The sequence below is a fragment of the Bradyrhizobium sp. LA6.8 genome, assembly GCF_040547935.1.
GTDB lineage: Bacteria > Pseudomonadota > Alphaproteobacteria > Rhizobiales > Xanthobacteraceae > Bradyrhizobium > Bradyrhizobium barranii.
Genome location: NZ_JBEPQQ010000008.1, coordinates 56,636 through 168,273 on the forward strand (window position 1 = coordinate 56,636; position 111,638 = coordinate 168,273).

At 64.4% G+C, this 111,638-nt stretch carries 112 protein-coding genes, 3 tRNA genes and 1 pseudogene (1 of these 116 cut by a window edge); 44 read left to right on the forward strand and 72 right to left on the reverse strand.

The features are described 5' to 3' along the window. Positions 1–200, forward strand: partial view of a response regulator transcription factor gene (locus ABIA90_RS31900; RefSeq protein ID WP_354121196.1) — the 3' portion only. 172 nt of this gene lie to the left of the window's left edge; 200 of the gene's 372 nt are visible here — the last part of the coding sequence; the start codon falls outside the window, past its left edge; the stop codon is at positions 198–200. 12 nt (positions 201–212) lie between these two features. Here ABIA90_RS31900 and ABIA90_RS31905 read toward each other — a convergent pair whose 3' ends face one another. The 4 genes from ABIA90_RS31905 to ABIA90_RS31920 form a co-directional block, all read right to left on the reverse strand. Next, positions 213–1,289, reverse strand: a complete 1,077-nt coding sequence (locus ABIA90_RS31905; protein WP_354121195.1) for a sensor histidine kinase — start codon at positions 1,287–1,289, stop codon at positions 213–215. Beyond that, on the reverse strand, positions 1,276–1,968 hold the full coding sequence (locus tag ABIA90_RS31910; RefSeq protein WP_063985457.1) for a response regulator transcription factor: 693 nt from the start codon (positions 1,966–1,968) through the stop codon (positions 1,276–1,278). Before ABIA90_RS31910 ends, ABIA90_RS31905 begins: the two co-directional genes overlap by 14 nt. A gap of 100 nt (positions 1,969–2,068) precedes the next feature. Beyond that, complete coding sequence (locus ABIA90_RS31915; protein ID WP_354121194.1) at positions 2,069–2,638, reverse strand: hypothetical protein; 570 nt, start codon at positions 2,636–2,638, stop codon at positions 2,069–2,071. A gap of 341 nt (positions 2,639–2,979) precedes the next feature. Beyond that, entirely contained in the window at positions 2,980–5,316 is a 2,337-nt protein-coding gene (locus ABIA90_RS31920) for a Tex family protein (protein ID WP_354121193.1), read from the reverse strand. Positions 5,317–5,565: 249 nt separating this feature from the next. Here ABIA90_RS31920 and atzD point away from each other — a divergent pair, with 249 nt between their 5' ends. Together atzD and ABIA90_RS31930 are read left to right on the forward strand one after the other, a co-directional pair. After that, complete coding sequence (gene atzD, locus ABIA90_RS31925; RefSeq protein ID WP_354121192.1) at positions 5,566–6,672, forward strand: cyanuric acid amidohydrolase; 1,107 nt, start codon at positions 5,566–5,568, stop codon at positions 6,670–6,672. Between the two features lie 112 nt (positions 6,673–6,784). After that, a complete protein-coding gene (locus ABIA90_RS31930) occupies positions 6,785–8,254 on the forward strand; it encodes an amidase (RefSeq protein ID WP_354121191.1) in 1,470 nt (489 codons plus the stop codon). 38 nt (positions 8,255–8,292) lie between these two features. Here the strand turns inward: ABIA90_RS31930 and ABIA90_RS31935 are convergent, their stop codons facing one another. Beyond that, positions 8,293–8,610, reverse strand: a complete 318-nt coding sequence (locus ABIA90_RS31935; RefSeq protein ID WP_166349516.1) for a hypothetical protein — start codon at positions 8,608–8,610, stop codon at positions 8,293–8,295. Positions 8,611–8,759: 149 nt separating this feature from the next. On the opposite strand from ABIA90_RS31935, the gene ABIA90_RS31940 reads away from it, so the two are divergent. Together ABIA90_RS31940 and ABIA90_RS31945 are read left to right on the forward strand one after the other, a co-directional pair. Further along, a complete protein-coding gene (locus ABIA90_RS31940) occupies positions 8,760–9,659 on the forward strand; it encodes a PaaI family thioesterase (RefSeq protein WP_354121190.1) in 900 nt (299 codons plus the stop codon). Positions 9,660–9,737: 78 nt separating this feature from the next. Continuing rightward, positions 9,738–10,103, forward strand: coding sequence for a hypothetical protein (locus ABIA90_RS31945; protein ID WP_038942774.1), 366 nt, complete (start codon positions 9,738–9,740; stop codon positions 10,101–10,103). On the opposite strand, the gene poxB is transcribed toward ABIA90_RS31945, so the two are convergent. From poxB to ABIA90_RS31960, 3 genes are all read right to left on the reverse strand, one after another. Beyond that, the gene (gene poxB / locus ABIA90_RS31950; RefSeq protein ID WP_354121189.1) at positions 10,100–11,836 is read right to left on the reverse strand and encodes a ubiquinone-dependent pyruvate dehydrogenase; all 1,737 of its coding nucleotides are present in this window, start codon (positions 11,834–11,836) and stop codon (positions 10,100–10,102) included. The two genes, ABIA90_RS31945 and poxB, sit on opposite strands and share 4 nt — an antisense overlap. 80 nt (positions 11,837–11,916) lie before the next feature. Continuing rightward, complete coding sequence (locus ABIA90_RS31955) at positions 11,917–12,549, reverse strand: 2-dehydro-3-deoxy-6-phosphogalactonate aldolase (protein ID WP_354121188.1); 633 nt, start codon at positions 12,547–12,549, stop codon at positions 11,917–11,919. 13 nt (positions 12,550–12,562) lie between these two features. After that, positions 12,563–13,477, reverse strand: coding sequence for a 2-dehydro-3-deoxygalactonokinase (locus tag ABIA90_RS31960; protein ID WP_354121187.1), 915 nt, complete (start codon positions 13,475–13,477; stop codon positions 12,563–12,565). Positions 13,478–13,717: 240 nt separating this feature from the next. Between ABIA90_RS31960 and ABIA90_RS31965 the strand changes: the two genes are divergently transcribed. Beyond that, entirely contained in the window at positions 13,718–14,815 is a 1,098-nt protein-coding gene (locus tag ABIA90_RS31965; RefSeq protein WP_063985464.1) for an LLM class flavin-dependent oxidoreductase, read from the forward strand. Positions 14,816–14,871: 56 nt separating this feature from the next. Beyond that, complete coding sequence (locus ABIA90_RS31970; protein ID WP_354121186.1) at positions 14,872–15,426, forward strand: flavin reductase family protein; 555 nt, start codon at positions 14,872–14,874, stop codon at positions 15,424–15,426. Between the two features lie 195 nt (positions 15,427–15,621). On the opposite strand, the gene ABIA90_RS31975 is transcribed toward ABIA90_RS31970, so the two are convergent. The 5 genes and pseudogenes from ABIA90_RS31975 to ABIA90_RS31990 form a co-directional block, all read right to left on the reverse strand. After that, positions 15,622–17,475 carry a sigma-54-dependent Fis family transcriptional regulator gene (locus tag ABIA90_RS31975; RefSeq protein ID WP_354121185.1) on the reverse strand — a complete coding sequence of 618 codons (1,854 nt, stop codon included), beginning with the start codon at positions 17,473–17,475 and terminating at the stop codon, positions 15,622–15,624. A gap of 95 nt (positions 17,476–17,570) precedes the next feature. Further along, positions 17,571–20,873 carry an acetyl-CoA carboxylase family protein gene (locus tag ABIA90_RS31980; protein WP_354121184.1) on the reverse strand — a complete coding sequence of 1,101 codons (3,303 nt, stop codon included), beginning with the start codon at positions 20,871–20,873 and terminating at the stop codon, positions 17,571–17,573. Between the two features lie 127 nt (positions 20,874–21,000). After that, positions 21,001–21,177: a hypothetical protein gene (locus ABIA90_RS31985; protein ID WP_354121183.1), complete on the reverse strand. Its 177-nt coding sequence runs from the start codon at positions 21,175–21,177 to the stop codon at positions 21,001–21,003. After that, positions 21,137–21,262 (reverse strand): annotated as a pseudogene (locus ABIA90_RS45635) (aspartate/glutamate racemase family protein); the annotation flags it as partial. The gene ABIA90_RS31985 and the pseudogene ABIA90_RS45635, both read right to left, overlap by 41 nt. 12 nt (positions 21,263–21,274) lie before the next feature. Then, positions 21,275–22,957 carry a methyl-accepting chemotaxis protein gene (locus tag ABIA90_RS31990; RefSeq protein ID WP_354121182.1) on the reverse strand — a complete coding sequence of 561 codons (1,683 nt, stop codon included), beginning with the start codon at positions 22,955–22,957 and terminating at the stop codon, positions 21,275–21,277. 297 nt (positions 22,958–23,254) lie between these two features. On the opposite strand from ABIA90_RS31990, the gene ABIA90_RS31995 reads away from it, so the two are divergent. Then, positions 23,255–23,755: a hypothetical protein gene (locus ABIA90_RS31995; protein ID WP_354121181.1), complete on the forward strand. Its 501-nt coding sequence runs from the start codon at positions 23,255–23,257 to the stop codon at positions 23,753–23,755. 11 nt (positions 23,756–23,766) lie between these two features. Then, positions 23,767–24,240 (forward strand): hypothetical protein, encoded by a 474-nt coding sequence (locus tag ABIA90_RS32000; RefSeq protein WP_354121180.1) that lies wholly within the window; start codon positions 23,767–23,769, stop codon positions 24,238–24,240. Between the two features lie 142 nt (positions 24,241–24,382). Here ABIA90_RS32000 and ABIA90_RS32005 read toward each other — a convergent pair whose 3' ends face one another. Beyond that, the gene (locus tag ABIA90_RS32005) at positions 24,383–24,982 is read right to left on the reverse strand and encodes a TetR/AcrR family transcriptional regulator (protein WP_063985470.1); all 600 of its coding nucleotides are present in this window, start codon (positions 24,980–24,982) and stop codon (positions 24,383–24,385) included. A gap of 171 nt (positions 24,983–25,153) precedes the next feature. On the opposite strand from ABIA90_RS32005, the gene ABIA90_RS32010 reads away from it, so the two are divergent. Together ABIA90_RS32010 and ABIA90_RS32015 are read left to right on the forward strand one after the other, a co-directional pair. Then, complete coding sequence (locus ABIA90_RS32010) at positions 25,154–25,531, forward strand: tautomerase family protein (RefSeq protein ID WP_354121179.1); 378 nt, start codon at positions 25,154–25,156, stop codon at positions 25,529–25,531. A 102-nt stretch (positions 25,532–25,633) separates the two neighbouring features. Further along, positions 25,634–26,029, forward strand: a complete 396-nt coding sequence (locus tag ABIA90_RS32015) for a GFA family protein (protein ID WP_354121354.1) — start codon at positions 25,634–25,636, stop codon at positions 26,027–26,029. A gap of 48 nt (positions 26,030–26,077) precedes the next feature. Here ABIA90_RS32015 and ABIA90_RS32020 read toward each other — a convergent pair whose 3' ends face one another. Next, entirely contained in the window at positions 26,078–27,007 is a 930-nt protein-coding gene (locus ABIA90_RS32020; protein ID WP_354121178.1) for a CobW family GTP-binding protein, read from the reverse strand. A 4-nt stretch (positions 27,008–27,011) separates the two neighbouring features. Beyond that, entirely contained in the window at positions 27,012–28,502 is a 1,491-nt protein-coding gene (locus ABIA90_RS32025; RefSeq protein WP_354121177.1) for an amidohydrolase family protein, read from the reverse strand. A gap of 185 nt (positions 28,503–28,687) precedes the next feature. On the opposite strand from ABIA90_RS32025, the gene ABIA90_RS32030 reads away from it, so the two are divergent. Continuing rightward, complete coding sequence (locus ABIA90_RS32030; protein ID WP_354121176.1) at positions 28,688–29,782, forward strand: tetratricopeptide repeat protein; 1,095 nt, start codon at positions 28,688–28,690, stop codon at positions 29,780–29,782. A gap of 80 nt (positions 29,783–29,862) precedes the next feature. On the opposite strand, the gene ABIA90_RS32035 is transcribed toward ABIA90_RS32030, so the two are convergent. The 4 genes from ABIA90_RS32035 to ABIA90_RS32050 form a co-directional block, all read right to left on the reverse strand. Next, entirely contained in the window at positions 29,863–30,396 is a 534-nt protein-coding gene (locus tag ABIA90_RS32035) for a 2'-5' RNA ligase family protein (protein ID WP_071909631.1), read from the reverse strand. Positions 30,397–30,458: 62 nt separating this feature from the next. Next, positions 30,459–30,533 (reverse strand) — tRNA-Glu (locus ABIA90_RS32040). A gap of 139 nt (positions 30,534–30,672) precedes the next feature. Then, the gene (locus tag ABIA90_RS32045) at positions 30,673–31,263 is read right to left on the reverse strand and encodes a DUF2846 domain-containing protein (RefSeq protein ID WP_085400470.1); all 591 of its coding nucleotides are present in this window, start codon (positions 31,261–31,263) and stop codon (positions 30,673–30,675) included. Between the two features lie 98 nt (positions 31,264–31,361). Next, on the reverse strand, positions 31,362–31,706 hold the full coding sequence (locus ABIA90_RS32050; protein WP_354121175.1) for a hypothetical protein: 345 nt from the start codon (positions 31,704–31,706) through the stop codon (positions 31,362–31,364). Between ABIA90_RS32050 and ABIA90_RS32055 the strand changes: the two genes are divergently transcribed. After that, entirely contained in the window at positions 31,705–32,712 is a 1,008-nt protein-coding gene (locus tag ABIA90_RS32055; protein WP_354121174.1) for an RluA family pseudouridine synthase, read from the forward strand. The two genes, ABIA90_RS32050 and ABIA90_RS32055, sit on opposite strands and share 2 nt — an antisense overlap. Before the next feature lie 216 nt (positions 32,713–32,928). Next, a complete protein-coding gene (rpoH, locus tag ABIA90_RS32060; RefSeq protein ID WP_014492123.1) occupies positions 32,929–33,828 on the forward strand; it encodes an RNA polymerase sigma factor RpoH in 900 nt (299 codons plus the stop codon). A 248-nt stretch (positions 33,829–34,076) separates the two neighbouring features. On the opposite strand, the gene ABIA90_RS32065 is transcribed toward rpoH, so the two are convergent. After that, on the reverse strand, positions 34,077–34,238 hold the full coding sequence (locus tag ABIA90_RS32065) for a hypothetical protein (protein WP_354121173.1): 162 nt from the start codon (positions 34,236–34,238) through the stop codon (positions 34,077–34,079). Here ABIA90_RS32065 and ABIA90_RS32070 point away from each other — a divergent pair. Both ABIA90_RS32070 and ABIA90_RS32075 read left to right on the forward strand, forming a co-directional pair. Then, the gene (locus tag ABIA90_RS32070; protein WP_063985480.1) at positions 34,228–34,569 is read left to right on the forward strand and encodes a hypothetical protein; all 342 of its coding nucleotides are present in this window, start codon (positions 34,228–34,230) and stop codon (positions 34,567–34,569) included. The genes ABIA90_RS32065 and ABIA90_RS32070 overlap by 11 nt on opposite strands. Before the next feature lie 288 nt (positions 34,570–34,857). Continuing rightward, a complete protein-coding gene (locus tag ABIA90_RS32075) occupies positions 34,858–35,250 on the forward strand; it encodes a hypothetical protein (protein ID WP_028150707.1) in 393 nt (130 codons plus the stop codon). Positions 35,251–35,361: 111 nt separating this feature from the next. Here the strand turns inward: ABIA90_RS32075 and ABIA90_RS32080 are convergent, their stop codons facing one another. The 4 genes from ABIA90_RS32080 to ABIA90_RS32095 form a co-directional block, all read right to left on the reverse strand. Further along, positions 35,362–35,988 carry a peptidoglycan recognition protein family protein gene (locus ABIA90_RS32080; protein WP_354121172.1) on the reverse strand — a complete coding sequence of 209 codons (627 nt, stop codon included), beginning with the start codon at positions 35,986–35,988 and terminating at the stop codon, positions 35,362–35,364. A 34-nt stretch (positions 35,989–36,022) separates the two neighbouring features. After that, a complete protein-coding gene (locus tag ABIA90_RS32085) occupies positions 36,023–37,234 on the reverse strand; it encodes a GGDEF domain-containing protein (RefSeq protein ID WP_071909627.1) in 1,212 nt (403 codons plus the stop codon). A 641-nt stretch (positions 37,235–37,875) separates the two neighbouring features. Continuing rightward, positions 37,876–38,487, reverse strand: a complete 612-nt coding sequence (locus ABIA90_RS32090; RefSeq protein WP_354121171.1) for a LysE family translocator — start codon at positions 38,485–38,487, stop codon at positions 37,876–37,878. Between the two features lie 55 nt (positions 38,488–38,542). Further along, the gene (locus ABIA90_RS32095; RefSeq protein ID WP_354121170.1) at positions 38,543–38,917 is read right to left on the reverse strand and encodes a response regulator; all 375 of its coding nucleotides are present in this window, start codon (positions 38,915–38,917) and stop codon (positions 38,543–38,545) included. A gap of 118 nt (positions 38,918–39,035) precedes the next feature. Here ABIA90_RS32095 and ABIA90_RS32100 point away from each other — a divergent pair, with 118 nt between their 5' ends. Continuing rightward, positions 39,036–39,860, forward strand: a complete 825-nt coding sequence (locus tag ABIA90_RS32100; RefSeq protein ID WP_354121169.1) for an SDR family NAD(P)-dependent oxidoreductase — start codon at positions 39,036–39,038, stop codon at positions 39,858–39,860. Positions 39,861–39,971: 111 nt separating this feature from the next. Here ABIA90_RS32100 and ABIA90_RS32105 read toward each other — a convergent pair whose 3' ends face one another. Next, entirely contained in the window at positions 39,972–40,778 is an 807-nt protein-coding gene (locus tag ABIA90_RS32105; protein ID WP_354121168.1) for a lytic murein transglycosylase, read from the reverse strand. Between the two features lie 167 nt (positions 40,779–40,945). Between ABIA90_RS32105 and ABIA90_RS32110 the strand changes: the two genes are divergently transcribed. Together ABIA90_RS32110 and ABIA90_RS32115 are read left to right on the forward strand one after the other, a co-directional pair. Continuing rightward, positions 40,946–41,878, forward strand: coding sequence for an OmpA family protein (locus tag ABIA90_RS32110; protein ID WP_502916669.1), 933 nt, complete (start codon positions 40,946–40,948; stop codon positions 41,876–41,878). A gap of 629 nt (positions 41,879–42,507) precedes the next feature. After that, positions 42,508–42,744, forward strand: a complete 237-nt coding sequence (locus ABIA90_RS32115) for a hypothetical protein (RefSeq protein ID WP_028150700.1) — start codon at positions 42,508–42,510, stop codon at positions 42,742–42,744. Positions 42,745–42,853: 109 nt separating this feature from the next. Here ABIA90_RS32115 and rpoD read toward each other — a convergent pair whose 3' ends face one another. Beyond that, positions 42,854–45,013, reverse strand: coding sequence for an RNA polymerase sigma factor RpoD (gene rpoD / locus ABIA90_RS32120; RefSeq protein WP_028159443.1), 2,160 nt, complete (start codon positions 45,011–45,013; stop codon positions 42,854–42,856). Positions 45,014–45,392: 379 nt separating this feature from the next. Further along, positions 45,393–47,411: a DNA primase gene (dnaG, locus tag ABIA90_RS32125; protein ID WP_354121166.1), complete on the reverse strand. Its 2,019-nt coding sequence runs from the start codon at positions 47,409–47,411 to the stop codon at positions 45,393–45,395. A 203-nt stretch (positions 47,412–47,614) separates the two neighbouring features. Here dnaG and ABIA90_RS32130 point away from each other — a divergent pair, with 203 nt between their 5' ends. Further along, complete coding sequence (locus ABIA90_RS32130) at positions 47,615–48,178, forward strand: chlorite dismutase family protein (RefSeq protein ID WP_028150697.1); 564 nt, start codon at positions 47,615–47,617, stop codon at positions 48,176–48,178. 76 nt (positions 48,179–48,254) lie between these two features. On the opposite strand, the gene ABIA90_RS32135 is transcribed toward ABIA90_RS32130, so the two are convergent. Beyond that, positions 48,255–48,653, reverse strand: coding sequence for a gamma-glutamylcyclotransferase family protein (locus ABIA90_RS32135; protein WP_354121165.1), 399 nt, complete (start codon positions 48,651–48,653; stop codon positions 48,255–48,257). 205 nt (positions 48,654–48,858) lie between these two features. Here ABIA90_RS32135 and ABIA90_RS32140 point away from each other — a divergent pair, with 205 nt between their 5' ends. Next, a complete protein-coding gene (locus ABIA90_RS32140) occupies positions 48,859–49,665 on the forward strand; it encodes an N-formylglutamate amidohydrolase (RefSeq protein ID WP_354121164.1) in 807 nt (268 codons plus the stop codon). Here the strand turns inward: ABIA90_RS32140 and ABIA90_RS32145 are convergent. The 4 genes from ABIA90_RS32145 to ABIA90_RS32160 form a co-directional block, all read right to left on the reverse strand. Beyond that, positions 49,662–50,537 carry a DUF3592 domain-containing protein gene (locus tag ABIA90_RS32145; protein ID WP_354121163.1) on the reverse strand — a complete coding sequence of 292 codons (876 nt, stop codon included), beginning with the start codon at positions 50,535–50,537 and terminating at the stop codon, positions 49,662–49,664. The genes ABIA90_RS32140 and ABIA90_RS32145 overlap by 4 nt on opposite strands. Positions 50,538–50,621: 84 nt before the next feature. After that, on the reverse strand, positions 50,622–51,242 hold the full coding sequence (locus ABIA90_RS32150; protein WP_354121162.1) for a LysE family translocator: 621 nt from the start codon (positions 51,240–51,242) through the stop codon (positions 50,622–50,624). Positions 51,243–51,287: 45 nt separating this feature from the next. Next, positions 51,288–51,830, reverse strand: coding sequence for a hypothetical protein (locus tag ABIA90_RS32155; RefSeq protein WP_354121161.1), 543 nt, complete (start codon positions 51,828–51,830; stop codon positions 51,288–51,290). A 2-nt stretch (positions 51,831–51,832) separates the two neighbouring features. Next, positions 51,833–53,281: an LVIVD repeat-containing protein gene (locus ABIA90_RS32160; RefSeq protein WP_354121160.1), complete on the reverse strand. Its 1,449-nt coding sequence runs from the start codon at positions 53,279–53,281 to the stop codon at positions 51,833–51,835. Between the two features lie 116 nt (positions 53,282–53,397). Between ABIA90_RS32160 and ABIA90_RS32165 the strand changes: the two genes are divergently transcribed. The 3 genes from ABIA90_RS32165 to ABIA90_RS32175 are packed head-to-tail and all read left to right on the forward strand — an operon-like array spanning position 53,398 to position 54,684. After that, complete coding sequence (locus ABIA90_RS32165; RefSeq protein ID WP_008544842.1) at positions 53,398–53,712, forward strand: ArsR/SmtB family transcription factor; 315 nt, start codon at positions 53,398–53,400, stop codon at positions 53,710–53,712. Next, the gene (locus tag ABIA90_RS32170; RefSeq protein ID WP_354121159.1) at positions 53,705–54,175 is read left to right on the forward strand and encodes an SRPBCC family protein; all 471 of its coding nucleotides are present in this window, start codon (positions 53,705–53,707) and stop codon (positions 54,173–54,175) included. The genes ABIA90_RS32165 and ABIA90_RS32170 overlap by 8 nt, the downstream gene beginning before the upstream one ends. Further along, complete coding sequence (locus ABIA90_RS32175; protein WP_354121158.1) at positions 54,172–54,684, forward strand: SRPBCC family protein; 513 nt, start codon at positions 54,172–54,174, stop codon at positions 54,682–54,684. Before ABIA90_RS32170 ends, ABIA90_RS32175 begins: the two co-directional genes overlap by 4 nt. An 18-nt stretch (positions 54,685–54,702) precedes the next feature. On the opposite strand, the gene ABIA90_RS32180 is transcribed toward ABIA90_RS32175, so the two are convergent. Further along, complete coding sequence (locus ABIA90_RS32180; RefSeq protein ID WP_354121157.1) at positions 54,703–54,879, reverse strand: hypothetical protein; 177 nt, start codon at positions 54,877–54,879, stop codon at positions 54,703–54,705. On the opposite strand from ABIA90_RS32180, the gene ABIA90_RS32185 reads away from it, so the two are divergent. From ABIA90_RS32185 to ABIA90_RS32195, 3 genes are all read left to right on the forward strand, one after another. Next, positions 54,874–55,206 carry a hypothetical protein gene (locus ABIA90_RS32185; protein WP_354121156.1) on the forward strand — a complete coding sequence of 111 codons (333 nt, stop codon included), beginning with the start codon at positions 54,874–54,876 and terminating at the stop codon, positions 55,204–55,206. The genes ABIA90_RS32180 and ABIA90_RS32185 overlap by 6 nt on opposite strands. Before the next feature lie 70 nt (positions 55,207–55,276). Then, positions 55,277–56,083, forward strand: coding sequence for a transglutaminase-like domain-containing protein (locus tag ABIA90_RS32190; protein ID WP_354121155.1), 807 nt, complete (start codon positions 55,277–55,279; stop codon positions 56,081–56,083). After that, the gene (locus ABIA90_RS32195; protein ID WP_354121154.1) at positions 56,083–56,268 is read left to right on the forward strand and encodes a hypothetical protein; all 186 of its coding nucleotides are present in this window, start codon (positions 56,083–56,085) and stop codon (positions 56,266–56,268) included. The genes ABIA90_RS32190 and ABIA90_RS32195 overlap by 1 nt, the downstream gene beginning before the upstream one ends. 28 nt (positions 56,269–56,296) lie before the next feature. On the opposite strand, the gene ABIA90_RS32200 is transcribed toward ABIA90_RS32195, so the two are convergent. Next, complete coding sequence (locus tag ABIA90_RS32200; protein ID WP_354121153.1) at positions 56,297–57,070, reverse strand: DUF2189 domain-containing protein; 774 nt, start codon at positions 57,068–57,070, stop codon at positions 56,297–56,299. Between the two features lie 299 nt (positions 57,071–57,369). On the opposite strand from ABIA90_RS32200, the gene ABIA90_RS32205 reads away from it, so the two are divergent. Then, positions 57,370–59,601, forward strand: coding sequence for an ATP-binding protein (locus ABIA90_RS32205; protein ID WP_354121152.1), 2,232 nt, complete (start codon positions 57,370–57,372; stop codon positions 59,599–59,601). Positions 59,602–59,603: 2 nt separating this feature from the next. Here ABIA90_RS32205 and ABIA90_RS32210 read toward each other — a convergent pair whose 3' ends face one another. The 7 genes from ABIA90_RS32210 to ABIA90_RS32240 all read right to left on the reverse strand — a co-directional run bounded on the left by ABIA90_RS32210 (position 59,604) and on the right by ABIA90_RS32240 (position 65,168). Then, on the reverse strand, positions 59,604–60,047 hold the full coding sequence (locus ABIA90_RS32210) for a hypothetical protein (protein ID WP_028159430.1): 444 nt from the start codon (positions 60,045–60,047) through the stop codon (positions 59,604–59,606). Between the two features lie 2 nt (positions 60,048–60,049). Next, positions 60,050–60,418 (reverse strand): YybH family protein, encoded by a 369-nt coding sequence (locus tag ABIA90_RS32215; RefSeq protein ID WP_354121151.1) that lies wholly within the window; start codon positions 60,416–60,418, stop codon positions 60,050–60,052. Between the two features lie 81 nt (positions 60,419–60,499). Continuing rightward, positions 60,500–60,967 (reverse strand): MarR family winged helix-turn-helix transcriptional regulator, encoded by a 468-nt coding sequence (locus ABIA90_RS32220; protein ID WP_354121150.1) that lies wholly within the window; start codon positions 60,965–60,967, stop codon positions 60,500–60,502. Positions 60,968–60,980: 13 nt separating this feature from the next. Further along, positions 60,981–62,591, reverse strand: a complete 1,611-nt coding sequence (locus ABIA90_RS32225) for an acyl-CoA synthetase (RefSeq protein WP_354121149.1) — start codon at positions 62,589–62,591, stop codon at positions 60,981–60,983. A gap of 124 nt (positions 62,592–62,715) precedes the next feature. Next, a complete protein-coding gene (locus tag ABIA90_RS32230) occupies positions 62,716–63,858 on the reverse strand; it encodes an epoxide hydrolase family protein (RefSeq protein WP_354121148.1) in 1,143 nt (380 codons plus the stop codon). Between the two features lie 92 nt (positions 63,859–63,950). After that, on the reverse strand, positions 63,951–64,406 hold the full coding sequence (locus tag ABIA90_RS32235; protein ID WP_028150679.1) for a GatB/YqeY domain-containing protein: 456 nt from the start codon (positions 64,404–64,406) through the stop codon (positions 63,951–63,953). 33 nt (positions 64,407–64,439) lie between these two features. Next, entirely contained in the window at positions 64,440–65,168 is a 729-nt protein-coding gene (locus ABIA90_RS32240) for an alpha/beta fold hydrolase (protein ID WP_354121147.1), read from the reverse strand. Between the two features lie 146 nt (positions 65,169–65,314). Between ABIA90_RS32240 and carA the strand changes: the two genes are divergently transcribed. Then, positions 65,315–66,505, forward strand: coding sequence for a glutamine-hydrolyzing carbamoyl-phosphate synthase small subunit (gene carA, locus ABIA90_RS32245; protein WP_354121146.1), 1,191 nt, complete (start codon positions 65,315–65,317; stop codon positions 66,503–66,505). 155 nt (positions 66,506–66,660) lie between these two features. After that, entirely contained in the window at positions 66,661–67,188 is a 528-nt protein-coding gene (locus ABIA90_RS32250; RefSeq protein WP_354121145.1) for a cupin domain-containing protein, read from the forward strand. 123 nt (positions 67,189–67,311) lie between these two features. Here the strand turns inward: ABIA90_RS32250 and ABIA90_RS32255 are convergent, their stop codons facing one another. Next, the gene (locus ABIA90_RS32255) at positions 67,312–67,836 is read right to left on the reverse strand and encodes a Dps family protein (protein ID WP_063985503.1); all 525 of its coding nucleotides are present in this window, start codon (positions 67,834–67,836) and stop codon (positions 67,312–67,314) included. A gap of 115 nt (positions 67,837–67,951) precedes the next feature. Between ABIA90_RS32255 and ABIA90_RS32260 the strand changes: the two genes are divergently transcribed. Together ABIA90_RS32260 and ABIA90_RS32265 are read left to right on the forward strand one after the other, a co-directional pair. Beyond that, on the forward strand, positions 67,952–68,653 hold the full coding sequence (locus ABIA90_RS32260) for a class I SAM-dependent methyltransferase (RefSeq protein WP_231143628.1): 702 nt from the start codon (positions 67,952–67,954) through the stop codon (positions 68,651–68,653). A 54-nt stretch (positions 68,654–68,707) separates the two neighbouring features. Then, positions 68,708–68,783, forward strand: a tRNA-OTHER gene (locus ABIA90_RS32265). 125 nt (positions 68,784–68,908) lie between these two features. On the opposite strand, the gene ABIA90_RS32270 is transcribed toward ABIA90_RS32265, so the two are convergent. After that, the gene (locus ABIA90_RS32270) at positions 68,909–69,280 is read right to left on the reverse strand and encodes an ArsR/SmtB family transcription factor (RefSeq protein WP_354121144.1); all 372 of its coding nucleotides are present in this window, start codon (positions 69,278–69,280) and stop codon (positions 68,909–68,911) included. A 112-nt stretch (positions 69,281–69,392) separates the two neighbouring features. Here ABIA90_RS32270 and ABIA90_RS32275 point away from each other — a divergent pair, with 112 nt between their 5' ends. The 3 genes from ABIA90_RS32275 to greA all read left to right on the forward strand — a co-directional run bounded on the left by ABIA90_RS32275 (position 69,393) and on the right by greA (position 74,855). Further along, the gene (locus ABIA90_RS32275) at positions 69,393–70,562 is read left to right on the forward strand and encodes an MFS transporter (protein ID WP_354121143.1); all 1,170 of its coding nucleotides are present in this window, start codon (positions 69,393–69,395) and stop codon (positions 70,560–70,562) included. A 144-nt stretch (positions 70,563–70,706) separates the two neighbouring features. After that, on the forward strand, positions 70,707–74,171 hold the full coding sequence (gene carB / locus ABIA90_RS32280; protein ID WP_354121142.1) for a carbamoyl-phosphate synthase large subunit: 3,465 nt from the start codon (positions 70,707–70,709) through the stop codon (positions 74,169–74,171). 210 nt (positions 74,172–74,381) lie between these two features. Further along, positions 74,382–74,855, forward strand: coding sequence for a transcription elongation factor GreA (greA, locus tag ABIA90_RS32285; RefSeq protein ID WP_007596674.1), 474 nt, complete (start codon positions 74,382–74,384; stop codon positions 74,853–74,855). Positions 74,856–74,975: 120 nt separating this feature from the next. On the opposite strand, the gene ABIA90_RS32290 is transcribed toward greA, so the two are convergent. Beyond that, entirely contained in the window at positions 74,976–75,455 is a 480-nt protein-coding gene (locus ABIA90_RS32290; protein ID WP_028150670.1) for an Lrp/AsnC family transcriptional regulator, read from the reverse strand. Between the two features lie 265 nt (positions 75,456–75,720). On the opposite strand from ABIA90_RS32290, the gene trxB reads away from it, so the two are divergent. The 5 genes from trxB (at position 75,721) to ABIA90_RS32315 (ending at position 79,762) form a co-directional block, all read left to right on the forward strand. After that, positions 75,721–76,686 (forward strand): thioredoxin-disulfide reductase, encoded by a 966-nt coding sequence (trxB, locus tag ABIA90_RS32295; RefSeq protein WP_354121141.1) that lies wholly within the window; start codon positions 75,721–75,723, stop codon positions 76,684–76,686. Between the two features lie 5 nt (positions 76,687–76,691). Next, a complete protein-coding gene (locus ABIA90_RS32300; protein WP_027534296.1) occupies positions 76,692–77,615 on the forward strand; it encodes a LysR family transcriptional regulator in 924 nt (307 codons plus the stop codon). A gap of 464 nt (positions 77,616–78,079) precedes the next feature. Further along, positions 78,080–78,988, forward strand: a complete 909-nt coding sequence (gene dapA / locus ABIA90_RS32305) for a 4-hydroxy-tetrahydrodipicolinate synthase (RefSeq protein ID WP_354121140.1) — start codon at positions 78,080–78,082, stop codon at positions 78,986–78,988. Positions 78,989–79,102: 114 nt separating this feature from the next. After that, positions 79,103–79,273, forward strand: coding sequence for a hypothetical protein (locus ABIA90_RS32310; protein ID WP_161495798.1), 171 nt, complete (start codon positions 79,103–79,105; stop codon positions 79,271–79,273). Positions 79,274–79,615: 342 nt separating this feature from the next. Then, a complete protein-coding gene (locus ABIA90_RS32315) occupies positions 79,616–79,762 on the forward strand; it encodes a hypothetical protein (RefSeq protein ID WP_014492080.1) in 147 nt (48 codons plus the stop codon). Positions 79,763–79,837: 75 nt separating this feature from the next. Here the strand turns inward: ABIA90_RS32315 and ABIA90_RS32320 are convergent, their stop codons facing one another. Both ABIA90_RS32320 and ABIA90_RS32325 read right to left on the reverse strand, forming a co-directional pair. Then, entirely contained in the window at positions 79,838–80,515 is a 678-nt protein-coding gene (locus tag ABIA90_RS32320; RefSeq protein WP_028150667.1) for an AAA family ATPase, read from the reverse strand. Between the two features lie 432 nt (positions 80,516–80,947). Further along, positions 80,948–81,283 (reverse strand): hypothetical protein, encoded by a 336-nt coding sequence (locus ABIA90_RS32325; RefSeq protein WP_354120942.1) that lies wholly within the window; start codon positions 81,281–81,283, stop codon positions 80,948–80,950. A gap of 472 nt (positions 81,284–81,755) precedes the next feature. Here ABIA90_RS32325 and ABIA90_RS32330 point away from each other — a divergent pair, with 472 nt between their 5' ends. Continuing rightward, positions 81,756–82,700 (forward strand): AEC family transporter, encoded by a 945-nt coding sequence (locus tag ABIA90_RS32330; RefSeq protein WP_354120941.1) that lies wholly within the window; start codon positions 81,756–81,758, stop codon positions 82,698–82,700. 20 nt (positions 82,701–82,720) lie between these two features. Here ABIA90_RS32330 and ABIA90_RS32335 read toward each other — a convergent pair whose 3' ends face one another. Beyond that, entirely contained in the window at positions 82,721–83,308 is a 588-nt protein-coding gene (locus tag ABIA90_RS32335; protein ID WP_354120940.1) for a DUF4126 domain-containing protein, read from the reverse strand. Positions 83,309–83,379: 71 nt separating this feature from the next. Here ABIA90_RS32335 and ABIA90_RS32340 point away from each other — a divergent pair, with 71 nt between their 5' ends. Then, entirely contained in the window at positions 83,380–83,772 is a 393-nt protein-coding gene (locus tag ABIA90_RS32340) for an AEC family transporter (RefSeq protein WP_354120939.1), read from the forward strand. A gap of 102 nt (positions 83,773–83,874) precedes the next feature. On the opposite strand, the gene ABIA90_RS32345 is transcribed toward ABIA90_RS32340, so the two are convergent. The 9 genes from ABIA90_RS32345 to ABIA90_RS32385 form a co-directional block, all read right to left on the reverse strand. Beyond that, a complete protein-coding gene (locus ABIA90_RS32345; RefSeq protein ID WP_354120938.1) occupies positions 83,875–84,480 on the reverse strand; it encodes a restriction endonuclease in 606 nt (201 codons plus the stop codon). 144 nt (positions 84,481–84,624) lie between these two features. Beyond that, positions 84,625–85,017, reverse strand: coding sequence for a hypothetical protein (locus ABIA90_RS32350; RefSeq protein ID WP_354120937.1), 393 nt, complete (start codon positions 85,015–85,017; stop codon positions 84,625–84,627). A gap of 32 nt (positions 85,018–85,049) precedes the next feature. Then, positions 85,050–85,286 carry a hypothetical protein gene (locus tag ABIA90_RS32355; RefSeq protein ID WP_354120936.1) on the reverse strand — a complete coding sequence of 79 codons (237 nt, stop codon included), beginning with the start codon at positions 85,284–85,286 and terminating at the stop codon, positions 85,050–85,052. A gap of 60 nt (positions 85,287–85,346) precedes the next feature. Then, positions 85,347–86,042: a hypothetical protein gene (locus tag ABIA90_RS32360; RefSeq protein ID WP_354120935.1), complete on the reverse strand. Its 696-nt coding sequence runs from the start codon at positions 86,040–86,042 to the stop codon at positions 85,347–85,349. A gap of 548 nt (positions 86,043–86,590) precedes the next feature. Further along, positions 86,591–88,051, reverse strand: coding sequence for a tetratricopeptide repeat protein (locus ABIA90_RS32365; RefSeq protein ID WP_354120934.1), 1,461 nt, complete (start codon positions 88,049–88,051; stop codon positions 86,591–86,593). Between the two features lie 36 nt (positions 88,052–88,087). Next, on the reverse strand, positions 88,088–88,231 hold the full coding sequence (locus ABIA90_RS32370) for a hypothetical protein (RefSeq protein ID WP_354120933.1): 144 nt from the start codon (positions 88,229–88,231) through the stop codon (positions 88,088–88,090). Positions 88,232–89,105: 874 nt separating this feature from the next. Further along, positions 89,106–89,915, reverse strand: a complete 810-nt coding sequence (locus tag ABIA90_RS32375; protein WP_354120932.1) for a hypothetical protein — start codon at positions 89,913–89,915, stop codon at positions 89,106–89,108. Between the two features lie 96 nt (positions 89,916–90,011). Beyond that, a tRNA-His gene (locus tag ABIA90_RS32380) sits at positions 90,012–90,088 on the reverse strand. Positions 90,089–90,279: 191 nt separating this feature from the next. Beyond that, positions 90,280–90,714, reverse strand: a complete 435-nt coding sequence (locus ABIA90_RS32385) for a phasin (protein ID WP_028151800.1) — start codon at positions 90,712–90,714, stop codon at positions 90,280–90,282. Positions 90,715–91,416: 702 nt separating this feature from the next. Between ABIA90_RS32385 and ABIA90_RS32390 the strand changes: the two genes are divergently transcribed. Continuing rightward, entirely contained in the window at positions 91,417–94,872 is a 3,456-nt protein-coding gene (locus tag ABIA90_RS32390; protein ID WP_354120931.1) for a PAS domain-containing protein, read from the forward strand. A gap of 79 nt (positions 94,873–94,951) precedes the next feature. Here the strand turns inward: ABIA90_RS32390 and ABIA90_RS32395 are convergent, their stop codons facing one another. From ABIA90_RS32395 to ABIA90_RS32450, 12 genes are all read right to left on the reverse strand, one after another. Then, positions 94,952–96,499: an FAD-dependent monooxygenase gene (locus ABIA90_RS32395; protein WP_354120930.1), complete on the reverse strand. Its 1,548-nt coding sequence runs from the start codon at positions 96,497–96,499 to the stop codon at positions 94,952–94,954. A gap of 274 nt (positions 96,500–96,773) precedes the next feature. After that, positions 96,774–97,946 carry a thiolase family protein gene (locus ABIA90_RS32400; RefSeq protein ID WP_354120929.1) on the reverse strand — a complete coding sequence of 391 codons (1,173 nt, stop codon included), beginning with the start codon at positions 97,944–97,946 and terminating at the stop codon, positions 96,774–96,776. A 189-nt stretch (positions 97,947–98,135) separates the two neighbouring features. Continuing rightward, positions 98,136–99,725, reverse strand: coding sequence for a phosphoglycerate dehydrogenase (gene serA / locus ABIA90_RS32405; protein ID WP_354120928.1), 1,590 nt, complete (start codon positions 99,723–99,725; stop codon positions 98,136–98,138). 238 nt (positions 99,726–99,963) lie between these two features. After that, the gene (locus tag ABIA90_RS32410; protein ID WP_354120927.1) at positions 99,964–101,136 is read right to left on the reverse strand and encodes a phosphoserine transaminase; all 1,173 of its coding nucleotides are present in this window, start codon (positions 101,134–101,136) and stop codon (positions 99,964–99,966) included. 79 nt (positions 101,137–101,215) lie between these two features. Beyond that, a complete protein-coding gene (locus ABIA90_RS32415; RefSeq protein WP_014492058.1) occupies positions 101,216–101,407 on the reverse strand; it encodes a hypothetical protein in 192 nt (63 codons plus the stop codon). A 173-nt stretch (positions 101,408–101,580) separates the two neighbouring features. After that, a complete protein-coding gene (locus ABIA90_RS32420; RefSeq protein ID WP_354120926.1) occupies positions 101,581–102,045 on the reverse strand; it encodes a GNAT family N-acetyltransferase in 465 nt (154 codons plus the stop codon). 30 nt (positions 102,046–102,075) lie between these two features. Next, the gene (locus ABIA90_RS32425; protein ID WP_028151832.1) at positions 102,076–102,666 is read right to left on the reverse strand and encodes a glutathione S-transferase family protein; all 591 of its coding nucleotides are present in this window, start codon (positions 102,664–102,666) and stop codon (positions 102,076–102,078) included. A 73-nt stretch (positions 102,667–102,739) separates the two neighbouring features. Further along, positions 102,740–103,549, reverse strand: a complete 810-nt coding sequence (locus tag ABIA90_RS32430) for an outer membrane protein (protein ID WP_354120925.1) — start codon at positions 103,547–103,549, stop codon at positions 102,740–102,742. A gap of 168 nt (positions 103,550–103,717) precedes the next feature. Continuing rightward, complete coding sequence (locus ABIA90_RS32435) at positions 103,718–104,551, reverse strand: outer membrane protein (protein ID WP_354120924.1); 834 nt, start codon at positions 104,549–104,551, stop codon at positions 103,718–103,720. Positions 104,552–104,779: 228 nt separating this feature from the next. Then, positions 104,780–106,030: an MFS transporter gene (locus tag ABIA90_RS32440; RefSeq protein WP_354120923.1), complete on the reverse strand. Its 1,251-nt coding sequence runs from the start codon at positions 106,028–106,030 to the stop codon at positions 104,780–104,782. Between the two features lie 297 nt (positions 106,031–106,327). Beyond that, complete coding sequence (glmM, locus tag ABIA90_RS32445) at positions 106,328–107,671, reverse strand: phosphoglucosamine mutase (RefSeq protein WP_071909589.1); 1,344 nt, start codon at positions 107,669–107,671, stop codon at positions 106,328–106,330. Positions 107,672–107,889: 218 nt separating this feature from the next. Beyond that, entirely contained in the window at positions 107,890–108,057 is a 168-nt protein-coding gene (locus ABIA90_RS32450; RefSeq protein ID WP_166103414.1) for a hypothetical protein, read from the reverse strand. Between the two features lie 119 nt (positions 108,058–108,176). Here ABIA90_RS32450 and ABIA90_RS32455 point away from each other — a divergent pair, with 119 nt between their 5' ends. After that, a complete protein-coding gene (locus ABIA90_RS32455) occupies positions 108,177–109,313 on the forward strand; it encodes an alpha-hydroxy acid oxidase (RefSeq protein WP_014492050.1) in 1,137 nt (378 codons plus the stop codon). Positions 109,314–109,439: 126 nt separating this feature from the next. Here ABIA90_RS32455 and ABIA90_RS32460 read toward each other — a convergent pair whose 3' ends face one another. From ABIA90_RS32460 to ABIA90_RS32470, 3 genes are all read right to left on the reverse strand, one after another. Continuing rightward, a complete protein-coding gene (locus ABIA90_RS32460; RefSeq protein ID WP_354120922.1) occupies positions 109,440–110,060 on the reverse strand; it encodes a single stranded DNA-binding domain-containing protein in 621 nt (206 codons plus the stop codon). A gap of 14 nt (positions 110,061–110,074) precedes the next feature. Then, the gene (locus ABIA90_RS32465) at positions 110,075–110,701 is read right to left on the reverse strand and encodes a hypothetical protein (RefSeq protein ID WP_028151813.1); all 627 of its coding nucleotides are present in this window, start codon (positions 110,699–110,701) and stop codon (positions 110,075–110,077) included. Between the two features lie 67 nt (positions 110,702–110,768). Then, positions 110,769–111,608 carry a shikimate dehydrogenase gene (locus ABIA90_RS32470; protein WP_354120921.1) on the reverse strand — a complete coding sequence of 280 codons (840 nt, stop codon included), beginning with the start codon at positions 111,606–111,608 and terminating at the stop codon, positions 110,769–110,771. Positions 111,609–111,638: the final 30 nt, after the last annotated feature.

A 111,638-nucleotide genomic window follows, 5' to 3' on the forward strand; every position in this document is an offset into this window, starting at 1 on the left:
ACATCGCGCTGACGCAGCGCGAGCTCGATGTCCTGGCGCTGATGGCGGAAGGCGCGTCCAACAAGCTGATCGCGCGCCAGCTCGGCATTTCCGTGCACACGGTCAAATTCCACGTCGGCTCGCTGCTCGACAAGCTGGATGCCACCGGCCGCACCGACGCGGTCGCGCATGCGGCACGCCGCGGCGTGATCGAGCTATGACGCCGTCAGCTCCTATCGCGCTGATGTCGCCGGGAAGCTGAGCCGCACCGTGAGGCCCGGCGCATTGTCGTGCAGTGCTATCTCGGCGCCATGGAGACCGGCAACGGCGGCGACCAGGCTCAAGCCCAGACCGTTGCCCGGCGTGTAACGGCTCTGTTCGAGCCGGTAGAAGCGCTTGAACACGTGATCGCGCTCTTCGGTGGGAATGCCTGGACCATCGTCGGCGATCGCGATCACCGCCCCGGCGCCGGCGCTGCGACAGGTCACCGTGACCTGCCCGCCCGCGCGGCCGTGCTTGATCGCGTTGTCGACCAGATTGGCGATGGCGTCGAACAGCAGGTCGCGGTCCCCCGTAATCGCAACCTCGCGGTCGCCGTCAAGGCTGAGGCGGGTCGCGACCTGCTCGGCCGCGGCGTCGTAGAGCTCGACGACCTCGCCGGCAATCTCGGTGAGGCTCAGCGTGCGAAACGCGCTCCGGCGGGCGCGGGTCTCGATCTCCGAGATCCGGGTGATGGAAGCGAACATGCCGAGCACGGCGTCGAGATCGGCGATGGTATCGCCAATCAGCGTCGCATCGGCCTCGCCATTTCGCGGGGTGTGATAGGCTTTTTCCAGCCGGCCGCGCATGCGCGTCAGCGGCGTGCGCAGATCGTGGGCGACGTTGTCGCTGACCTGCTTGACCTCACCCATCAGCGTCTCGATGCGGTCGAGCATCTGGTTGAGGTTTTCGGCGACGCGGTCCCACTCGTCGTGACTGCCGCGCAAGGGAATGCGCCGGTCGAGCCCCGACAGCATGATGGCGCGGCTGGTCGCATTGATCTCCTCGATCCGTCCGACCGTGCGCCGCGTCACCAGCACGGCGGCGAGCCCGGCCAGCACGGCCAGCAGCACGGCGACGGCGACCATCGCGAGCTCGATCATCGCGGTGAAGCCGCTGTGATCGCCGGCGTCGCCGACCCGGCCCTGCACATAGGCGATCGTGCCGAAATAGACATAGGCCATGATCGCCGCGACGATCAGGCCGAACGCCGCGATCGCGATCAGTGCCAGACGGAAGGTGGAGGAGCGGAGCGTCTTAGCCAGGAGCACGGATGCAATATCCGATGCCGCGGATCGTATGGATCAGCGGATAGGCCTGGGCATCGTCGACCTTGCGGCGGACCCGCCCGACATAGACGTCGATGATGTTGGTGGAGGGATCGAAATGCAGGTCCCAGACATGCTGGAGCAGCATCGCCCGGGAGACGACGCGGCCTTCGTTGCGGACGAGATATTCGAGCAGCTGAAACTCGCGCGGCAGCAGCGGAATTTTCCGGCCGCGCCGGCTGGCGTTGCGCGCGATCAGGTCGATGGCGAGATCGCCGACCCGCAGGATGGTTTCCTTGGCGACGGTCTCGCTGCGGCGGCCGAGCGCCTCGAGGCGCGCCAGCAGCTCGACGAAGGAGAACGGCTTGACGAGATAGTCATCACCCCCGGCGCGCAGACCGCGCACGCGGTCGTCGACCTCGCCGAGCGCGGAGATGATCAGGAAGGGTGCGGCGATGCCGTCGTCGCGCAACTGGCGCATCACGGCGATGCCATCGATGTCGGGCAGCATGCGGTCGATGGTGATCACGGCATAGTCGCGGGCGACGCCGTGGCTCAGGGCTTCACGACCCGTCGCGGCAAGATCGACGTCGTAGCCCGAGGTGGTGAGCTCCTCGACGAGCTGGCCTGCGGTTTCCGGATCGTCCTCGACGACCAGAATGCGGCGGTGACCTCCGGTCATGCAAAACTCCGCGCGACGATCGCCACCAGACTATCCCGTTCCGGGGCTGAGCGGAACCGCCCGGTGGCGATCGCGACAATGGTGCGGTACCGCGATGCGACTACCAATAGTCTCCGCACACATTGACCCATTGCCATCCGTAGGGCGTCAAGCTCCTGCGCCAGCAGCCATCGTCGTAATAGCTGGCATAGTTGGCATAGAAGAACGGCGCGCCGACGAAAGCGAACCGGTTGAAGCGGTGACGGTGGAAGAAGGCATGGCGGCCAATGAACGGCCTGCCGTGCCAGCCCGGGCCAGCAAACCGCGGGCCGAAAGCGGCGCGGGTCGCTAATGGTGCACCGGCAAAGCGCGGCCCGATGGCGGCGCGGGCAGCCATTGGCGAGCCGACGAAGCGGGCGCCACCGAAACGAGCACCGCCGATGCCGCCAAATCGCATGCCGCCGCCACCCATACCGCCGACGTGCATACCGCCGCCGAAGCCACCCGCATGCATTCCGCCGCCACCGAAGTGTCCACCACCGCCAAAGCCGCCATGTCCGCCACCGCCGAAGCCGCCACCGCCGTGGCCTCCGCCACCGCCACCGCCGCCACGGGCAAGCACAGGTGAAGCGAGCGCCATCATTGCGGCGAGCGTCACCGCAGTGACGCCTTTGAGAAGCCTGTTGTCCATCGAAGCATCCTCCGTGCTGCGCGGCGATCTTTCTGCCGCGCGAGGAGGATCAGATGAGAGGAACGGACAGGCACCTTCAACTTACAAACGCGCCAGATTCTGACGCAGGTGTTAGGGACGAACGCTCTTTCGCTCCCTCGCCCCGTTCTGACGGGAAGAGAGTGGGATGAGGGGCTGCGTCCGCGAATGCGATCTAAAAAGTGATCGCAACGCTTGTCCCGTGCACCATCAAGTTACGAGCCGGAGGGGCCTTTGATCCGGTCAGCCGCATGCCTTGCCCCTCACCCGGATCGCTAGCGCGATCCGACCTCCCCCCGCAAGAGCGGGGAGAGGTTAAAGTATCACGCCCGCTTGCCGCCGTTCTTCTCGGCCGCCCGGCGCATGGCTTCGGCGAGGGCACCGCCGCCGGAGGATTCCTGGTTGCGCGGGGCCGACGACGTCATGCGCGCGGGGTTTCGCGAGCTGTTGTCCCGCTGCATGCCGGGCGCGTCTTTCTTGGCGCCGACCTCGTCGTCGAGCCGCAGCGTCAGCGAGATGCGCTTGCGGGCGACCTCGAAGTCCAGCACCTTCACCTTGACGATGTCGCCGGGCTTCACCACCTCGCGCGGATCCTTGATGTAGTTCCTGGACATCGCAGAGATGTGAACCAGGCCGTCCTGGTGCACGCCGATATCGACGAAGGCGCCGAAGGCGGCAACGTTGGTCACGGTCCCCTCGAGGATCATGCCCTTCTGGAGATGCTTGATCTCCTCGACGCCCTCCTTGAACACCGCGGCCTTGAACGCCGGACGCGGGTCGCGGCCGGGCTTTTCCAATTCGCGCAGAATATCCGTGACGGTCGGCAGACCAAAGGTCTCGTCGACGAAATCCTTGGGCTTCAGCGTGCGCACGATCTCGCTGCTGCCGATCAGCGCCTTGATGTCACTTTTGGTGGCGCTGAGAATCCGCCGCACCACGGGATAGGCTTCCGGATGCACACCGGACGCATCGAGCGGGTCCTCGCCGCCGAGGATGCGCAGGAAGCCGGCACACTGCTCGAACGCCTTCGGGCCGAGGCGCGGCACGTCCTTGAGCGCCTTGCGGGACTTGAACGGGCCGTTGGCGTCGCGGTGTGCCACGATGCTCGAGGCAAGGCCGGAGCCGACACCCGACACGCGGGCAAGCAGTGGTGCCGAGGCGGTGTTGACGTCGACGCCGACCGCGTTCACGCAGTCCTCGACCACGGCATCGAGCGATTTGGCGAGCTTGGCCTGGCCGAGGTCGTGCTGGTACTGGCCGACGCCGATCGCCTTGGGCTCGATCTTGACGAGCTCGGCGAGCGGGTCCTGCAGGCGGCGGGCGATCGAGACCGCACCGCGCAGGGTGACGTCGAGACCCGGCAACTCTTCCGAGGCGAAGGCCGAGGCCGAATAGACCGACGCGCCGGCTTCCGACACCACGATCTTGGTCATCTTCAGCTCGGCCAGGCCCTTGACGAGATCGCCTGCGAGCTTGTCGGTTTCGCGCGAGGCGGTGCCGTTGCCGATCGCGATCAGCTCGACACGATGCTTCAGGGCAAGCTTGCCGAGGATCGCAAGCGCCTCGTTCCACTGCCGCTGCGGCTCGTGCGGATAGATCACGGCGGTATCGACCACCTTGCCGGTCGCGTCGGTGACGGCGACCTTGACGCCGGTGCGGTAGCCGGGATCGAGGCCCATGGTGACGCGGGTGCCGGCGGGTGCCGCGAGCAACAGGTCGCGCAAATTGGAAGCGAACACGCGCACGGCCTCGGTCTCGGCGGCGTTCCACAGCCGCATGCGCAGGTCGATGTTGAGATGCACCTGGATCTTGGTGCGCCAGGCCCAGCGCACGGTGTCGATCAGCCAGCGGTCGCCGGCGCGCTTGAGGTCGGCGATGCCGAACCGCTTCATGATCTTCAATTCATAAGCGCTCGGCACGCCCGGCGGCGACGCTTCGGCTTCGGCCTGGATCTGGAGATCGAGGACCTCTTCCTTCTCGCCGCGGAACATCGCGAGGATGCGGTGCGACGGGAGCTTCGTCAGCGGCTCGGAGAACTCGAAATAGTCGGCGAACTTCTCGCCCTCGGTCTTCTTGCCGTCGCGCACCTTGGAGGCCATGCGCGCGTTGGTCCACACCTCTTCGCGCAAAGCACCGATCAGGTCGGCGTCCTCATCGAAGCGCTCGACCAGGATGGCGCGGGCGCCATCGAGCGCGGCAGCGGCATCGGCAACGCCCTTCTCGGCGTTGATGAAAGTTTCGGCCACGACCTTCGGATCGTTGCCCGGCTCTGCCATCAGCTGATTGGCGAGCGGCTCGAGCCCGGCTTCCTTGGCGATCTCGGCCTTGGTGCGGCGCTTCGGCTTGAACGGCAGGTAGATGTCTTCGAGGCGCGCCTTGCTGTCGGCGGCGAGAATGGAGGCTTCGAGCGCCGCATCGAGCTTGCCCTGCTCGCGGACCGATTCGAGGATCGCCTTGCGGCGGTCTTCGAGCTCGCGCAAATAGCCCAGGCGCTCCTCCAGGGTGCGCAATTGCGCGTCGTCGAGCGCGCCGGTCGCTTCCTTGCGGTAGCGGGCGATGAAGGGAACCGTGGCGCCGCCATCGAGCAACGTCACCGTCGCCTCGACCTGCTCCGCCCGTACCCCAAGCTCCTGCGCAATTTTCTGGTTGATATTTGCCACGCGAGAATCCCTCTATCCAAGCACGCGACGCGGGGGCGAACCACCGGCAGCGGGACGCCGCTTATGGACCAACCGAGGTTGATTCATCAAGGTGCGGCGCGCAACCGTCGACAGAGGATTTTTTTGTTGAACCGGATGCGATCTCGCCACATTCGTGGGGATGCCTGCGCCCCGCTTGTGCCTTGACATGCGCCTCCGTTCCACGGCTGGTTGACCCGCCGGACCACCGAACTCCACACGAGGACTGCAATGCGGACAGCATCGGTCGGCGTCTTCAGGGTCGCCACCAAGGGCCCCGGCGACGTCTCCGGCCTCATGGCCATGATCGGCTCCGGCGCGATCGACCCGACAACGATTTTGGCCATCCTCGGCAAGACCGAAGGCAATGGCGGCGTCAACGATTTTACGCGGGAGTATGCCGTTGCTGCGTTGTGCACCGCGCTGGCGCCAGAACTCGGCCTTTCGCCAGAGGCGGTCGAGCAGCGCATCGCCTTCGTGATGTCGGGTGGCACCGAAGGCGTGCTCAGCCCGCATATCACGGTGTTCACGCGGCGCCAGGCTGAGCGCCCGGCAGGCATGTCCGGCAAGCGCTTGAGCATCGGCATGGCGCACACGCGGGACTTCCTCCCCGAAGAGATCGGCCGCTCCGCACAGATCATCGAAACGGCCAAGGCGGTGACTGCCGCGATGGCGGATGCCGGCATCACCGATCCCGCCGACGTCCATTTCGTGCAGATCAAATGCCCGCTGCTTACCAGCGACCGCGTCGAAGCGGCAAACGCGCGCGGCAACACGACGGCCACGACCAGCGCCTACAGCTCGATGGCCTATTCGCGCGGCGCCTCCGCGCTTGGGGTCGCGGTCGCGCTCGGCGAGATCGCCTCCGATATCAGCGACGACGACGTGCTGCGGCGCTACGATCTGTTCTCGTCGGTTGCGTCCACCTCGTCAGGGATCGAGCTGACGCACAACGTCATCATCGTGCTCGGCAACTCGGCATCTTCAGCGAGCGAGTTCGAGATCGGACATGCCGTGATGAACGATGCGATCGATGTCCCGGCGGTGGTTTCGGCGCTGAAAAGCGTTGGCCTTGGCGTCGCGCCGCTAGCCACCGAGGGCCGCGAGCTCGTCAATATCTTCGCCAAGGCCGAGGCCTCGCCTGATGGCAGAGTGCGCGGCTTCCGCCACACCATGCTGGAGGATACCGACATCAGCTCGACGCGCCATGCCCGCGCAGCCGTCGGCGGCCTGATCGCCGGCCTCGCCGGCACCGGCGCGGTCTATGTCTCCGGCGGTGCCGAGCATCAGGGGCCGGCCGGCGGCGGCCCGGTTGCGGTGATCGCGCGGCTGTCTTAATGACGCGGCGACCTCTCCGCCCGGCGCAACCCTGCCCTTCGCGCCGGCTCAGTTGATTCACGCGGGCCCTTGCGAAAAAGGTGACGCCGCTACCCACGGGGATTTGGACTTCATGACTTTGCCGATGAGCTGGAACGAATGGGCGCAGCACGATGGCGTCGGACTGGCGGCGCGCGTCCGCAAGGGCGAGCTGACGGCGAAGGAGCTGGCGCGCCAGGCCGCGGCGGGCGTGGCCAAGGTCAATCCGGCACTGTCGGGCGTGGTCGAGCTGTTCGAGGACGTGATCGCCGATCCGGCCAAGGACGGCGCCAATCTCGCCGGCCCGTTCGCCGGCTTGCCCTTCCTGATGAAGGACCTCGGACCGACCATGAAGGGCCGGCTCCAGGAAATGGGCTCGCTGCTGATGCGCGGCAATCGCGCCGCGGCCGACACGTTCCTCACCGGTAAATTCCGCCAGGCAGGCCTCAACCTGATCGGACGAACCACGACGCCGGAATTCGGCGTGTGCAGCTCGGCCGACAATCCCACCGTCTACGTGACGCGCAATCCCTGGAATACCGACTACACCACCTGCGGCTCGTCGGCGGGCAGCGCGGCGATGGTCGCGGCCGGCGTCGTCCCGATCGCGCATGCGACCGACGGTGGCGGCTCGATCCGCATTCCCGCCGGCGTCAACGGCAATATCGGGCTGAAGGTGTCGCGCGGCGTGTTCTCGCTGGCCCCGCACATGTCCGACCTCACCGGTCTCGTCTCGATCCAGGGCTGCCAGTCGCGCTCGGTGCGCGACACCGCTGCCTTCGTCGATCACGCCCGCGGGCCTGCGCCCGGCGAGTTCATGCCGTTCTGGACCACGGCGCAGCCCTATTCCGAGATGATCAAGCGCGATCCGTCAAAGCTTCGCATCGCGCTGTCGCACACCTGGGGCGACTACACCGCGACGCCGGAGATCGCCGCCGAGCTGGAGAAGACCGGCCGCTTCCTCGAAGGCCTCGGCCATCACGTCGAATACGCGCTGCCCGAGCTCGACTTCCGCGCCGCGTTCGCGGCGCAGACCACCTGCTACATCAGCAATTTTGCCGTGGTGATCTCCAACATGCTCGCCGCGCGCGGGCTGGAAAAGCCGCCGGAAGATCTCATCGAGCCCATGAACATCAGGATCTGGGAAGCCGGTCGGCACACGAGCTTCGCCGAGCGGGCGAAGATGCAAGGCGTGTTCAACACGACCTCGCGCGGCTTCGGCGCGTTCTTCGAGCAGTGGGACGTGATCCTGACGCCGATCACCGCGTTGCCGACGCCGAAGGTCGGCACCAGGGAATATCTCACCATCTCCGAAAATCCTGACGTCCTCGACTGGTTCGGCAATCTCTGGCGCTTCTTCGCCTTCACGCCGCTCGCCAATCTCTGCGGCATGCCGGCGATCTCGATGCCGATGGCAGAGCAAGACCACGGCCTCCCCCTCGGCATCCAGGCCATCGCCAAGCAGGCCAATGACGGCCTGCTGCTGCAGCTCGCCGCCCAGATCGAGCGCGCGCTCGACGGCAAGTGGAACGGCGGCAAGAAGCCGAAGGTGCATGTGGGCTGAGAGATTGCGATCGCATTCAAAAGCGATCGCCCGCGATCTCAGTTCTTCACCGTCGGGATCACCTCCGCCGGCTGCTGCTGCCCCTGCCGGTACATCGCCAGCGCCTTGTCGAGGGCCTCGCGCAGCGCCAGCGCTGCGGCCACGCTGCAGCGCAAGTGCGCGGTCTGGACCACGTCGACCCTGACGGCGGCACCGACTGGCATCAGCAGGTTCGCGGCGAGCTCGATCTGGATCGCGCCGTTGTGGTGTCCGAAGCAGGATGCGCCGTCGAAATAGATGATCGGTGCCCGTTCCGAGCTGGAGCTCGAAATGGTCACGGGCCCCTGATTGGTAACGGGTGTTTCGGGGTCGGCCATGGGCACTCCTTGGGGCTAGTCGACGGACGAAGCGCCCACCATCGTTGCTTCGGCACACCATGTCGAGGCCAAACCGGCCCAGACAGACCTGCCTGATGAGCCCCTTTCGGGGTTTTGCGCGGCGACCGACACTGGTCTAGAACGTCGTCATGTCCACTTCACCCACCACGCTGCCGTTCGAGGAACTCGCCGAGGCGATCAAGGGCCGCCGTTCCGACTACGGCCATATCAGCGGGCTCCAGCTCGACCACTTCGCCCCCGCCGAGGCCTGGTCCAGCCTGCCCTATCGTCCGGTCTTTGTCGGCGACACCGAGACCGGCGTGCTGCATGGCGGCGTCGTCACCGCGATGCTGGACGAGAGCTGCGGCATGGCGGTGCAACTTGCGCTCGACGGCACGCGCGCGATCGCAACCCTGGATCTGCGCATCGATTATCAGAAGCCGGCAACGCCGGGCCTCGACATCAAGGCGCATTCGGTCTGTTACCGCACCACGCGCTCGATCGCCTTCGTGCGCTCCACCGCCTATCAGGACTCCGAGGACGATCCGGTCGCAACCGCGACCGCCTGCTTCATGATCGGCGCCAACCGCACCAACATGCTCGCGGACCGCAGGATGGATTCGCGCAGCATCCCGACGCTGGAGGCGCCGGACGATCCGGACGGCCCGTTCGCCAACAGCCCGTTCGCGCGCTGCCTCGGCATTCGCGTCAATAACGATGGCACGCTGACGATGCCGTTCTCGCCGCAGATCATCGGCAACCCGATCCTGCCCGCGATCCATGGCGGCATGACCGGCGCCTTCCTCGAGACCACCGCGATCCTCGGCGTGAGGCGCGAGCTCGGCATCGCCGCGCTGCCCAAGCCGATCGGACTCACCGTCAACTATCTACGCTCCGGCCGCGCCCTCGATACCGTCGCCAATGTCTCGATCGTGAAACAGGGCCGGCGTATCGTCGCCTTCGAAGCGCGGGCCTGGCAAGACGATGCGAACAAGCCGATCGCCACCGCTTTCGGCCATTTCATGCTGCGGCCAACGCCCCGGAAGTGACGAGGAATAGGCGTATTTTCCCTTGACGACCGGAGTTCCGGCCACAACGATAGCGCGGTTCCTGCGAGAGGTATTGGATTGCGGCATCCGCTCGACATCATCGCCATGTTCGCCGCGCTCTGGCTGCTGGCGTCGATGGTGCTCGACGCGCTGACGCCGAAGGAGCTGACCGCGGTGATGATCGGCATCGCGATCGGGCCCGCCATCGTCATCACCGCCGTGTTCTATTATTTGCGCTGCCCGCGCACCGATTTCGCGGTGATGTTCGCAGCGCTCTGGCTGATCTCCGATATCGCCATTGCGTTCATCTCGCCGACGCAGCTGCCGTATTTCCTGATCGCACTCGGCTTCGTGCCGGCCTTGCTGATCGGCATCGTGCTGCACTGGCAGCGCTTCCAGCACCGCCACGAGCGGCTGCCCGCGCCTTCGGTGAAGCGGGGCTAGCGCGGTAGCAGATTTGTTTTAGCGAGATCGAGCACCTCGTCACCGCGCCCGTTCATCACCGCGCGCAGCACCCAGAGGCTGAAACCCTTGATCTGCTCGGGCGTGATGGTCGGCGGCATCGACAGCTCCTGCTTCGCCGTGACGACATCGAGCAGCGCGGGTCCGTCATGCGCCAGCATCTCCTTCACGGCGCCGGGGAGCTCGCCGGGGTCCTCGACGCGTTTGGCGAAAATGCCCATCGCGCGCGCCATCGCCGCGAAATCGGGATTCTCAAGATCGACATTGGTGTCGACGAACCCGGCCGCCTTCATCTCCAGCGCAACGAAGCCGAGCACGCCGTTGTTGAAGACCACGATTTTCACCGGCAGCTTCATCTGGGTCAGCGTGATCAGGTCACCCATCAGCATGGTGAAGCCGCCGTCGCCGGAGAGCGAGATGACCTGACGGCCCGGCTGCGAAGCCTGCGCGCCGATCGCCTGAGGCATCGCGTTGGCCATCGAGCCGTGCACGAACGAGCCGATCAGCCGGCGGCGGCCGTTCATGCCGAGATAGCGCGCGGCCCACACCGTGGGCGTGCCGACATCGGCGGTGAAGACGGCGTTATCAGAGGCATGGTCGCTGATGACTTTTGCAAGATATTGCGGATGGATCGGCTTGCTGCCCGGCGTCCCCTTCGCAAGTGAGTCGAGCCCTTCGCGCGCCTTCTTGTAATGCCCGATGGCATCGTCGAGATGCCTCCGCTGCGTCTTGGTCTTGAGCAGCGGCAGCAGCGCCTCGATGGTCAGCTTGACGTCGCCGACGAGGCCGAGATCGATCCTGCACCGCCGTCCCAGATTTTCCGGGCGGATATCGATCTGCGCGACCTGTGCATCGGTGGGGAAGAACTGCTTGTAAGGGAAATCAGTGCCGAGCATCACCAGCGCGTCGCAGGCGTGCATGGCGGCATAGCCTGAGGAGAAACCGATGAAGCCGGTCATGCCGACGTCGTAGGGGTTATCGTACTCGACATGCTCCTTGCCGCCGAGTGCATGCACGATCGGGCTCTTCAGCGCTTCTGCCAGCTGCATCAGCGGCGCGTGCGCACCCGCACAGCCGCGGCCGCAGAACAGGGTGATGCGCTCGGCGCTGTTCAGGAGGTCCGCGAGCGCCTTCAGCTCGTCGACCTGCGGCACAACCTTCGGCGCCGACAGCGCGAGCCCGCGCGTCGTCGACAGCGCGCGCTTGGGCGGGCTGCGGAACGCGACGTCGCCGGGCATGGCGATCACGGCGACGCCGCGCAGGCCTACGGCCGCGCGGATCGCGTTCTCCAGCACGAAAGGAAGCTGGCTCGGGTCCGAGACCAGCTCGCAATAATGGCTGCATTCCCGAAACAGGTTTTGCGGATGGGTTTCCTGGAAATAGCCGCCGCCGATCTCCGCCGAGGGGATCTGCGCCGCGATCGCAAGCACGGGGACGCGGCTGCGATGCGCGTCGAACAGCCCGTTGATCAGGTGCAGATTGCCCGGGCCGCAGGAGCCCGCACACACAGCGAGGCTCCCCGTCATCTCGGCTTCGCCGGCGGCGGCGAAGGCCGCGACCTCCTCGTGGCGGACATGAATCCATTCGATGGTGCCGCGGCGGCGCAGCGCCTCGGTGAAAGCGTTCAGACTGTCGCCGACGATGCCGTAGATGCGCTTGACGCCGGCCTGTTCGAGTGTTGCCACGAACAGATCGGCCACGTTGTTGATCGCCATGTCGGTCTCCTGATCTCGCTGACGCGGCAGGATAGGATACAAATCCGCGACGCCGGGATCACGGCTTGTTTATTGCTACGTCAGTCTTTCGCAATCGCCCGATCATAGGCCGCGATTGTCACCTTTGCGCGAGCGGCGACATCGGCGGCCGTCATGCCGGGCTTGTAGAGGCTGGAGCCGAGCCCGAACGCGGTCACGCCGCCCTTCATGTACTCGGCAAAATTCTGGTCGGAGACGCCGCCGACGGCGGCGATCATCACGCCCGCCGGCAGCACGGCGCGGATCGCGGCAATACCGGACGCGCCGAGCACGCTGGCCGGAAAGAATTTCAGGCCCGATGCGCCGGAGCGCGCGGCGAGCAGCGCCTCGGTCGGCGAGAACACGCCGGGCAACGTCACCATGGCGTACTGGTGTGCACGCGTGAGCACCTGCGTATCCACATTCGGCGAGACCATCAACTTGCCGCCGACGTCATTGAGACGATCGACATCTGAGGCGGCCAGCACCGTGCCGGCGCCGATCAGGACGCCGGACGGCGCGAGCTTCGCGGCAGTCGCGATCGAGCGGAACGGCTCCGGCGAATTCAGGGGGATCTCGATCGCCGTCATGCCGGCCTCGATCAGCACACCGACGATCGCCTCGGTCTCCTCGGGCTTCACACCACGCAGGATCGCGACCAGCGGCCGCTGCATCGGCGGAAAGGGAACGCTCATCTCAAGATTCCTCTCATTTCGTCCAGATCGCGGCAGCGGCCATCGACAGGCCGCGGCGGACGGCTTCATCGGCATCGATCGGCTGCACGGTGACCGACAGCGCATCGAAGGCGAGCCGGTACAGCATCGCGAGCCGCCCGGAAGCAATCAGCGTGATGCCCGCTTTCGGCACGGCGCCGGAAAGCCCGGCCGCCAGCTCGACGCCGATCAACGTGCCCGACAGCGTCTCGCGCGCAGCGGCCGGCGTGCCACCGAACAGGAGCTGCCGCGACCGCGCTCCGAACAGGAGGTTGGCCGCGAAGGCCGGCGCTTCATACGCGGCTTTCACGGCCGCCTTGAAGCTCGCGACATCCTCGGCATCATCGGCACCGGCGACCGCGAGCGACAAGATCGTCTCGCGCGAGACCACGCTGAAGAGCTCGCCGGTCATGAAGGTGGAGAAATGCGCGACCGTGCCGTCCTTCACGCGCACCCATTTCGAATGCGTGCCGGGCATGCAGACCAGCGCTTCGCCTGCGGCCTCGAGACCGAGTGCGCCGAGCAGCTGCGTCTCCTCGCCGCGCATCACGTCCGGCGCCTTGGTATCGCGCTGCGCGATGCCGGGCAGGATGCGAATATCGCGCGTCTCGCCGGGCACAAGCGCGGCCCGCTTCAGCACGGCAGAGAGCGGCGCAGGCGTATCAACATAGCCGGCCTCGACCCAGCCGGTCTTGGCGCCGGCCATACCGCAGACAAGCACCGGCAGCTGGGCCGGGGCCTCGACTGCCTTGAGATGCGACTGCAGCACGCCGGCAAAGCCGGCCTTGGCCGCGGCCAGCATACCCTCATCGCTGCGGCGCTCAGCCAGCACCTGGCCGGCGCGGTCGATCAGCCAGAGCCGAAAACTGCTGGTGCCCCAGTCCACCGCGACATAGGCGGGTTCGGTCATCTCAACGGGTATCCTTGGTCTCACCGGCAAGACGCCGTCTCGCGACAATGAGACGGACGCTCGCAAATCCGCCCCGGGATATCGGCTATTGCCGCCTCAAACCAGCGATTTTTCGCAGGTCTGAGCCGCTCGCCGCGCTGGCACACGGCTTGCGATGCGGTGGCACACCGCTTGCTAAAGCTGTCCTGTTCAAGTCCAGGAACGCGCAACAAGACGCGTCAACATCAGATGAGGAAACCCATGGAGATCGGCTATTTCACGATGCCTTCGCATCCGCCGGAGTGCGGCCTGAAGGAAGGAAACGACTGGGACCTGCAAGTCATGCGCTGGCTCGACGAGCTCGGCTATCAGGAGGCCTGGGTCGGCGAGCACCACACAGCACCCTGGGAACCCAATCCCACGCCGGACCTCCTGATCGCGCAGGCGCTGATGCAGACCAAGAATATCCGCATCGGGCCAGGCGGCTTCCTGCTGCCCTATCACCACCCGGCCGAGCTCGCCAACCGCGTCGCGATGCTCGACCATCTCTCCGAGGGCCGGCTCAATTTCGGCGTCGCAGCTTCGGGCCTGCCGAGCGACTGGGCGATGTTCAACGTCGACGGCATGAGCGGACAGAACCGCGACATGACCCGCGAGGCGCTGGAGATCATCCTGAAGCTGTGGTCCGATCCCGCGCCCTTCACCTACAAGGGCAAGTTCTGGACCGTGACCAAGCCGGACACGATGTTCGACTTCCTCAAGCCCCACATCAAGCCGCTCCAGGCCCCGCATCCGCCGATCGGCGTTGCCGGGCTCTCGAAGAACTCGGACACGCTGAAGCTCGCCGGCGAGCGCGGCTTCATTCCGATGAGCCTCAACCTCAACCCGGCCTATGTCGGCAGCCATTGGGACTCGGTCGAGATCGGCGCCGCCAAGACCGGACGCAAGCCGAACCGCGCGGACTGGCGCCTCGTACGCGAGGTGTTCGTCGCCGACACCGACGAGGAGGCCTGGAAGCTCTCGACCGGCGACATGATGGGCCGGATGATGGGCGAGTACTTCCTGCCGCTGCTCGGCCATTTCGGCTTCAAGGACTATTTGAAGCACGCGCCCGACGTGCCCGACAGCGACGTCACCGTCGAATATTGCGCCAAGCGGAACTGGATCGTCGGCTCGCCCGCAACCGTCGCCGAGAAGATCGAGAAGATCTACGACGAGGTCGGCGGCTTCGGCGTGCTATTGGTGTTCGGCTTCGACTACAAGCACAAGCCGGAGGCCTGGCGCCATTCGCTCTCGCTGCTCAGCAAAGAGGTGATGCCGCGCCTGAAACATCTCGGCTCCGCGAAGAAGGCCGCTTGACGCGCGGCGGGTGCGGCGCAATCGTGTCGCACCCGCCCCGTTTCGGAGATTTCGGCGTGAGCGTCGACGCAAAGGATTTCAAACTGGCAATGCGCCAATGCGCCGGCGCGGTTGCGCTGGTCACGGTTGGCGCCGAGCACGGCAAGCGCACCGGGCTGACGGTGACATCAGCCTGCTCGCTATCGGACAATCCGCCGTCCCTGATCGTCTGCGTCAACCGTAACGCCAGCGCACATGCGCGAATCCGCGAGGAAGGCGCCTTCGCGATCAACTTCTTGCACGAGGACCACGCCGTGCTCGCGCTCACCTTCAGCGGCCAGAAGGGCGTCAACGGCGACGACCGATTTGCGTTCGGGCAATGGACGCGCGGGGTGACCGGCGCACCGGTGCTGACGGATGCGGTCGCCGCATTCGACTGCGTGCTGGCGCAGGAATTCGAGACCAAGACGCATTCGATCTTCGTCGGCGAGGTGCGCGGCGTCTCGCATTCCGACGAGGCCGCACCGCTGGTGTATCTGCGCAGCAGCTTCCACGTCCCTCACGAGATCCGCGGCACCGTTTCAGTCGGCGACCTCGATTCCCGGCATCTGAGCTGGAGCGATTTTTCGTAAGCTTCTCGCTTGCTGCTTTCCCTTCTCCCCTTGTGGGAGAAGGTGGCGCGAAGCGCCGGATGAGGGGTATGTCTCCGCAAACTCGAAAGGGAGTAATCGCGGAGGCAGACCCCTCACCCGTCTCGCCGCTACGCGGCGATCCACCCTCTCCCACAAGGGGAGAGGGGAAGAAAGAACGCCGCATGCGACTGGGCGCTACTGCGCCGTCTCGATCTTCAACTGCTTGATCTTCCGATACAGCGTGGCACGACTGAGCTTCAGCGCCCGCGCCGCCTCGGTGACGCGGCCGCCATGCTTGCGTAGCGCCTCGACGATCGTCGCGCGCTCGGCCGCGGCCAGGTCCGGCTCCGTCCTCCCACCGAACGGAGGCAGATCGAGATCGGCATCCATGATGACGCCGTCCTCCGCGGTGCAGCCGGCAAGCCGCAGCACGTGGCGGAGCTGGCGCATGTTGCCGGGATAGGGATAGGCCGAGAGCAACGCCCAGGCCTCGTCCGACAGGCGGCAATCCGGCGCCTCCTCGCGCGCGATCTGGCGGATGATATCGTCTCTGTCGGCGCGCTCGCGCAACGCCGGCAGTCGCACCTCCAAGCCGCGCAGGCGGAAGTAGAGATCGGCGCGGAAGGCGCCCTCCTCCGCCATGCGGCCGAGGTCGCGATGGGTCGCGCTGATCAGGCGGATGTCGACCGGCACCGGCTTGAGCGCGCCGAGCGGCCAGACCTCGCGGTTTTCGAGCACGCGCAAGAGGCGCGTCTGCAGCGCGATCGGCATGTCGCCGATCTCGTCGAGAAACAGCGTGCCGCCGTCGGCCTGCACGATCAGACCCTTCGAACCGTCGCGGCGCGCGCCGGTGAAGGCGCCGGCCTCGTAGCCGAACAGCTCGGCGTCGATCAGGCTCTCCGGCATCGCCGCGCAATTCAGCGCGACATAATGGTTGCGGGCGCGGTTGCTCGCCGCGTGAATGGCGCGCGCGAACACGTCCTTGCCGACGCCGGTCTCGCCATGCAGCAGCACCGGCAGATTGTGGTCGCCGATGCTCCGCAGCCGTTTGACGCTTTTGATCAGGCCGGGATCGCGGCCTGCGAGCCGATGCAGCGAATCGAAACGATCGACGGCAACGTCACGACGCTGAGTGGACGGCCTCGCCCGCAGCGGCGGCGCGACATGTCCCGGCCCGAGCGCTCTGCCGTCGGCGCGGCGCAGTTCGACGACCTCGTCCGCACTGCGCGCAGCATGATGATCGAACTTGATATAGCGCGACAGATCGATGCCCGATGCGATCAAGCCGTCTGTGAGGCCCAGCAGCGCGCGCGCCGAACGGCAGGCGCCGACGATGCGGCGATCGTCGTCATAGGCGAGCAGGCCGCTGCCGCCGTCGCCCGGCACGGTGGCGATCCAGGCGTTGCGGAAATGGCCGCGGAAGATCGCGCCCTCCATCCGCCGCGTCGCCTCCATCGTCACCGCGAGCGCGAGCTGATGCGCGGCGCGTTCGAGATCCTCGCGGCACGAGGTGATGTTCACGGCACCGGCGAGCCGGCCGGCCTGATCGAACAACGGCGCCACGGCGCAGGAAAACATGTGCCACTGCGCGCGGAAATGCTCGTCGCGATGCACCAGGATGGGCTTCTCTTCGGCAAGCGCGGTGCCGAGCCCGTTGGTGCCCTCGAAGGTCTCGGCGAAATTCGAGCCGGTGTAGATCTTCCAGTCCAAGAACATCTTTGCGTCGGCTTCCCCCGGCAGGCGGCTGAACAGCATGGTCGCGTTCGTATCAGCCAGATTGACGCAGTAGCCGGCCTCGCGCAGCACCCGGGCGAGATCGTCGAGCTCGGGCATCGCGAGCCGGATCGTCTCCTCCATCGGTTCGGCGACGTGCCGGATCTCGGCCTCGGTCAGCGTCTGCGGCGGGCCCTGGCGCGCGGGATCGAGCTTGTGGCTGATTACGCAGCGCCGCCAGGAATTGGCGATCCGCGACGAGGCATCGACGTCGGCCACGTGATTGGCGACGGACAAGACACGGGCGACATGGTTCGAGGCCGAAAGGCTGGCCATCGCGGACGTCTCCACCCTGCATTATTGTGCAAAGTCTGGCAGCACAGGCGGGGATGTCAATCGGGAACCGGGACGCAGCTATTGCTGCACTGCGCTCACCACGTATCGATGCAGGGTCGCTTCTTCTTCGTCCTCGCGGACGGCTTCGGCACCGAGCGCACGCCCGCCATGATCCAGCGCCGCGTCTCGGCGGGGTCGATGACGTTGTCGATCTCGAACACCGAGGCGATCGAGACCGCCTTGCCGTTGGCATAGAGCTCGGCGACCTTGTTGCGATAATAGGTCTCGCGCTCCTCGGGGTCGGCGATCGCCTCCATCTCCTTGCGGAAGCCGAGGCGGACATACCCCTCCAGGCCCATGCCGCCGAATTCGCCGGTCGGCCAGGCCGCGGTGAAGAAGGAGGCGTGGAAGCCGCCGCCGATCATCGACTGCGCGCCGAGCCCATAACCCTTGCGCAGCACGATGCCGAACAGCGGCACGGTGAGGCTGGCACCTGTCACGAACATGCGCGAGACGTGGCGCACGATCGCGGTCTTCTCGGCCTCCGGGCCGACCATGAAGCCGGGCGTATCACAGAGCGAGACGATCGGCAGATCGAAGGCGTCGCAGAGCTGGAGGAAGCGCGCGGCCTTGTCGCCGGCGTCGGCATCGATCGCGCCGCCGAGATGGCGTGGATTGTTGGCGATCAGGCCGAACGGCTCGCCCTCGATGCGGATCAGCGCGGTGATCATGCCGACGCCGTAGTCGCGGCGCAGCTCCAGCACGGAATCCTTGTCGGCGACGAGATCGATGACGCTGCGGATGTCGTAGACCCGCAAACGGTTCTCCGGGATCGCGCGGCGGAGCAGGCGCTGATCGGCGGCCTGCCACTCCGTCACCGCGCCCTGGAAATAGGACAGGTATTTTTGCGCCACCCGCGTCGCCTCCTCCTCGTCCTCGACGAGGATGTCGATCACGCCGTTCGGTGACTGGAAGGAGACCGGGCCGACCTCGGCCGGGTGATAGACGCCGAGACCGCCGCCTTCGATCATCGCCGGACCGCCCATGCCGATCGAGGCGTTCCTGGTGGCAATGATGACGTCGCAGCAGCCGAGCATCGCGGCGTTGCCGGCGAAGCAATAGCCGGAGACCACGCCGATAACCGGCACGAGGCCGGAGAGCCGTGCGAACTGCACGAAGGACGGGCCGTCGAGGCCGGTCATGCCGAGCCGGTCGGTGTCGCCGGGCCGGCCGCCGCCGCCTTCGGCATAAAACACCAGCGGCACGCGCCAGTCTTCCGCCAGCGTCAGCATGCGGTCGATCTTCTTGTGGTTCATGTGGCCCTGCGTGCCCGCGAGCACGGTGTAATCGTAGGCCACGACGATGCAGCGGCCGCCCTCGGCGCCGAACTTCTCGGCATTCACCGTCGCAACACCCATCACGAGGCCGTCGGCCGGTGTGCTCTTGATGAGATCGTCGAGCTTGCGGCGGCGCCGCTGCGCAGCAATCGCAAGGCTGCCATATTCCATGAACGAGCCGTCGTCGACGAGCTGCGCGACGTTCTCGCGCGCGGTGCGCTGGTTGGTGTTGCGGCGGCGCTCGACCGAGGCTGGTCGGTTCGCATCGAGCGTATTGGCCTGGCGCGCGATCAGCTCGGCGAGATCAGGGCGGATATGGTCGAGATCGACATCGGCTTCCGCCGCCGACGCATCGGCCGCGACGTCGAGCGGCTCCAGATACATGATCGGTTCGCCATGCATCAGGGTCACGCCATCGCCGGCGACGAGCTTCATGACGCGGCCGCCCTGCTCGGCCATGACCAGATGCTCCATCTTCATGGATTCGATCACGGCGAGCTGCTGGCCCGGGCGCACGATCTCGCCTTCCTTCACCTGGATGGTGACGATGGTTCCCTGCAAGGGCGCAGCGACCATCACCGCGCCTTCGGGCACGATCTGCGCGACGTGCGTCTCCGCGCCATGGCCGCTTCGCTCGGTCGCGGCAAAATAGAGCGGCTTTGCCGCGCCATCGGCCGCCTCGACCAGTTTTGCGATGTTGCGATCGATGAAATCGGTCGCAATGCGGTTGGTCCTGAAATCGGGATGTGCGAGCACGGCCTGGAGGAAGGCGATGTTGGTGACGACGCCGTCGATCCTGAACTCGCGCAAGGCGCGCGAGGCTTTTGCCACGACGTCGTGCCAGGCTTCGCCCGGCGTATGCACGATGACCTTGGCCAGCAGGGAGTCGAACGCCGCGCTGGTTTTATAGCCGGCATAACCAAAACTATCGACGCGGATGCCGGGCCCCGACGGCGGCTCGAACACGGCGAGCACGCCGCCGGTCGGATGCGTCGCCCCCAGCTCGTCCAGCGTCTCCATGTTGACGCGGAGCTGCATGGCATAGCCACGCGGCTTTCGGATGGCGCCCTGTGCCAGATCAAGGGATGCCAATGTTGCGCCGGCGGCGACCGCAAGCTGGGCGCGGACGAGGTCGAGGCCGAGCACTTCCTCCGTCACGGTGTGCTCGACCTGAAGCCGCGGATTGGCCTCGATGAACGCAAAGCTGTCCTCGGCCGTGCCGTCGACCAGGAACTCGAAGGTGCCGAGATTGTCGTAAGCCGCCGCGGTCGCGAGCTGCCTCGCAGCCTCGATGATGCGGCCGCGCAAGGCGTCGCTGAGCGACGGGCTCGGCGCCACCTCGATCAGCTTCTGGTGCCTGCGCTGGATGGTGCATTCGCGCTCCCAGAGATGGGAGATCGCGCCATGGCGATCGCCGATGATCTGCACCTCGATGTGGCGGGCCTGGCGGATCAGGCGCTCGGCATAGACGCCGTCGAAGCCGAACGCCGCCTTGGCCTCGGATTGGCAGCGCGCATAAGCTTCCGCGAGATCGGCCGCATTCTCCACGACGCGCATGCCGCGGCCGCCGCCACCGGCCATCGCCTTGATCACGATCGCCGCGCCCTTGCCGAGGGATTCGAAGAATGCCGTGATCTCCTCCAGCGACGAGGGCCCGCTGGTGCCGGCGATGATCGGCACGCCGCAACGCTTCGCCAGTTGCCGCGCCGCGACCTTGTCGCCGAACAGTTCAAGCGCGGCCGGCTTCGGCCCGACGAAGGCGATCCCCGCATCCGCGCAAGCCTTGGCGAACGCGGCATTCTCGCTGAGGAAGCCATAACCGGGATGCACCGCGTCGCAGCCGGCGCTCTTCGCCGCCTTCACCACCGCTTCGATATCGAGATAGGCCCGTGCGCCGCGGCCGGGGATTTCGACCGCCTCGTCGGCAACGCGCGCGTGCAGCGACAGCGCGTCATCGGCCGGATGGATCGCGACCGTCGCGATGCCGGCATCGGCCGCCGCGCGCGCGACGCGGATGGCGATCTCGCCACGGTTGGCGATCAGGAGTTTCTTGAACGACATGCGGCGTCTCCATGCCCGCGGGCCGAGGCGCGGGTCGGCAGGTTCGATGATCCTGCTTCTTCACTTTAACCGCGCTCGTCAAGGGCGAGAAAGCCTGTCGCAATAGCCGGTCCCGCAGGCCGGAATATCAGTTGCCAGCGCGCGCCGCGACGAGGCGCATAATCCGCGCCACGGCAGACGGGATCGGTGCGATGACCCGCACCGCGAACATCGACTGAAGCTCGCGCGCGGCCTCGCCCTTAGGCCCGCCGCCGATGATGACGGCCGACGATGTCGAAGCCGTCGGCGGCGACCGACTTCGCAATGGCGACCATCATTGCGGTGGTCGCCCCGGAACTGTTCGGATTGATCAGGAGGATGCGCGCGCGCCGACCGGAATTTTGGCCCATCCTCCGGCTATACTAGGCCGCCCGCACGCCAGCAACGAAGGTGCTGACCTCGTTCTCCAGCGATTGCAGCTTCTGCGACAGCCGGCCGCTCGATTGCAGCACGAGGCCCGCGGCCTGGCCCGTTTCCGCCGTGGCGTCGGTGACACCGGAGATGTTCTGCGAGACCTGGTCGGTGCCGGAAGCCGCCTCCTGCACGCTGTGGGCGATCGCCTGTGTCGCGGCGCCCTGCTCCTCGACCGCGGCCGCGATCGACGAGGAGATCTCGTTGACCTCCATGATGGTCTTGCGGATGCTCTCGATGTTGCCGACGACCTGGTTGGTCTCGGCCTGGATCGCGGTGATCTGCGCGCCGATCTCGTCGGTCGCCTTCGCGGTCTGGCTCGCCAGCGATTTCACCTCGCTCGCGACCACGGCAAATCCCCTGCCGGCCTCGCCGGCGCGCGCCGCTTCGATGGTGGCGTTGAGCGCGAGCAGGTTGGTCTGCGAGGCGATCTGGTTGATGAGGTCGATGACCTCCCCGATCTTGTGCGCGGCGGCGGCTAGCCCCTGCACGGTGTCGTTGGTGCGCTGACCGTCCGCGGCCGCCTTGTCGGCCACGCTTGCAGCCTGCGCGACACGCTGGCTGATCTCGGTGATCGAGGACGACAGCTGGCCGGCGGCGGACGCCACCGTCTGCACATTGCTCGACGCCTGCTGGCAGGCGGTCGCGACGAAGCTTGCGCGGTCGGTCGCCTTGTTCGCGGTCTCCGACATGCCTTGCGCGGCCTGCTGCATCGCGCGCGCCTCGGTGAAGACGTCGCGGACGACGGCCTGAACGCTCGCCTCGAACTTGCCGGCGAGATCGGCCATCGTCTTGCGTTTCTCGTCGTCGGCCCTCTGCTTGGTCTCCTGCTGCTCGGCATGCATGCGGCTCACCGCCGACGCATTGTCCTTGAACACGGCAAGCGCCTTGGCGAGCCCGCCGACCTCGTCGCTACGGCCGGTGTAGGGCACCTCGAACGCGCTGTCGCCGGCGGCGAGCCGCTCGGTCAGCGCGGTGATGTTCGCGAGCGGCCGGGCCACGCTGCGGCCGATCACGAAGGAGCAGGCCAGCACCAGGACCAGGACGGCCAGACAAATATAGGCGAATGTCGTCGCGTTCTGGCGGAAAACAGCGTCGACGTCGTCGAGATAAATGCCGGTGCCGATGATCCATCCCCAGGGCGCAAAGCCCTTCACATAGGAGATTTTTCCGACCGGCTGCTCGAAGCCCGGCTTCGGCCAGAGATAGCCGTAGAAGCCGGCGCCCTGCTTGTTGACGACGTCAACGAAGCCCATGAACAGCGCATTGCCGGCGGGGTCCTTCATGCCGGAGAGATCCTTGCCGTCGAGCTCGGGCTTGATCGGGTGCATGACCATCTTGGGCGCCATGTCGTTGATCCAGAAATACTCGACCTTGTCATAACGCAGGCCCTTGATCGTTGCGATCGCCGCGGCCTGCGCCTGCTCGCGCGGCAGCTTCCCCTCGCTCTCGAGCTTCTGATAGTGCGCCAGGATGCCGTAGCCGACATCGACCATGTGCTGCGTCTTGGCCTGGCGGTCGGCAATCATCTGCGCGCGCAGGGTCGAGAGCGCGATCGGCGCCAGAGCGATCATGCCGAGGAGGCTGATGCCGACAATCAGGACCAGCTTGAAACTGATGCGGGAGAAAAACATCGGTGCTCGCAAGAATTGGAAGGGCTGATATGCCAGTTTATCCCGCACCCCTTAGCGAAGCTTTAAGCATTCGGGTTCTCCCAATCCCCGCAAAATTGCGTTGGAGGCCGCCGGCGTAATGCGTGCGGCTTGGCAGGCTGGCGAGGTTTGGCTGCATCCGGGATCCCGGCTCTTTAGATCTAGAAGACCTCGATATCGGCGCTCCGAGCGTTGACTTGCGGTCGGCTCTGGCGGAACGATCGGCGCAGATCATCAGCGCAAGCTGTGGCGTGAGCTGCACAGAAGGCCAGAGGCTCAATGCATCAATCGACATATGGCAAGTCCCTCGACCTTCCCGCGCTGTGCGCAGCGGAGCGGCTCTTCATCTGGGGATTTCGGGCCAAGGCACGCAGCGGAAGCGCCGTTCCGACCGCGGACGATATCCAGCAAGTGTACGACCACTTTCGCGTCGGCGACGCCGTGCCGTCGCTGGAATCCATCATCGAGATCTTCGCTTGCACGGCGCATACGGCCATCGAAGTTCATTGCCCGACCTGTCCGAAGATGTCGGACAGCGAGCAGGGGATCTTGCGGGCGATCGCCGCGGCACAGCAGGAACGCATCGACGTCGCGCGCGAGCAGTTCGAAAGCTGGCTGCCGCCGGTCGGTGCCGATTGGGCTCTCGCGCCTGTGCGGGGGCTTGCAACGATCTTCCGCATGGCTGGCCTGATCCTGCCCGACCGACACGTTCAGTCTTTCGGCCATGACCGGACGATGGCGATGAAGAGCTGGCTGGTCGGAAGTCCCACGCTGCACTGACGGGATCGTTCATGCTCCACGATACGTGCGGTTCTGCGCCAGTCGAAACAGCCGGCCAGCCGCGGCTCTGTCCGCTCCAGGCCGCGCTTGCGGCGCGTCCCTGCGTCGAGAGCTACGATGAATTTTCCCGCGTCGCGCTGTCGCTGTTCCGATTCATCGGAGCGGCCTATGCGACCGGCGCCTCCGATTGCTGGGAAGCGGCCTATCGCTTCGCCGACGAGGCGCCGGGCATCGCCGACAGTCCGCTGCTGGTGGCGCGCGCTGCTGCGCTCGTCAGGATCCTGCGCAGCGGCCGGCCGTGCGAACTGTGCTTCATGCCGCCCTCATGCCGGCGCCTCTCGCAGGACGAGGCGGAATTGATGCGACTGCTGGCGGTCGCACGCCGCAACCAGCCGGGCGAACTCGAATCCATCGTTTGCCAGTACGTCGGGAACGAGAACGAGATCGCGACGACGCGGGCCGTCAACGCGCTTGCCTTCTGTTGATGCTTTGATGGGTTCTAGTCGCATCTCAAGCGACCTTGCGCTATCAACATCGCCATGGAGACGCAGTGCTCGATGCCCTCCATAAAACCTCCAGACGGCCCCAGGGATCACCACCGCTGGGGTCGTCGTTTTGCGGCCTGACCTAACCGCCCTTCTTGCCGAGCACGAGATCGATGGTGTGAGCCGCGATCTTGCGCAGCTGCGGCTCGTCGCCGAAGGCACGTTCGAGCACGCCAAGGCCGCGCGTCACCGTGATGATGTGCAGCGCTGCGGCCGCGGGATTGCCATTGAACTCGCCGCGCTCTGCGCCTGCCGCCAACGTCTCTTGAACCAGCATGGTGATGCGCGAGATGAGGCCCGCAAAGGCCTGACGCGCGTCTTCATCCAAGCCCTCCCCTTCGGCCGCACCGAGCTCCATCAAGCCGCGCGTGGTCGGACATCCCCGCGGCGGCGAGCCCGAGCGGAAGTTGGTGATGGTCAGGTCGAAGAACGCGGTGAGGCGTTTTCGCAATGAGCCCGCGCCGAGCGCCTTTTGCAGGGCGAGGAGATAATCGCCCGCATAACGCTCATAGGCCTGGAGGAACAGCGCCTCCTTGCTGCCGAAGGCATTGTAGAGGCTGCCGCGCTGAACACCGGCATCGCGCGCGATGTCCGACAGCGACGTGCCGCGCACGCCCTTGCGCCAGAACTGGTCGAACGCGATACGCAGGACGTCGTCGTGGTCGAATTCGCGCGGCCTCAAATCCTGCTCCTCTGCCCGGCAAAAATATTTGACACGATGTCAAGAACGTGTTTTCTCGACATCGTGTCAAAAACTGATTGAGATTGATAGCCCGTTTCGTCAATGGGCCCACGGCCGGCGCTTTGCGTGCGCCTTGGCCGATCGGGCCCGCATGCCAAAAGGGACCTGCTCATGCCTCTCCTTCACATCTCGATGCGCGCCGGCAAACCGGAAGCCTACCGGCAGGCGATCCTCGATGGTTTGTACCGCGCCATGCGCGAGGCGCTGAACGTGCCCGAGGGCGACGAGTTCATGACCATCAGCGAGCATGACGCCTCGAACTTCCGCTGCGGCAATGCCTATGGCGTCAAACGCAGCGACGACGCCGTGCTGATCCAGATCACCGTGTTCGCATCGCGCACGCCGGAGCAGAAAAAGGCGCTGTACCGCCGGATCGCAGACCTACTCGGCGAAAACCCGGGCATCCGCTCCGAGGACGTGTTCGTCAACGTGCTCGATGCCCCCAAGGAAAACTGGTCCGTCGGCCACGGCATTGCGCAATTCGCGTAAGTTCGCTGGAGCCGTCGACACCCTCTTGAGAATTGCCGGCCGGAAGGATCTGATGGAGCGCTCAATATGATCGACAAACCGGTCGAGCCGGGGGGGAATGAGATGGCCGCGTTCCGGGGAAGCTGCCTGTGCGGCGAGGTCGCGTTCGAGGTGGAGGGTCCGTTCGATCGTTTCCTCAACTGCCATTGCTCGCGCTGCCGCAAGGCGACCGGGACCGCGCATGCCTGCGAGGTGATCGTGAAGACGGGAGCGCTGCGATGGTTGCGCGGTGAAGCATCCGTTGTGCGCTTCGACCTGCCCAACGCGCGAAGCTTTGCGACCGCGTTCTGCAAGATTTGCGGCAGCCCGATGCCACACCTCACACGCAGCGGGCGCGAGGCGATCATCCATGCCGGCGCATTCGACGAGCCGCTGGGGATGACACCGGACCGGCATGCGCATTGGACGTCGCGCGCGGAGTGGTATGTGCACGGGGACGGGCTGCAGGTGGAGGATTGAAGCGCCGCCCGATCTGATCGGGCGCGCCTATGCGCGCTGCAAAGCACGCTACCCATCGGCAATGCACGCCGCCATGATTCCGTCGAGCTCGGCCTTCGAGAGCACACCGAGCTCGGTGATGAAGACGATCCGCGATCGCGGCACGCCTTCCGCCGGTGCACCGCCCGTCGCGAGCGTCGCGCGGCCGGCGGCGAACTGAAACACCATCTGGCGCCCGGGTTGCTCGACGGTCTCGAACAGGCCTTTTGCGCGGGCAAGCTTTGGCGCCAGGCGGCCGATCGCCTGCTGCAGGCGCGGCAGCGACAACGGCTGATCCGAGGTCCAGCTCAGCGTCTCGAAGCGCTCTTCTGCCGGGCGCTTCGGCCCCGGCTCGCGCGGCGCGGGCGCGCGATCGACAGCCGCGGGGAACAGCAGCGCGGACGGAATCTCGCCGTGCCTGGCATCGACCACGACGGCGGGGACGCGCTGCGCGCGGATGGCTTCGCGCATGCGGGCGCTTGCGCCCTCGTCCGCCAGATCGAGCTTGCTCAGCGCCACGATATCGGCGACGCGCAATTGCGAACGATGGAGCGCATCCTCCAGGGCCGCCGGTAGCGTCGCCGCATCCATCACGCAGAGCACCGTCTCGAGCGGCGCCTCGCGCAGGATCACGGGGTCCATCAGGTTGCGGACGATGTCGGCGGGATCGGCGACGCCGCTGGTCTCGATGACGATATATTCGGGCTTCGGATCGCGCCGCAGCAGCGTCGAGAGCGTGCGCAGGAGATCGCCTTCGAGCGAGCAGCAGATGCAACCATTGGCGAGGCTGACCACGCCGTCGCTCGCACCCGCGATCAGCTCCGCGTCAATGTTGATCGCGCCAAAATCATTGACGATTGCCGCGATCCGCCGTCCATCCGCGTTCGCCAGCAAATGGTTGACGACCGTGGTCTTGCCCGCCCCCAGAAAGCCCGTCACCAGGAGAATGGGGACCGGCATCGGATCAGCCCTCGACGACGGGACGGCGGACGGGCTTTCCGGGCCGCGCTGTCACATCGAGCACGCCGTCGCTGATCAGCGGCTGGCCGCTGACGATCAGATGCCGCACGCCTTCCGACGGACGGTTCATCGCCGTGAAGGTCGCGCGGTCCGAGAGCTTCTCGTAGTCGAACACGACGATATCGGCATCGGCGTCCATCGCGAGCCGGCCCTTGGCGCGCATCGCCGGCGTGCTCTGCGACAGGATCTCTGCGGGGATCAGCGCGCATTTGCGCACGCCTTCCAGCAGCGACACGGCCTTGCGCTCGCGCACCCATTCGCGGATGAATTTCGTGAAGCAGCCGGCCGAGCGCGGATGCGAGGTGGCGTCATCCGGCAGCGGCCAGGCATCGCCGGTGTAGGTCTTGCCGTCCGACGTCGTCCACGGCATCGCATCGGATGCGATCGCGCCGCCGGGATACAGCACCGACAGATCGAGCAGATCGCGATGATGCGCATTGTTGTCGGTATCGAGGATGTGCCAGAGCACCAGCGAGGACGGCTCTTCGGCCTGCGCCTTCAGCAGCTCCTCGCGATCGCGGAAGCGGTGACCGTCGGTCACGCGCTGCACTGAATCGTAACCGGTGCCGTTGCGCTCGACGAACTGGGGATCACTGAAGAAGGCCGCGGCCAGCACGGTCGAGCCGGTGCCGTAGGGATAGGCCTCGACCGTGATCGGGAGGCCCTGCGCCTGCGCCTTTTCGACCAGCACGCGGCAGCGCTCGATGTCGGTCTTGCTCGACGAGTTGAAATGGCAGATGTGCATGTGCGCGCCGGTGGCGCCGGCATAGCCGATCAGGCGGATATAGGCTTCCGCCGCACTTTCAGGGTCGACGCGCGACATGTAGGCGACGTGGGTGAAGGTCGGCACGTCCTGCCTGGCCGCGAGCTGGCAGACCGCCGTCAGCTCCTGCACGCCGGCGCCCGGCGCATAGGCGTTCAAAATGCCGATGCCGATGCCGCCTTCGTTCAGGCCGCGCGAAAGACGCTCGAGGATGCCGGCGACCTCCGCATCGCTCGCCACGTTGTCCATCCAGCGGCGATCCCGCATGGCGTTGCCGAACGCCTCCAGCGAGCTCTCCGCATTCGAGCCGGTCATCGCGCCAATGCGCGCAAAGGCCCAGTTGGTGGCGGCGCCGTAGTTCAGCACGCGTCCCTTCCGCGCCTGGCGCTCATACCAGGAGGCGACCGGCAGCACGCCGGCCTCGAGATCGAGCGTCGTCGTCACGCCGTCGAACGCCTGCATGCGGTCGGCCGGGATCGATTGGCCATGCGCGTGCAGGTCGATGAAGCCCGGCGCGACCACGAGCCCGGTCGCGTCGATCACCCGCTCGGCGCCGCCGAGGCCAGTGCCGACCGCGGCGATCTTGCCGTCCGCCACCGCCACATCGCCGATGGCATCCATCCCGCTTGCGGGATCCACCACCCGGCCGCCAGAGATCACCAAGCCGCTCATGTCGTCACTCCGCATGCTATTGCCAGAACCTCCGAAGGCCCGGCAGCAGCTCCGGAGGCGCGGAGCGCATAGTGCAGATTTTGGGGAGAACGACTACCGCCACTGATGCCGATGCTGCATGCGCTCGCGACCTCGCGGCATGTCTTGCCCGAAGGGCAACGGCCCAACAAGCCTCCGGTAGAACGATGGAAAAGATCGCTATAAGGTTGCCGTCGCGGCAGGTCGCGTTGCCTGCGTCGGGATCATCGACCAAGTGTGTCGTGCAAGGGGGCGAAATGTCTGCAATGTCAAATCAGGGCCTGCGCATCGGCTGCGGGGCAGCTTTGATCATCTCCATCGTCGTCTCGGCGGCAAGCGCGTTTGCGGCCACCCCACAAGACCTGAACGATTGTCAGGACAACAGCGATGTCCCGCGCATGATGGCAGCGTGCGGCAGCCTCTCCCAGGACGCCAGATTGCCTCCCGATGCAAGATCCATGGCGCTGCTCAAGCATGGCTTCGGAAATTTTGCACTCGGCAACATGGATGCGGCTCAAGCCGACTTCACCGAGGCGGTCAGGCTCAACCCGAAGAACAACTACGCTCATCACGAGCTGGGACTGACCTTGGCCAAAAAGGGCGACACCACACGCGCAATCGCTTCTCTCACCGAGGCCATCAATCTTGATCCCTCAGGTGCCGCAAGCCGGTTCATTCGCGGGCAGATTTATATGTCCGAGGACAGGCTGGACGAGGCGATCCGGGATTTCACCGATGCCATCAGGCTTGGACCCGACAAGAACACCACCTTTGCCAAAGACCAGGAGGTGAGTCGTCCGGAGGCCGATCGCGTCGCGGCTGACTACTACGCGGCCCGGGGAGATGCGTACTATCGGAGAGGCGATTTCAGGGACGCTGCTTCGGACTATGACCGGGAGGCACGGTTTTCCGATCCCGATGGCTACGGCGTCATCTGGGGATCGGTGGCGCGGATGCGGGGACGATCTGCCGATGCGGATATCGCGCTGTCAGCTGCACTCGACAAGGGCCAGCTCAGGGATTGGCCGAGAACCGTCGGCGAATTGCTCGTCGGCCGGATCACTCCCGCCGCAGCCCTGGCTTCGGCCAGGAATGCGGATCAAACCTGCGAGGCGCACTATTACGCTGGGATCGTTCAGCTCAAGAGCAAAGACACAGTTGCGGCCCTGAAAGAATTCGCGGCTGCGCGAGACGGATGCCCGACCTCGTTTCGAGAGTATCGTGCCGCCATTGCCGACCTGAAGCGATTGCAGTCGCAGTGATCACGCCTTCGCCTGCAACATGTTTGCTAGCGACTTGGCGTCGAAGCTACCGACCTTGCCCGCCGTGGCCGTGCCATCGACTACGGGGGCAATCGCTGCTCAGCGATTACCTGAACCGGCGGAAAGGCAACGCAATCTGCCACGTCGAACAGCACTTCCATGCTTCGATCAAACGATCGCGCAAAAGCAATCGCGTCATCACGCCGCTCATCGGCGATGCGCAAGCCGAGCGTACAATGCGGCGTCCATGCCCCGGGCCGGTAATGAGGGCGGCAATGCGCCGGGTCGATTGCGGCGCTGACGGAGCTGTGGATGCGGGTTAGCGCCTCATTGGAGCTCGGCTCCGCCCAGAGAACGAGAGGCGAGCCTGCGAACCAACGAATCCGTTTGAACTCGATGCGAAATTGCGCTTCGCCAGCGACGGCCGCCAGCATGGCCGCCCATGCTATCTTTTCGTCGATCGCAGGCGAGTCGTAGATCGCAAATGTAAAATGTGGTCGGTAGCCAAGGGTGCGCATCGAAGGCTCGACTTCGAACGCTACGACCTGATCCCACAGCCGCTCGATCTCACTTGCTGAATTGTTATCGGCTCGAACGTTGATCGCCAATGCCACAAGCGCTCACCCAGCGGGGGGAACAATCAAATCGAGATCAAGGGAAGGTAGCTTCAAGGCAATGGCGCTCCCTAGGGGAATCGAACCCCTGTTTCAGCCTTGAGAGGGCCGCGTCCTAACCGCTAGACGAAGGGAGCGTGAGGGACAGGACATAGCCGCGAAATTTGCCGACGGCAAGCCTCGATGGGGTACGAAAATCCCGGATATGCACGGTCAATGCGGCTCAAGCTTAATTGCGGGGCAGGCCGCCGCGCCCCGCGAAACTGCCGGGAACACTCACGGCTGCTTCAGTTTCTCGATCGCCGCAGCGCCGGCGGCCGGCTCCAGGCGGAACAGGCCCGCGCCCGCAAAGGCGGATTTGAACGGCGAAGAGGACCGGATCTGCTGGCCGCTGCTGCCGGCGACGGCCTGGTTGAGCAGATCCTGGCCGATGGCGCCCGTCCGCTGCGTCCCGACGCCGAAATAGTAGGTCTTGCCGGCCTCGACGGGGACCTCGACCTCATAGTCAGTCATGGACATCTTCATGTGGGAGGCGATCTTGTGGACGCCCGGCGGCCGGTCGACGAAGAAGAACGTCCCCATGTCGACCTTTCCGACGGACTTGCCGTCGATCAGGATTTCCGACGAGGCCGCCATTCCGCCCATCGCGCCGAAAATGCCCTTCTCACGCAGGAAATAGAGCCGTGCGTTCCGCGAGCCCGTTGGCTTGGCCTGCGCCGCGGGTTGTTTGGCCGGCGCGGCAAGTCCAGCCTGCCTGGCTGGCGCTGTGGGCTGCTTGGCCGGCTCTGCGAGCGCCGCAAATCCAGCGCATCCGTACGACCCGACAACGAGTGCAATTGCGACGACGCGCGACTTGATACGTCCCATTCCCAGTCCCAGCCCAACTTCCCAAGCCCAAGAGCTAAATCAGAAGTTGCGCGGCAAGACAAACTGGACCGGAGAACGATCAACAGCCGCGGCCAGCCCTATGGCTCATTGGCAAATTTCAGCTTTCCGGCCGGCTTCAGGGTGTGGGCGTCGAAGGTGCGGATCTCGATGAGGCCGCCCACGTCCAGCGTGACCACGAGGCGGTCGCCGGCGACCCCGGTCGAGACGATCTTGGCGCCCTTGGGCAGGGCGGCGGTGACGTCGCCGGCCATTTCGGACGCCCTTTCCTCCGACTTGAAAAGGCGGTAGCCCACCGCGATCAGGACGGCGCAGATTGCCAGCGCCGTGGTCAACCCCGCGATCAGCATCATCCGCCGCACCCGCGCGAACAGCGCGGCCTGCTCGGGGCTCGGTTCGGGAACAGCGGTATCAGACGTCGTCATGGATAACTCAGGCTCTGCGCAAAGGTTGGAAGTTGTCGTCGCCGGCGACGAGGGCTCGGCTCGGCTCGACCGCGTGCTGGCGGCGCACCTCACCGACCTGTCGCGATCGAGGCTGAAAGCCCTGATTTTGGCGGGCGCGGTGAGCCTCAAGGACGCCGCGATCCGCGACCCCGCTTATCACGTCACATCCGGCGATACGATCACAATCGACGTGCCGGAGGCGGCCCCGCCCGAGCCCAAGGGCGAGGATATCGCCCTCGATATCGTGTTCGAGGACGACGACATCGTCGTCCTCAACAAGCCGAAGGGCCTTGTCGTCCACCCCGCGGCCGGCCACGAGACCGGCACGCTGGTCAATGCGCTGATCGCCCATTGCGGCGGCTCGCTCTCCGGCATCGGCGGGGTACGCCGGCCCGGCATCGTGCACCGGCTCGACAAGGACACGACCGGGCTGATGGTGGTCGCCAAGAACGACCTCGCCCATGCCTCGCTCACCGCGCAATTCGCCGACCACGGCCGGACGGGCGCGATGCGCCGCGGCTACATGGCTTTCGCCTGGGGGCTGCCGGGACGCCACCGCGGCACCGTCGATGCGCCGATCGACCGCCACCCGTATGCGCGCGAGAAGATGGCGGTGCGCCAGGGCGGCCGCGAGGCAGTGACGCATTGGGAGCTTCTGGAGAGTTTTGCGGGGCGTGACGGAAAGCCGATCGCCTCCCTGCTCGCCTGCGAGCTCGAGACCGGACGCACCCACCAGATCCGCGTCCACCTCGCCCATATCGGCCATCCCCTGATGGGCGACGCCGTCTATGGCCCGCACTTCAAGACCAAGGCGAACCACCTCGGCCCCGAGTCGCAGGCGACTCTCGCCACGCTTGGGCGGCAGGCCCTGCATGCCTATTTGCTGGTACTGGAGCACCCGAGAACCGGAGAATTACTCCACTGGGAAGCGCCGCTGCCGAAGGATTTGCTTCTCCTTCAGGGCGCCCTGAAAGCGGCGCTATGACGCAGGCCGCCTTGGAAAAGCGTTACATTACAAAAAGTTATAGCTGCCACACGGGGACGTGACGTCAGCAATCCTTCCCTTTTTGACCCCCCATGGGGTATATTGTGCTTGCGTTGGAAATGACCAACGGAACATCGCAGCTACGGCCGGCTTTAACACAGCGGTCGTCTGCCTGGCCCGCCGCTATCGGGGGCCTGAACCTTGGAGGGCTTCATCATGGCCCGTACCGCTGCTTTGCCGGTCCTCAATGGAGAATCCGGCCTTTCTCGCTACCTCGCCGAGATCCGCAAGTTCCCGATGCTGGAACCCCAGCAGGAATACATGCTCGCCAAGCGTTGGCGTGAGCATGACGATCGCGACGCGGCGCACCAACTCGTCACCAGCCATCTCCGCCTCGTGGCCAAGATCGCCATGGGCTATCGCGGCTACGGCCTGCCGATCTCCGAGGTCGTCTCGGAAGGCAATGTCGGCCTCATGCAGGCGGTGAAGCGTTTCGAACCCGAAAAGGGGTTCCGTCTCGCCACCTACGCGATGTGGTGGATCAAGGCGTCGATTCAAGAGTACATCCTGCGTTCCTGGTCGCTCGTGAAGATGGGCACCACCGCGAACCAGAAGAAGCTGTTCTTCAACCTGCGCAAGGCGAAGAGCAAGATCAACGCGCTCGACGAGGGCGATCTGCGCCCCGACCAGGTGAAGATCATTGCCAAGCGCCTCGGCGTCACCGATCAGGACGTGATCGACATGAATCGTCGCCTCGGTGGCGACGCGTCGCTCAACGCACCGATCCGCGATGACGGCGAAGCCGGCGAGTGGCAGGACTGGCTGGTCGACAACACGCCCAACCAGGAAGCCATGCTGGCGGAGCACGAGGAGTATGACGAACGCCGTGACGCGCTGAACGGCGCCATGGGCGTGCTCAACCCGCGCGAACGCCGCATCTTCGAGGCTCGCCGCCTCGCCGATGAGCCGATGACGCTGGAAGACCTTGCCGCCGAGTTCGGCGTGTCGCGCGAGCGCGTGCGCCAGATCGAAGTCCGCGCCTTTGAAAAGGTGCAGGCCGCGGTCAAGGGCACGATCGCACGGGCGGAACAGGCCGCGCTGGAAGCCGCGCATTAAGCGGGATTTTCTCGCGGTAGATATTGGCGGATCGACAAGAGACAGAAAGCCGGCGGCAACGCCGGCTTTTTTGTTTGTGGCGATGCTCTGTTTGAGTGATCCGCCGTGCTTTCTCTGCGCGATGCGACGCGCGCCGTACTCGCTATCATGCCCCGGCTGGAACCGGTACCGGCAGCGAGATCTCGAACGCAGGCCTCTGGAATACTGGATCGCCCGGTTAAACCGGGCGATGACAGCGGTGGTCGTGGCTACAGTTGGCCGAGAGTCTTGCCAAGTGAGACCGCCATCACGGTCTCTTTCCCTTGGCCGACGTAGAACCGGGCTTGCCTTGAACCCGCGCGTCCGGTCAACCGACCCAGAATGATCGGGCCGGCGGCCTCAACTAAACGGACACCAACCGTGTCGATCATCCTGCAATCCACCGTCGGCGGCTTCTCCGCCCAGTTCATGCGCAAGCTGCCGCTGGTCGAGCAGGCGATGCGCGAGCACGGGCTCGATCCCGCGGAGTTCGTCATCTCCAAGGACTATGCCTCGACCGCGACGATCCCGCTCATGGGCCCGTTCTTCTATAATTACAGCGTGTTCTTCGGCGACGAGCAATTCACCGTCACCGAGCCGAACGACATGGTGTTCCTGGATTACTTCTTCAAACGCGTGCTGGCGTCGGACGGCCCGCCGGAATTGCCACGGCGGCCGGGATTGATGCGGCGGCTGTTCGGCTGGATGGCGCAGCCGGTTTAGCTCGTCATTCCGGAGCGCGTCATGAATGCTTCCCGCTCAATCGTCCTTGTCGATCACGCTTGCCGCAGGACGCTTGCTGATGTATGTGCTGCCGCCCGGCGCGATATCGCGCCTTTGTTGTTCAGCGCAACCAAGGGAGGCGGCATGAAAAGTAGATCGATACGTTCTGACCGCCGACCTCTTTGATCGGCAATCGGTCATAAGCTGAACGCCGCTTCGCGGCTGTTCTCCATTCATTGCATCTGGCTGCGAGGGGCGCGACACAACAAGGCGTCGCGCCGTGTCGACATGTATTTGCGGTTCGTTACACCGCTCATCCACCCGCACAGTCGCGTGGAGAGCGGCTTCTTTCGTGCGTCCTGGTATGTCCAGCGAAACAACTGTCCGGACTGGATCCGGCATGAGCTCTCGGACCAGTTCAATTGGTTCGCGCAGCATCTGCCGCTTCCTGGACGCATCGCGCGTCACTTCAAGCGGCGCGATTCGATCTGGGGCATTTGCTGGTTCGATCCTCAAGCCCGCGAGGCTGTCAGCCGCGCGCGCTACTGCGCTTGGCTGCTCGAGGAGGGTGGCCTGCCGGTGCGCACGATTACAACCTCGCGCCAGCGCGAAGTGATCTGGCGCGACGCGCACCAGATCGTCACGAAGCCTTCCGCCGATCTTCCCAAGGCATTCCCCTGAGCCTGGGAAGACGCGGTGGACTTAGGATGGCGATGAGAGCCGATAGCGATCGCTCTCGATGGCCGTCCGGCACCGGAGGTTCGGCCTTCGGTTGCCGGACGCGCCTGCTCGTCACTCCCCCCACGTCCGCGCCAGCGTCGCGAGCCAGCAGCCTTCGCAATAGCGGGCGTCCTTGTAGTCGATCCAGTTGTGCGCATAGACGTGGTCGAGCGGGATGCCGTAGCGCGCGCGCAGCACCTTCACGAGGATCTTCCAGGCGGCGACCTGCGCCTCGGTCGGGCCCGCGGTGACATCCGGATAGTTGCCGGCGAACTCGACGCCGATCGAGTTGTCGCGCACCACCTGGCGATAAGTCGAGCGGTTGTCGATGTACTTGTTGTCGTTGCGGTTGGCGCCGTCGCCATGGGTCGGCACCAGGTTCTCGGCGACCGCCCAATAGACCGTGCCGTCGGTCTCGACCCACACGGTGACGCCGCGGCGGGTCGGGTTCTTCGACTGCTCGGCCGCGCCGCCGCGCGCCGAGCCTGTCGGCCCCTCGGTCTGGTGCACGATGATGTTGCGCCAGGGATGGGCGTCGCGGACATCGCCCCATGGCGCGAGCCAGACCATTTTCAGGCCGGGAATGTCAGGCGTGCCGGAGACGCGCGCGATCTTTGCGAGCTCGGCATCCGTAGCAGCGGCTGGGGTAAGCAGAAGAAGGGCGGCGAGAAAAGCCGCGAGCAGGCGGAGGATCATCATACGGGTCCAAGGCGGGCCCAAATCCTAGCAGGCTTTATGCGAATTTGCGCGTGGCCTCGCCGAGCCCGGGCCGCTCAGGCGAGAGCGGCGGGGCCGGATCGTAGACGGCAAAGTCGTTCTTGCCGTTTTTCTTGGCGTCATAGAGGGCGTGGTCGGCATGGGCGATGAGGCGGTCCGGAAACTGGCCGATGCCGCGGTCCCATTCGGCAACGCCGATCGAGATCGCGATTGGGATGTCCCTGGTTGTACAGGCCGCGGCGTCCTGGCGGCAGACCTCGAGCACGCGGCGGGCGATCGCGGCAGCCTCGCGCAGGGACGAGGACGGCAGCACGACGCAGAACTCGTCGCCACCGGTGCGGGCCAGCATGTCGCCCGGCCGTAGCCGCGTTTGCGCCATCAGGGTGAAGTGCCGCAGGCAGGCATCGCCCGCGGCGTGACCATGGGAGTCATTGATGGCCTTGAAGCCGTCGAGATCGATCACCAGCAGCGAGAACGGCTCACCGCTGCGCTCGGACCGGGCGCATTCCTCGGACAGGCGCTGCAACAAATGCCGCCGGTTGGCGACGCCGGTGAGATCGTCGAGCAGCGCGAGGTCGGCGACCTCGTTGCGCAGGCGATCCATCGCCATCAGCAGGAAGCCGAAATTGAGCGTCATCGACAGGAACAGGAGGCCCAGCACCATGACGCCATGAGCCTGACCGCCGGCGCGCGCGGAGAAATCGTGGCCGAGCAGATTGCCCAGCGTGCGAACCGCAAAGATCCCGATGATGGTGAGGATGACGATGCCGGACAGCCGCGCACCCGGGCTGACGCGGCCTTCCGGCGGCGCCAGGAGCAGACGCAGCGCCAGCACCAGCGGCAAGGCCTGACCGAGCGTGTAGCTGAGCATGCGCAGCTGCATGTGCTCGAAGCCGACCATGAAGAACACGACGCCGGCGAGGCTTAGCACCCCCGTTGCGGTCATGACGCGCCACGAGACCGGCCGGTCATAGAAACGCTGAATGCCCATGGCGGCGAGGCAGCTCGCCGCGATGATACCGGCAGCGCCGACAAGAAGCGGCAGGGGAGAGGCGACGAACAGGCGGACCAGGGCCGTCATCGCGCCGGCGGCGCCGACGAACGACGATGCCATCCAGAACCGCGCGGCCGCAAATTTCGGATAGGAGCGCGTCACGTAGGCCCAGATCAGGCCAAGCGCCAGGAAGTTGACGACGAAGACTGTCCAGAGTGTCGGTACGTTCAGCATGGCGCGTGCGGCACGCGCAGCGTCGCCCCCCCCGTCTCTGGCAGCCGTTCGTCCATGACCCTTCCCCGCATTCTTGCGGAGAAGAATGCGCGGATTGCACTTAACAGAACCTCACTGCGATCTGCGAAAGCTCGCCCTTGGTTTTGGATTCATGAACAGTGCGCCGCGATTATCGGATCGTTAGGCATGTCGCGGCCTCCCTGCGCGGTCACGCCGATGCGCATTGCGATGCGGATTCGCGGGCAAAAATCACCCGAAAACGCATCTGAGCTGTGGATAACGTAATGACACAGATATGACAGCACGGGGCAGCCGCCCGCGAATCTGCTGAGTTTGTGGTCGAGGATGTTGCGAGGCTGGCCCTCCGCCGAGCATCCCTCGTGTCGCGTTTAACCATGAACCCTTGAGAGGATACTATGGCTAAGAAAGCGAAGAAGGCGAAGAAGGCGACGAAGAAAAAGGCCAAGAAGGCCGCGAAGAAGAAGTAGCCAGCATGTTCTTTGCCCGGGTGGAGCCTCGCTCCGCCCGGGCGTCGGGTAAGGGTCGAGAGTTTAGAGATGGCGGGCGCAAGGCCCGCTTTTTTATTGCTCCACGCTCAGCTGCGGCGTCTCCCTGCGAGCGGGGAGAGGTGAAGGCGAAGCCTACCGCTCCGCAAACGCCAGCTTGGCACCAAGCGCGGCAAAGCCGGCGGCAAAGCTGCGGCGCAGCCAAGCCATGACACGCGGGCGGGAGATGACACGCTCGCGCACCGACGCCGCACAGAGACCGTAGAGGACGAACACCGCAAAGGTCATCGCCATGAAGGTGCCGCTCAATTCCAGCATCCGCGCCAGCACGTGGACTTCATCCACCGCGATGAACTGGGGCAGGAAGGCCAGGAAGAAGATCGACAGTTTCGGATTGAGGATGTTGATCAGGAAGCCGGTGACGATGACGCGGCGGCTCGACCGCTCCTTGATCTCGCCATCGACCGCGAGCGCTCCGGTCTCACGCAGCGCCTGCCAGGACATGTAGAGCAGATAGGCGACGCCGCCCCATTTCAGCGCGGCAAAGGCGAGCGCGCTGGTATGCAGCACCGCGGCAAGCCCGAGCATCGCAGCTATCATGTGCGGCACGATCCCGAGCGTGCAGCCGAAGGCGGCAGCGATGCTCGCGCGCGAGCCGCGGGTCAGCGCCGCAGCCAGGGTGTAAAGCACGCCCGTGCCGGGCGAGGCGACGACGATGAGCGAGGTAAGCAGGAAGGACAAGGTCATGGGCAGACCCTATCACCGCGCCTCACGGCAAGAAAGCGAGCCCCCGGATCAACCGTCAGGACAGCTGCGCGAGCTCGGCCTCGCGGAGCACGTCGAGCGGAGCCCACGGCTTGGCCCAGAATTTCGCGCCGTCGGGCAAGAGCTGCGCCAAGGGGCGGCCGGAGGTGACGACGATATCGAGCTTTGGATTGCGGTCCTTGGCGACGTGCGCGAGCTCGACCCCGGTCATGCGCCCCGCAAGCTGGACGTCCGTCAGCATCAGACAGAGCGCGCCGGCGCTCGTGTCGAGCACCCGTTGGGCAGCCTCGGCGCTGTCGCACTGGATGACTTGGTAGCCGCTCTCCTCCAGCAGAAGACTGAGCATCTCCCGTTGCATGACGTCGTCTTCGACGATCAGCGCCGTGGCGCGAAATGGTTCTGCCTGTCCCATGGGGCTGCTCCAGTGCTTGCTTGCGTAACCTATGTTAAGGAGCCAGCTCGCCGGTGGTTCAGTTCCATCATGAAAATGTAGATCCTAGTTCCACACGACCGGCTTGACGGGGGACATCATGACTGCAATTCGCGGCGCCGCCGCCATCACGGGAGCGGCGAGCGGCATCGGGCGCGCGCTGGCGATCGAGCTCGGCAACCGAGGCTGCGATCTCGCGCTCGCCGATCGCGACGAGGCCGGATTGAAGACGCTCGCCGCCGAGATCGGTGCCGCACGCAAGGTCAGCGTGCATCGCGTCGACGTCAGCGAGCCCGGCGACATCGCAGAGTTCGCGCGTGATGCGATCGCGGCGCATCCCGCGCTCGGCATCGTCATCAACAATGCCGGCGTGGCGCTGATGGGGACGTTCGAGGAGATCGACCAGGCGCAGATGGAGTGGCTGTTCGACATCAATTTCTGGGGCGTGGTGCACGGCACGCGCGCCTTCCTGCCGCATCTGAAGACGCTGGCGGAGGCGCACATCGTCAACGTCTCCTCGATCTTCGGCATCATCGCGCCGCCCGGACAGTCGGCCTATGCCGCCGCCAAGTTCGCGGTGCGCGGCTTTTCCGAGAGCGTGCGGCACGAGCTTGCGGTCGCGGGCAGCCCCGTAAAACTGTCGGTGGTGCATCCCGGCGGCGTCGCCACCGCCATCGCGCGCAATTCGCGCACCGGGGTCGGCGTCACCGACAATGCGCGCCGCGCGCAATCGATCGAGCGGTTCGAGAACGCGGCAAAGACCACGCCGAAAGACGCCGCGCTGCGCATCATCAAGGGCATCGACAACAACCAGCCCCGCATCCTGATCGGCAACGACGCCCGCTTCATGGACATTATGCAGCGCTTCCGCCCGGGCACCTATTGGGCGCCGTTGCAGCGGAGGCTGGAGAAGATGGCGAAGTGAATCCGTAGGGTGGGCAAAGCGAAGCGTGCCCACCACCTCCGACGACGCGAAGGATGGTGGGCACGGCGCTTCGCGCCTTTGCCCACCCTACAAACTACGTGCCAGCCCGCCTCACTGCCCCGCCAGCCGGTCCGCAAAATAGCCGATCGTCTTGCGGTAGATCACCGCCCTGTTCCACTCGCGCATGGCCTCGAAATTGGCGGTGCCTTCGCCGTAGGGCTGGCCCATCTTGAAGCCGCTGGTGTGAAGCAGGTTCGCGGTCGAGGCGAGTACGTCGGGCACGCTGTGGCGCAGATCGACGTGGCCGTCGCCGTCGAAATCGACGCCGTACTTGATGTAGGACGACGGCAGGAACTGGGTCTGGCCGATCTCGCCGGCATAGGCGCCGATGAGGTCGCGCAGTGGCAGGTCGCCGCGCTGCACGATCTTGAGCGCGGCGAGCAGCTCGCCCTGGAACAGCTCGGTGCGGCGGCAATCATGCGCGAGCGTGGCGAGCGTACGGATCACCGGCAGCTTGCCGATGTCGCCCTTGCCGAAATCGCTTTCCAGCCCCCAGATCGCGACCAGGATGTAGCGGGGCACGCCGAACTGCTGCTCGATGCGCGAGAGCAGCGCCGCGTGACGCTGCAGCAGCGCCTTGCCGCCATTGATGCGGCCGGAGCCGACGCGGGTCGAGACATACTGCTCAAAGCTCTTGTTGAAGGTGTAGCGCTGGCGCCGGTCGAACGCGAGCACCGCGCCATCCTGGGCGATGCCGCTGAAGGCCGCGCTGGTCACGCTCGCCGAGACGCCGGCTCCTTGCGCCTCCGAGGTCATGCTGGCGACAAAGCTGTTGAAGTCGCCGCCGCAGCGCGCGGCCTGCGCCGATCCGCCGGCCAGACAGAGGATGAAGGCAGTGGCCAGGGCGAGTCTCGACATGCGGGAAAATCCTTTGAAGAATGAACGCGGAAGCGCGCGATCATGCCCGGGAACCGGATTCGCGTCAAAGCGGCAGATCCTCGCCAGAACCGATCGTCAGAACCGATCGTATCTTGGGCGCGACAAATGAATTGCGCTCGCCCCGTCCCCAACCGATCGAGATGACCATGCCCATTCCGCACCGGATGCTCGCTGTCCTCGCCCTGCTCTCCTTCACCGCCACCGCCGCCGCCGCGCAGACCCGCGATGTCGCAGGCAGCCGCGACTATCCCGGCATCGGCCGCTTCACCGGCAGCGTCATCACCGGCTACGTGACGAAGGATTTTGACGCCGCACGGATGCAGGCGGCCGCCTTTAGGGACGGCCAGCCGGCCGATGCGCGGCGGCTCGAAGGCCGCATCTTCCGCATCGCCTATCGCACCAATCCCGGCCCCTCGATCCTGGAAGTGTCGCGCAATTTCGAGACGCAGCTTGCGAAAGCGGGCTTCGAGACCTTACTCGCCTGCGACACCGACGCCTGCGGCGCCATTCCCTTCACCGAGGCGATCGACACGCTGCCGGTGCCGCAGATGTGGGTCGACGGCTTCAACTACCGCTATTTTTCCGGCCGCAAGATCGAAGGCGGACGCGAGACCTATGCCAGCGTCATCGTCAGCCAGAACAACCAGGACATCACCGCGCAGGTCACGGTCGCCGAACTCGGCGCCATCGCGAACAAGATGGTCGATGCTGCCGCGATGGCGAAGGGCCTTGGCGAGACCGGCCACATCGCGCTCTACGGCATCTATTTCGATACCGACAAGGCGGCGCTGAAGCCGGAGAGCCGCCCGACGCTGGAGCAGATCGCAAAGCTGCTGACGAGTCAGCCGCAGCTCAACGTCTTCATCGTCGGCCACACCGACGGCCAGGGCGCTTACGAGTACAATCTCGATCTCTCGAAGCGCCGCGCCGAAGCGGTCGCAGCCGAACTCGTGAAAAGCTTTCGGATCGCGCAGACGCGGCTGCGCACCGCCGGCGTCGGATTGCTGTCACCCGTCGGTTCCAACGCTACGGACGCCGGCCGCGCGCTCAACCGGCGCGTGGAGCTGGTGGCGCCGTGACGGCCTCACTCATCTTCCCACCTGCGCTCCGAGTATCTCTTGAATGGCGTTGTCGGTGGAGAAGTGGCTCGTCGTAGCGGAACTCGTCACGTGTACGCAGTGAGATGTGCAACCGCGGACATGGAACTCGTTCGCACAATGGAACACAACCTGTGCACGCGGACGGAAGACGTGCAGGCGAACGCGCTTTTTTACAAAGCACGCACCTCTCGTTGCGTTGCGAGAGCGGGAAATATGAACAAAGTGATTTGGCCATCCAAACAATTGCTTTGATGTGCATCGAAACCAGATGTCGCGACCGGCGCATATCTGACGCGCTCGATGCGACATCACAGCGTCAACGATTTGCCTTGCCACGCCATGGCGCAAGTTATAGTCTTCTATTCTAGGTTGTCGCCCCGCCAGCCCCGGGCGACGCTGAAGACCAAAAATAAACGGCGGGCTTTGCGGCCCGCCGTTTATTGAGCGAAGGGTCGCATCGGATTTTACGAAGCGCCGGGCCGAACATCCCGCAAACGGACTTCATCGATCGATTGCGCAGCCGAGACCGCCGCGACAGGTCCGTGTGACCACCGGAAAACCCGCCAAAGTCATTTGACTATAGCGCCCTGATCGACGACAAGCCCGCCATGGCCAAAAAACCTGGAACCAATCCCAAGGGCGAGTTCGCCTTTTTCAACGTCTTCTACGAAGACGGCTCCCAACGCTCCAACCGACGCGTGCCTGCGGAGCTGCTCGGAGGCCTGGACGGCGACGAGCCCGCGCGCGGCTTCATCATGGAGCAGGACCGCGAGATCGCGGAAAAGTCCGGCCGCCCGCCGCTGGCAATCAAGACCCTCGACCGGGTCGGCGCGAAGAAGAAGTAGGCTCCGCCCGACTTGCGAAGCGTCGGCACAAATAGAAAACGGCGGGCTTTCGGCCCGCCGCTTTTGTTTGGATGGATGCCCGGGACTGGCCCGGGCACGACGATCCGAATTAGTTGTCCAGGAAGCTCCGCAGCTTCCGGCTCCGCGACGGATGCTTCAGCTTGCGCAGCGCCTTCGCTTCGATCTGGCGGATACGTTCGCGGGTCACCGAGAACTGCTGGCCGACTTCTTCCAGCGTGTGGTCGGTGTTCATGCCGATGCCGAAGCGCATGCGCAGCACGCGCTCTTCGCGCGGGGTGAGCGATGCCAGCACGCGCGTCGTGGTCTCGCGCAGGTTCGACTGGATCGCGGCGTCGATCGGGAGGATGGCGTTCTTGTCCTCGATGAAATCGCCGAGATGTGAATCCTCTTCGTCACCGACCGGGGTTTCGAGCGAGAGCGGCTCCTTGGCGATCTTGAGGACCTTGCGGACCTTCTCCAAGGGCATGCCGAGCTTCTCGGCGAGCTCTTCCGGGGTCGGCTCGCGGCCGATCTCGTTGAGCATCTGGCGCGAGGTGCGCACGATCTTGTTGATCGTCTCGATCATGTGCACGGGGATACGGATGGTGCGCGCCTGGTCGGCGATCGAGCGGGTGATCGCCTGCCGGATCCACCACGTGGCGTAGGTCGAGAACTTGTAGCCGCGGCGATACTCGAACTTGTCGACCGCCTTCATCAGGCCGATGTTGCCTTCCTGGATCAGGTCGAGGAACTGAAGGCCGCGGTTGGTGTACTTCTTGGCGATCGAGATCACGAGACGGAGGTTGGCTTCCACCATCTCCTTCTTGGCCTGGCGTGCCTCGCGCTCGCCCTTCTGCACGGAGTGCACGATCTTGCGGAACTCGACGATCTCGAGGCCGGTGAGCGCGGCGAGCTGGTGCACCTCGTGACGGAGGTCCTTGATGCGGTCCTTCTCGATATGGACGAAGTTCTTCCAGCCCTTGGCCGAGAGCTTCGAGACGCGGTTGAGCCAGCGCGGATCGAGCTCCGAGCCGGTGTAGTTGCGCAGGAAGTCCTCGCGCGCGACGCCATGGCTGTCGGCAAGGCGCATCAGGCGGCCCTCGTGCGACACGAGGCGCTTGTTGATGTCGTAGAGCTGCTCGACCAGTGAGTCGATACGCGCCTGGTTCAGGCGCAGCGACTTCACCTCGACGATGATCTCGTCCTTGAGCTTGCGATATTTGCGCTCCTGGTGCGGCGACAGCGAGGGCCCGTGCGAGGTGCTCTCGAGCTGGTTCTGGATGTCCTGCTCCTGAAGCTTGCGCAGCTTCTTGTAGCTGTCGGCGATCTTGTCGAAGATCTCGACGACCTTCGGCTTGAGCTCGGCCTCGATGGCCGCGAGCGACATCTGGTTCTCGAACTCGTCGTCCTCGTCCATGTCGGCTTCGGCGGCGGCTTCGCCCGGATCTTTCTCGCCTTCGCCGGCATTGCCGGGCGCAGGCGCGGCGCGGAACGGGGTCGGCGACGGCGGCGCAGCGGGCGGCGCGACATGCGCCGGCGCAGCTCCGTTCACGGCCGCGGCCTCGCCGCCTTCGGCGGACGCTTCGCCATTCTCGCCGGTCGGACCGCCGATCATCGCGGTGTTCATGCCGCCCTTGGCGTCGGGCCCGGCATAGGTCGCTTCGAGATCGATGATGTCGCGAAGGAATATCTTGCCTTCGTTGAGCTCGTCACGCCAGATGATGATGGCCTGGAAGGTCAGCGGGCTTTCGCAGAGGCCTGCGATCATCGCCTCGCGGCCGGCCTCGATGCGCTTCGCAATCGCGATTTCGCCTTCGCGGGACAGGAGCTCGACCGTGCCCATCTCGCGCAGATACATGCGCACGGGGTCGTCGGTGCGCTCGCCCGGCTCGCTCTTCTTGACCTCGGTGACGGCCTTCTGGGTGACCTCGACGAGCTCGTTGTCGGTCTCGTCCTCGCCGCCCTCGTCCTTGTCCTCCTCGCCGTCGCTATCGTCGGCTTCGGTGACGTTGATGCCCATGTCCGAGAGCATGGACATGATGTCCTCGATCTGCTCGGGGGAGGTCTGGTCGGACGGCAAAACTTCGTTGAGCTGATCGAAGGTCACGAAGCCGCGCTTCTTGGCCTGCTTGATCATCTTCTTCACGGCCGCGTCGGACAGATCCAGCAACGGCGACGGCGCGTCCTGGGAGTCCTTCTCCGGCGCGTCCGCTGCCTTGTCGTCCTTTTCTTTGTCCTTCGCCTGCAGCGTCTTTGCCTTGGTGGCCATCCATTGCTCCTAAACGCGCTTCATGCAGAAGGCCGAACGGCCCGCCCGCCTGAATTCACTTGAACCTGTTGTTCGACGCTCTCGCTTCGCCAGATCGCGACACGGAAAGGGCGGCGCGGATATCTCTCGCCACCCCGACCTTTTCTCTCGCCGGATTTGCCTAACGCTTCGTGAGCCTCTTTGTCGCAGCGGATGCAGGTGTAGTGCCAACAGCGATTGCGCGGATTCATTCCTGACGCGTCTGTTCTGCCTGCGGCCGCCTGGTGGCCAAAGTGCTACAAGACCGTTAAGCCTCGATTAACCCTGTTTTTGCCGCCAAACCTTGGATTTGGCGAGTCTTTTAGCGGTTCCGGTCCCGGCCGTCCGCATGATTCTTTCATCACACGCTCTTCTGGAACCGGCCCGACAGCTCGCCAAAACCCTCGATCAGGGCCTCGGTACCGTCGACTTCTCCTATCCGAGCCTTGACGTCACGCAGCCACGCCAAATTGGCCTCGCTGGGGTCCTCCCCCAAGGCCAGCTCGGCGTCCTTCAGTTCTCTAAGTAGTGAATGGTATTGCCGATGCAAGGCAACGAGCTGGTGCCAGGTGGAGAGAACGTCGTCCCGGGCGGCGCCCTCGCGGGCCCCCCACACCGCCGCGGTCGTGATGCCGTTCTCAACCCTTTGAAGAAGCTGTGAAAATCCGCCCTTTTCGATGTCGGCTCGCATCTTCTCGGCCAGCTCGCCGGGGTCCGGCGAGTGGTGGTGGTCGTTGGCGAAGGCGGCGATGATGCCGGCCCGGAGCTTGTGGGCCTCGGGATGGGCCAGCTCCAGGGCGGCGACCTCCTCAAGGTGGTCGTGCAGCAGCCAGGGGTGGTTGATCAGGATTTGCAGGATCAGGGCTTCGCGCCGCGATATGGCGCTGCGCTGGCCCTTCATGATCGGGCTGGCCGCCAGCTGGGGGCTCGCCGCCTGGTAGGGGCCGGAGGGAATAAAGGCGGGACCGGGGGCCCCACGCCGCCCTTGGCTACCGAATCCCTGCCCCCCGAATCGATTCGCCTGCCCCCCGTTGCGCGGCTGGAAGGAGCGGCCGGAATTGCCCTGGAAATTGCCCCGGCCGGCAAAGCCGCCGCGGCCGCCTTCAGGCGCGAAGGTGCGTCGAAGCCGTTCGGCAAAATCGTCGCGATAATAGCGCCGCACCACCTCGTCGCGGATGCCGTTGGACAGCTCCTTGACGCGCGCTTCGAGCGCAGCACGGCGTTCGGGCGTGGCAAAGTTGCCGCCTTCGAGCTCGCGCGACCAGATCATCTCGGCGAGCGGCTTCGCCGCAGCAATGACATCCTCGATCGCGCCGCGACCGCCCGAGCGGGCGAGATCGTCGGGATCCTGCCCTTCCGGCAGCAGCGCAAAGCGCAGGCTCTTGCCCGGCGCAAGAAATGGCAAGGCGAGGTCGGCGGCACGATACGCCGCCTTCTGCCCGGCCCTGTCGCCGTCGAAGCAGAGGATCGGTTCGTCCGCCATCTTCCAGAGCAGCGCGAGCTGGTTTTCGGTCAGCGCGGTGCCGAGCGGCGCCACGGCACCGGCAAAGCCTGCCGTCACCATGGCGATGACGTCGACATAGCCTTCGACCACGATCAGCGCGCTGCCATCGTGGGTGGCTTTGCGCGCGGTCTGGTGATTGTAGAGATTGTCGCCCTTGTGGAAGAGCGGCGTCTCCGGCGAGTTCAGGTATTTTGCCGGAACGTCCTTTTCCAGCGCGCGTCCGCCGAAGGCGATGACGCGGCCACGCAGATCCGTGATCGGAAACATCACGCGATCGCGGAAACGATCGTAGGGCACGGGAATGTCGTTGCCGGCAACGAGGAGCCCGGTCTCGATCATGTCCTCGACGGAGACGCCGAGCTTGCCGAGATGCTCCTTCAGCGCGAAACGCTCGGGTGGCGGCGGCGCATAGCCAAGGCGGAACTGCACTTGCGTCGCCGGCGAGATCGCGCGATCGGCGAGATAGCCGCGCGCCTTGGCGCCGGCGCGCGAGGCCAGCGTCTCGGCGAAGAATTTTGCGGCGAGCTCCATGACATCATGCAGCGTGCGGCGCCGCTGCTCGTGCCGCGCCGCATCCGGCGTCACCGCCGGCAGCGGCAGGCCCGCCATGCCGGCGAGCCGCTCCACAGCCTCCGCGAACGGCAGGCCGTCGGTCTCCATCACGAAGGTGATGATGTCGCCGTGCTTGCCGGAGGAGAAGTCGTGGTAAAATCCCTTCTGGTCGTTGACGTAGAAGGATGGCGTCTTCTCCTGCTGGAACGGCGACAGCCCCTTCCATTCCCGCCCCGCCTTCTTCAGTTTCACGCGCTTGCCCACGACTTCGGAGACCGAAAGCCGGGCACGAAGCTCGTCGAGGAACTGGGGCGTGAAGCGCATGGGCTCTGGGTCTGGCGCGAATCAACGTGAGTCGGGCGAAGGGTTACGGATATAGGCGCGGCCTGCCCAAAAGTCAGGTTTGTCCGGCTTATCCGGGTTATTCGACCTATGCACAGGCGTCATTCCGGGGCGATGCGAAGCATCGAGCCCGGAATGACCGCGGAAAGACTTGAACCCGGACCGGTTCCGCGCTTCCATAGGCCATGTTCAGGATGTTTCGCGGCGGCCACAGCGGGGGCTGGCGTGTGACCTCGATTTCACCCGTGGTGGGCGAGCCCCTGCCCTTCGTGCCGGCGCTGTCGGTGACCGACAGCGAGGCGATTTCATTGCCCCTGGTGCCCTCTCGCAATGCGTGGCGGCTGGTCGGCGTTGCGAGCACGCCGCGCTACACTGAGCGCGCCGAGAAGCAGCAGCTCACCGCGGTGCAGGCCGAGCTCGGCCGGTTAGAGGCCACTTCCGCGGCGCTGATTCCGATCCGCAAATCGGAGGCGTGGTGGGAGCTGACGCAGGAAGAGCGCCGCAAGATCTTCGAGGACAAGTCGCACCACATCGCCAGCACTCTTCGTTTCCTGCCCGCCATCGCGCGGCAGCTCTATCACAGCCGCGATCTCGGCGGTCCCTTCGACTTCCTGACATGGTTCGAGTTCGCGCCCCCCGATGCCTCGCTGTTCGAGGAGCTGGTGGCGATGCTGAGGCAGACCGAGGAGTGGAGCTACGTCGAGCACGAGATCGACGTGCGCCTGGTGAAGGAAGTGCTGTCGGCGTAGTGATCGAACGCCGGCCACGATGAAGGTGCGATCCCTCGCTCCGCTTGCGCGGGAGAGGTGAAGTCCGCATCCGCGCCTAGTGCTCGAGAAAGCGCCCGGACTCGATGCGCGGCAGATCGGTGACGGGCCAATTGTAGACGTAAGTCCAGGCCTTCTCCGTGGTGCCATCAGGCAGCGTCACGTCAATCAGCTTGCGCAGATATTCGGTCGGCTCCGGAAAGCCCTCGCCGCAGGCCTCGTACATGTCGAGCTCGCGCAGCAGCTCGCCGGGCACGCGCAATTGAAAAAGCTCACCATGGACGACATCGGAGGCCGCGTTCGACAGCAGCAATCCGGGATAATGCTTCACCAGAACGAGCCGGCCGCGACACGTCGCGTCACTCAAAAAGTCCGCATGTCCTGCAAGCAGCCGCGCCATCGGATGGTCGAAGCCGCGCATCAGGGTGCCGTAGACGAAAAGACGATCGGAGGTCATGGGGTGTCTATAGCCGTCAATCGAGCGAAACGACAGCCGCACGTTTCCTCGTCCCAGCGAAGTCCCGGGGGCAAGCGAGATTTGGTCTTGTGATGAATCGCCGGCGACGGCATCGTCTGGCGATCATGGTGATTTTGGGTGGACCGACCTACAAGCGATTGCTGCCCAATTTGGACGGTAACTGCTTTTTCCATAGGCAATCAGGATGGACTTGAACACGGCCGACGCGACCGATCAACTGCTCGGCGCGGGGGACATTCCGCCGGTGCATGAGGTCAATGCGGATGGGGCATCGCCTTTCCTGCTCACCTCGGATCATTACGGACGGATTTTGCCGCGCGCGCTCGGCGACCTCGGCGTCGCGGAAAGCGAGCTCACGCGACACATCGCCTGGGACATCGGTATTGCCGGCGTCGCCGAGCGGCTGGCAAGAATGCTCGATGCGCATTTGATCGCGCAGCGCTATTCGCGGCTCGTGATCGACTGCAACCGCTCGCCCGGCGTAGCAAGCTCGATTCCCGTGATATCCGAGGCGACCGCGATCCCGCGCAACGAGGGTATCACCGAGGGCGAGCGCGCGGCGCGGCGGCGCGAGATCTTCGAGCCCTATCACCGCCGCATCGATGCCGCGATCGACCACCGCCTGCACGACACGCGGCCGGCGGTGCTGGTGTCGCTGCACAGCTTCACGCCGGTTTATGCCGGCGTCGCCCGGCCCTGGCACATCGCCGCGCTGTATAACCGCGACACCGTGCTGCCGCAGCTGCTGCTGAAACATTTGCGCGCTGAAGGCGATCTCGTCGTCGGCGACAACGAGCCCTATGCGGTGAGTGACCTCAGCGACTACACCATCCCCGTCCACGGCGAAGCCCGCGGCCTCGTCAACACCGGCATCGAGATCCGCCAGGATCTGATCGCGGATCAGTCCGGCCAGCAGCAATGGGCGGAGCGGCTGGCGAGGATTTTTGCGGAGATCGAGCTGGAGTTGCGCAGGGAGAGGCTGGTCGACTAGCTGCCCCGCGTCGCGACAAACACCGCGAGCGCAGCGAAAATCGCAGCGATCCCCCACAGCAGCCAGGCGATGCGGACGGGGCCGCTTGTATCGAGCGTCGCCTCGGCCGGGTTGTCGGGATTGACGCGCACCTCGACGGTCGCGCCGTGCTTGTAGCGCGACATCAGCTTCTTCACCATCTCGTCGGACCCGGACTGCGTCCCGGCCGCGACGCGCGCGCATTCATTGGTGTAGCTGATATTCTGATAGCGATAGGTGTAGGTCACGCGCTTGCCGAACATCTCGGTGCCGCGGCGCTCGCCCGGCTCGCTGGCCTCGTGATATTGCTCGATCCCCGACAGCTTGATCGTGCCCGGCACCACCGGCCAGCGCGCCGCCTTCAACGCCTGCCGCCGCACCCCATACCCCATCAGCGCGATGACGAGGCCGAACGCGATCGCCGTGCCGATGCCGAGACAGCCCCACAATCCCTTGGGCAGGTCGCGCTCGAGTACGGCCTGATCGGGATGGCGCGGATTGTAATAGACGGTGACGACACTGCCGGCGGGATATTTTGCGAGCTTCTCGGCGACCTCGAAATTGCCGAGGTCCTCGCCGATCGAGATGCGGTTACAGCTCAGCTTGCGGCTGCCGACCGGATATTCGTAAGTCACGTTCGCAAAATTGCGGCTCTCGAGCCGATAGCCTTCCTCGCGGTCGCTGTCGGATACCCTGACCTCGCGCACCTCGGCGACCGAACGGACGACCTTGCCCGGTGCCTGCGGCCAGCTTCGCGCCTCGCGCACCTGCCAGGTCTTCACAACGGCGGCGACCAATAACAGCCCGAGCGGTGCGAACAGCATCGCATAGACGAACCAGGGCAGATCGGGCACGGCCAAATTCCTTCGTCAGCGGCAATGCCCGATTGGACGCATCGCCGCCGCGAAGGGTTCAAGCGCGGACTGGTACGAGGGAGGTTATTTTGCCCTTGTCAGCGCCAGCCAGATACCGCCGCCGATCATGAAGCCGCCGGAGATGCGCGACATCAGCCGCGTCCGGCGGGCCGAGAAGAACTTTCGGGCACGCCCAGCGGCGAGAGCGTAGAGCGCATCCGTCATCGCCGCGGTGACCATGAAAGTGGCGCCCAGCAGCGCCACTTGCGGGAAGTGATCGCGGTTCATGTCCATGAACTGCGGAATGAAGGCGCCGAAGAAGATCAACACTTTCGGGTTCGACAGCAGCACAAGGAAACCTTGCAGGAAGAACCCGCCGCGCGGCGGCGCCGGCGGCTCGTCGACATTGAGGCCTTCGACCGGCGCCCAGATCAGCTTGACGCCGAGCCAGATCAGATAGGCGGCGCCGGCAAAGCGCACCCAGTCGAACCAGTAACCCATGGTCGCCATCAGCGAGGTCAGGCCGACTGCAACGATGCCGATGACGATGGCAAGGCCGGCCTGCGCGCCCGCGACATTGGTCAACGCCGCGCGCGTGCCGTGACGCAGGCCGTTGGCGACGACGAGGGTGACGATCGGCCCCGGCAGCAAGGCCAGCGCAATGCAGGCGGCGACGAAGGCGAAATAGGCTTGCATGGACATCATGGGGAGGACTCGCTGAGAGCGGTTTGGCGCATTAATGCATGACACTCACTGTCCGTCCAGCGCCGCCGTCGCCCATAGCTTCATCTCCGGCGTCTCCAGGAACGCCAGCGCCGCACGCTGCACGGCGCCTGCTTCGTCGCGCCCCTGGGCCGCAGCGACGAAGAGATCGCAACGGCGCGAGACGGCGATGCCGATCGCGGCATGACGGACGCCGTCGGGCATATCGAGATCATAGCGCCTGGCACGGCCACGCATCTCGCCAAGTCCCACCTCCTCGCCCGGCGCGACGGCGGCAAAGCGCGGGCTGATCAGATCGATGTCGGCAACGCGATCGACCTCATCGTCGTCGGCGACGCCGCGGTCGCAATTGCAGAAGCCGCGCTTGGCGCGCACGTAAAGCTCAGTGCCCGCGCAGGCCCCGTCGCAGCGGAACGCGCGGCCGGACGGCCAGCCGTCGCGCGGGAACGGCCATGCGATTTCGCTCCAGCCCGCCGATTCCGCCGCCGGCGCCGGCGCAAGCCGATAGGCCCCGACGCCGGACACACCGAGCGCGATGGCCACGGCCGCAATCGCCGCCCCGCGCCGCATCGTCAGTTCCTCAGCAGGCCGGCGGCCGCGCGCGCCGGTCCGGTCAGCTCGAGGATATGCAGGCCGGTGTTGGCGCGGTCGACGATGTAGATGTAGCCGCGATCGTCCGTCTCGACATTGTTGGTCTGGATCGCGACCTTGCAACGCTCGCCGCCCTCGACGGGAATGCAGCGCTTGTCGGTGGCCGGCGTGATCGCGGGGATGAAATAGCCGACCTCCTTCGGGTGATAGGGATCGCGGATGTCGAGCGCGCGCACGCCGGCATTGAAGAAGGCGATGAAGGCCATCTTCTTGTAATAGACCGGCGCCATGCTCTCGTTCGAGGAGTGCGAGCCGAAGCGGCCGCCGCGCTGGCAGAACTGTCCGCCCGCCTCCGGCACCGTGTAGCTCGAGATCATCATCGGCCGCGTCTCGGTGGTGACGTCGGCAAACCACACCATCTGCCGCGCCTCACCGCATTCGTTCAAGATCGCCTCGTCGACGATCATGACGATGTCGCGGGTCTTGCCGTCCTTGTCCTCGGCGAATTCGGCGACGGGCATGTCGAGCATCGGGAACGTCGTATGCGCGCCGTTGAAGGCGGACATCGGCATGCGCGAAATCTCGGGATAGCGAAGATTCTCCGGCGTCGGCTCCTTCGGCCCGTTCAGCAACTTGTCGCGATCGACGATCTGCAAAATGCCGCCCTTGTTGGTCCCGTAGCCGAAGAACACGCGATTGCCGTCGGGTCCGGTCGAGATCGGCCCGTGCAATTCGGTCGGCACGGCGCCGGTCGAGCCGGGCTCCTGGCCGGGCAGGCCAAAGTCGCGGATTTTCTGCGGATGCGCGGGATCGCTGAGGTCGTAGACCTGCGTCATGCGCCGCGTGCGCCAGTCCGGCGCGCCGGAGACGAGAAAGGCGATGCCGGTGTCGCACTCCCACCAGCTCTTGTGGGTGTCCTTAAGCCCGCCGATGCGGGTAACGAGCACGGGATTTGCGGGATCGGCGACGTTCCAGATCTCATGCGCCTCGCTGCCGAAGGTGCGGAGCATGTAGACCGCATTGGGATCGCCCTTCGGCAGCGACTTGCCGTCGCAAACCCGTACCATCTGCGCGCCACCGGATTCGTACTTGCCTTCCTGGCCCGGCAGATGCCGCAGATATTTTGGACGCGCGGGATCGGTGACGTCGACGATGGACGTTCCGTTCGGTTCGGCCTGCCCCGTCATCGGGTTGACCGGCGCGGGCACGTCGTCGGTGCCGCCGTGATGGCCGATATAGGCGATCCAGCGATCGCCCTGGTGATGGATGGTCGGCTGGTACGCGCTGCGCGCCTGCAGGTCGTTGGCGCCGACCAGCTTCATATTGGACGCTTCCGGCGGCGCGCCGATGGTCTGCTTCTGTTGTGCCTGGGCCGTGTTGCTGCAGGCGAAAAGGACAAGACCTGCAGCGAGTGAGAAGCAACGGAACATCAAAGCTCTCCCGGAACCAATCTGCGTTGGCTGAGCTTCAAGGCTAGCACAGCCATTTCCGGGCGCCAAAGACACCATCTTGACATGCAACCATTTGGTTGCCTATTGTCGCCGCCATGGATGAGGTCTTCAAAGCGCTCGCCGATGCGTCACGACGGTCGCTGCTGGACAGGCTTCACGCCAGGAACGGCCAGACGCTGAACGAACTCTGCGAAGGCCTCGCGATGACGCGCCAGGCCGTGACCAAGCACCTTGTCATTCTCGAAGAGGCCAATCTGGTCACGACCATCAGACATGGCCGCGAGAAGCTGCACTACCTCAATCCGGTGCCGATCCATCAGATCGGCGAACGCTGGATCAGGAAATTCGAGCGCGGCAAGCTCGCCGCGCTCAGCGAGTTGAAACGTCAGTTGGAGAAGCGCGATGAGTAAGCCCCAATTCGTCTATGTGAGCTATATCGAGACCACGCCGGAGAAGCTGTGGGAGGCGCTGACGTCGAGCGAGTTCACCAGGCAATACTGGTTCGGCGCCGAGGTCCGGTCGGACTGGAAGGTCGGCTCGCCCTTCGCGCTCACGCTCGACGGCGAGGTCACCGATTCCGGCGAGATTCTGGAGGCCGATCCGCCGCGCCGCCTGTCCTACAGCTTCAAGCACCAGAAGTTCGAAGAGCTGCGCGGCGAGCCGATATCGCGCGTCGTCTTCACGATCGAACCGTTCGGCTCGCTGGTGCGTTTGACCGTGTTGCATGACGGCTTCATCGAGGGCGGCAAATATCTCGGCGCCGTCTCCAACGGCTGGCCGGCGATCCTGTCCCAGCTCAAGAGCCTGCTCGAGACCGGCAAGCTGCTCGGCATTCCACGCGCAGCCCTCAACAAGGGATTCGACGCAAAATGAACCTCGATCAGTTCAAACCGCTGACGGTCTACACCATCTACATCGTCTCCACGCCGGAGAAGGTGTGGGAAGCGCTGACCTCGGCCGAGTTCAGCAAGAAGTACTTTTCCGGCTTTGCGGTGGAGATGGAACGGAGGCTCGGCGGCAGTTTCACCGTGCGCGCGCCTGACGGTTCGGAGCACGTCTCCGGTGAAGTGTTCGAATACGATCCGCCGAACAAGCTGACGGTGACGTGGAACGTCAACTGGCCCGACCTCGTCGCAAAGCTCGGCACCACGCTCGTCACCTACGAGATCGAGCAAGCCGGCGACGCCGTCCGCCTCACCATGAGCGAACGGCACGACCGCGCGCTCAGCGACGACATCCTCTCCGGCGGCCGCACCGGCTGGCCGGCGATCCTGTCGGGACTGAAGAGTTTGCTGGAAACCGGCAAGGCGCCGCAGATCAAAATGACACCGCCAGCGCAGATGCTGGCGGCGTTGCAGGCAATGGGGATCAAGACGCCGTAGCGACCGGAATCGGCGCTGTCATCGCTTCTTCTTCACCGGCGGTTGAATCTCGTCGATCTTGCGACGGCAATCGCCTTCCGAGTCGTGCGGGCCCGAGACGAAGGTCCCGCTGACCTTGATCGCGTACCAGCCAGACTCCACGCCGAGCCGGAGCGCTTCGTCTGTCTTGACGTGCCGTGGGGAGAGAGTTTGCATCATGTGCTTTCGGTTGGCGTTCGATCTCGTATCGAACCGCTGTGGAATTTTTCAGGCGTCCGCGGCACGCCTGCTGCGTCCGGCTCGCCCGCGGGAAGTGGCAATAGGCGCGACGATCGCCGTTACGACGTCGCGATGAGAAGGCTCCGCCGGTGCGAAGAATCAGTCGTTTCAAATCGCGCGCGGATCGTCGTGACGCAGCGTGTGCGCAGAGACGACCGCTCTTTCCGACATTGGCGCACCGTGCGCGCAATCGCCGCAATTAGCTATCGTTTTCTCGCCCGCGCCGCGCTTTTGAAGCGCCAAATGCCGCTCTCGATCGAATAAGGCCTTGAATGCCTTGTGTTCGATCGCTTCGTAGCCATGTTGGGAGCTTGGCCAAGGGAAAGTCGTTCGCATGAAGCTCCGCGTCGGGTTCGAGATGCTGTACGAGTTCCCGCAGCCGACGCCTATGATCATGGTGTTGGGCACGCACTTCACGCGCGCCTCCGATATCGTCGTGCCCGACCTGCTGACCACCCGACCTTCGGTGGCGATCAACCCCTATCGCGACCTCTTCGGCAATTGGTGCAGCCGCATCGTTGCGCCGGCCGGCGCCTTCCGTCTTGCCGGCGATGGCATCGTTCGCGATAGCGGCCTGCCCGACCCGGTGTTTCCGAACGCATTTCAGCACGCCGTCGAAGCGCTGCCGGCCGACACGCTCGTCTATCTGCTCGGCAGTCGCTACTGCGAGACCGATCGCCTGTCGGATATCGCATGGAAGTTGTTCGAACAGACGCCGCCGGGCTGGGCGCGGGTCCAGGCCATCTGCGATTTTGTTCATCGCCACATCACGTTCGGCCATGAGCACGCGCGTGCGACCAAGACAGCCCGGGAAGCCTACGACGAAGGCAAGGGCGTGTGCCGTGACTATGCCCATCTCGCCATCGCGTTCTGCCGCAGCATGAATATTCCGGCGCGTTACTGCACCGGCTACCTCAGCGACATCGGCACCCCACAACCGTGGCCTGCTGGAGATTTCGCCGCCTGGTTCGAGGCTTTCGTCGGTGGAAGCTGGCACATGTTCGATCCGCGCAACAATACGCCGCGGATCGGCCGCGTGCTGATTGCGCAGGGGCGCGATGCCGCAGACGTCCCGATCGTCCAGACCTTCGGTCCGAATACCCTGCTCAATTTCAAGGTATGGACCGACGAGGTTGCCTGATGACAGCCAGCACCCCTGCGCTCACCGCCGATGAATTTGCGTCCTTGGCCATGGTCGGCAAGGGTCAAGGCGACATTCCGCACGCGCACGGCGAACGTCTGGCCAATTTGGGTTATGCGATCAGGCGGCTCGGCGAACTCGAGCTGACCTCATTCGGCGCTCGCCGCCTGGCAGCGGGCGAATAGCTCGCTTCCGTTGCGTCCGGCTCCCCTCTTACGGCACCGGCACCACCAGCCGCCGATAGAGATGCCACGTCGCATGCCCGAGCACGGGCAGCGTCACGACCAGTCCGAGGAAATACGGCAGCGCCGAGACGATCAGCAGCATCACGATCACCGCGGCCCACGAAATCATCGGCAGCGGGCTGGTCACCACCGCACGCACGCTCGTCACCATGGCGGTGACGAAATCGACCTCGCGGTCGAGCAGCAGCGGAAACGACACCACCGTCAGCGAGAACAAGATCAGCGACAGCACGGCGCCGACCGCGTTGCCGATGACGAGGAACAGCAGGCCCTCATTCGTCGTCAGCACCACCGTCATGAATTCCTGCAAGCTCGAGAACGAGGCGTGCAGGCCGAGCAGCAGCGCGATGAGCAGCCGCACCTGGTACATCCAGATCACGAACACGAACAGCGTGACGAAGGCCATCCAGCCGATCTCGCTGCGCGCGCGTATCGCCGACCAGATCGCGCCGAAGGAGACCGGCTCGCCGCATTCGCGGCGACGGCTGACCTCGTAGAGGCCGATCGCCACGAACGGCCCGATCAGCGCGAAGCCGGCCGCAAGGGGATAGACGAGATAGACCATGCCGAAGGCGGTGAGACAGAGCATGATGGCGATGCCGCCGCCTGCGTAGAGCGCGCCGAAGCAGAGCCCGTAGAGCGGTAGCGCCTGGAAATCGCGCAAACCCTCGACCAGCGCCTCGGCGATGTCGGTCGCCACCACGGGACGCACCACCGGATCGACTTTGCCCGAGATCGACATGCGGCTCCTCTCCTCGTCACCGGCACGATCTCCGTCGCGCGCGATCCCGATATTAGCGCCCTCGCGACCTGCGCGCACGCGCGCGTTGATTGCGGGATGACGGTATCCCGGGAGGCCCGACACCAGCCCGACAGAGCCTCGCGGGCGAACCTTCCGGGGACTCATCCGTGATGTGCGCGGCCGAAATTTTCCGCGCGAGGGCTTTTTCGGCGCGATGCCTATGGACTGGGCGGAGGGTGGTGCCGCAGATTGCATCTTCGAACCAGCACGCGCGACGACCAAATTGGACCGCCCGACCGATGAGCTTGCGTACCCGGCTACTGATACTCGTCATTGCGGCCATGCTGGTGCCGGCCATCCTCGTCGGCTTACGTTTCGTGCAAAATCGCAGCAGCGAAATCAACGCGGCCCTGGCCAATCTGACCGCGACAGCCGACGACATTGCGAGCGACCTGGACGAGAAGATCCAGGGCACCGCCCAGCTTCACTATGGTCTCGCCCGTGCACGCGATCTCGACACGCGCGACAAGGCGGCGTGCTCGGCGTTCCTGTCGGAAGTGCGCGAGGAATACCCACAGTTCACCGGAATATTGACCATCGATCCCGACGGTAGCCTGTTCTGCGATTCGCTGCGGACCAACCGCACCCTCGACCTCCGGGATCGCGCCTATTTCAAGCAGGCCCTGGCGTCGCGCGGCATCGCGCTCGAGCCGGTATTCGGCCGGCTGACCGGCCTATCGGTGCTCCAGATCGCCTATCCGGTGCGATCGGAGACGGGCGCCCTGAAGCTGATCCTGCTCGCATCCTTCAACCTGCGCAAATTCGCGGAGTTTCACGACAAGCGGCTGCTCGGCCAGAAGGAGATCCTGCTCCTCGACAGCAAGGGAACGGTTCTGGTCGCCCCCTCCCGCGGGGGCTGGACCGAGCCGGTCGGCACGTCGATCGCGGGATCCGACCTGCTCCGCTTCGCCGCAATGCCCGACCGGAAGGCGTATCAGGAGGTGACCGATCGCGACGGCCGGACGCAGGTCTGGGCTGTCGCCGCGCGCTCGCCTTCGACCCGCGATGCCGGCCTCTACATCATGGTCGGACGGTCCAAGGACGGACTTGTCGCGGCGGCGAATCGCCGGCTCTACGAGGATGTGGCGATACTCGCGGTGGCCTCGCTGCTGCTGCTCGCGGCCGTCTGGATCCTTGCCACCGTGAGCGTCGGGCGCCAGGTCGGACGTCTCGCCACCATGGCGAAGAAGCTTGGGCTCGGAGATCTCAGCGCGCGAATTCCGCCTCCCCACCCGGGCGGCGAGCTGGGCGGATTGATGACCCTGCTCAACGGCACCGCCGAGTCGCTCGAGCAGCAACGCGCCGCCATCGCCGACCTCAGCCACAAGCTCAGCCAGTCCCAGAAGATGGAAGCCATGGGCCAGCTTACCGGCGGCGTGGCGCACGATTTCAACAATCTTCTAACCGTCATTCTCGGCAACTCCGAGCATCTTGCCGACAGGCTGGCCGGCAACAAGGAATTGCACCGGATCGCCAACGACATCGCGACCGCCGCGGAGCGCGGTTCCGACCTGACGCGGAGCCTGCTCGCCTTCGCACGCAAGCAGCCCCTGAGGCCGCGAGACATCGACATCGCCGCGAAGATTCACGAGATGGAGCAGCTGTTGCGCCGGCCCCTGGGCGAGCACATCGAATGCACCTTCGCGCTCGAACCGGATGTGTGGCTGACCAGCGTCGATCCCGGCGAGCTGACAACGGCGCTGCTCAATCTCGTGCTCAACGCGCGCGACGTCATGCCGCTCGGCGGCAAGCTGACGATCGAGGCGCGCAACACCTCGCTCAGTGAATCCGACCTGGACGTCAATGGCGAGCCGCGGCCGGGCGACTACGTCATGGTGGCCGTGACCGACACCGGCAGCGGCATGACCGCCGAGGTGGCGAGCCGGGCGTTCGAGCCGTTCTTCACCACCAAGGAGGTCGGCAAGGGCACCGGCCTCGGCCTGAGCATGGTCTACGGCTTTGTGCGGCAATCCGGCGGCGTTGTGCAGATGCAGTCCGAACCGGGACAAGGCAGCGTCGTCAGGCTGTTCTTTCCCCGCCTTGCGACGCCACCAAACGAGCATCCGTCGCCCGCGGAACGGATCGCCGCCCCCGACGGAAGCGAGACCATTCTTGTCGTCGAGGACGACGACATGGTTCGGGCCTATGTCGAGAGCGAGCTGAAGACCCTCGGCTATCGCGTCATCGCGGCGTCGAACGGTCCCGCGGCTCTCGAATTGTTGCGCCACCCCGGCGACATCGACCTGCTGCTCACCGACGTCGTGATGCCCGGCGGCATGTTCGGGCCGGAGCTCGCCAGGCAAGCGACCGGCTTGCGGCCCGGGCTCAAGGTGCTCTTCACCTCGGGCTACACCCAAAATCCCGTCAAGACGCCCGACGGGGTCGGCGACGCCCGCATCCTGACAAAACCGTTCCGGCGGAAGGATCTTGCCGCGATGCTGCGGTCCGCCCTGTCGGCGCCGCCGCGCTGAAATCAGGAGGAGAACGCCAGCCGGAGCGCTACGCCGAGATTGGCTACGAACAGAGCCGCGTCGATGACGAAGATCCTGAGCATCGGACCTTTCAGCACGGGCCAGTAGGCCACCCCGACGCGCCCTCCGCGCATCAGGACCGGAAGGTTATAGGCGAACTGGCTGAAGTGGCAGGCGGCAAAGAACAGGAACAGCGCGAGCTGCGCCTCGATCGGCTGGAAGAAAGCCGGACGGGCGGCCAGAAGATAGAACGACAAAAGCCCGATCGGCAGATTCATTCCGCCCAGGAACGCCACGCTGGCCGCCAGCGTTGGCGCGATCGGATTGCTGCGCTCTTCGCGCGGCAGGAGTATCTTCAGCGTGTTGCCCTGGGCGACGCTGAACTGGATGAACGCGCCGCCGAACCAGAGCGTGTTGAGGAGCAGGACGAAATCCGAAAGGTGCATGATCATTTTCCGTAGAAGGCTTCGCTGCGCACCACACGGCCCGCATCGTCGAAATCCATGAACTCGCTGGCGCGCGTGTCGCCGAGCTGCCACCACACCGTCAGGCGCGCGATCGCCTCGTCCCAGCTCCAGCTCAGGATCTTCAGGTCAGCGCTTTCGATGTGGCCATAAGCCTCGCGCCAATAAGCGCGGATGTTCTCGGCGCCGGTAACGACCGGAGAACCGGTCAGCGATAGTGCCAGAGGGCTGCGCATCTGCGCATCGTCGGCGAAATGCGCGACAACCGCGTCGATATCGACCCGGCGCCAGCTCGCGCACCATGCCGCGACGAAGCGCTCGGCGGCTGCGCGATCCATTTTCCGTCCGCTCATGGCGGAGCCCTCCCCTGGCTCGTTGCCGGGAAAGTGGCAAAGCTCGCGCCTCATGTCAACTATATTGACTTTAGGAAACCGTCAGTTGTTGTCGGCGATCGCCCCCATGACGGCCATCCATGCCGCCGCACCCGACGCCCCGGCACGATCAAACGCTTCGCGCAGGACCTTGCGCTCGTGGTCCGATGCTTTTTGCTCGATGCGTCGCCCGGCCTCCGTCAGGCGCAACAGCTTGGAGCGATGCTGCTCGGGCGCTCGCTTCGACGTCAGGAGCTTGCGCTCCAGCAGCAGGTTGAGCGGCCGGTTCAGGGCCTGCTTGGAGATGCCGAGGATCTCGATCAGCGCGCCGATCGCGATATCGGGCCGGCGCGCCACCACGTAGAGGATGCGATGGTGTGGACGCGACAGGCCCTGCTTCGCAAGATATTCGTCGGCCTCCAGCGTCATCCCGCGCCAGCCGTAATACATCAGCTCCAGCGCCGCATCGAGATCGTGCAGCTTCGGAAGTGAGGCGCGGTGAAGCCCCGCAGCTTGAGACGTCTTTGCCATTGTCTGAAAGAGCCTAACCCCGCGCCCGCAGCTCGCGCCGCAGCACCTTGCCCGTCGCCGTCATCGGCAGTGTCTCTGCGAACTCGACGAAGCGCGGATATTCGTGCGCGGCGAGTTGCACCTTCACGAACTCCTGGATCTCGCGCGCGAGCGTGTCGCTTGCCGCGAAGCCGGGACGCAGCACGATCCAGGCCTTGATCGATTCGGTGCGGATCGGATCGGGGATGCCGACCACCGCCGCCATCGCCACCGACGGATGCTTCATCAGCGTGTGCTCGATCTCGGACGGGCCGACGCGATAGCCGGCTGTGGTGATGACGTCGTCCTCGCGGCTGACATACCAGAAATAGCCGTCCTCATCCCGGGTACCGAGATCGCCAGTCAGCAGGAATTCGCCGGCATATTTCTTCGCCGTCGCGTCCGGATTGCGCCAGTATTCGAGCATCGTGCACGGGCATGGCTGGCGCACGCCGATGATGCCGCGCTGCCCCGTCGGCAGTTCCTCGCCCTTGTCGTTGACGATGCGGACGTCGAAGCCCGGCGTCGCCTTGCCCATCGACCCCGGGCGGATCGGAAACAGGTTGGAGTTGCTGCCGATCACGAGGTTGCACTCGGTCTGACCGAACACCTCATGCGCATCGATGCCAAACGTCTCGCGCACCCAGCCGAGCAGCTCGCCGCCGAGCGATTCACCGCCGGTGAAAATGCTGCGCAGCTTGACGCCCGGATGCTTCACGCCGGCCTGCCGCATTAGCTTCAGCGCGGTCGGCGGCAGGAAGACGTTGCGGACACCGAGGTCGGCCATCATCTCCATTGCCGCCTGCGGCTCAAACTTTCGCGCGCGGTGACCGACCAGGGGGATGCCGTGATACCAGAACGCGAACAGGCCGTTGACGAGGCCGCCGATCCACGCCCAGTCCGCCGGCGTCCACATCAGATCGCCGGGGCGCGGCAGGAAGTTGTGACACATCTCGACATTCGGCAAGTGGCCGAGCACGACGCGATGCGCATGCAGCGCGCCCTTCGGATTGCCCGTCGTGCCTGACGTGTAGATGATCAGGGCAGGGTCGTCGGCGGAGGTGTCGACGGTCGCAAAGTCCTCGGACGCGGTTTCGATCGCCGGCCAGAACGGTTTTGCGCCGGCATGGACCGCGCCGCTCGTGATATAGATGTCCTGCAGATAGGGCAGCCGATCGCGGACCTTCGTGAGCTTCTCCCAGCCCGCCTCATCAGTGATGATGGCTCTTGCTTGCGAATTCGACAGGCGGAATTCCAGCGCGTCCTCGCCGAACAGCGCGAACAGCGGGATCGAGATCAGCCCGGATCGGAACGCGGCCATATGCGCGATCGGCAGCTCCAGCGACTGCGACAGGAACACCGCGACACGGTCGCCGCGCACGAGCCCATCGGCCTTCAGCACATTGGCGAAGCGGCGCGACATCTCCGCAACCTCGTCGAACGAGGTGCGCGTGGTTGCGCCGTTCTCGTCGACATAGAGCAGCGCGAGGCGGCCCGTGCCGTCGGCATGGCGGTCGCAGCACGCTTCCGCCATGTTGAAGCGCGCCGGGACGTCCCAGCGGAAGTTACGATAGAGCTCGTCGTAGGTTGCGGCTTCGGTCAGCATGGTCGTTTCCCGGCAGCGTCGTCACGGCCGGGCTTGTCCCGGCCATCCACGTTCTTGTTTGGACCTGAGTTTATGCGCGTGGGTGCCCGGGACAAGCCCGGGCATGACGATGCGGAGGCATCCCCTAACGGCGCACCGTCTGGAAGAATTTCCTGACGTCGCCAACATACAGCTCCGGCTGCTCGAATGCGGCGAAATGCCCGCCCTTCTCCATCTCGCTCCAGTGCGTGATGTTAGGAAAGTTCGGCTCCATCCAGCGCCTGACCGGCGTGATGATCTCCTTGGGGAACACGGCCACGCCGGTCGGCACGTTGACTTTGGGCGTGGTGCGGCGCTTGCCAAAACTCTCCCAGTAGAGCCGTGCGGAGGAGGTCGCCGTCTCCGTCGCCCAATAGAGCATGACGTTGTCGAGCAGCTCGTCCTTGTCAAAAATGTTCTCGGGATGGCCGTCGCAATCGGTCCAGGCCCAGAATTTTTCCAAAATCCAGGCCGCCTGCCCGCTCGGCGAATCCGTCAGACCATAGCCGAGCGTCTGCGGCCGCGTCGATTGCTGCTTGGAATAGCCGGAATCGAGATCGACATAATGCTTCAGGCCGGCGAGCGCGCGCATCTCTTCCGCCGTCGGCTCGCCCTCGACCTTCGGCGCCGCGTTGAAGGCGAGCGTGATGTGGATGCCGGCGCAGTGCTCGGCGTCCTGTGCGCCCAGCGATGTCGTCACCGCCGAGCCCCAGTCGCCGCCCTGCGCGCCGTAGCGCGCGTAGCCGAGCCGGTCCATCAGCTTCGCCCAGGTCGCGGCGATGCGGTCGACGCCCCAGCCGGTGGTCTTTGGCTTGGCGGAGAAGCCAAAGCCCGGCAGCGACGGACACACCACGTGAAACGCATCCGCGGGATTACCGCCATGCGCGGCCGGATCGACCAGCGGCGCGATCACCTTCTGGAATTCGACAATCGACCCTGGCCAGCCATGGGTGATGATTAGCGGCAGTGCGGACGGCTCCTTCGAGCGCGCATGCAGGAAGTGGATGTCGAGCCCGTCGATCTCGGCGGTGAACTGGTCGAAGCGGTTGAGCTTGGCCTCGCGGGCGCGCCAGTCATAGCTGGTGGCCCAGTAGGCGCAGATCTCCTGGATCCATTTCAGCGGCGCGCCCTGGCTCCAGTCGTCGACCAGCTCCGCCTCCGGCCAGCGCGTGCGGGCGAGGCGGGATTTGAGGTCGGTGAGAATGTCGTCGCTGATGGCGATGCGAAACGGTTTGATGGCGCCGGTCATCGGTTGCCCCCGATTTATCTATCGGGAGAGAGTAGACCGAACTGACGCGGCATCAAAGATGCACCTTCTCCCCTTGCGGGAGAGGGAAGAAGCTAGCCTGTCAGCGCCGCCTTCACCAAACCGCTGGCCTTGCCGAAATCCATTTGGCCGGCGTACTTCGCGCGCAACACCGCGATCACCTTGCCCATGTCCTTCATGCCGGCAGCGCCCGTCTCGGCGATCGCATCCGCGATCGCCTTCTTCACTTCGTCGTCCGACATCTGCTTCGGCAGATAGGCCGAGATCACCGCGATCTCCTCGCGCTCCTGGGCGGCGAGTTCGGCACGGCCGCCCTTGTCGTAGAGCTCGACCGACTCCTGGCGCTGCTTGATCATCTTCTGAAAGACGCCGAGCAGGTCGGCGTCCGACAGCGGCGGCTTGCCGTTGCCGCGCGCCTCGATGTCGGCGTTCTTGATGGTCGAATTGACCATGCGCAGGGTGGACAGCTTACGCTCGTCCTTGGCCTTCATGGCCTCCTTGACCGCGTTGTTGATGTCGTCGCGCAGCATGATCGTGATCCCTTCGAATATCCGACGCCTGATCTAGGCCGTTCGCGGCCCCGAGACAACCGGGGCCCCCAGCCATTCGACCAGCGCCCGCGTCGTCGCCTCGGGCTGCTCCGGCTGCGGCAGATGCCCGCAACGCTCGAGGATCACCAGCCTCGCGCCCGCTATGCCCTCCGCCATCTCCTTGGAGAACGCGTTCGGAATCGTGTTGTCCTGATCGCCTGTCAGCACCAGCGTCGGGCATTTGATCGTCGCCAGCGTCGGCCGTGAATCCACCCGCGCAATGATCGCGGTCTGCTGCCGCAGATAGCCTTCGACCCCGACGTCCTCGCCCTGCTCATGCACGAGCTTTCGAATGCCGACATCGTCGCGGCGCGAGGGATGCACCAGCTCCGGAAACATCTCCTCGCGCGCCGCGCTCAACTCGCCGCGCCTCGCCCGTTCCATCAGGCCGCGGCGGCGCGCGGTCGCTTCCGGTGTATCGGGCCGGGCCTGGGTGTTGATCAGCGCGAGCTTCAAAACCCGCTCGGGCGCCTGGCGCATGATCTCGAGCGCGATATAGCCGCCCATGGAGTGGCCGGCGAGCGCAAAGCGCGGCGGGGCCTCGCTCAGCACGCGCCGGGCGATCGCCGCCATGCTGTCGTCGCGGATATGGTTGGCAATCATCACCGGGCCGAACCGCCAGAGCGCGGGGACCACCGGGGCGTAGATCCGGGCCGAAGAGGCCAACCCCGGAACCAGCAGAAGCGGGGTGGTCTGGTCCATTATTGCCTCGCAAGCCCGGGAAATTGGCGGAAATTATTCTGCCAAGCTTAAGTGCCTGAGGAGACCTGTCAAATATGCAAAAACGCATGTGAATCGGCGCTCGTCCGCTTTGACGGCGGCGCCGGCCCGGACTATGAACCGGGCTCATGACACAACATGACAACGATACCGCCTGGCCGGACCACAAACCGACCGCGCTCCTCGTGCTCGCCGATGGCACGGTGCTCGAAGGCTTCGGTCTCGGCGCCGAAGGCCATGCCGTCGGTGAAGTCTGCTTCAACACCGCGATGACCGGCTATGAGGAGATCCTCACCGATCCCTCCTATGCCGGCCAGCTCATCACCTTCACCTTCCCGCATATCGGCAATGTCGGTACCAACGAGGAAGACATCGAGACGGTGAACATGGCCGCGACGCCCGGCGCGCGCGGCGTGATCCTGCGCACCGCGATCACCGATCCCTCGAACTACCGCGCCACCAAGCATCTCGACGCCTGGCTCAAGGCCCGCGGCATCATCGGCCTGTCCGGCATCGACACCCGCGCATTGACCGCGCTGATCCGCAGCAAGGGCATGCCCAACGCCGTGATCGCGCATTCCAAGAACGGCGAGTTCGACCTGCATGGCATGAAGGAAGAAGCGCGCGAATGGCCGGGCCTCGAGGGCATGGACCTCGTGCCGATGGTCACCTCGGGCCAGCGCTTCACCTGGGACGAGACGCCCTGGCTGTGGGACAAGGGTTTTGGCCGCCAGGACAAGCCCGAGTTCAACGTCGTCGCCATCGACTACGGCATCAAGCGCAACATCCTGCGCCTGCTCGCCGGCGTCGGCTGCAAGGTGACGGTGGTGCCGGCGACGACCTCATCGGAAGACATTCTGGCGATGAAGCCGGACGGCGTGTTCCTGTCCAACGGCCCCGGCGATCCGGCCGCGACGGGCAAATACGCAGTGCCGGTGATCCGGGACGTGATCAAGTCGGGCACACCGACGTTCGGCATCTGCCTCGGTCACCAGATGCTCGGCCTTGCCGTCGGCGCCAAGACCAAGAAGATGCATCAGGGCCATCACGGCGCCAATCATCCCGTGAAGGACGAGACCACCGGCAAGGTCGAGATCACCTCGATGAACCATGGCTTTGCGGTGGACGAGGCGACACTGCCGAAGGGCGCGACGCAGACCCACATCTCGCTGTTCGACGGATCCAATTGCGGCATCCAGCTCGACGGCAAGCCGGTGTTCTCGGTGCAGTACCACCCAGAGGCCTCGCCGGGCCCGCGCGACTCGCACTATCTGTTCCAGCGCTTCGCGGACCTGATGCGACAGAAGAAGAGCGCGTAACGCCGGCTCTCCTGCAATTGCCTTGACGACATCGAGCCCGGGCCTTGACCCGGGCTCTTGTCATTCCGGGCTCGACGCTGCGGTTCGCCTGGACGCAAGGAACGTCGTCTCACGCCCCTCGTTGATTCCTGCTACGCTCACGCAGGAGCCCTGCCATGTCCGTTGTCCGCGACAATGCCGAGCCACGCGCCATCGTGTTCGAAGATGACGGGCTCGTGCCGAACAACATCCTTCCCTTCCTGGTCTATCAGGGTGCGGTGAAGCTCGATTCCAGGCGTCCCGAGGAGACCATCGAAAACCTGTTCGAAGCGAACAACTGGGGCGGCACGTGGCGCAACGGCGTCTACGACTATCTGCACTATCACGCGACGGTGCATGAGGTGCTCGGCGTCGCGCGTGGCAGTGCCCGCGTGCGCTTCGGCGGCGATCATGGCCAGGAACTGGAGATCAAGGCAGGCGACGTCGCGATCCTCCCCGCCGGCACAGGACATCAGTGCATCGAGGCGAGCAGCGATTTCTGCGTGATCGGCGCTTATCCGCCGGGATCGAAGATGGTGGTGACGCGGGCAACGGCCAAGAACCACACCGAAGCGCTGAAGACGATTCCGAAAGTCGCGCTACCGCCGGCTGATCCGGTGACGGGGAAGGATGGGGCGTTGATGCGGCTGTGGAGCCAGCCATAAGCGCGACGCCGTAGGGTGGGCAAAGCGGAGCGTGCCCACCGATCAGTTCAAGCCGCAAGGATAGATGGTGGGCACGGCGCGCAAGAAGCGCGCCTTTGCCCACCCTACGCAGTCGCGTACCCCCTACGCCTCGTTGCCGCCTTCCTGGCGGGTGGCCTCGAACAGGAACCAGGTCCGGCGCTCGGTCTCGTCGATGAAGTTTTCGAGGATGCTGGCGCTGGCGACATCGCCGGCGTCGTCGCAAACCTCGTGTGCCTTACGCATCGCGCTCGCGACGTGCTTGTTGTCCTGCATCAGCTCGCGCAGCATCTCGCGCGGCGGGACATAGTCCTCGTTGTTGTCCTTGATGGTCTGGAGTTTGGCGACCTGGCCGATCGACTTCAGCGTGGTGCCGCCGATCTTGCGGACGCGTTCGGCGAGCTGGTCGGTGGTGGCGAAGATCTGGTCGGACTGCTCGTCGAGCAGCAGATGATAGTCGCGGAAATGCCGGCCGCTGATGTGCCAGTGGAAATTCTTGGTCTTCAGATAGAGCGCAAATGCATCGGCCAGAAGCACGTTGAGCGCCTCCGAGACCTTCTTGACCCCATCGGGCGACAGATCGGTGGGGGTATCGAGATCGGGCGAGACCTTGGTGGGGGCTTTGCTCACGGGAAACCTTCCTGTTAGGACGCGGACATTGACGGCGCGCCGTCGCACCCCTAACGCAAGGCGGGCAGCGCCGGTTCCTTGACAGGAACCGATTGGCCGGGACCTACGAAATACCATGGACGATTGGATCGATTATTACGACTCCACGCATACGATCTATGTCAGCAAGCTGCATCGCGACTTGCACTTCCAGATCATCGCGCGGGACATCATCGGCTACATCTCATCGCCCGAGGCGACCGTGCTCGACTATGCCTGCGGCGAGGCGCTGTCGGCGAGCCAGGTGGCCGCGGCCTGCGGCAAGCTGATTCTCGCCGAGCCCGCCCCCGGCGTGCGTGGCCGGCTGATCGCGCGATTTGCCCCGAACACCAGGATCCGCGTCCGCTCACTCGACGACGTCCGCAAAATGCAGGACCAGTCGATCGACCTCGCGGTGATGAACTCGGTCGCGCAATACATGACGCCGGACGAGCTCGACGCCGCGCTTGTCAACATCCGGCGATTGCTGACCCCGTCCGGCAAGCTCGTGCTCGGAGATATCTTGCAGCCCAATGTCGGCATGTTCAGGGATGTGATGGCGCTGCTCAGCTTCGGCCTGCGCCACGGCTTCCTGAAGGACGCGCTGATCGGGCTGATCAGCACCGCGCTGTCAGATTACCGTCATCTGCGCACGCGCATCGGGCTTCAGCGCTATAGCGAGGACGAGATCGTCGCCAAGCTGACCGCGGCCGGCTTCGCTGTCCAGCGCGCCCACACCAATATCGGCCATAATCGCTGGCGCATGACCTTCATCGCGCGGCCGCCTCTGGTCCGTTAAGCATAATGACTGCCCGAGGTGGCTTGTCACACGCCGATAGGTAAAGATCGTCGCGGCCCGGTGGCGGAAGCGTCTACGCGAGGGCGGTGCAACGCTCTTCATCCTGGTTCAAATCCAGGCCGGGTCTCCAGCCTTCGCTGGCTCCGCCAGCTTCGGCTAGGCAAGCCGTATCGTGCGAAGGCTGCCTCGGCGAAGCCCGAAGACGGGCACGCTTCGACGGACCGCCCAAAGCGAATTCTCGAAAACTCGCAAACTTCAATCCATTTCAACCGTTTCGCACTCCGACAGGAGCTGAAGCCGGTCGGCATCCTTGGCTGCGGAGCTGAGCACAGCATCGAGCAGCCCCGGAAAGCGTGCGTCCAGATCCTCGCGGCGGAGCCGCATGAAGCGGTTGGTGCCCGCCACGCGCGTCAGCATCAGGCCGCATTCGCGCAGCTTAGCGAAGTGGTAGGCGAGGTTGGATTTGCCGGAAAGGCCGCTGAAGTCGCCACAGCAGAGTTCGCTGCTGACACGTTCCTGCTGGGCGAGCTGATAGACGATGGCCAACCGGATCGGATCGCTGAGGCAATCCAGAACCATCGGCAGCTCGATCTGCTCGCGGGTGGGATGAAGGGGCGTGCGGCTCATGGTTCGGAATCATAGCAAACTGACCGTGATGTTCAATAGTTCTTGAACCAATTGACTTCTCGATCCTCGCATTCAATAGTTCAACAAACGTTGAACATAGGGATATCGTCCAATGAGCGTGTTCTGGCTGGCTCTCGCGGCCTTCGCGATTGGTACCGAAGGCTTTGTCATTGCAGGGCTTTTGCCGTCGATCGCCGCCGATCTTTCGATTTCCGTCCCTGCCGCCGGCCAATTGGTCACCGCCTACGCCCTCACCTATGCGGTGGGTTCGCCGATCCTGGCGGTGACGTTGAACAATATCGACCGCCGCACCGTGCTGGCCGTGGCGCTATCGACCTTCATCGCCGGAAATCTCGTCGCGACGGCGGCTTCCAGCTACGCCCTGCTGCTGGCCTCCCGCATGCTGATGGCGCTGGGCTCCGGACTGTGCATGCCGACCGCGCTCGCCGTATCGGTGGCCGTCGCCGCGCCCGAACGGCGCGGCCGCGCGGTGGCGCTGGTCACCTCGGGCCTCACGGTTGCGACCGTGATCGGCGTCCCGCTCGGCAATCTCGTCGGCAGCCTGCTCGGCTGGCGCGCGACCTTTGCCATGGTGGCCCTGATCGGCGCGGTTGCGCTTGCCGGCCTGCTGCTTGGCCTGCCCCGCGGCCTGCCGCGCAACACCGCCTCGCTCAGCGAACGGCTCGCGGTGGCGCGTCACAGCAATGTCGTGATCGCGCTTCTGATCACCATCTTATGGGCGGTCGGCGGCTTCACTGTGTTCACCTATTTCGCGGTCCCGTTGCACGGCCTCGGCTTCGACGCCGCGCAGATCAGCCTCGCGCTGCTGGTGTTCGGCGGCGCCGCCGCCATCGGGAACATGCTGGGCGGTGTCCTGGCCGACCGGCTCGGCGCGCTCGCCACCGCAGGCCTTGGGCTCGCCGGCATGGCGAGCGCCCTGATCCTGCATTCGCTGGTCCTGAAGTTGATGCCCGGACAGGCGCATTATGCGGTGCTGGGCGCGATCTTCCTCTGGGGCATCTCGGGCTGGGCGTTCTATCCGGCTCAGATCGCCAGCATCATCCGGATCGAGCCGCAGGCCTCGATGATCGCACTCTCGCTCAACGCCTCCGCCATGTATCTCGGCTTCGCCATCGGCGGGGCCCTGGGCGGCGCGGTGCTGGCCACCCTCTCGCCAACCGACCTTGGCTGGATCGGCGGATCGAGCGTTGCGGCCTCGCTGCTGGTGCATCTCGCCCGTGGCTGGCAGGCACGGCCAAAACCCGTCAAAATTGCCGGTTGATGGGCGTTTTTCGGGGTTTCGCCGCCCCGAAAACTGGTCTAAGACCCACCCGCGCGCGAGGGGAGACCCCGCGCTCTCGGCTCAAGGGGACGCGCGGCAAGCGCGCCCTTTTTTTGTGCCCAAAATCCACTTCGGCGAGAGTTGATGCCCAAACGTACAGACATCACCACCATCCTGATCATCGGCGCTGGTCCCATCGTGATCGGCCAGGCCTGCGAGTTCGACTATTCGGGCACGCAAGCGGTGAAGACGCTGAAGGAAGAGGGCTATCGCATCGTCCTCGTCAATTCCAATCCGGCCACCATCATGACCGATCCGGAATTGGCCGATGCGACCTATATCGAGCCGATCACGCCCGAGATCGTCGCAAAAATCATCGAGAAGGAACGTCACGTCATTCCCGGCGGCTTCGCGCTGCTGCCGACCATGGGCGGACAGACCGCGCTGAACTGCGCGCTGTCGCTGCGCCGGCAGGGCACGCTGGAAAAGTTCGACGTCGAGATGATCGGCGCGACCGCGGATGCGATCGACAAGGCGGAAGACCGTCAGCTGTTCCGCGAGGCCATGACCAAGATCGGGCTTGAGACGCCGAAGTCGCGGCTTGCCAACGCGTCCGAGTTGAAGAAGTCCTTCCGCGACAAGCACCGGGCCGAACGCGAGAAGCTGTCGGGTGCCGCCCTCGAGGAACACGAACGGCAATGGGTGCTCGGCGAAAGCGACCGCCGCAAGCGCTACCAGGAATATGCGCTCGGCCAGGCGCTGATGGCGCTGTCCGAGATCGGCCTGCCCGCGATCATCCGTCCCTCCTTCACGATGGGCGGCACCGGCGGCGGCATTGCCTACAACAAGGAAGAGTTCCTCGACATTATCGAGCGCGGCCTGGATGCGTCTCCGACCAACGAAGTGCTGATCGAAGAATCCGTGCTCGGCTGGAAAGAGTACGAGATGGAGGTCGTGCGCGACAAGAAAGACAATTGCATCATTGTCTGCTCGATCGAGAACCTCGATCCGATGGGCGTGCACACGGGCGATTCCATCACGGTCGCGCCGGCGCTGACGCTGACCGACAAGGAATACCAGATCATGCGCGACGCCTCACTCGCGGTGCTGCGCGAGATCGGCGTCGAGACCGGCGGCTCCAACGTGCAGTTCGGCGTCAATCCCGAAGACGGCCGCATGGTCGTGATCGAGATGAATCCGCGCGTGTCGCGGTCGTCCGCACTGGCCTCCAAGGCCACCGGCTTCCCGATCGCCAAGGTCGCCGCCAAGCTCGCGGTCGGCTACACGCTGGACGAGATCGCCAACGACATCACCGGCGGCGCGACGCCGGCCTCGTTCGAGCCGACCATCGACTACGTCGTCACCAAGATTCCGCGCTTCGCCTTCGAGAAATTCCCGGGCGCATCGACCACGCTGACCACGTCGATGAAGTCGGTCGGCGAAGTGATGGCGATCGGCCGTACCTTCCAGGAGAGCCTGCAGAAGGCGCTGCGCGGACTCGAGACCGGCCTGACCGGGCTCGACGAGATCGAGATCGAGGGGCTGGGCCAGCACGACGACAAGAACGCGATCCGCGCCGCGCTCGGCACGCCGACGCCGAACCGGCTGCTGCAGGTCGCCCAGGCCATGCGGCTCGGCTGGTCGAACGAGGACATCTTCAACTCCTGCAAGATCGATCCGTGGTTCCTCGGCGAGATGCGCGGCATCGTCGACATGGAGGAGAAGGTCCGGAAGAACGGCCTGCCGGGCAACGCCTTCGGCATGCGTACGCTCAAGGCCATGGGCTTCTCCGATGCGCGGCTTGCCGTGCTGGTGGCGTCGACGGAGGCCGAGGTGACAGCGAAGCGCCACGCGCTCGACGTCCGTCCTGTCTACAAGCGCATCGACACTTGCGCGGCCGAGTTCGCCTCGCCGACCGCCTACATGTATTCGACCTACGAGGCGCTGTTTGCGGGCGCGCCCGCGGACGAGAGCTCGCCGTCGGACAAGAAGAAGGTCATCATCCTCGGCGGCGGGCCCAATCGTATCGGCCAGGGCATCGAGTTCGACTATTGCTGCTGTCACGCCTGCTTCGCACTGCATGACGCCGGCTACGAATCCATCATGGTCAACTGCAACCCCGAGACGGTGTCGACCGACTACGACACCGCCGACCGGCTCTATTTCGAGCCGCTCACCGCCGAAGACGTGCTGGAGATCATCGCGAAGGAGCGCACCAACGGCACGCTGCACGGCGTGATCGTGCAGTTCGGCGGCCAGACCCCGCTGAAGCTGGCGCGTGCGCTGGAAGCTGCCGAAGTGCCGATCCTCGGCACCTCGCCCGACGCCATCGACCTTGCCGAAGACCGCGACCGCTTCAAGCGCGTGCTCGACAAGCTCCGGCTGAAGCAGCCGAAGAACGGCATCGCCTATTCGGTCGAGCAGGCGCGCCTGGTCGCAACCGATCTCGGCCTGCCGCTGGTGGTGCGCCCGTCCTACGTGCTCGGCGGCCGCGCGATGCAGATCATCCGCGAGGAGAACCAGCTCAGCGACTATTTGCTCGGCACGCTGCCGGAGCTGGTGCCGGCCGACGTCAAGGCACGCTACCCGAACGACAAGACCGGGCAGATCAACACCGTGCTCGGCAAGAACCCACTGCTGTTCGACCGCTATCTCTCAGATGCAACGGAGATCGACGTCGACTGCCTCTGCGACGGCAAGGACACCTTCATCGTCGGCATCATGGAGCACATCGAGGAAGCCGGCATCCATTCCGGTGACAGCGCCTGCTCGCTGCCGCCGCACTCGCTCGATGCCAGGATGATCGAGGAGCTGGAGCGGCAGACGCGTGAGCTGGCGCTCGGCCTCGACGTCGTCGGCCTGATGAATGTGCAGTACGCGATCAAGGACGGCGAGATCTATGTGCTCGAAGTCAATCCGCGCGCCTCGCGCACGGTGCCCTTCGTCGCCAAGGTGGTCGGCACGCCGGTCGCCAAGATCGCAGCGCGCATCATGGCCGGCGAGAAGCTCGCCGACTTCAAGCTGAAGAAGGCGGACTTCAAGCATGTCGGCGTGAAGGAATCGGTGTTTCCGTTCGCCCGCTTCCCCGGCGTCGACACGGTGCTCGGCCCCGAGATGCGCTCGACCGGCGAGGTCATGGGCATCGACAGCTCCTTCGCGATAGCCTTTGCCAAGAGTCAGCTCGGCGGCGGCACGCGGGTGCCGCGCAAGGGCACGGTGTTCGTCTCGGTTCGCGAGAGCGACAAGACGCGCATCGCCGAGGCCGTTCGCGAATTGCATTCGCTCGGCTTCAAGGTGCTGGCGACATCGGGCACGGCGCGCTTCCTGACCGATCAGGGCATCCCGACCGAGAGGGTCAACAAGGTGCTTGAGGGACGGCCGCACATCGTCGATGCCATCACCAATGGCGACGTCCAGCTCGTCCTCAACACCACCGAGGGCCCGCAGGCGCTCGCCGACAGCCGCTCGCTGCGGCGCGCGGCCCTCTTGCATAAAGTGCCGTATTACACCACTCTTTCCGGGGCCGTGGCGGCCGCGCAGGGCATCCGCGCCTATCTGGGCGGGGACCTTGAGGTTCGTACCCTGCAGAGCTACTTTTCGGAAACCTGATCGCTAGCAACGGCGACGCTTCCGCTAAGTGACTGGCAATGAAGCCACAATGGCCGGAGGAACTGTCCGGCCGTTGTGGTTGTTCTGTTCCGGCGCCAGACCCACATAACCGTTCCGGTGGCCGTATACTCAGCCCCGGAAGTACTGACGAATCAAGGTTGCCGCGCCCTGTGTCTTGCCGGGGCGCGCGGCCGAAGGACGAGAGAAGAGATGGAAAAGGTTCCGATGACAGCGGGCGGCTTTGCCGCGCTCGGGGAAGAATTGAAGAAGCGCCAGTCCGAGGACCGTCCGCGCATCATCGAGCATATTGCGGAAGCGCGCTCGCACGGCGACCTGTCGGAGAACGCGGAATATCATGCCGCGAAGGAAGAGCAGTCCCACAATGAGGGCCGCATCGCCGAGCTCGAGGACAAGCTCGCGCGCGCCGACATCATCGATATTTCCAAGCTGTCCGGCGACACCATCAAGTTCGGCGCCACCGTGACGCTGGTCGACGAGGATACCGAGAAGAAGACGGTGTGGCAGATCGTCGGCGAGGTCGAGGCCGACGCCAAGAAGGGCCGCATCTCCATCACCTCGCCGCTCGCGCGCGCGCTGATCGGCAAGAAGAAAGGTTCGACCGTCGAGGTCAACGCCCCCGGCGGCGCCAAGGCGTATGAGATCACCAAGGTAGAGTGGCGGTAAGGATTTGCCGCTAGGCGTGATGATGTTTCGAAAAGGCCGCGCACTGCGCGGCCTTTTTGTTTCGGGATATTGCGGCGCGCGGCGTGCCTCTCCCCGGAAGAACGGGGAGAGGCAGAAGACCTACCTTCTTCCCTTCACGTCCAGCGGCACCGCCGCCTCGTATTTCGAGTTGTGCAACACCAACGACGTCCGCACGTTGCGGACATGCGGCGCCGCGGTCAGGTGGGTGACGAAATCCTGGAAGGTGGCCATGTCGGGCGCGACGCATTTCAGGATGAAATCGACTTCGCCCGACAGCATCCAGCATTCCCGCACCAGGGGCTCGGCGCGGACGAACTCCTCGAAGGCGCGCAAATCCGCCTCGGCCTGGCTGGACAGGTGCACCGCGGCGAATACGGTGACGTCGAAGCCAAGCTTGCGGGCGTCGAGCAGGCCGCGATAGCCGTGGATATAGCCCTCCTCCTCCAGCGCGCGGACGCGGCGGAGGCAAGGTGGCGGCGAAATGCCGACGCGCTTGGCCAGCTCGACATTCGTGATTCGACCGTCGGCCTGGACCTCGGTGAGAATTTTCAGGTCGATCTCGTCTAGGTTCCGCGACACGTGATTGGAACTCCTGGCCTTTGCGGCTGTATTGGTGGATTTGACGCAATCCTCATAGCCAGTCCGCAGCAATTGCGCAATTTTATTGCGCGTGCAGCGCAATCGACTTTTGTTCCCTGTTGGAAAAATCCGCCGACAGGGAATGCAATTCTTGCATAGCTCACCAGAAGGCTTAGATTAGCTCTGATATTTCAGCGCTTCCGCGAGGCCTCCCGGCACGTTCCGCACCCGCGCTGCAGATCCCCCGTGAAAGGCGTCCGTCAAAATGTCTGCCACTGTTCATGCAAAGGTCGTCATTATTGGCTCCGGCCCCGCCGGCTACACGGCGGCGATCTACGCCGCGCGCGCAATGCTCGAACCGATCCTGATCCAGGGGATCCAGGCGGGCGGCCAGCTCACCATCACGACCGACGTCGAGAACTATCCGGGCTTCGCCGACGTGATCCAGGGCCCCTGGCTGATGGAGCAGATGGAGAAGCAGGCGGTCCATGTCGGCACCAAGATCGTCTCCGACCTGGTCACCAAGCTGGAGACTATGCAGCGGCCGTTCCGCCTCACCTGCGACAGCGGCGACGTCTATCTCGCCGACAGCGTCATCCTCGCCACCGGCGCGCAAGCGCGCTGGCTCGGGCTCCCGTCGGAAACGAAATTCCAGGGCGGCGGCGTGTCGGCCTGCGCCACCTGCGACGGCTTCTTCTACCGCAACAAGGAAGTCGTGGTGGTCGGCGGCGGCAATACCGCGGTCGAGGAAGCCCTGTACCTCACCAACCATGCCTCGCAGGTCACCATCGTGCATCGCCGCGATCACTTCCGCGCCGAACGCATCCTGCAGGAGCGTCTGTTCAAGCACCCGAAGATCAAGGTGGTCTGGGACTCGGCTGTCGACGAGATCTGCGGCACCGAGAACCCGAACAAGGTCACCCATGTCCGCCTCAAGAACGTCAAGACCGGTGCGCTCACGGACGTGAAGACTGACGGTGTCTTCATCGCCATTGGACACGCGCCGGCAACCGAGCTCGTGAAGGACCAGGTCAAGCTGAAACGGTCGGGCTATGTCGAGGTCGCCCCTAACTCGACCGCCACCTCGGTGCCTGGCCTGTTCGCCGCCGGCGACGTCGCCGACGAGACCTATCGTCAGGCCGTGACGGCTGCCGGCCTCGGCTGCATGGCAGCTCTCGAAGCCGAACGTTTCCTGGCCCTGCGCGCCAGCGAGCGCGCTGCAGCGGAATAAAGATCATGCCTCGAACACGCGACGGATTTACGGATATGGATTGGGACAAGCTGAAGGTGTTTCACGCGGCGGCGGAAGCGGGCAGCTTCACGCATGCGGGCGAGCAGCTCGGCCTGTCGCAATCGGCGGTGTCACGCCAGGTCTCGGCGCTGGAGCAGGAGCTCTCGGTCTCGCTGTTCCACCGCCACGCCCGCGGCTTGATCCTCACCGAGCAGGGCGACCTGCTCTTCCGCACCGCGCATGACGTGTTCATGCAGCTGCAGGCGGCGCGCGCCAAGCTAACCGACAGCCGCGAGCGGCCGAGCGGCGACCTCAAGATCACGACGACGCCCGGCGTCGGCATCAACTGGCTGATCCCGCGGCTCGGCGAATTCACTGCGCTCTATCCGGAGATCCGGATCTCGCTGATCGTCACCGACGAGGAGCTCGACCTGTCGATGCGCGAGGCGGACGTCGCGATCCGCACTCGCAAGCCGACGCAGCCGGATCTCATCCAGCGCAAGCTGTTCGCGATGGGCTTCCACGCCTATTGCTCGCCGGATTATATCAAGCGCTTCGGCACGCCGCGCACGCTCGAGGAGCTCGACTCCCACCGCATCATCACGCTCTCCGACGGCAACTTCGCGCCGCATCTTCAGAACCGCAACTGGCTGGTCGAAGCCGGCCGCAACGGCTCTGGTCCGCGCGAGGCCTATTTCAGAGTGAACAACATCCTCGGCCTTGTCCGCGCCTGTCAGCAGGGCCTCGGCATCGCGGCGCTGCCGGACTATCTGATCGAGGAACAGAGCCGCCTGGTGCAGCTGTTCGGAGAATCGGATTCGATCCAGCTCGACACTTATTTCGTCTATCCCGAGGAGTTGAAGACAGTCGCGCGCGTGCAGGTGTTCCGCGACTTCGTGGTGAGCAAGGCGCAGCGCTGGCCTTCCTGATTTCCGCATGTCTGACATGCGACCTGAACGGTTGCTGCATGGCGCTCGGCGAGCCCATAATGTTTCCACGCTGAGCCTTCGCGTTGCGCATTTGTCCCCCTCCTCCAGTGGCGCGGGAGTTCAGTAATCCCTCTTGGAAGGTGATTGTGTCGGCCTCACGTGGCCAATACCTTAAGCCGGGCTCGCTTGAGCCCGGCTTTTTTTCTGTCCCATTCGGGTTTCACGTTCCGCGTGTATTGACAGTTCCACGTACACCCCGCATCATTTGCGAATGATCACGAAGTCGTGCGCAATCTCGTTCAAGGCAGTCGCCTCGAAAAAAGGCCCCCATCCGGGGACCTCGGATTTTTGCGCGCGCTAACACAGCTTCGTCATCGCAAGCAAATCCCGAAACCCCGCCACCTGGACGGGGTTTTTTCATGTGCCCTCCGTCTCAGGTTTTTTTCCCGAGAAGGAGATGGAACATGACCGGTCTACAAGATCATCTGCACGGACTCTGGCTGCCGCTGGTGACGCCGTTTCGCGACGGCGCTCTCGACGAGAGGTCGCTGCGGCGGCTGACGCGACATTACAGCGGACAGGCCGTCGACGGCTTCATCCTGGGGGCGACCTCCGGCGAAGGCATGACGCTGCGCGCGGCCGAGCTCGAGCGCCTCGTCGCCATCGTGCGCGACGAGATGGCGGCGGGGCGTCGCACGCTGCCGATCTGCCTCGGCCTGTCAGGCGCGGACACCTCGCGGCTGAAGGAACGCCTCGACGAGACCGCGGACTGGCCGATCGACGGTTATCTGATCGCGAGCCCCTATTATGTGCGGCCGTCGCAGCGCGGGCTCCTGGCTCATTTCGAAGCCCTTGCCGATCACGCCGCGTGGCCGATCGCGCTCTACAACATCCCCTATCGCACCTCGGTCAACATCACCAACCAGACGCTGCTGCGGCTTGCCGAGCATCGGAACATCGTCGGGCTGAAGGATTGCGGCGCGAACCGCGAGCAATCCATCGCGCTGCTGCGCGACAGGCCGAAGGACTTTCGCGTGCTCACCGGCGAGGATGCGAACTACCTTGAGGCGCTCACCGACGGCGCCGACGGCGGCATCGTGCTGTCCGCCCATGTCGAGACCGCGACGTTTGCGGCCGTGTATGCCGAGGTGAAGCGAGGCAACCACGACGCGGCACAGGCGCGCTGGCACGAGGTCGTGGAGCTGACGCGCCTGTTGTTCGCGGAGCCGAGCCCGGCGCCGGCGAAGTACTGGCTGTGGCGGTGCGGCCTCATCGACAGCCCCGAAGTGCGCCTGCCGATGGTCGAAGTGAGCAGCGAGCTCGCAGCCCAGATCGACCGCGAGATCGAGCGACGGATGAAAGTCGCGGCGTAGCGCTTCCACTTCCTTTCTTCACACGCATGCTGCCACCCCCTTCTCCCCGCGCGGGAGAGGGAACGCAGCATCGTGTCCGCTCGACACCATCTCAATCCGGAAAGAGATCGACCTATGGACATTCGTCAATGGCGCGATGCGCTGAAGGCGGCATGGGAACGCGTTTCATATGCGAGCGAGTTATCCGACTGGCTGCGGCGCGATATCGGATTGACCGCGGATGAGGTGAAATCGCGCGCGGACTACATCGACGAGATCAGAAGGAAATACAGCGAGTGGGTTTAGCGGCGGCGCGAGTCCTTCACCCTCCCCTGGAGGGGGAGGGTCGATCGCGCGAAGCGCGAGCGGGGTGGGGTGATCTCTCCACTCGGGCACTGTTCGATGCGGAGGCACCGTCACCCCACCCCGCTAGGCATTTCGCTTCGCGCAATGCGTAGCGACCCTCCCCCTCCAGGGGAGGGTAAGAACATGCCCCGTAGTTACCCCCGCGCGAACGCACGAACCGCGCCGGCATGGTTAATCCGTGGTAGCACCTGTGTTCGAATGCGCCCGAAATTGCGACCCGGAATGTTAAAACATCCCGGCTATCACTGGCGCCCATAAGCGAAGAAATCGCGGGGGCGTTTTGTGAATATCCAGAATGAAGTGGCGTCGCATTACGACGCCGGACAGCAGAGCTTTACCACCGAGGACATTCTCTGGGCCGCCGGCATCTGGTCGGTGATCCTGACGCTGTCGCCGGTCATCGTGTTCTACATGCTGATGGTGGCGTAACGCGTCTCCACCGGACCAAAACGCAAAACGCGCGGACTTCCGCGCGCTTTCCGTCCGGGGAATGATTTATGAAAATTATGCCGCCTGCTTGTGCATTGCGCCGGATGCCGACGCCGTGCCGCGAATAGCTTTCACTGAACGCTCGATCGCTGCCCACAGCCTTGCGATTTCCTGGGCCGCACGACTCTCGGCCTGATACTCGCGCGCGCCTTCGCCGTGGCTGAGCGCCATCAGCAAATCCGAACGGTTGGTGATCTGGCCGCCCCACACCGGCGCGCGGAATTTCGCCAGCGCCTCGCGGGCGATGGTAACGATCGGGCTTTCGGACTCGTCGCGGCGCGCCGGCGCACCGTTGAGCACGACCGCGTAGGGCTTGCGCGCCGCGCGGCACATCTGGATGGTTTCCTGCACCGCGTTGACGTCGAACACGCCGGGACGTGCCGGAATGACCACCATGGTCGCGTTCTTGATCGCGTCGTCGACGACGGCCGACAGATTCGGCGGCGTGTCGATCAACACCCATTCATAACCGTCGCGCTTGGCAGCGGAGACGATGCCGCTGACCGAGTTCACCGCAGCCTTGATCGGCGGCTCGTTGGTGCCGCGCAGCTTGTGCCACAGCGTGAGCGAGCCCTGCGGATCCGCGTCCACGAGCATCACCTGCTTGCTCGCCTTGATCTGCGCGGCGAGATGTGCGGCCAGGGTACTCTTGCCCGAGCCGCCTTTACGCGATGCAAAAACAATTACGTTCATACCTCTGGCCTCCAGATTGACCCCAGATCACGAAAATGAATCACCGCGCTGATTCGGGAAAGAAAAATTTACCGGCAGTTGCCTCAGAGCCACGAAATAACAAGACGTGTTGGCTTTTGAGTCACACTGCTTCGCGCGACCAGGATGCCAATCGCAACGAAACGCCCTTCACGCCGGCAATCCCACGCTTTTTCGGCAGCAACGCGCGAAAAACGGAATGCAACCTCGCCGCGCAAACCCTCTCGCGACTCTTTTCCGTCGAACGCGCTGGTAATTGTCGCAGGCGTCCGCACGGCGAGGCGAACAAAAGGAGTCCGGAGGCTGGCGCGCAGCTGATGCCGGCAACACACATGCAGGGGACACCGACGCGAAGACGCTTCGCGCTGTTGCCCTGACGCGACGAGCTTCAAAGAAAGAACGCTAGCCCCGCGCTCAGCTTTCGCTGGATTTCTTCTTCTTGGCCGCCTTCTGCGAAGGCTTGGTGCTCTTCTTGGCCGTCGGCTTGCCGGCGCGGGCCTCGCCGGGCTCGGGTCCCTGGCGGAAGAACACTTTGCACTGCGGCGAGAGCTGCGATTTCTTCTGGATCATGCAGGCGGTGATGGCATCAACGTTCGGAACGAACTCGCCGCACAGCCGCATCGCGTCCGGCGAGCAGGCCTGCTGCTCCTCCTGCGTGTAGGCGAAGCCGGCGCCGGGATGGACCAGGACGGCGAGCGCAATGCCCGAGATCGCAGCAGCCAAGGATTTTTTAAATCGGAACGCCGGCATCGATCCCCCCACATGTCGAGTCAGAGGGAATAGTGGGTGAACGGGCGTTCGTTGGCAACGAGGCGGAAGCGAAAACGGCCACCTGTGCGCTCCGGGCAACAGGCCGGTCGGCCTGCCGGCTTCTCCACTGTCGTCACCCGCGAAAGCGGGTGACCCAGTATTCCAGAGACGCCCGAAGTCCCTCGAGGAGCTGCGGCGTACTGGATCCCCCGCTTCCGCGGGGGATGACAGCTGTGTGTGAGGAAAGACTACCGCTAAGCCTTTGGCAGAGCTGGCGAGATCGGGTCCGCGCGCGGCTTCAGCTTCGGTCCAACAAAAAAACGCGAAAACAACCCCATGCACAGTAGCCAGGCCACGGCGGCCATTTACGGATTTTACGAAATCGATTTGACTCGTCGGGCAAAACAGCGGCATGATGGCATGATCGAGAACGTGGGGTGGTCGTGTGATGTCCCCGTGAGATGAGGGGCGCATGGCCACAGTGTTGATCGTCGCGCCGGTGTTCGCCCTGATCGCGGCCGGCTATGCGTCGGTGCTGTTTCGCTTCGTCTCCGAGACCGCGCACAAGGGCATCTCCGAATTCGCCTTCAGCATCGCGATCCCGGCGCTGCTGTTCCGCACCATCGTCGTGTCGGAATTCCCCGATGTCAGCCCCTGGCGGATGTGGGGCGCCTATTACGGCGCGCTCGCCATCACCTGGATCGCGGCGCTGGTGCTTTCGGCATGCTTGCGCGAACGGCGCGAGGACCGCGAGGACGGCGTCGTGTTCGCGATCGGCTCGGTCTACGGCAACATCGTGATGCTCGGCATTCCCCTCGTGCTCTCGGCGCTCGGCAACGAGGCCGCAGGCCCGATGTCGCTGATCCTGTCGGTGAACACGCCGCTGCTCTGGCTCTGCGGCATCCTGCAGATGGAGCTTGTCAGCCGCAAGCGGACAGGCTCGGTCCTGTCGGTCATCCGCCCCGTACTCGCGGATCTCGCGCGCAACCCGCTGATGCTGGCGATCGGCTTCGGCGTGGTCTGGCGTTTTACGGGACTCGGCCTCAACCCCGTCGTCGACCGAACGATCGAGCTGCTCGCGCAGGCGGGATCGCCGGCGGCGCTGATCGCGCTCGGCATCAACCTGTTCCGGTTCGAGGTGAAGGGCGAGATGTTGAGCGTCGTGGTGATGAGCGCGCTGAAGCTGCTGGCGATGCCGGCAGCCGCCTTCGTGCTGGCCAAGCTGCTCGGTTTGCCTCCGGTCGCAACCGGCGTGATCGTGCTGTTCGCGGCGATGCCGACCGGCGCGAACGCCTACATCTTCGCGGCGCAGTATCAGCGGCTGGTGAACCCGGTGTCGGGCGCGGTGGCGCTGGGGACGTTGCTGGCGGCGGTGACGTTGCCGGTGGTAGTGGTGATCGTGGCGGGGGCGAGGTAGCCGCACGAGCAGTCACGCGGTCATCCCGGTTGATCCGTGCGAGGAGCTGACCTCCGCAAGCGCAGGATCAAACGTATCGCCAGCCAGAGCATCAGAACGACGATCACGAAGGCGGCAACCGGCGCAGCCAGGGCAAGAAGCGATACGAGGAGTGCACCGCCCAGTTCGGCGGTCGCAACGGTTGAGTTGCCGAGGCCAGCCGTCAGGACTGTCGATTTGGCCCGCACGGCCGCGGTGACGCCATGCACGATGCCGGCCGCGCCGCCACCCGCGACGATGGCGGCCGTCCATTTCATCATCGGTGGAAGATCTGCCATGGTCGCCGCCGACAGGATGGCTCCGGCGATCACGGCGACAGGCGCGGCGATGACATCGAGCACATTATCCACGCCGGGAATGAAATACGCACCAACCTCCAGGAGCGCGGCCACGCCGAGCATCAGCATTGCAGCAGGTGTTCCAAGCCACGCGAAACCGTCGCCCAAAGGAAGCGAACCCGAGTAAGCGGCCACGCTGGCAACCAGCATCGGCAGGAACACCCGGAAGCCCGTCGCGGCCGCAAGACCGACACCGAGCGCAATCGACAACGCGAGATCGGAGTTCGACATGAGATCCCCAACGATTGTTGCGCTCGAATTTCCTCGGGAAGGCTAGACGTGATGCGGCCGAGGTCATTGGGATGAGAACGGCCATCGACGCAGATCGCAACGCGCAATCAGGCTACATCGCCGAGGATGAGCAAACCAAGCCAGAAATGTTGACGCAGCCGATCACTCTGCGCATTTCTTCCGCTTCGAGATCAAAGGCGAGCAGCATCGCAGCGATGGGCGCGCTCAAGCTTCTGGCGACGCCGGCAGTCGCGTTCGTGCTGGTCAAACTGTTAAACCCACCGCCGACCGCGTCCGGCGTGATCGTGCTGTTCGCGGCGATGCCGACCGGAGCGAACGCATACATCTTTGCCGCGCGGTATCAGCGGCTGGTGAACCCGGTGTCGGGCGCGGTGGCGCTGGGGACGCTGCTGGCGGCGGTGACGTTGCCGGTGGTGGTGGTGATCGTGGCGGGGGTGAGGTAAGGTAGTGCAGAGCGATGGGCTCGTCGATCTGGCTGCAGTCGATGTACTTTGCGTACGAAGCTCAATCTGTACGGCTTCCGTCGATGGCCTTGCGAGACACGGTCATTCCGATAGATCGGCCAGCCATCGTTGGAGGCCCTGACCGTTGATGAGTTCGAGCCGATAAGGCAGCACCTGCTTCATTCCTGGAGCCTCCCCAATGCGTGGAGCGAAGTCTGACGTGGTCGCGATGATGCCTTTGCTGACGTTGGCTTCGGTGTTTAGAACGCCGAGCATCTCGTGAACGTGTGCGCGGTCGACTAAACGGTCAGGCGCGTAAGCTTTCATCGACCCTAGAATTCGCAGACAGCCGACACCTCGCCTCACGGCAATGACGTCGCGACCATGGTCGCCTGATCTGGGCGTAAGAGTAACCTCATACCCTTCGGCACTCATGGCACCCGCAAGTATCTCTTCCCACTGCCGGTCACTGAGCTGAAATGCCAGTCCCCAATCCTCTCCCAGCCGTTGAGCTATCTCGATCCAGACTGATGCATAGGACTTGATCAGCAGGCCTTCGGACGTCTGCTGGTCCGGAACGATCAAGCCGTTCAGCGTAATCGACGCAATATTTGTGGCGTTGGTCAGCAAAGTAATCGCCTTCTTTCGGGGACTGCTCGCTCCGAGCCTCCCGAAACCTGCGCCCATTCGCCCGAAACCGCCGATCATTTGCTCTCCCGCATCAGTTCTCAAGGTGCCTATGGGTTACCACAGTGTGCGCTCAAAGCGTGTGCATGTTCATCCTTGGAGCTCCAAGCGGAACGCTCAGAAGCTAGGGCCTTCGTGACGTCAGGCCGGACTGACGCCTCGGCATCACTTCTTCATAAATTTTCCGAAACGTACAATGTCCGCGTTCGACCGCAGATAGGTAGTGGAGCTGTTGAGCATCGCTTGTATCGTGCCATTAGGTTCGGTCGATAGTTGGTATCCATTGGCCTGCGCATTCGCGAGAATGGTCATCGCTTCTTCGCTAGTCGCCTCCCCCTCCTGTGTCCTTGCGAATTTTTTCAGCCAAGCAGCAACTTCGTACTGCTCAGCCTCCTTGATGAGCTGATCAACCATGTCAGCCAAGTACTTTCGCTCTTCGTTGAGGGCCAAAAAAGCTTCACCTAGCCTGTCCACCCAACTCTCTCCGAACACTATCAGCTTAGTCGCGGCCTCCCGAATTTCGGGATCATATCTAACCAGCGCTTCCCAGCGAGTCATTCGCTTTTGCCCCCCGATAAACGATCTTCCGATCATAGCGTAACCCTCGCTGCTCCCTCCGGGGACTTTGCTATGGATATCAGAAACCAGCCTGTTCCGATTACCACCAGGAAAATAAGACCTATCCCAACAGCCCAGATGGCTCCTCTGATGAGCAGGGGAAGAAGCGCGAAGAAGAGGACTGCGAGAATAATCCCACCAGCTATTTCGATCATTGCGGAGCTCACTCTCGACTCTTCATGAACCAGTCCTGCCTTGAATGCCTTCACATCCTATTCGCAGAGTAAAACCATTCTCATAGTGACGTTAGGTCTGCTGTGTCGTGGCACTTAGTTTTCGAAATATTGCTCCACCACGCGTCGAAACTCCGGCAGCCGCTTTTCGTATAGATCTACGCGGCGAACTAGCTGCTCCTCAAGAAGCTGCAACTCTCGCATCGCTGCGTAAAGCACTGTCAGCTTGAAATTAATCCCGGTCTGAGCTGCGTTCGCTTGGGCGCGCGCTTCCCCGACCACGTTCATCTCAAGTTCGCGCCGATGCTGCGGGCCGTTGACGATTTGAAGATATCGACTTTCATCAGCGGCGGCTCTTGTCGCGTGTTCCAAAATTGTTTCAATTACGAGCCGTATTCGCTGTCGCGTTTCAGTGTCCGCCACCGGCATCAGCGCCTTGAGCTTGTCATCTAAACGGTCCTTCGATGGGTCAAAATCGGCCAGCGCATTAAAACGGTTCAGCCAGACATGAGGTGATCCGGCGCGAAACTCCGTTCGAATGTGCTGGATGCATCCTACCGCCTCCCGAAGTCCGGGAAGCGTTTTTTCGATTCTCTCCTCTTCCCTGCCAATTACATTGATCCGCAATTGCATACCGACGTTCCGAACGGCGACATGCGCTGCAACAGCAATTCCCACCGCAGCAATGGTTGCGCTGATCAGGGTTTGGTAAGGGAGGATGCTGCTTAATTTGATCGGCCCCCACATGCCCAACCAAACGGTCAGTACAGCCGTTAGCATCAACGCAGACATCGTCGGCAATCCAGGAAGACGCGGGTGAATCATACATCGCACTCTTTTCCGGACGTCATATTCTTACTGGATCCAGCGGATAGCGTGCCGCCCACCGAATCACGCTGGCACAGTCGAGCATTCTCGCGCGAACCGTGCAAAATGGAATCGCCGCGATTCCCGGATGCCGTTTTTGCAACAACTAGATTGTTGATCGTGAAGGGGATGGGCTGTCGCTGTCAGCGGCAAGCCCGAATAGCGAAGAGGTGAGCAACTCTCGCCATCTACATTCTTGGACTGCTAACACGGGCCAAAACTTGGCGATCGGCGAGTTGCAATTCGCGAGCTAAGTCCCTGCCACCACTGGTACAGTTGGGTGGGTACTGCCGCCGCTCAACTTTGTCTTTGATAAACCTAGCTTTTTTGCTCGCCAAAGATCGGCTTTTGTAGCGTGTTTTTGTATTCTTGAGAAGCTCGACGTAGCCGGAGCACGACTGGCACTGAAGCTTCACGACCATCTAATAGGGAAGGCACTTGCCTGCTGTGCGCCGGCTCCCAGAGCTTCTTCTCTATTCTGGCAGCCCTGCCTGCCGTAGCGCGCCGTTCATCTTCTCGATGTATTCGGGCTGAAAGCAGAACATTCGATAATAACTGTCGGCCTCGCGAATGGTGAAATCTGGGCGCAATTTCAGCAGCTTTCCGACCTCCGCCTTGGCCTCGTCGAACCGACCGAGAAACGGCAGCGCGTACGCCTGATCGAGATGACTGAGCCAAAAACCCTCAAGGTAGGCGTGCCGGAAATCCTCAAGCGCCTGTTGATATTCGCCTTTCCACCAGTGTCTCTTTGCGGGCGCTAACCACCAAGCAAACGAGGCATTGGGACCCGCCAAGCGAATGGCCCTTTCGGCCATTGCGGTCCCGTCATCCCAGTCCCCCATGAAGGCGAGCCACATACCTCCTGAGAGGGTTCGCGCATCGTTGGAATTGAGCGCGAGGGCCTTTTCCAATTCTTGTCGGTACAGGTGGATTTGACATTTGGTACTCATCGCCAGAGCGTAGGTTCTTTGAGCGAACGCATCGTCGGGTGCAAGCTCCACGGCCCGTGTCGCGCCCCGTAAGATTTCCTCGTTCAAATACAGACGCTTATCAGTGTGTTGAATTTGGTCGGACGGTAGACCGATCCCCATGCTTCTTTGGTTAAAAAGAACAGTGGCGCGTGCTGACCACGCGAATGCGTTATTCGGCTGTCGCTCGGTAAGTCGCTTGGAGCACTCTAACGCTTTCAGAATTGCGGATGACAATCCACGTACAGACCCGACTACCGCATGAACAATACATTCATATGGACTGAGTTCGAAGACCGGCTTGTTCTGGGATTGCGAGTAATCTGCGTTCATAATTGCGCCGGGGTAGCCACCAATCTGCACGGCGGCGGCGTCGCCAATTTCGTACGCGGACGTTTCCGTTTGCACGCCTTCGGCATTCGCATCGAAGGACTTCGACCAAATCTCTGTACCAGTGCGCAGGTCCGAAACGTGGATATTCGCGCGAGCACCGCCGCCCAATGGATGAACCTCACCGCTCACCAGATAGTCGACTTGCGCCTTCCGGGCCGCTTTGATGGCATCATCACCTTCCTTTAGAAAGTTTGCAGCGGTTGCGCGCGGTATCACTCGCAAAGTGCTGAACCTGCCGAGGGAGGATGCAAGTTGTTGGGTTACCCTGTCGGCAAACGAAACAAGCCCCGGCGCGGCGATGGGGCTCGAAACAGGCAATACAGCTACTGAAGGCCCCTTCGAGACGATCAGACCGGTGGACGCGGCAGTCGTGGTCGTATCTCTGCCGACGTGGCTGTGCAAAATGTCCCATGCGTGCCAGTAGCCCGCGAGCCCGCCGACCACAGCACCAACCGCAGCAACGGACGCAATGATCGCGCCGAGTTTCCCAAGGCGAAGACGCAGGCGAGTGGAGAACGATGCGGATTTGCTATCGTTCAACTTCGGAGCGTCGTTTAGGGGCGTGTCTGCCACCGTCCACCGTTCCTCCGAACGTCAACCTTTGGAAAGTTACAACCAGGTTGCAAAGCTGTCCATATAAGGGTCTTCGTGGTAGCTGTCGGGCGCCTCGGGGTAGATGACATTCCACACGAGATAGTCACCGAACTCCCGCCAGTATTTTGCTGGATCGGGATTGGCCTCGTGCTGCTTCACGAACCAAATGTACCAGCGCCCAGCGAGTGCTATAGCGTTAAGCCGAGAGGCTGGCCTTCGCCATTCCTATGCGCCCGTAATGCAGCGATACGGGTCTCAATCTCTGCTAACCACTCGCCGTGCTGTGACTTCGCAAAGGGGATTGGCGTCCCGCTCGGTATCCGAAGCTGAGCTTCCCAGCGCACCCCATACAAGCGCTCATAGTCGTCGCGCACATCGGCCGGGATACCTTTTCGAGCGATAAAGCCGCCACCCTTCGCTCGAACTAACTCAACCATCCGCAATGCCACTTGTAGCGCCTTTTGTATTTTAGGCGGCGCAAATACATCAGGTCTATCAGTAAGTTGCTGGGAAAGCGGACTTATCCGCAACGGTGGTACAGTTGGGTGGGCTCGAACCACCGACCTCCTGTTCCCACAGACAGCGCCGAAGGGTCGACACGGGTTCGCTCAACTGTCAATCACAGGAGGCCTGCCACACGCAAAAGCCGCCAAGGTCTCCCTCGACGGCTCGTGCCGTTGCGTTTGCGTAGAGGTACTGTGTCGAGCGGTGCTCGAACGCAGCCCGTACTCGCTCTTATTGGACGCACGCGACCTTCAATGAGGGCCGGTGGGTGCGTTGCCAGTGTGCCGGGCCAACGATCCCCGATCCCTATGAGATGTGACTGGCGGCGATGCTCTTCAAGCGAGCACTGCTGTCCCATTCGATGAAATGGCAAAGCGCGTTTTCAATTGAGCACACTTCGATCATCATCAGCAATCAAGGTCAGCAACTGATCCACCACAACCCGGATACACGTTTCGAAACTCGTATCGGTGATGATTTCGCCGAGGGCGGAAGGGGTCTAGCGGCTTTAAAACGCGCGCCCGGCGTTCTACATGCTAGGCCTTCCGGAGCTAGGTCGGAGGGACCACTCTCGCTGCATCTCAAGGAAAACGGCCCGCCAACGGGTCACCGTCTTCGGCGCCGGCTTTGTTGCAAGCACGAAAGCCTCAAAAAGCTCCCAGCAACTCACACTGGGCGAGCGCGGCGCCCCGTCTGCGAACGGCGGGAAGGTATCGGGCCTCTCGTCACGGGCGTAGTCGCCATTCGCGCGCTTCTCCAATAGCTGGATTGCGGGCAACAGATTGTCGCTGACAGCGTCCACGAACAGCGCATGCGCGGTAAGGTTCAACGCCTTCCCCTCGTTGGCGAGGAAGGTTGCGACCCGCGCCAATTCGGCAATCTGCGGCCTCACGGCTTCCCGCACCTCTGGGTCATATTGCCAATCTGCGTGAGGGTCGGACCCTGGATCCTCTTCGTACTCGTCAGGCGCCTCTGGGCGGATCACATTCCACACGACGTGATCGCTGAAGTCCCGCCAGTACTTTGGCTTCCCTGGATCGGCCTCGTGCTGCTTCACGAACCAGTTGTACCAACGGCCCGCAAGCGCGATTGCGTTGAGCTTGGTGAGTGGTTGACCCTCGCCATTCCTTTGGGCTCGCAGGGTCGCGATTCGGGTTTCGACCTCGGCCTCCCACTCTCCGAGGCGGGCCTTGGCTTCGTGCTTAGGCGTACCGGCCGGAAGCTTGAGGTGCGCCTCGCGCTTGTGCCCATAGAGCCATTGGTAGTCCTCGCGTACGTCCTCGGGGATGCCCTTACGGGCGAACCACCGACCATCTGCGGCTCGATTCAACGCGACCATTCGCAACGCCATTTGTGCAGCCTTTTGTATTTTAGGCGGCGCAAATCCTGCTGGTCTATCAGTAAGATGCTGGGAAAGCGGAGGTATCCGCAACGGTGGTACAGTTGGGTGGGCTCGAACCACCGACCTCCTGTTCCACAGACAGGCGCTCTAACCAACTGAGCTACAACTGCATCCTTGCGAGCCGCCTTGGGCGCCTGGACGGGCCGTCGACCTAAGGGGGGCTGGACGGGGCGGAAACTAGGTGCAACGGGCGTTTTTGGCAAGGCCGCAAAACCCGAGAATCGCGCTTCCGACGAGGTTATTTCCAAAGCAAAACCCGGGCTCTAGGCCCGGGTTTCTCAATTTGAACGACCCGGCCTGATCAGGCGGCGGGCTTGTAGAACTTCGAGGCAGAGGCCTTGATCGGCTCGGCGGTCTCGGCGGCGACGCGCTGGGCGAGCTCGACCAGCTCCTTGGCCTGGGACTGGAAGGTCTCGAGCTGGGTGCGGGTGTGGCCGGTCCACAGCTCCAGCGCTTCCGCCGGCGACTTGAGGCCGAACAGCTGCTGGGCGAAGTCCAGCTGGGAGCTGGTGTTGGCTTTCATGAACTCCACCAGCTTGGCGGTGTACTCGCTCGCGCCCTTGTTGGCGGAGGTGAACACGGCCTCGACGGTGCCGTTGTGGGTCTCGGCCGCGTCCTTGAACTTGGCGTAGCTCTCGCGGGCCTGCGACACGCCCTTTTCGGCGAACGCACGCATCTGCTCGGGAACCTCGAACGGAATGATCGAGGCAGAAAACGGATCAGTCGCACCTGTCATGATGTCCCTCACGATAATGAAAAAATGGAGTGAGCCTTCTGGCGCGCCCGCCGGCCCCGACCTAGGCCTCAAATTCAGCGGGAACGAACACTGGTACGCGATACAAAAAGATGGCTCGCCCAGCGCCCATCACTATCGCTGCCCAAGATGTCAACATTGTGCAACGCAAACGTGATCCGGGCTGCGCCGCGAAATTTAATCGCGGTCAGGGTGATGGTTCCGCCTGAGGGAACCCTGGGTTGAGGTAGTCTGGTGCCTGCTGGCCGCTCTCTTACCCTCCCCTGGAGGGGTCGAGACGAGCGGAGCTCGCTCGGGGGTCGATCGCGCAAAGCGCGAGCTGGGTGGGGTGATCTCTCCACTCGGGCACCGCCTCCATTGAGAGGCTGTCACCCCACCTCGGTTCGCATTGCGCTTCGCTGCATGCGAACCGATCCTCCCCCTCCAGGGGAGGATGGGCACCTGTGATGCCGCTGACGATCTGGCGTATTTCGCTGGGCTGCCCCGCCCGCGAATCCTGCGGATGCCGCCGGGCTGCGGCTTGCGGGGGCGGCTACATTAAGGTTATCGCGGCTTTAGGCTTGGCCGTGTAGACCGGAGCCGTGGACCTGCCCGCGCCTGCGCGCGATACTAACCCTTTCTTAAGGCTGTCATTCCGGCAGCCTTGCACCCTGATGCTGACAAGCGAGACTTGAAGCCGGTCGGATGACGAGTTCGGATTTCCAGTTGCGAGGCGTGGGCGATCCCCGGCTGGCCGTGCACGCGACCTCTCCGTTGCCCGCCTGGCTCTGGTCGATCGACGGCACGCGCGTGCTCTGGGCCAATCCGGTCGGCGCAAGGCTGTTCGGCGCGGCCCATGGCACAGCGCTCGCGGACAGGACCTTCGGACCGGCGGACAGCCATCGCCGCCAGGTCGCCCGACTCGCGCGCCGGCTGGCGCCGAACGGCGCGATCAGGCTGGAACGGCTGCACGGCTTCGGCGCCCGCTTGGGCATGCTGATGACCTGCGCCTGCGCCCGCCTCGATTTCGCCGACGGAAGCTCCGGCGTGCTCGTCACCGCGATGGATCCGACGCTGCGCTCCATGCCGCTGGTCGAGCGCCTGCATCGTCTCGTCGAGGGCGCCAGGGTGCCGATGGCGGCGTTCGCGCCCGACGGCCTGTTCGTCGGCGCCAGCGAAGCCGCCCGCTCCCTGCTCGGCTTCCGCGATCTCGGCGATGCCGGCCTCGACCAGGCCCGCAGCGATGCGCTGGCGACAGGCCGCGCCGAGACGCCGATCGGCATCGGCCAGATGGTGCTGCAGCGGGTCGGCGTCGGCGCCGATGTCGGCCTTGTCGCGCTGATCGAGCCGGCCGCCCGGCAGGCGGCGCCCGCTGCCGAAGAGAATAGCGCGCGCGAACAAGATGCTCAGCCCGCGCCTGAGGCTCCGCCGCCGGTCCCTCCGGCCGCGGCGCCGGACCAAGCGCTGCCTGCGCTGGCGAACGAGGCTGCATCCGGAATCGCGCTGTTCGGCGCATTCGCCGAGCCGGTCGAAGCGCCGGCTCCGACCGAGACCGCCCCGCCTACAGAGACGATCGCGGACGCGCACGCCGCGAGCGACGCGATGCCCGAGGTCGTCACGATCCCCGAGGCGGCCGAAGCGCCTGTCCAGGAAACTGTCAGCGAAGCGATCGACGCCGCGCCCAAATCTCCGGTTGAAAACCCGCGAGAGGCCATTGTGTCGCCGCAGGCCGCGCCGATCACCTCGCACATGGTCGAACCGCCGCCAGCGGAGCCGTCCGCACCGCGTCAGCATCCGCTGCGCTTCCTGTGGCAGGTGGATGCGGAGGGGCGCTTTGTGCTCGGCTCAGACGAGTTCATCCACCTGATCGGTGCACACACCGCCGCCGGCTTCGGCCGCCCCTGGCGCGAGATTGCCGATGAATTTGCGCTCGATCCTGACGGCCGCGTGGCGCAGGCGCTTGCAAGCCACGACACCTGGGCCGGGATCACCGTGAACTGGCCGGCCGATGGCGGCGAGCATCTGCCGGTCGAACTCGCGGGCCTGCCGGTCTACGACCGCGAACGCAATTTCGCGGGCTTCAGGGGCTTTGGCGTCTGTCGCGATCTCGACGGACTGAACCGGCTCGATGCGCTCAGGCGCTTTGAGCTGTTCGCCGCGCCGCCCGCACAGCACGGCCTCTCCGCCGACGTCGTCGAACTCGATCCCGAGCCGGAGCCCGTGGCGGAGGCACCGCCTCCGCCGAGCGAGCCGCCCGAGCCTGAGCCTGAGCCTGAGCCTGAGCCAACACCTGAACCCGAACTGCCCGAACCCGTAGCCGACGCGAATTCACACCCAACCGATCCGGAAACACCAGTGGAAACGCCTCCCAATGTCGTGCCGTTCCGCCCGCCCGGCGATGCGCGATCGCCGACGCTGACCCCGGTCGAGAACAGCGCGTTCAACGAGCTCGCCCGGCAATTGTCCGAGCGCCTCGAACGCGAACGCGAGACCATCGCCGCCGTCGCGTCCGAGCCGCCGGCCGCGGAGAGTGCGCCTGAACCTCCGATGCCGGAGCCCGAGGCGCCGCACGCGCCGGCCGAATGGCTGACCGAACCGGCGCCGCCCGCGCAGGGCCACAGCACGCGCGACCGCGCGCTGCTCGACCTGCTGCCCACGGGCATTTTGATCTACCGGCTCGACCGGCTGCTCTACGCCAACCCCGCCTTCCTCGCGCGCATGGGCTATTCCAGCCTGGGCGCGCTCGAGGATGCCGGCGGGCTCGATGCGCTCTACGTCGAGCCCGGCGTATCGTCGGCGAGCAGCACGTCGCAAGCCGGCACGCCGGTGACGATCAGCGCGACGGTGGCGAACGGCCAAGAGCCGCTTCCGACCACCGAGGCGCATCTGCACACGATCGACTGGGACGGCGCGAGCGCGCATGCGCTGATCTGCGCGCTGCCGCAAGCGGCGCCCGTCGTTGTTGCGCCAGTCATCGCGCCGCCTGTCGTCGTCGAACCCGTCGTCGCAGAATCCTTCCCCTACGCGCCCGAACTCGAGCCCGAGGCCGGCGATGCCGACGCTCAGGATCTCGCCGCGATCCTCGACACCACCGCCGAGGGCATCGTCATGTTCGATGCCGAAGGCAACATCCACGCCTGCAACCGCAGCGCGGAAGCGCTGTTCGGCTATGACGGCGAAACGCTGATGCAGCGGAACCTGGTGACGCTGTTCGCGCCGGAGAGCCAGCAAATCGTGGCCGACTATCTCGAAAGCCTCAAGAGCCAGGACATCGCGAGCCTGCTCGACCACGGCCGCGAGGTGCTGGGACGCGAGAAGAAGGGCGGCGTCATTCCGCTCGCCATGATCATGGGCCGCACCAGGCCCGACGGCCCGAACTTCTTCGCCGTGTTCCGCGACCTCTCGCAGAGCAAGAAGGGCGAGAGCGAGCTCAAGAACGCCCGCCGTCTCGCCGACGGCGCGGCCAATGCCAAGGCCGACATGCTGGCGCGGATCAGCCACGAGATCCGCACGCCGCTCAACGCCATCATCGGCTTCGCCGAGGTGATGATCTCCGAACGCTTCGGCACGCTCGGCAACGAGCGCTACGGCGACTACATGAAGGACATCCGCGCCTCCGGCGAGCGCGTCATCACCATCATCGACGATCTGCTGGAGCTGTCGCGGATCGAGACCGGCAAGCTCGATCTCAATTTCGCCAACCTCAATCTCAACGATCTCGTCGAAGCCTGCGTCACGGTGATGCAGCCGCAGGCCAACCGCGAGCGCATCATCATCCGCACCTCGCTCGGGCATGCGTTGCCGCAGGTGAGCGTGGACGCGCGCGCGATGCGGCAGATCACCATGAACCTGATCTCGAACTCGATCCGGCTCGCCAGCGCCGGCGGACAGGTCATCGTCTCGACCGCGCTCACCGACCGCGGCGAAATCGCGTTGCGCATCCGCGACACCGGCCACGGCCTGAGCGAGCGCGAGGTCGCCGCCGCGATGGAGCCGTTCCGCACGCCACCGCCCGGCGATGCCGCGGACAGTTCGGCGCTGAGCCTGTCATTGACCAAAGCCCTGGTCGAAGCCAACCGCGCCCAGTTCAACATCAAGAGCGCGGGCAATTCCGGCACGCTGATCGAGGTGGTGTTCGCACCGGTGGCGGTGGGGGCGTAGCGGCGGCGGAACAGCTACGTAGCCGAGGTGAGCGAAGCGATACCCGGGAAGGTCCCGCATATCGCTCCGCGCATGCGGGCTACGCAGACGTGATCGTGGGGTCACCGAACCATCTCGCCGCCGCCTGAGCAGCCTCCTTATCGTCGGGTATGCCGTCACTGGCCCACGCGACGAAGCCATCGGGACGCAGCAGCACGGCGCTCAGACCCAGCCGATCCCTCGCCTCGCTCGCGACATAGGTGATCCGGTCGCCCCAGCGACTTGCCAGCGCCTGAAGCGGTGAACGCGCGTCGAAATCCAGCAGCAGGCCTTTCGACGTCCTGAGGCGTTCTCCAACCGTCGTCCCGTCGCGCAACTCGAAATCCGGCGCACTCCGTCCCATCAGCGGATGGCTGCCACCGAGATCGTAGCGGAGCGAAACGCCGCGCACGCGCCCGGCGAAATAGGTCGCACCGTCCCGCGTCTCGATGAGATCGCGAATGATGGCTTGGAGCGCGCGGGTGCTCGGTGTCGGCCGCATGATCGCGACCTGCGCGCGCGACCAGTCGAGGATTTGCGCGCCCACAGGATGCCGCTCGCGCGAATAGCTGTCGAGGAGATCGGCCGGTGCTTGCCTGCGGATCGTCGCCGCCAGTTTCCAGCCCAGGTTCATCGCATCGCCGAGACCGAGATTGAGGCCCTGGCCGCCCAGCGGCGAATGGATGTGAGCAGCGTCGCCCGCGAGTAGCACCCGCCCTCTGCGATACGTGGTTGCCTGATGGGCCCGATCCGTCCAGGTGGCGGCGAGCCGAAGCGCCGTGACGGTGACGTCGGTGCAGGAGACGCGACGCAGGACGCTCTGCACATGCTCGCGCGTGATCGGCTCGGTCCGGTGGAAAGCTCCGCCGTCGAAATCGACCATCGCGATCGTCCCGGGCTGCGCATAGGTATACATGCCGGCGAGCGTGTAGTTGCGGCCGTGACGAAGCTTGTCCGGATCGGCCAGCTCGACATCGATGGAATAGCCCGTGAACTCGGGGTCGGTGCCGACGAAGTCAAAGCCGCCAGTCTTGCGTACCGTGCTGCGGGCGCCGTCGCATCCGACAAGCCAGCGTGCCCGGAAGGTCTCGCCGGCCGCCTGCACTGTCACGTCTTCGCTCGAGGCGACAACAGCATTCACGCCAAAACCGCGCCGGATCTCGACGCCCATGCTGCATGCGCGCGCAGCCAGAACGGATTCGAGCGTTTCCATATCGACGGCAAGGTTGGCATCGGCCGACGTTGGCAGACGCCAGGACCACTTAGTGACATCGATGTTGTCCTGATAGAACTGGATGCCGGCGAAATGACCCGCGGGCCGTCGCGTCTGCTGCATCCAGTGGGCTGCGCTCTTGATCGCGCCTGAGGCAAGCTGCTGCGCAGCCACGATCTGTTCCAGCAGGCCGCGCCGGTGAAAGGCCTCGAGTGTGGGGATCGAAAGACCGCGCAGGCCAAACGGGAGTTGCTTCAGGGCCGAATGCGAATCTTGCGATTGCTCCAGCACCAGAACCTGGAGACAAGCGAGCCGCAACTCGCACGCGAGAAACAGGCCGACGGGACCGGCACCGGCAATGACGACGTCGTATGGATTCGAAGATTGTTCGTGCATGGGACGCTCCTGAGGTCGATGTTCGACCGGAGCGTTCCCTGGGCTTGAGAATCACACGGACGAACGATTGGGCGCCCTGATGGCGTCCGATGTTCGTCGCGGGGATCTCGTGCACAAGGCCAAAGACCAGAGCTTTCGTTACCGAAAGGATTTGGGCTTACCAGACCAAATCTGCCTTTTCCGACACGTGCTGTATAGTTTCGTGGCGATCGATCCGCAACGAAAAAGGCACGGCGCCTGCGGCGCCGTGCCTTTCACATTCCGGGCATCTGGCTCAGCTGTAGATCTCGAACAGGCCGGCGCCGCCCTGGCCGCCGCCGATGCACATGGTCACGACGCCCCACTTGGCCTTGCGGCGCGCACCTTCCTGGAGAATGTGGCCGGTGAGACGCGCGCCGGTCATGCCGAAGGGATGACCGATCGCGATCGAGCCGCCATTGACGTTGTACTTGGCGGGATCGATGCCGAGCTTGTCGCGCGAGTAGAGGCACTGGCTGGCGAAGGCTTCGTTGAGCTCCCAAATATCGATGTCGTCGATCTTCAGGCCGGTGCGCTTCAGCAGCTTCGGGATCGCGAGCACCGGGCCGATGCCCATCTCGTCGGGCTCGCAGCCGGCCGTTGCCCAGGCGACGAACCGGCCGAGCGGCTTGAGGCCGCGCTTCTCGGCGTCCTTGGCTTCCATCAGCACCACCGCGGCGGCGCCGTCCGAGAGCTGACTGGCATTGCCGGCGGTGACGAACTTGCCGGGGCCCTTCACCGGCTCGAGTTTTGCCAATCCTTCCAGCGTGGTTTCAGGACGATTGCATTCATCGCGATCGACGACGTAGTCGACGATCGATTCCGCCTTGGTCTGCTTGTCGACGACCTTCATGCTGGTCTTCATCGGGACGATCTCGTCCTTGAACTTGTTCGCCTGCTGGGCCGCGGCCATGCGGCGCTGCGATTCCAGCGAGAACTCGTCCTGGTATTCGCGGCTGAGCTTGTAGCGCTCGGCGACGATGTCGGCGGTGTCGATCATCGCCATGAAGATATCGGGCGCGACCTTGAGCAGCTCCGGATCGATCGATTCCTTCGGCGAGCCGCCGCCCGGGATCGAGATGCTCTCGACGCCGCCGGCAACGATGCAGTCGGCGCCGTCGGAGCGGATCGAGTTGGCGGCCATCGCGATGGTCTGCAGGCCCGACGAGCAGAAGCGGTTCACGGAGACGCCGGCCGTGGTCGTCGGCAGGCCCGCGAGCAGCGCGGCCTGACGGCCGATGTTCGGCGCGCCATGGGCGCAATTGCCGAGATAGCAATCCTCGACATAGTCCTTCTCGACGCCGGCGCGGTCGACCGCGTGATGAATGGCATGCGCGGCCAGCGACATCGGCGGCGTGATGTTGAACCCGCCGCGGCCGGACTTGGCGAGGCCCGTGCGTGCATAGGAAACGATGACGGCTTCACGCATTGTCTTCTCCCTTTTCGAACGATTTTGAACGGAGCGTCCTGGGCGCCATTGGTACACAAAGTTCGGCTGGCTTGGGAGAAATAAAGCGGGCCGCTGCATCAACAAAAACGCCGCCCTCTCGGGAGGGCGGCGTGGTTGTTCCGCAGGTCGGAATATATGATGGCCGTCATTCCGTGGCGCGCGAGCGCCTCAGAACGTCAGTGCCTTGACCTGCTTGACCTGCGGCAGGGCCTGCACCTTGGCGAGTAGATCGGGCGGCACGACGCCATCGACCTCGATCAGCGCGATGGCATCGGAGCCCGGTGCGACGCGGCCGAGATGGAAGGTCGCGATGTTGATCTTGGCGTCACCCAGCAGGCTCGCGAACTTACCGATGAAGCCCGGCTTGTCCTCGTTGGTCACGTAGATCATCGACTTGCCGAACTCGGCGTCGACGCGGATGCCCTTGACGTCGACGAGGCGCGGCTTTCCGTCATGATACACGGTGCCGGAGACCGAGCGCTCCTGGCGCTCCGTCGCCACCGTGACGGTAATCAGGCTCTCATAGTCGCTCTGGGCGGCACGCACGATCTCGTCCACCACCATGCCGCGCTCCTTGGCGACAACAGGCGCGGACACCACGTTGACCTCGCCCAGCATCGGCCGCAGCAGGCCCGACAGCACGGCCGAGGTGATCGCCTTGATCTTCATCTCGGCAACGTGGCCCTCATAGGTGATCTGCACCTTGAGGATGCCGGATTCGGTCAGCTGGCCGGCGAACGAGCCGAGTTTCTCGGCGAGCGAGATGAACGGCTTCAGCTTCGGCGCTTCTTCCGCCGTGATCGACGGGAAGTTGACGGCATTCGAGATCGCGCCGGTGAGCAGGTAATCCGACATCTGCTCGGCGACCTGCAGCGCGACGTTCTCCTGCGCTTCCGTGGTGGAGGCGCCGAGATGCGGCGTGCAGATCACGTTGGGATGGCCGAACAGCACGTTCGCATTGGCAGGCTCCTCGACGAAGACGTCGAAGGCGGCGCCTGCAATGTGCTTGGAATTGAGCGCATCGACCACCGCCTGCTCGTCGACGAGGCCGCCGCGGGCGCAGTTGATCAGGCGCACGCCCTTCTTCATCTTGGCGATCGCAGATGCGTCGATGATGTTCTTCGTCTTCTCCGTGAGCGGGGTGTGCAGCGTGATGAAATCGGCGCGCTTCAAGAGGTCGTCGAGCTCGACCTTCTCGACACCGATGTCCTTGGCGCGCTCCGGCGACAGGAACGGATCGAAGGCGACGACCTTCATGCGCAGGCCGAGCGCGCGGTCGGCCACGATCGAGCCGATGTTGCCGCAACCGACGACACCGAGCACCTTGCCGGTGATCTCGACGCCCATGAAGCGGTTCTTCTCCCACTTGCCGGCCTGGGTCGAAGCGTCGGCCTGCGGGATCTCGCGGGCGAGCGCCAGCATCAGCGTGATGGCGTGCTCGGCGGTCGTGATCGAATTGCCGAACGGCGTGTTCATCACGATGATGCCCTTGGCCGTGGCGGCGGGAATCTCGACATTGTCGACGCCGATGCCGGCGCGGCCGATCACCTTGAGGTTGGTCGCCTTCTCCAGGATTTTTGCGGTCGCTTTCGTCGCGGAGCGGATGGCGAGACCGTCGTAATTGCCGATGATCTCGGCAAGCTTGTCCTTGTCCTTGCCGAGATTGGGCTGGAAGTCGACCTCGACGCCGCGATCCTTGAAGATCTGCACGGCAGCGGGAGAGAGCGAGTCGGAAATGAGAACTTTGGGTTTGGTCATGGGGATGATCCTTCGCCTTCCCTAACGGGAGGATCGGCCTGCGACGGCCGGAATTGAGTGAAGAAGCTTTGTCTTCCCCCTCTCCCCGTTCTTTCGGGGCGAGGGTTGGGGTGAGCGGCAGCCACAGGCGAAGGTGCAAGCGGAGAGAGCCCCTCACCCGGATTGCTGCTGGACGATGCTTCGCATCGCCAGGCGCGATCCGACCTCTCCCCGTAAGAACGGGGAGAGGTGAAAAGAACTAAGCCGCCTTGGCGAGTTGCGCCTTGGTCTCGGCGAAGGCCCAGTCGATCCACTGGGTCAAGAGCTCGACGTCCCTCGCCTCGACAGTGGCGCCGCACCAGATGCGCAGGCCGGCCGGTGCATCGCGGTAGTAGGCGAAGTCGTAGCCCGCGCCTTCCTTCTCGACCAGCGCGACCAGCTTCTTGGAGAAGTCGGCCTGCGCGTCCTCGGAGAGCGAGGTGATCGCGGGATCGGTGAACTTCAGGCACACCGAGGTGTTGGAGCGGATCGCGGCGTCCTTGGCCAGGAAGTCGATCCAGGGCGTCTTCGCCTTCCAGTCGGCCAGCACCTTGGTGTTGGCGTCGGCGCGCGCGATCAGCGCCTTCAGGCCGCCGATCGACTTGGCCCAGTTCAGCCCATCGAGATAATCCTCGACGCACAGCATCGACGGCGTGTTGATGGTCTCGCCGACGAAGATGCCTTCGTTGATCTTGCCGCCCTTGGTCATGCGGAAGATCTTCGGCAGCGGCCAGGCCGGCTTGTAGGTCTCGAGCCGCTCCACTGCGCGGGGCGACAGGATCAGCATGCCGTGCGCGGCTTCACCGCCGAGCGCCTTCTGCCAGGAGAAGGTGACGACGTCGAGCTTGGCCCAGTCGAGCGGCTGCGCGAACGCGGCCGACGTCGCGTCGCAAATGGTCAGGCCTTCGCGGGTCGCGCTGATCCAGTCGGCGTTCGGGACGCGCACGCCTGACGTGGTGCCGTTCCAGGTGAACACGACGTCGCTGTTGGGATCGACCTTGGAGAGGTCGGGGATCTCACCGTAGGCAGCGTTGAGCTTGGTGACGTCCTTGAGCTTCAATTCCTTGACGATGTCGCTGACCCAGCCCTCGCCGAAGGATTCCCAGGCGAGCGTGGTGACGGGCCGCGCTCCGAGCAGCGACCACAGCGCCATCTCGACCGCGCCGGTGTCGGACGCCGGCACGATGCCGATGCGATAATCGGCGGGCACTTCAAGCACTTCGCGCGTCAGATCGATCGCGAGCTTGAGCTTGGTCTTGCCGACCTTCGCGCGATGCGAACGGCCGAGCGCTGCGTCCTTGAGATTTTGGGCGTTCCAGCCGGGGCGCTTGGCGCAGGGGCCGGAAGAGAAATGCGGCACGTTCGGCCGCGAAGCGGGCTTCGCTACAGTCATAATCTACCCTTCCAGATAGTAAGCCTCCCGTTGGGGGGAGGTGTCCCGCCGCGGCTGATACGGGAAACGGGAAGAGTCGTCAAGGAAGTTCCGGCGTCTCACGCTGGAGTGAAGGCGCTTCCGGCGCAATCTTGGGGGATTCGACCACGGCAAGCGCGTTCAGCAAGTCCGTGGCATCGCTGATCAATTGCGCGGCACGACGGCGGCTGCCGACTTTCAAAATGCATTTGTCATTGGCCTGCACGACGTAATCGTTGCCGACCTTGATCATGGAATAGCTTGTCATCGAAATCCCCGAACCGACCGAGCCCGGTGTCTGACGCTGCCGTAGCACCGTTCGTTCCCGGCTCAACGTGAACGACGGCTGGGTAGTTTACCGGCTCTTAATATGAACGAATGCGCGATCCGAATTTGCTGATCGCGCAAGGCTCGCGACGAGCTGCGTCAAAAGCGGACAGTCATACCGACGTGACTCGCAGCGAAGCCGAGCCGCTCGTAGAAGCGCTGCGCATCTGTTCGCGTCTGATGCGTCAGCAGTTCGACCAGATTGCAGCCGCGCGCTTTCGCTTCCGCGACCGCCCATTGCACCAGCTGCTCGCCGATGCCGCGGCTGCGACAATCGGAAGCAACGCGGACATCTTCGAGCAAGCCGCGGATGCCGCCTTGCGTGCTGATGCCCGGCAAGATCGCAAGTTGCAGGCAGCCGACCACCCTGCCCTCGCTCTCGGCGACCACGAGCGTGAGATTTTGATCGCGCGCGACCCGCTCGAACGCCTGATAATAGGACTCAGGCAAGGGATCCTCGATGCGCTCGCGGGCACGCCCGAGATGATCGTCGGCAAGCATGGCGACGATCGCCGCGACGTCCTCGCGGCGCGCGGGACGGATGGAGACGGACTTCTCGTTCATGTCGGGAAACTCCAAGAATCAGCGCGACTCTCAGCGCGCCGGCGGAAGGCCGAGCCAGGCTTCGGCCTCGCCGATCCAGCGGCGGATGGCGGCATGGCGGCCGAGATCGAAGCCGCCTTCATGCGCGAGGCGGGTATAGGCGAGCAGCGAGACGTCGGCGAGCGAAACTTCCTCGCCGGCGAAGAAGCGGCTTGCCGCAAGATGCTGCTCCATGCGGTCGAGCGCCGCATAGCCGCGCTTGACCTTGTCAGGATCGAGCTCGGACGCATCCTTGCCGAGATAGACGAGCTGGAAGCGGCACACCGCGATATAGGGCTCGTGGCTGTACTGCTCCCAGAACAGCCATTCGTCCATCTTGGCCGCAGTGAAGGCATCGCGCGGAACGAGCGCGCTGTCGCGGGCGAGATAGCGGATGATGGCATTGGACTGCGCCAGCGTGCGGCCGTCGTCGAAGGCGACGGTCGGCACCTGGCCGGCGCCGTTCATTTTCAGGAATTGCGGCGTGCGCGTCTCGCCCTTGCGGGTGTCGATCTCGATCCATTGGTAAGGCAGCGCGAGCTTGTCGCAGACCCACTTCACCTTGAGGCAATTGCCGGAATTCGTGTCGCCGTAGATCTTCATCGCCGTCGCCCCGCGTTGGGGCGACAGAGCATCAGGACTGACCGGGCCTGTCAATTGCCCCCGGCGCACAAGATCAGAACTTGTAGCCGAGGCCCGCGCGAACGGTGTTGATGTTGGTGTCCACTTGGGCGGCGAAGCGGATATATTCCCACTCGGCGCGCATGAAGAGACCGCCCACGAGATTGATGTCCACGCCGAGACCGGCGCTGTAGCCGTAGATCAGATGGTTGTGCTGCACGTCGGTCGAGGAGATCGGCCCCTGCAGAACGCCGGCCGGGGTCACGAAATCCTGCGCACTCACAGACCGCGTGATGTCGGCATTTCCGAGCGCGAGTCCGGCGAACATGTAGGGCAGGAAGCATCCCCACGCATAACCGGCCCTGCCGCGGAATGTTGCCATATCCTTGATCGCGATCGAAGACGTCGAGCTCGCCGTGACCGAGTGCACGTTACCGTCGGACAATTGGTTGCTGCGGGCTTCGCTGGCCGTGGCCGATCCGCCGAAGGAGCCGTGGAGGTAGCTTGCTTCCAGGCTGAGGACGACATCGTCCCACTGGGCATTGTAGCCGGCGAAGAAGCCGTATCCGGTGGTGCGGCGGGAGGCCTTGCCGAGGCCCAGATTCCACTGCGAGACACCCATTTCCGACTCGATCAACGTGTCGGCCAGCAGCGCCGCCATCATGTTGTTGGTCGAACCGTTGAAGTTCTCGTCGGAGGCCCCGTAACCGGCCTGGGCGCCGACGTAGCCGCCCTCCCAATTCGGCCGCGAGTTGGTCAGGCCGTCGGTGAACGAGCCGCGCAGGATGGGCAGATCCGGCATGTCGGCCGCTTGCGCGGCAGACACCGTCCCCAACATCGCCGCCGCCAACATCAGCCTACGCATTGCAACGCTCCATCGAACTCGAACTTTCGCTCGTGATCATGGCTCGTTAACCTTAACCAATGGTTGCGTCTGACGTTTTCGTCGCCGCTCGCCATGAAAAATATGCAAAGCAAAACGGCGCGGGATGATCCCGCGCCGTTAAGAGACGTTAAGCGATGAGGCTGACGATCAGCCCTTGGTGACGAGCGGCGGCGGCATGTAGACCGGCGGGCTGCTCAGGTCCCAACGCACGCCGAGCTTCACGTCATGCGAGGTGATGTCCTTGATCTTGATCGTCGACGCACCCGAGATGCTGTTGTCGTAGGCGCGGAAGTTGCCGGGATTGGCGTCGCCGAGATCCATGTAGCTGTAGGCGAGTTCGACGGTGAGGCCGGGGCTGACCTTGTAGGCGAGACCGGCATGGGCGGCCCAGGCGAAATTCCACTTACCGTTGTCGGCGAAGTAGGTTGCGCTGCTGGAGGGCACGCCGCCAGCGATCTGAATGCCGTCGTCACGGAATCCACTGAGCTTGTTATAGGAACCGCCGACACCGGCGCCGACGAACGGGGTGATACACCACCAGGTGCCGAGATCGACATAGGCATTCGCCATGACGACCCACTCCGACTTGCTACCGGAGTAGCTGTCGGACCCGACGAAGCCGGGTGCGATGACGTTGTCCGCACCGTGCAGATTGGCCCTGCCGCGATACTGGCCGATCACGTCGGCGCGGAACCAGTTGTTGAAGCGATAGCCGACGCCGAGGTCGAACAGCGGCGAGGAGTCGAAGCCGAGTCCCACCGTTGTCGTCGGGAACGTCTGCGCGGTCGCGCTGTCGATCCGCTTGGCGCTCTGGTTGGTCATGCCGATGTCGCCGCGGAGATACCAGCCGCCGAAGTCGGCGGGCGGAGCCGGCGGCGCGTACATGGGAGGCGGAGCAGCGATCGGCATATCGGCGGCGAACGCCATCGACGAGATGAGGGTCGCCGCACCTGCGGCAAGGAGAGACTTAACGCTACGCATTTGGCTTCGTCCTTATGGCCGGTGAGGCAAAATGCTGACGCCCCACGTTCTGGAAACTCACGGGAGGACGATGGCACCAAATGTTTAAGCGCCACTTAACCCTAATTTTTAAGGTTGATTTTTTCTCACCACTCGCGCGCATGCGGCAGAAGCGTTGCAAAAAAGCGGCGCCCCGACGCGCCAATTGCTAACGATTGATGAAGCCGCAATGCAGCGAAGCAGGATTTGTTAACGCAGGTGCCGCGGCAGCTTGGGCAGGAACACCGCAAGCAGGCCGATCGCCGGCAGCCAGGCACAGACCTGGTAGACGAACTCGATCGAGGTGTGATCGGCGAGCTTGCCGAGCACGGCGGCACCCAGACCGCCGATGCCGAAGGCAACGCCGAAGAACACGCCCGAGATCATGCCGAAGCGGTGCGGCACCAGTTCCTGCGCGAACACGATGATCGACGACGTCGTCGAGGAGATGATCAAGCCGATGATCACCGACAGCACCGCGCTCGCATAGAGCCCGGCATAGGGCAGCGCCAGCGTGAACGGCAGCGCACCGAGGATCGATATCCAGATCACGATCTTGCGGCCGAAGCGATCGCCCAGCGGACCGCCGAAGAACGCGCCGACCGCATTCGCGGCGAGGAAGATGAAGAGATAGATCTGCGCCGCCTGCGTCGACACGCCGAAGCGATCGATCAGATAGAAGATGTAGTAGCTCGACAGGCTCGAGACGTAGAGCTGCTTCGAGAACAAGAGCGCCACCAGCACGGCAAGCGCGACCGCGACGCGGCGCGAGCTCGGCGCGTCTGGATGGGCCTGAACCGTCGCCGTCTTCTTCGCCTTGATCTGCGGCTCATACCAGCGGCCGATGCGCCAGAGGATGAGGATCGCGAGGAACGCGATCGAGGAGAACCATGCGATGCTGCCCTGCCCGAACGGCACCACGATCAGCGCCGCCAGCACCGGCCCCATCGACGTGCCGAAGCTGCCGCCGAGCTGGAACACCGATTGCGCAAAACCGTAGCGACCGCCGGAGGCGAGCCGCGCGATGCGCGCGGATTCAGGATGAAACACCGCCGAGCCGAGGCCGACCAGCGCGGCAGCAATCAGGATGACGAGATATTGGTGCGCGGCGCTGAGCAGCAGCAGGCCGAAGAAGGTCGAGGCCATGCCGATCGACAGCGAATAGGGCTGCGCCTTCTTGTCGGTGTAGTGCCCGACCACCGGCTGGAGCAGCGAGGCCGTGAACTGGAAGGCCAGCGTGATCATGCCGATCTGCGCGAAGTCGAGCGCGTAGGTCTCCTTCAGGATCGGATACACCGAGGCGATCAGCGACTGCATGGTGTCGTTGAGGAAGTGCGAGAAGCTGATGCCGGCGAGCACGACATAGGCCGGCCCTGCGGCAGCCCGGGCGGCGGGCGCCACGTCGCTGACGACGACCGGTTCGGTCAGCGTTTCCTCGGAGACGACGACAGGCTTGTTCAATGGAGCATCCCGGCGGGCACGGCAGATTGCCGCACCGCCTAACTACGATGCCGGCTGCGGCCGATCCACCGCCAATCGTCGATGGCTGGAATGCACGTGCCGGTTTCACCGCGAGGCAACACGGCCTGCATGGTTCGAGACGCCCGCCGTTGGCGGGCTCCTCACCATGAGGGTCCGGGGATTTCGTAGCCCGGATGGAGCGAAGCGTAATCCGGGACGTCTATGTCCGCCGGCTCGATCCCCGGATTTCGCTGCGCTCCATCCGGGCTACGATCGTGCTTCGCGTAGCGATGCGCCTCAGGCCGCCGCCTGTCCGAGCGCGGAGACGATGGTGTCGACGACGTCCTCGACCAGCAGGCGGTCCTCGCCCTCGCCCATGACGCGGATCACGGGCTCGGTGCCGGACGAGCGGATCAGAAGGCGGCCGTGGCCGTTGAGCCGCTTCTCGCCGTCGGAGATCGCGGATTTGACGTCGGAATCCTCGAGCGGCTTGCCGCTCTTGTAGCGGACGTTCTTCAGGATCTGCGGCAGCGGGTCGAAACGGTGGCAGACCTCCGACACCGGCCGGCGCAGCTTCTGCACCACGGCCAGCACCTGCAGCGCCGCAACGAAGCCGTCGCCGGTGGTGGCATAGTCGGACAGGATGATGTGGCCGGACTGCTCGCCGCCGAGATTGTAGCCGCCTTTCAGCATCTGCTCGAGCACGTAGCGGTCGCCGACCGGCGTGCGCACGAGATCGAGCCCCTGCCCCTTGAGGAAGCGTTCGAGGCCGAGATTGGACATCACGGTGGCGACGATGCCCGGCCGCGACAGCCGGCCGTCTTCCTTCCAGCTCTGCGCGATCACCGCGAGCAGCTGGTCGCCGTCGACGGTGTGGCCGCGCTCGTCGACCAGGATGACGCGATCGGCGTCGCCGTCGAGCGCGATGCCGATGTCGGCGCGCATCTCACGCACCTTCTTCGACAGCGTTTCCGGCGAGGTCGAGCCGCATTCCTTGTTGATGTTGAAACCGTCGGGCTCGACGCCGATCGGCACCACATCGGCGCCCAATTCCCACAGCGCTTCCGGCACCACCTTGTAGGCGGCGCCATTGGCGCAATCGACCACGACGCGCAGGCCGTCGAGCGAGAGATCGCGCGGCAGCGTACGCTTGGCGAATTCGATGTAGCGGTCGTGCACGCCGTCGATACGGCGAGCGCGGCCGAGGCTCGCGCTCTGAGCGAGCCGCTTGTCGAGGGATTCGTCGAGCAGCTGCTCGATCTGCTTCTCGACGTCGTCGGAGAGCTTGAAGCCCTGCGGGCCGAACAGCTTGATGCCGTTGTCCTCGAACAGGTTGTGCGAGGCCGAGATCATCACGCCGAGATCGGCGCGCATCGACTTGGTCAGCATCGCGACCGCCGGCGTCGGCATCGGGCCGACCAGCAGCACGTCCATGCCGACCGAGGTGAAGCCCGCGACCATCGCATATTCGATCATGTAGCCGGACAGACGCGTGTCCTTGCCGATCACGACCCGGTGGCGATGGTCACCGCGCTGAAACGCAAGGCCTGCGGCCTGGCCGACCTTGAGCGCGAGCTCCGGCGTGATCAGTCCGTTGGCGCGGCCCCGGATCCCGTCCGTCCCGAAATATTTGCGGCTCATATCGTCCCCCACGCAACAATCAGGGACCCCTCTACAACTACGGGATGCCCGAAAGGGCCCCGCATCCCTGATTTGCTGAGACGTTATAATGCCTTCGCGGCCAACTTGGCTTCAAAAAATGTGATTAATCATTACGGGACCGGGCCCAAGGCGCCCCGGTAACTTATTGTTAGCACTATATTTCCGGCCGACAGGGCGGAACGGGGCGGAACCCGCCCCTAGTCGGAGCGCTTCACATGGCCGTCCTGGCGGCTCGGCGCCGGCTGGGTGACGTTGACGGGATCGGACCCCGGGAAGGTCTCTTCCAGACCCTCCTCCAGTGCGTCGTCGAGATCCTGCTTCTCCTTGATCTCTTCCGGTGTCGGCTGGCCGCGCGGTTTGCTCATGGCGCCCTCCTCCCAAACGATTTGGCTGTGCATCCAACCATGCTAGATGACCCCTCGATCTTCCGATGCAAGACTTCTGAAGCAAGACTTCTGATGCAAGACGGGCCGGGGAAACGTTCATGAAGCACATCACCTGTATCGACGATCTTCGCACGCTGCATCAGCGCCGCGTGCCGAAGGCGTTCTTCGACTATTGCGACCGCGGCTCCTATGCCGAGGAAACGCTGCGCGCCAACCGCGAGGACATGCAGGCGATCAAGTTCCGCCAGCGCGTCCTGGTCGACGTCTCCAGGCGCGACACCTCGACCATGATCCTCGGCGAGTCCTCGACCATGCCGTTGATATTGGCGCCTGTCGGCCTCCTGGGCATGCAGCATGGCGACGGCGAGATTCACGCCTGCCGCGCCGCGCAGGCCGCCGGCATCCCGTTCACGCAGTCGACGATGTCGATCTGCTCGATCGAGGACATCGCCGCCAATGTCGAGAAGCCGTTCTGGTTCCAGCTCTACGTGATGAAGGACCGCGGCTTCATCAAGGAATTGATCCAGCGCGCGATGGCGGCGAAATGCAGCGCGCTCGTGCTGACCGTCGATCTCCAGGTGATCGGCCAGCGCCACCAGGACATCAAGAACGGCATGACGGTGCCGCCGGAATGGTCGCTGTCGAAGCTGATCGATTTCGCCACCAAGCCGGCCTGGGTGTCGGGCGTGCTGCAGGGCAAGCGCCGCACCTTCGGCAATCTCGCCGGTCATCTGAAGGTCAGCGACGACATCACGTCGCTCTCGACCTGGATCAACTCGCAGTTCGACACCTCGCTGAACTGGAACGACATCGAGTGGATCCGCAGCATTTGGCCGGGCAAGCTGATCCTGAAGGGCATCCTCGACGTCGAGGACGCCGAGCTCGCTGCGAAGACCGGCGCCCAGGCGCTGGTCGTCTCCAACCATGGCGGCCGTCAGCTGGACGGCGCGCCGTCCTCGATCGAGGCGCTGCCGGAGATCGTCGACGCGGTCGGCTCGCAGATGGAGATCATGTTCGATGGCGGTGTCCGCTCCGGCCAGGACGTGATGCGCGCGCTCGCGCTCGGCGCAAAGTCCTGCATGATCGGCCGCGCCTACGCCCATGGCCTCGGTGCCGGCGGCCAAGCCGGCGTCGCCAAGGCGATCGACATCATCCAGAAGGAGCTGCTCACGACCATGGGCCTGTGCGGCGTCAACAGGATCGACGAGATCGACGATCACATCATTGCGGTGTGAGGCGTAGCCGCAGCGCCGTAGGGTGGGCAAAACGAAGCGTGCCCACCAACTTTCGCGAAACACAGGAGCGTGGTGGGCACGGCGCAAGTGCGCCTTTGCCCACCCTACGAGTTCAGCGCCAGTCCCTCACATCGGCGGCGTAATCCCATCCCTGCCGACGTTCACCCGGTTGGCCTCGAGCGATCCGTCCTCCTTCTTCGCCGCGCCGAAGATGATCAGCTTGGCGCCGGGCTTGATCTCGGATTTGTCGCTGGCGACGAAGGTGACGATCGGCGTATCCGGCGGCACCACCACCTTCTTCTCACCGTCCTTGTACTTGACGGTGATGTTCTGGCCGTCGGTGCCTTCCACCGTCTGCGCCACGGTCGCGTTGGTCATGGTCGAGTTGGCGCGCGCATCCCAGGGACGAAAACCTTCGGCCGCGCCGCGCTGGTTCTCGGGGAAGATGTGCACCGCGATCGCCTTCTGCGTGCCGTCGGGCTGGGGCATGCCGGTGACGCCGATATAGGATCCTTCCTTGATCTCCGCGAGCGACGTCTTGACCACGGCGAAGACCGCGACGTTGTCGGTCATGCGCACCTTCACGTCGCTGCCTTCGCGCGTCTTGATGCCGAGGGTGTTGCCGTCGACGCTCTCGATGGTGCCGCGGATGCGGACCGTCGGCGACTGCTGCGCCGAGGCGGAGAACATGGAAGTGACGGCGAACGCCGCTACGAACAGGCGCGGCATCCAGCTTGATTTCGACATGTTGCGATTCTCCATCACATCGGTGGTGTCAGGCCGTCGAGGCCGACACTGACACGGTTGGTTTCGAACGAGCCGTCCGGCAGCTGCTTCATGAAGGCGACGACTTTTGCCCCGGCCTTCAGCTCGGATTTGTCGCCGGGCACGAAGGTCACGACCGGCGTGTTGTCGGCGACGAACACCTTCTTCTCGCCGTCCTTGTACTTCACCAGCAGCGTATGGCCGTCATTGCCGACCACGCTCTCCGACACCGTGGCGTTGGTCATGGTGGAGTTCGGCTTGAGGTCATAGGGCCGCGAGCCCTCGCCGGTGCCGCGCATGCTCTCCGGAAACACGTGGACCTCGACCGCGTTCTGGCCGCCGTCCGGACCGGGCACCGTGGTGGCGCCGACGAAGGAGCCGACCTTGATGTCGGCGAGTGAAATTTTGGTAACGCCCGACACATTCACGTCAGGGGCGATGCGAAGCTTGACGTCCTCGCCGCTGCGCGACTTGACCTGCATGGTGTCGCCATTGACGCTCTCGATCGTGCCGCGCACGCGCGTCGGCACCGGCGCCCTCTGCGCGACGGCATAGAGGGTGGAAGCGGCCACCATCGCGACGGCGATGAGCGGACGTGTGAAAGTTGCACGTTGAACAGGCATGACGGTCTCCGGATTGTCCCCACGGGGATAGAACTCCGGAGGTGGGGTGCTATTCGCCGTTACCCTTTCAAGTCTTTGTGAGATCGGCCTCGACCAGTGCACGCAGCTCGGCCGTGACAGCAGGCCTTTGGCCGAACCACAGCTCGAAGCCGCGCACCGCCTGGTGCAGGAGCATGCCGAGGCCGTCGGCGGTGTTCAGGCCGCGCGCCTTCGCAGCCGCCAGCAGCGGCGTCACCAGGGGAACGTAGACGAGGTCGGCGACGACCGCCCCGTCCGGCAGGCGCGCCACATCGACATCGAGCGAAGGCTGGCCGTGCATGCCGAGCGAGGTCGTGTTGACGAGAAGTCTTGCGCGCGGCAGCACGTCGTTGATGCCGTCCCAGGGAATCGGATGCACGTTCGGCCCGAATTGCTTTGCCAGCGTCTCGGCGCGCGCGATGGTGCGGTTGGCGAGGTGGATGCGCTTGATGCCGCGTTCGAGCAGGCCGAACACGACCGCGCGCGAGGAACCGCCGGCCCCGAGCACCAATGCCTCTTCCGCGCTGTCCCAACCGGCCGCTCCGGCATCGAGATTGCCGATGAAGCCTTCGACATCGGTATTGGTCGAGCGCAGCTCGCCGTCGGCAAACCACAGCGTGTTCGCAGCGCCGACGGCCCTGGCACGCGCATCGGGCGTGGACAGCGCCAGCACGTCTTCCTTGTGCGGGATGGTGACGTTGGCGCCGACGAAGCCGCGCAGCGACAGCCGCAGCACGAAGTCGCGCAGATCCTCGGGCGGGACCGCCTCGATGACGTAACCACCCTCGATCCCGAGCGTGCGCAGCCAGTAACGATGGATCAGCGGCGAGCGCGAATGCGCGGCCGGCCATCCGATCAAACAGGCTGCGGGAGTCCTGAGCGCGGTCATCTGTCCCTCGGGTCGTGTTCGAGGCGATCC

Excerpts from the sequence above, each read along its gene's own strand:
- ABIA90_RS32090 (WP_354121171.1), bottom strand. The coding sequence starts at position 38,487 with ATGACCTTGTCCTTCCTGCTTACCTCGCTCATCGTCGTCGCCTCGCCC.
- ABIA90_RS31935 (WP_166349516.1), bottom strand. The coding sequence starts at position 8,610 with ATGGCCGACCCCGAAACACCCGTTACCAATCAGGGGCCCGTGACCATT.
- ABIA90_RS32460 (WP_354120922.1), bottom strand. The coding sequence starts at position 110,060 with ATGTCGAAATCAAGCTGGATGCCGCGCCTGTTCGTAGCGGCGTTCGCC.
- ABIA90_RS31990 (WP_354121182.1), bottom strand. The coding sequence starts at position 22,957 with ATGTTTTTCTCCCGCATCAGTTTCAAGCTGGTCCTGATTGTCGGCATC.
- ABIA90_RS32150 (WP_354121162.1), bottom strand. The coding sequence starts at position 51,242 with ATGATGTCCATGCAAGCCTATTTCGCCTTCGTCGCCGCCTGCATTGCG.
- ABIA90_RS32270 (WP_354121144.1), bottom strand. The coding sequence starts at position 69,280 with ATGAGCCGCACGCCCCTTCATCCCACCCGCGAGCAGATCGAGCTGCCG.
- ABIA90_RS32400 (WP_354120929.1), bottom strand. The coding sequence starts at position 97,946 with ATGCGTGAAGCCGTCATCGTTTCCTATGCACGCACGGGCCTCGCCAAG.
- ABIA90_RS32180 (WP_354121157.1), bottom strand. The coding sequence starts at position 54,879 with ATGCAAACTCTCTCCCCACGGCACGTCAAGACAGACGAAGCGCTCCGG.
- ABIA90_RS32375 (WP_354120932.1), bottom strand. The coding sequence starts at position 89,915 with ATGGTCGCGTTGAATCGAGCCGCAGATGGTCGGTGGTTCGCCCGTAAG.
- ABIA90_RS32055 (WP_354121174.1), top strand. The coding sequence starts at position 31,705 with ATGGATAACTCAGGCTCTGCGCAAAGGTTGGAAGTTGTCGTCGCCGGC.
- ABIA90_RS32260 (WP_231143628.1), top strand. The coding sequence starts at position 67,952 with ATGGACGATTGGATCGATTATTACGACTCCACGCATACGATCTATGTC.
- ABIA90_RS32235 (WP_028150679.1), bottom strand. The coding sequence starts at position 64,406 with ATGCTGCGCGACGACATCAACAACGCGGTCAAGGAGGCCATGAAGGCC.
- ABIA90_RS32225 (WP_354121149.1), bottom strand. The coding sequence starts at position 62,591 with ATGCTGACCGAAGCCGCAACCTACGACGAGCTCTATCGTAACTTCCGC.
- ABIA90_RS32310 (WP_161495798.1), top strand. The coding sequence starts at position 79,103 with ATGGACATTCGTCAATGGCGCGATGCGCTGAAGGCGGCATGGGAACGC.
- ABIA90_RS32170 (WP_354121159.1), top strand. The coding sequence starts at position 53,705 with ATGAGTAAGCCCCAATTCGTCTATGTGAGCTATATCGAGACCACGCCG.
- ABIA90_RS32015 (WP_354121354.1), top strand. The coding sequence starts at position 25,634 with ATGGCCGCGTTCCGGGGAAGCTGCCTGTGCGGCGAGGTCGCGTTCGAG.
- greA (WP_007596674.1), top strand. The coding sequence starts at position 74,382 with ATGGAAAAGGTTCCGATGACAGCGGGCGGCTTTGCCGCGCTCGGGGAA.
- ABIA90_RS32155 (WP_354121161.1), bottom strand. The coding sequence starts at position 51,830 with ATGCGGCGCGGGGCGGCGATTGCGGCCGTGGCCATCGCGCTCGGTGTG.
- ABIA90_RS32250 (WP_354121145.1), top strand. The coding sequence starts at position 66,661 with ATGTCCGTTGTCCGCGACAATGCCGAGCCACGCGCCATCGTGTTCGAA.
- ABIA90_RS32425 (WP_028151832.1), bottom strand. The coding sequence starts at position 102,666 with ATGAAGATCTACGGCGACACGAATTCCGGCAATTGCCTCAAGGTGAAG.
- ABIA90_RS32385 (WP_028151800.1), bottom strand. The coding sequence starts at position 90,714 with ATGACAGGTGCGACTGATCCGTTTTCTGCCTCGATCATTCCGTTCGAG.
- ABIA90_RS32430 (WP_354120925.1), bottom strand. The coding sequence starts at position 103,549 with ATGCGTAGGCTGATGTTGGCGGCGGCGATGTTGGGGACGGTGTCTGCC.
- ABIA90_RS31975 (WP_354121185.1), bottom strand. The coding sequence starts at position 17,475 with ATGGCCAGCCTTTCGGCCTCGAACCATGTCGCCCGTGTCTTGTCCGTC.
- ABIA90_RS31980 (WP_354121184.1), bottom strand. The coding sequence starts at position 20,873 with ATGTCGTTCAAGAAACTCCTGATCGCCAACCGTGGCGAGATCGCCATC.
- ABIA90_RS32140 (WP_354121164.1), top strand. The coding sequence starts at position 48,859 with ATGGACTTGAACACGGCCGACGCGACCGATCAACTGCTCGGCGCGGGG.
- ABIA90_RS32300 (WP_027534296.1), top strand. The coding sequence starts at position 76,692 with ATGCCTCGAACACGCGACGGATTTACGGATATGGATTGGGACAAGCTG.
- ABIA90_RS32220 (WP_354121150.1), bottom strand. The coding sequence starts at position 60,967 with ATGGCAAAGACGTCTCAAGCTGCGGGGCTTCACCGCGCCTCACTTCCG.
- ABIA90_RS31955 (WP_354121188.1), bottom strand. The coding sequence starts at position 12,549 with ATGAGCGTTCCCTTTCCGCCGATGCAGCGGCCGCTGGTCGCGATCCTG.
- carB (WP_354121142.1), top strand. The coding sequence starts at position 70,707 with ATGCCCAAACGTACAGACATCACCACCATCCTGATCATCGGCGCTGGT.
- ABIA90_RS32050 (WP_354121175.1), bottom strand. The coding sequence starts at position 31,706 with ATGACGACGTCTGATACCGCTGTTCCCGAACCGAGCCCCGAGCAGGCC.
- ABIA90_RS32085 (WP_071909627.1), bottom strand. The coding sequence starts at position 37,234 with ATGCTGAACGTACCGACACTCTGGACAGTCTTCGTCGTCAACTTCCTG.
- ABIA90_RS32360 (WP_354120935.1), bottom strand. The coding sequence starts at position 86,042 with ATGTCTGCGTTGATGCTAACGGCTGTACTGACCGTTTGGTTGGGCATG.
- ABIA90_RS32105 (WP_354121168.1), bottom strand. The coding sequence starts at position 40,778 with ATGTCGAGACTCGCCCTGGCCACTGCCTTCATCCTCTGTCTGGCCGGC.
- glmM (WP_071909589.1), bottom strand. The coding sequence starts at position 107,671 with ATGAGCCGCAAATATTTCGGGACGGACGGGATCCGGGGCCGCGCCAAC.
- ABIA90_RS32045 (WP_085400470.1), bottom strand. The coding sequence starts at position 31,263 with ATGGGACGTATCAAGTCGCGCGTCGTCGCAATTGCACTCGTTGTCGGG.
- ABIA90_RS32205 (WP_354121152.1), top strand. The coding sequence starts at position 57,370 with ATGAGCTTGCGTACCCGGCTACTGATACTCGTCATTGCGGCCATGCTG.
- ABIA90_RS32080 (WP_354121172.1), bottom strand. The coding sequence starts at position 35,988 with ATGATGATCCTCCGCCTGCTCGCGGCTTTTCTCGCCGCCCTTCTTCTG.
- ABIA90_RS32335 (WP_354120940.1), bottom strand. The coding sequence starts at position 83,308 with ATGTCGAACTCCGATCTCGCGTTGTCGATTGCGCTCGGTGTCGGTCTT.
- ABIA90_RS31960 (WP_354121187.1), bottom strand. The coding sequence starts at position 13,477 with ATGACCGAACCCGCCTATGTCGCGGTGGACTGGGGCACCAGCAGTTTT.
- ABIA90_RS32200 (WP_354121153.1), bottom strand. The coding sequence starts at position 57,070 with ATGTCGATCTCGGGCAAAGTCGATCCGGTGGTGCGTCCCGTGGTGGCG.
- ABIA90_RS32450 (WP_166103414.1), bottom strand. The coding sequence starts at position 108,057 with ATGAGCAAACCGCGCGGCCAGCCGACACCGGAAGAGATCAAGGAGAAG.
- ABIA90_RS32345 (WP_354120938.1), bottom strand. The coding sequence starts at position 84,480 with ATGATCGGCGGTTTCGGGCGAATGGGCGCAGGTTTCGGGAGGCTCGGA.
- trxB (WP_354121141.1), top strand. The coding sequence starts at position 75,721 with ATGTCTGCCACTGTTCATGCAAAGGTCGTCATTATTGGCTCCGGCCCC.
- ABIA90_RS32330 (WP_354120941.1), top strand. The coding sequence starts at position 81,756 with ATGGCCACAGTGTTGATCGTCGCGCCGGTGTTCGCCCTGATCGCGGCC.
- ABIA90_RS32175 (WP_354121158.1), top strand. The coding sequence starts at position 54,172 with ATGAACCTCGATCAGTTCAAACCGCTGACGGTCTACACCATCTACATC.
- ABIA90_RS32420 (WP_354120926.1), bottom strand. The coding sequence starts at position 102,045 with ATGAACGAGAAGTCCGTCTCCATCCGTCCCGCGCGCCGCGAGGACGTC.
- ABIA90_RS32470 (WP_354120921.1), bottom strand. The coding sequence starts at position 111,608 with ATGACCGCGCTCAGGACTCCCGCAGCCTGTTTGATCGGATGGCCGGCC.
- ABIA90_RS31965 (WP_063985464.1), top strand. The coding sequence starts at position 13,718 with ATGGAGATCGGCTATTTCACGATGCCTTCGCATCCGCCGGAGTGCGGC.
- ABIA90_RS32020 (WP_354121178.1), bottom strand. The coding sequence starts at position 27,007 with ATGCCGGTCCCCATTCTCCTGGTGACGGGCTTTCTGGGGGCGGGCAAG.
- ABIA90_RS32075 (WP_028150707.1), top strand. The coding sequence starts at position 34,858 with ATGTATTTGCGGTTCGTTACACCGCTCATCCACCCGCACAGTCGCGTG.
- ABIA90_RS32010 (WP_354121179.1), top strand. The coding sequence starts at position 25,154 with ATGCCTCTCCTTCACATCTCGATGCGCGCCGGCAAACCGGAAGCCTAC.
- ABIA90_RS31995 (WP_354121181.1), top strand. The coding sequence starts at position 23,255 with ATGCATCAATCGACATATGGCAAGTCCCTCGACCTTCCCGCGCTGTGC.
- ABIA90_RS32325 (WP_354120942.1), bottom strand. The coding sequence starts at position 81,283 with ATGCCGGCGTTCCGATTTAAAAAATCCTTGGCTGCTGCGATCTCGGGC.
- ABIA90_RS32230 (WP_354121148.1), bottom strand. The coding sequence starts at position 63,858 with ATGACCGGCGCCATCAAACCGTTTCGCATCGCCATCAGCGACGACATT.
- ABIA90_RS32435 (WP_354120924.1), bottom strand. The coding sequence starts at position 104,551 with ATGCGTAGCGTTAAGTCTCTCCTTGCCGCAGGTGCGGCGACCCTCATC.
- ABIA90_RS32165 (WP_008544842.1), top strand. The coding sequence starts at position 53,398 with ATGGATGAGGTCTTCAAAGCGCTCGCCGATGCGTCACGACGGTCGCTG.
- ABIA90_RS32000 (WP_354121180.1), top strand. The coding sequence starts at position 23,767 with ATGCTCCACGATACGTGCGGTTCTGCGCCAGTCGAAACAGCCGGCCAG.
- ABIA90_RS31910 (WP_063985457.1), bottom strand. The coding sequence starts at position 1,968 with ATGACCGGAGGTCACCGCCGCATTCTGGTCGTCGAGGACGATCCGGAA.
- ABIA90_RS32210 (WP_028159430.1), bottom strand. The coding sequence starts at position 60,047 with ATGCACCTTTCGGATTTCGTCCTGCTCCTCAACACGCTCTGGTTCGGC.
- ABIA90_RS32130 (WP_028150697.1), top strand. The coding sequence starts at position 47,615 with ATGTTCAGGATGTTTCGCGGCGGCCACAGCGGGGGCTGGCGTGTGACC.
- ABIA90_RS32110 (WP_502916669.1), top strand. The coding sequence starts at position 40,946 with ATGCCCATTCCGCACCGGATGCTCGCTGTCCTCGCCCTGCTCTCCTTC.
- ABIA90_RS32390 (WP_354120931.1), top strand. The coding sequence starts at position 91,417 with ATGACGAGTTCGGATTTCCAGTTGCGAGGCGTGGGCGATCCCCGGCTG.
- ABIA90_RS32350 (WP_354120937.1), bottom strand. The coding sequence starts at position 85,017 with ATGACTCGCTGGGAAGCGCTGGTTAGATATGATCCCGAAATTCGGGAG.
- ABIA90_RS32415 (WP_014492058.1), bottom strand. The coding sequence starts at position 101,407 with ATGATCAAGGTCGGCAACGATTACGTCGTGCAGGCCAATGACAAATGC.
- ABIA90_RS32455 (WP_014492050.1), top strand. The coding sequence starts at position 108,177 with ATGAAGCACATCACCTGTATCGACGATCTTCGCACGCTGCATCAGCGC.
- ABIA90_RS32100 (WP_354121169.1), top strand. The coding sequence starts at position 39,036 with ATGACTGCAATTCGCGGCGCCGCCGCCATCACGGGAGCGGCGAGCGGC.
- ABIA90_RS32025 (WP_354121177.1), bottom strand. The coding sequence starts at position 28,502 with ATGAGCGGCTTGGTGATCTCTGGCGGCCGGGTGGTGGATCCCGCAAGC.
- ABIA90_RS32340 (WP_354120939.1), top strand. The coding sequence starts at position 83,380 with ATGAGAACGGCCATCGACGCAGATCGCAACGCGCAATCAGGCTACATC.
- ABIA90_RS32115 (WP_028150700.1), top strand. The coding sequence starts at position 42,508 with ATGGCCAAAAAACCTGGAACCAATCCCAAGGGCGAGTTCGCCTTTTTC.
- ABIA90_RS32215 (WP_354121151.1), bottom strand. The coding sequence starts at position 60,418 with ATGAGCGGACGGAAAATGGATCGCGCAGCCGCCGAGCGCTTCGTCGCG.
- ABIA90_RS32160 (WP_354121160.1), bottom strand. The coding sequence starts at position 53,281 with ATGTTCCGTTGCTTCTCACTCGCTGCAGGTCTTGTCCTTTTCGCCTGC.
- ABIA90_RS32240 (WP_354121147.1), bottom strand. The coding sequence starts at position 65,168 with ATGGACCAGACCACCCCGCTTCTGCTGGTTCCGGGGTTGGCCTCTTCG.
- ABIA90_RS31940 (WP_354121190.1), top strand. The coding sequence starts at position 8,760 with ATGTCCACTTCACCCACCACGCTGCCGTTCGAGGAACTCGCCGAGGCG.
- rpoH (WP_014492123.1), top strand. The coding sequence starts at position 32,929 with ATGGCCCGTACCGCTGCTTTGCCGGTCCTCAATGGAGAATCCGGCCTT.
- dapA (WP_354121140.1), top strand. The coding sequence starts at position 78,080 with ATGACCGGTCTACAAGATCATCTGCACGGACTCTGGCTGCCGCTGGTG.
- ABIA90_RS32195 (WP_354121154.1), top strand. The coding sequence starts at position 56,083 with ATGACAGCCAGCACCCCTGCGCTCACCGCCGATGAATTTGCGTCCTTG.
- ABIA90_RS32065 (WP_354121173.1), bottom strand. The coding sequence starts at position 34,238 with ATGATCGACACGGTTGGTGTCCGTTTAGTTGAGGCCGCCGGCCCGATC.
- ABIA90_RS32465 (WP_028151813.1), bottom strand. The coding sequence starts at position 110,701 with ATGCCTGTTCAACGTGCAACTTTCACACGTCCGCTCATCGCCGTCGCG.
- ABIA90_RS32030 (WP_354121176.1), top strand. The coding sequence starts at position 28,688 with ATGGAAAAGATCGCTATAAGGTTGCCGTCGCGGCAGGTCGCGTTGCCT.
- serA (WP_354120928.1), bottom strand. The coding sequence starts at position 99,725 with ATGACCAAACCCAAAGTTCTCATTTCCGACTCGCTCTCTCCCGCTGCC.
- ABIA90_RS31915 (WP_354121194.1), bottom strand. The coding sequence starts at position 2,638 with ATGGACAACAGGCTTCTCAAAGGCGTCACTGCGGTGACGCTCGCCGCA.
- ABIA90_RS32190 (WP_354121155.1), top strand. The coding sequence starts at position 55,277 with ATGAAGCTCCGCGTCGGGTTCGAGATGCTGTACGAGTTCCCGCAGCCG.
- dnaG (WP_354121166.1), bottom strand. The coding sequence starts at position 47,411 with ATGCGCTTCACGCCCCAGTTCCTCGACGAGCTTCGTGCCCGGCTTTCG.
- rpoD (WP_028159443.1), bottom strand. The coding sequence starts at position 45,013 with ATGGCCACCAAGGCAAAGACGCTGCAGGCGAAGGACAAAGAAAAGGAC.
- ABIA90_RS32410 (WP_354120927.1), bottom strand. The coding sequence starts at position 101,136 with ATGACTGTAGCGAAGCCCGCTTCGCGGCCGAACGTGCCGCATTTCTCT.
- ABIA90_RS32395 (WP_354120930.1), bottom strand. The coding sequence starts at position 96,499 with ATGCACGAACAATCTTCGAATCCATACGACGTCGTCATTGCCGGTGCC.
- atzD (WP_354121192.1), top strand. The coding sequence starts at position 5,566 with ATGCGGACAGCATCGGTCGGCGTCTTCAGGGTCGCCACCAAGGGCCCC.
- carA (WP_354121146.1), top strand. The coding sequence starts at position 65,315 with ATGACACAACATGACAACGATACCGCCTGGCCGGACCACAAACCGACC.
- ABIA90_RS32275 (WP_354121143.1), top strand. The coding sequence starts at position 69,393 with ATGAGCGTGTTCTGGCTGGCTCTCGCGGCCTTCGCGATTGGTACCGAA.
- ABIA90_RS32095 (WP_354121170.1), bottom strand. The coding sequence starts at position 38,917 with ATGGGACAGGCAGAACCATTTCGCGCCACGGCGCTGATCGTCGAAGAC.
- ABIA90_RS31930 (WP_354121191.1), top strand. The coding sequence starts at position 6,785 with ATGACTTTGCCGATGAGCTGGAACGAATGGGCGCAGCACGATGGCGTC.
- poxB (WP_354121189.1), bottom strand. The coding sequence starts at position 11,836 with ATGGCGATCAACAACGTGGCCGATCTGTTCGTGGCAACACTCGAACAG.
- ABIA90_RS32135 (WP_354121165.1), bottom strand. The coding sequence starts at position 48,653 with ATGACCTCCGATCGTCTTTTCGTCTACGGCACCCTGATGCGCGGCTTC.
- ABIA90_RS32320 (WP_028150667.1), bottom strand. The coding sequence starts at position 80,515 with ATGAACGTAATTGTTTTTGCATCGCGTAAAGGCGGCTCGGGCAAGAGT.